Below are 115,343 nucleotides of genomic sequence, written 5' to 3' on the forward strand. Positions count from 1 at the left end.
GGTCATACAGGGACACTGGATCCAATGGCAGAAGGAGTTCTTCCTGTCTGTCTGGGAAAAGCAACCAAACTGTGTGACATGTTGACAGATAAAACAAAGACTTATGAGGCGGTGCTGCTTCTTGGGATGGTAACAGATACCCAGGATACCACAGGAACCGTTTTAAACACCTGTCCGTTAGAGGCAGGGGAGGAAGAGGTAAAAGCTGCAGTCTTGAGCTTTCTTGGACATTACGATCAGGTTCCTCCCATGTATTCCGCATTAAAAGTGGATGGAAAGAAGCTTTATGAGCTGGCAAGAGCAGGAAAAGAGATAGAGCGGAAGGCCAGACCTGTGGAGATCTATGATATCCGCATAGAGCAGATGGAGCTTCCCAGAGTCACTATTACTGTCAGTTGTTCCAAAGGCACCTATATCCGCACACTCTGCCATGATATTGGTGAGAAACTGAGGTGCGGAGGCTGTATGGAATCTCTTTTAAGAACCCGGGTTTCGGATTTTTATGTAAAAGACAGCCTTACACTTTCCCGGATTGAACAATTAAGGGACGAAGGAAACCTGGGAGAATACATTCTTGCAGTGGACAAGATGTTTTCCTCCTATCCACAGCTGGTAATGAAAGAGGAGTTTGACAAACTGGTTCACAACGGCAATCGATTTATGCAAAATCAGGCAGTAGGTGAATATACGATGTCCGATGGTCCTGTACGCGTTTATGACAGCAGTATGGAGTTTATCGGAATCTATGAACCCAACAGTGAACGGAATCTTTTAAAGCCTCAGAAGGTATTTCTGGGAGGTAGCAGATAATGGAATATATTACCGGAACCAGAGAGTTTCAGATCAAAGAGCCTGCTGTGGTGACACTGGGGAAGTTTGACGGACGTCACAGAGGACACAAAAAGCTGCTTGGGCGGATGTTGGAAATCAGGAAGGAAACAGGATGTAAGACAGCAGTCTTTACCTTTGACATGTCTCCCGGTATGCTTGTAAATGGAATTGCCCAGAAGGTGATCACCACCAATCTGGAGAGAAAGAATAATCTGGAGAGAGCGGGAATTGATTATCTGGTGGAATATCCCTTTACAGAGGAAACTGCCAGGATGGAACCTGAGGAATTTGTAAAACAGATTCTGGTCAGACAGATGAATGCAAGAACCATTGTGGTAGGCACAGACTGTTCCTTCGGATACAAAGGTGCTGGAAATGCAGCGCTTTTAGAGCAGTTAAAGGACCGGTATGGTTATGAGCTGATTGTGATCCCGAAGGAACAGGATGAGCACCGGGACATCAGCAGTACTTACATCAGAGAGCAGCTGGATCTTGGCAACATGGAAAAAGCCAATGAACTGCTGGGAGAACCCTATGCCATCCATGGAGAGGTGGTACACGGCAATCATATCGGAGGAGCGGTTCTGGGATTTCCAACCGCCAATATCCTTCCGCCTCCGGAAAAACATCTGCCGGTCTTTGGCGTTTATATATCCCGGGTGTATGTTGAGGGTACCTATTACGGGGGGATTACTAATATCGGAAGAAAGCCGACTGTGGAGGGGGTCTCACCAGTTGGTGCAGAAACTTACATTTTTGGTATAAATCAGGATATTTATGGAAAGACTATAGAGGTACAGCTTTTGCACTTCATCCGTCCGGAGCGGAAATTCGAGGGGCTTGAGCAGTTAAAAGAACAGATACGAAAAGACAGGGAACAGGGATTAGAATATTTAAAGAACCTGCCGGAAAAATTAATCACTCAGTTGCAGTAGGGAAAGGGCGGTTTTACAGCTCGTTTCACAATCAAAAACTTGCGAAGGAAAGTGCATATGACTGACAAAGCATGGAAAGTACTTGGCTTTGCCATCGCGTGCGGTTGTACCGTATGGATGGGAACAGCAGATGTACAGGCAGCAAGAACAGAGACTACCGTTAAGACCGGAACGCCTGTAGCAGGCATGGAGGTCTACATGGATCAGTATCAGGAATCCAAAAAACGGGAGTCAACGGAAAGCTCGGCCGGTCTTACGCAGGAAAAAGTGAGGTATGGAACCTTCAATACCATCTTCCATAATCTGGGGGTAGCAGAAGTTGAGGATTCCTTGAACATCAGGAAAGAACCAAAGAACGATGCGGAAATCGTAGGGAAATTAAGAAGCCATGCAGGATGCAGTGTTTTGTCCGAAGAGAATGGCTGGTATAAAATAAAATCAGGGCAGGTAACCGGTTATGTATACGGAAAATACTTAGTCACTGGACAGGAGGCCAGAGCAATCGCCTATTATGATATGAGGCTGATGCTCCGGGTAGATGTCGAGACCCTTCGTGTCCGCACACAGCCTGATACGGATTCAGAAATAATAGGACGAATTCATGAAGGCGAAACGTATCGTTACATTTCCCGTAACGGAGGCTGGACTAAAATTGAATACAAGGGACAGACTGCGTTTGCCTATGCACCAGAGAATGCCACCATTGCCTATACCATTCCGGAGGCAGAGAAAAATGGTGATTTGCGGACTCGGGTTGTAAGCTATGCGGTGAAATTCGTTGGAAATCCATACCGCTGGGGCGGAACCAATCCTAATACAGGCGCCGACTGTTCCGGCTTCATTCAATACGTAATGGAGCATGCGGCAGGTGTAAAACTGGACCGAACCTCAAGACAGCAGGCTGCGGAAGGACAGGCGATTCCGTCTTCCAACCTGGAACCTGGTGATCTGTTGTTTTATTCCAGCGGCAGGGAAATCGATCATGTTGCCATGTACATCGGGCAGGGAAAGATCGTTCATGCAGCCAACCGCAGAAGCGGGATAAAAATTTCCTCCTGGAATTACAGAAGACCGGTTACCATACGACGGGTGATCAATTAAAAACGCAGACAGATGCAGCCTGAGGCTGATATCTGTCTGCGTTTTTTAATTTTTGGTTTTTCCCAGATAAGCTGCTTTTACCGATTCATCGGCCAGAAGCTCTTTTCCAGGTCCCGACATGGTGATCCGTCCGGTTTCCAGTACATATCCCACATCAGCCGTATGGAGAGCCATGTTGGCATTCTGCTCGATTAACAGGACTGTCACACCCTTTTTATTGATTTCCTTAATAATAGAAAAGATATCCTTTACAATCAGGGGAGCAAGCCCGAGAGACGGCTCATCCATCATGAGGATTCTGGGATGGCTCATAAGCGCTCTGGCAACTGCCAGCATCTGCTGCTCGCCGCCGGAGAGTGTTCCGGATAGCTGCCAGCTTCGTTCCTTAAGCCTGGGAAATAAATCATAGACCCAGTTGATATCCTCGTCCAGATTGTCATTCCTTAAATAAGCACCGATCTTGATGTTTTCTATGACTGTCATATCCGGAAATACCCGGCGGCCTTCCGGAACCAGTGCGATTCCCTTTGAAACAATGTCCGGCGTATCCATTCCGATTAACTCCTGACCGTCCAGAGTAATACTGCTTCCTGCAGAAGGCTTTGTAAGGCCTGCAATGGAGCGGAGGGTAGTACTTTTTCCTGCTCCGTTTGCACCGATTAACGTCACAATGCTTTTATCCGGAACTTCAAAGGAAATTCCTTTTACTGCTTCAATTCCGCCGTAGTTTACTCTTAAGTTATCAATCTTCAGCATCGTCACTCACCCCCAGATATGCTTCAATTACCCGTTCATTATTCTGGATCTCTTCCGGTGTACCCTGTGCAATCAGTTTACCGAAATCCAGAACATAGATGCGGTCGGAGATCTGCATAACCAGATCCATATGGTGTTCAATCATTAAAACGGTCAGATGGTAGGAATCCCGGATCTGTTTAATAAAATCCGTAAGCTCCTGGGTTTCCTGAGGATTCATTCCTGCAGCCGGTTCGTCAAGAAGTAAGAATTTCGGTTCTGTAGCAAGCGCTCTGGCTATTTCTAACCGTCTCTGAAGACCGTAGGGGAGAGAAGCGGCAATTTCATCTTTTAAATGAAGCAGGTTCTGCTCTTGTAGCAGAGCTGTAGTCTCTTCCCGCATTCTGGTCTCTTCCTTATGGTTCAGCCGCAGGGTAGCAGAAAATACATTCTGTTTTGCACGCATGTGCTTTGCGATCAGCACGTTGTCAAAGACGGTCAGCTGTCCGAAGAGCCTGATATTCTGAAACGTACGGGCAATTCCCTTTTTTGTGATGATATCCGGTGTATTGCGCACGATGGAAAGAGGTCTGGGCGTTACTTCTCCCAGATACATTTTCTGCATTTTGCCCTTAGGTGTATTGGCGAGTATGGTTTCATCCTGAAATTTCACTTCTCCGAAGGTGGGCTCATAAATGCCGGTTACACAGTTAAATGCAGTGGTTTTTCCGGCACCGTTGGGACCGATTAAAGCGACGATTTCTCCCTCATTCACATCGAGAGTCAAGCCGTTTACCGCAACAACTCCGCCGAACTGCATGGTTACGTCCTGCATATGAAGTATGTTTGCACGGGTTTTAGCTGTAGCTGACATTATGCGTTTTCTCCCTTCTGTGCTTTATTTTTCTTCTTAAATTTTTGTGGAATTCTTTTTATCAGCCGAAAGAGGCCTTCCCAGGAAAATTCATTACTTCCCATAATTCCTCTGCGGTAGAAAAGCACCACCGCCATAAGAAGGATAGAGAAGATTACCATACGAAATCCGGAACGGAACAGAGGGATCTGAATACCGCCGATGTAAAGGGGATTATCAAAGAATCTCAGCCATTCCCTTCCTGCAGTGACCAGGAATGATCCGATGACGCTTCCGGTGATGCTTCCGATTCCGCCCAGTACAACAATCAGCAGGATATCATAGGTAAGGTTGATGGAAAAAGTCTTGGATTCAATGGAACGCATGAAGATTGCCAGAAGACCTCCGCCTACACCGGTGAAAAAGGAAGAAATAATAAATGCCAGCTCTTTATAGTGGAACAGGTTCAGCCCCATGGCCTGTGCTGCCACTTCATCCTCACGAAGAGCCTTAAATGCCCGGCCATAAGAGGAATTGATCAGCAGAACCATTAAAAGGATACAGAGGGCACAAAGTCCGAATGCAGCATAAAGGTTCGGGAAACCGGGAATGCTTTTTAATCCATAGGAGCCGTTGGTGATCTTGTTTAACTGGGGGGCAGCGATGACGGCCCGGATGATTTCGGAGAATCCCAGAGTGGCAATTGCCAGATAATCACTTTTTAAACGGAGAACCGGAATACCGATTAAAGCGGCAACTGCCGCTGCAATCAGTCCTGCAATGATCAGTGCAAGCCAGTACGGACACTCCAGATTAGCGAGGAAAGGCGCAATTCCGTCTACATAGTAAACGCTGGCTCTGGTTTCAGCCGGAATGGTGAGAATGGCAACTGTATAGGCGCCAATTGCCATAAAGCCAGCCTGACCAAGGGAAAACAGACCGGTAAAACCTGTCAGTAAGTTCATGGAAACTGCCACCACTGCATAAATGGCGCTTCGCTCCAGAATAGAGATCTGATAGCTGTACTGCGCACTGTTTGCCTGTAAAAAGCCCAGAATTCCGATGATGAATAATAAAGCTATCAGGGTATAAAGCCTGTTTTTGGAAAATACGTTCTTTTTCATAGATGACACCTCACACTTTATCGGTTGTCTTCTCACCAAACAGGCCGGTTGGCTTGATCAGGAGAATGACGATTAACAGAACAAAGGTAAATGCGTCGCTGAAGGTGGAATAACCCATAGCGACCAGAGCAGTTTCCCCAAGTCCCAGGATAAATCCGCCGATCACAGCGCCGGGAATGCTTCCGATTCCTCCGAACACGGCAGCTACGAAACATTTCAGGCCTGGTAAGGAGCCGGAGAATGGAAAAACGGTCATACGGTCTGTAAAATACAGGACAGAGCCGACAGCAGCCAGAAGAGAGCCGATGGCAAATGTAAAGGTGATGACACGGTTGATCTTGATTCCCATTAAGGAAGCAGTATCGTAATCTCTGGAAACAGCACGCATAGCCATGCCGATTTTAGTCTTGTTAATCAGAACAATCAGGGCGTATACAATGATTAAAGTCAGCACAGGTGTAAGAAATGTAACAAAGGATGCGGAAAGACCGCCGATTTTAAAGATCTTCTTTAAAAATGGAATCTCCGGATAACCCTTTGGAAGGGCCGTAAATAAGTATGTGGCCAGATTCTGCAGAAGGTAGGAAACACCGATTGCAGAGATCATAACAGACATCCTTGGTGCGGTACGTAAGGGACGGTATGCCACCCGCTCAATGGAAACACCTAAAAAGACGGTGATGAGTAAAACGATGGGAATGGCGATAAACCATGGAAACACAGCCATTGCAAAGATCATAAAATAGCCTGCCATCATAAAGATGTCACCGTGCGCGAAATTGATGAGCCGCAGGATGCCGTAAACCAGTGTGTAACCAATGGCAATCAGTGCGTAAGCACCGCCTAAGGAGATACCGGTCAGGCACTGCTGTAAAAAGGTTGAAAGACTCATGTGGCAAAATGCCTCCTATCTGTTTAGTATGGAATATTCATAATAGCAGCCTGCAAATGGAACGAGTGGGGAAAAAAAACTATCCCCACTCATCCGTACGTGACTGCTTTGCCGCGGTATGTGCGTTTATTTTGATTTTACTGTAGTCGTTGTTAAGAATTTGAATTTGCCGCCTTCAACGGTCTTGATAAATGCCATGTCTTTCTTTGCATCGCCGTTCTCGTCAAAGGAAATGCTTCCTGTAACGCCGTCAATGGAAACGTTCTTTAAGGCATCGCGGATTGCTGTGCCATCTGTAGAGCCAGCAGTTTCAATTGCCTTAAGAGCACTTAAGTATGCGTCATAGCCGAGAGCGGATACGGCAGGAATGATTTCGTCCTGTTTCTGTTCTTTTAAGTATGTCTTAAAGCCGGAGATGAAAGAAGCGGCTTCATCATTGGCAGGCTCTGCTTCATCAAAGAAAGTGGAAAGTACGATGCCCTCTGCAGAGTCACCGGCATTTTCAATGATGGTTGAGTTCTCCCATGTATCACCAGCAGCGATAGTTGCTGTAATTCCAAGCTCACGTGCCTGCTTGATGATAAGCGGAGCAGTTGTGATGGAAGAAGGTGCAAAGATGATGTCAGGGTCTTGTGCTTTTATATTGGTTAAAATTGCTTTAAAGTCTGTCTGGTTGGTCTGGAACTGTTCTTCACTGACCACTGTTCCGCCAAGTTTGGTAAAGGAAGTCTTAAAGAAAGAACCAAGTCCTGAGGAATAATCATCTCCGAGCTGGGTGATAATGGCTGCCTTCTTTGCCCCATTGTCATTGGCATAGTTTGCCATAACAGTGCCCTGGAACGGATCAAGGAAGCACACACGGAAGTAGAAATCGTTGCCCTGGGTTACCTGAGGATTGGTACAGGAAGCTCCGATTGCAGGAATCTTTGCATCTGCGAAGATCTGTCCGGCTGCAATGGATACTCCGGAGCCATAGCTGCCAAGCACAGCGGATACTTTTTCACTGACAAGCTTCTGAGCTGCATTAACGCCTTCTGTCTTATCCGATTTATTATCGACTTCCACTAATTTAACCTGATATTCTTCCCCGCCAATCTTCACGGTTGGGTGAGTCTGGTTGGCATAACGGATTCCTAAAATTTCCTGCATTCCGCCGCCGCCGTTCTCTCCGGTGGTTGGTTCGTATACTCCGATTTTAATAACTTTCTCGCCGTTTCCCTGTGCAGTCTGGGGGCTGGAGCTGCAGCCGGCAATTACACCGGCACTTAAGCATGCTGCCATAGTCAGTGCAAAAACTTTTCTCAATTTCATAAGTTTATCCTCCTTTTTGTGTATCTCATAGAAAAACAACTGTCCTCCGTATAGACACACGCTGCATATTATTATATCAGAAGATAGGAAAAGTGCAAGAAAAAAATAAAAGAAAATAATAATATAAAGTAATTTCTTATTTTCAGAATGCTGATATGCTGGTGCAGATAATGTAAACATATGCATATGTGAAGTGAATAAGGAGTAACATCAATATCTTATAGCATTACTAATAAAAGTTCAAAAGACTTAAAAGTAAATTTATGTAGTTATACTAAGTGGGGAAATGTTAACTATGGTGTAAAAAAAGTTACAATACCTGCAAATGGCAAGACATCATCTAGTTTTTCTGAATTAAGTAGCAGTAAATATTATTTTATTGAATTTGCTGCTCCATCAAATTTTAGTGGATAGACCGATATTCGATCCAATGGATGATGATAGGGGCTTTGCCATTTATTTCATTATACAACGGGGGAAAAGGAAAAAGCATGAAGTATTTTTTTTATATTTTTTATCCTGCCCATATCTTAATATTCTTTATTCTAAGCAGAGTGTATTAAAAATCGGCAATGATCTGATTTTTCATAAAATAAAAAGAGAGCCCGCCTCCTGGTAAAAGAGAGCGGACTCTATTTTTATTAAATTCAGTTTATTTCATTATGCTCAACAGCGGCGCGGATGAATTCTCTAAACAAAGGATGAGGTCTGTTTGGTCTGGATTTCAGCTCAGGGTGTGCCTGAGTCGCAATAAACCATGGGTGTGTCGGGATTTCAATCATTTCAACAATCCGTCCGTCCGGAGATATACCGGATAAGGTCATTCCTGCTTTAGTTAAGGCATCACGGTACTCATTGTTAACCTCATATCTGTGTCTGTGGCGTTCGTGAATCAGTTCCTCTCCATATACTTCATAGGATTTGGAAGACTTGTCCAGAACACATGGATAAGAACCAAGGCGAAGGGTTCCGCCGATATCCTCGATGCCGTCCTGGTCAGGCATTAAATGAATGACCGGATGAGTGGTGCTTTCATCAAGCTCTACAGAATGTGCATCATTAAAACCGACTACATTGCGGGCAAATTCCACGATTGCCATCTGCATGCCGAGACAAAGACCGAGGAACGGAATGTTGTTTTCCCTTGCATAACGGATTGTGGATATCTTGCCTTCGATTCCGCGGCTTCCAAAGCCTCCCGGAACCAGAATTCCGTCTACATCATTAAAGTATTCGGAAACGTTCTCGTCAGTAACAAGCTCTGAATCCACCCACTTGATATGAACTTCGGCGTGACTTACTACTCCGCCGTGTTTTAATGCTTCCACTACGGATATATAAGCGTCGTGAAGCTGGATGTATTTTCCTACAAGGGCAACGGTTACTTCCTTCTCCGGATGTTTCCAGTGATCGATCATTGCAGCCCAATCCTTTAAATCAGGTTCCGGGCATGGTAAATGTAAGCTCTCGCATGCAACCTGAGCTAAATGTTCCTCTTCCATTACAAGAGGGAGTTCGTATAATACTTCCACATCGAGATTTTGTATTACGTGTGTCTTGGGAACATTACAGAATTGTGCGATTTTGCTGCGGATTCCGTCATCAAGGGGCAGTTCGGAACGGCATACGATGATGTCGGGCTGGATACCCATTCCCTGCAGATCTTTTACGCTGGCCTGGGTGGGTTTAGTTTTCAGTTCGCCGGAAACTTTCAGATATGGAACCAGGGTCACGTGAATAAGAATCGCATTTTCGTGGCCTACGTCATGTTGGAATTGTCGGATCGCCTCTAAGAAAGGCTGGCTTTCAATGTCGCCTACCGTTCCGCCTACTTCTATAATAGCTATCTCAGTATCGGAGGAGTTGGGATTGTGGTGGAAACGGCTCTTTATTTCGTCGGTAATGTGAGGGATAACCTGTACGGTGCCTCCCCCGAAATCCCCGCGCCGTTCACGGGTCAGTACGTTCCAATAAACTTTACCAGTGGTAACATTGGAATTTTGTGTTAAGCTTTCGTCGATAAACCGCTCGTAGTGACCAAGATCAAGGTCTGTTTCTGCGCCGTCCTCTGTGACGAAGACTTCTCCATGCTGAACCGGATTCATAGTACCTGGATCAATGTTGATGTATGGATCAAATTTTTGCATTGTTACTTTGTAGCCTCTGGCTTTCAACAATCGTCCAAGCGATGCTGCGGTAATACCTTTGCCAAGTCCGGATACAACGCCTCCGGTGACAAATACGTATTTCACTGACATAACAGTGTAACCTCCTTCTGTGATGGTATGGGGATATTTTCAAAAAAAATATTATACTGCTATTTTAAGAAAAAATCTAGTGCATATTGAAAAAAACTTATAAAAAAATAAAAAAAATATTAACGTGATCAAACACGGAACGTATATAGAATGTATATCTGATAAATATATGTGCTAAATGCATTGAAAACGCTGGCAAATTATGGTATTATAGTTTATATTGCACAATGTAAGCGCTTACATGCTGTGCAGGGGGACTTTTCTTCTTAATTATTTTTTTGATAAAAATATGGGAAAAGACTGATTACTTGTAGAAAGCTGATAATGCAGAAGGAGGTTTTTATGAAGGGTTTTGGAAAAGCGCTGGCACTTTGCTGTCTTTGCGGAGTATCGCTGTCGGCAGGCATAAGTGCGTATGGAGCATCTGCGAATCAAAGTATGATAGCGGACAAAGAACACCCGTGGACATTTACTTATTTTGGAACATCTACCGGAGAAGCTGTAAATACAATAAAGGACGGCAGTTCCGTTGACACTGGGGTGGGATTGACCTCATGCTCTGTAAAGGGTGACGGAAGCATTGAAAAAAAAGGTGGTAAATTTGTTTCAACAGATGGATATGATGGAATTTCATATTACTACACAACACTTGATCCGGAAAATGAGAACTTCTCCCTGAAAGCAGACATAACTGTGGACTATATCAATCCAACACCTGACGGTCAGGAAGGCTTTGCATTACTGGCGCGGGACAGCATTGGTGAGGATAAAGTGAGCAGTAAACCATTTTACACCAATTCCATGGCGGCAATTGGAACGAAATTAAACTATACTGCAGAAGACGGTTCCAACTCCAGTATAAAGGACGGGGTTGGCTTCCGCTTTTTTTCCGGTATTTCATCTGCAGAAAGCGCACCTGCCAAAAATACTTTTACAGCAGATAACGGAGCACTTGATCCGTCTGAGAAAATAAAAGCAGGAAAGACCTACACCATGATCCTGAAACGTACCAATACAGGATATCACGCTTTATTTGTGGATGAAAAGGGAGAGACGAAAGAAGAGGTTTATTATCTGGATGGGAAAGAAGATCCCCTCTGCAAAATAGATAAGGATCATATTTACGTAGGATTTGCAGTGGCAAGAGGCTGTAATGCCACCTTTTCCAATATTGAATTTTCAGTAACAGACAGGAAAACAGATCCGCCGGCAAAGCCTCATCCGATTACATATATAGATCCGGACTTCAGGATTACATCCGCATCTACATCAGGCACTGAAAATTATAAGATGGTATTTAAGGCGAACGCAGACGGCGTGGCGATTCCCAAACTGAATGGAATGACTATGGAATACAAGAATTTGAAGGCAGGAACTGAATTGGTACAGCCATTATATCTGAAAGAAGGCGTGAATCAGGTATCTGTTGTATTTGTGCCGTCCTCAACCTTTGAGCCGGCTCCATATACAAAACTGAAGTCCTATTATACCCAGACAATTACAAAAGAAGTAATCAGAAAGACTTATAATGGCTCCGTTATCTATGTATCTCCAAATGGAACCTCTGATGGAGAAGGAACAGACCAGTCCCCGATTTCTGTTACAGAAGCAGTGAAATATGCAGCACCGGGACAGAGTATTTACCTGGAACCAGGGGTGTATAAACTTTCCGGACTGAAGGCGGAAAGAGGCATTGACGGATTAAAAGATCAGATGATTACGATGGAAACGGATCCCCAGAAGGAAGGGCGCGCTGTATTTGATTTTGAAGGACAGGGCAGCGGAATGCAGCTTTGGGGAAGTTACTGGCATTTAAAAAATGTAGACATTACAAGAACCATGGATTTAAAAGCTGGACTTCAGGTGGCAGGCAATAACAATCTGATCGAACTGGTTCAGGCGTATGATAATGGAAATACCGGAATTCAGATCAGCGGAACATCGGAAGAAACCTTTGAAAAATGGCCTTCTGGAAACCTTATCTTAAACTGTACTTCCTATAATAACTCTGACGCCGCCATGGAAGATGCGGATGGATTCGCAGCAAAGCTGACATGCGGAGAGGGAAATGTATTTGACGGCTGCATGGCATATAACAATGCCGATGATGGCTGGGACTTTTTTGCCAAGGTGGGAAGCGGCCAGATCGGAGCTGTAACAATTAAGAACTGTGTTGCTTATCAGAATGGTTATATCAGGAAAAACGGACAGCTCATTGAAGCAGGAAACGGCAATGGATTTAAGATGGGAGGATCTGGTATCTCCGGACATCATGTGCTGATAAACAGTATTTCCTATGAAAATAAAGCGAAAGGTATTGATTCCAATTCATGCCCGGATATTGAGGTATACCGTTCCATTTCCTATAATAACAAAGGATCCAATGTGGCACTGTATAGCAACAAGGGAGTGAAGACTGCATTTAAAGCAGATGGTATTATTTCCTACAGAGATAAATACCTTGACATAGCGGAGCGGATTGAATTAAACGGACAAGAGGCAGGGGATATTTTTACGGATAACAATTATTTATATCAGAATAATAAATCAGTAAACAGCCTGGGTGAGACAATTACCCCTTCCATGTTTGAAAGTCTGGATACAGGAAGAATGCCGCAGCGTCTTTTGGATGGTTCCATCGATATGAAGGGATTGCTGATGCTGACTGCTCTTGCACCACAATATGCAGGCGCAAGAAAAGGGGGAACACCGGTCCGTCCCGTGCAGTAATGCTGATGTCACATTCAATAATATAAATCTGCCCCTTGAATAAGCTGAAAAAACAGAAATTATATTGACAAGCAGAAAAAGGATGCTATACTGATTAATGTATTTTTATTATAAGGGTATGACAATTACGTCAGGTGAGCCTTAGGCCCTTCCTGACGTTTTTTCATGGTCCCAGCTGATGTTTAAGGAGGAAAAGTCTATGAAATTAAGGAAAATGGTCGGCTTAGCACTTGCAGGTATGATGGCATTGTCCCTGACAGCATGCGGCGGTTCTGCTTCCAAAGCAACCACCGGAGCGGAAAAGACTGAGACACAGGCAGCAGAATCTGCAAAGACAGAGTCTGGTGCAGAAACCACAGAAGCTTCAAAAGGCGGCATTGCCAAAGAAGATTTAAAAGTTGGATTTATCTATGTTGGTGATGAAAATGAGGGCTATACTGCAGCTCATTATAAGGGAGCCATGGAAATGAAAGAGGCTCTTGGTTTATCTGATGACCAGATCATTATTAAATGGAATGTACCGGAAGATGAAACCTGTAAAGATGCAGCCATGGACCTTGCTGATCAGGGTTGCAACATCATTTTCGCTAACAGTTTCGGACATGAATCCTATATGCTGGAAGCTGCAAAGGAGTATCCGGATGTGCAGTTCTGCCACGCAACCGGCTATCAGGCAGCATTAAGCGGGCTGAGCAATATGCACAACTATTTCACCAATGTTTATGAGTCACGTTATGTATCCGGTGTTGTAGCAGGGCTTAAGTTAAACCAGATGGTGGAAGACGGCAAGGTGAATAAGGATGCGGTAAAGATCGGATATGTAGGTGCTTATCCTTACGCAGAGGTAATCAGCGGTTATACTTCTTTCTTCTTAGGTGTCCGTTCTGTATGTCCGGAAGCTACCATGGAAGTGAAATATACAAACAGCTGGGCTAGCTTCGATCTTGAGAAGGAAGCAGCAGATGCACTGATTTCTGACGGATGTGTATTAATCAGCCAGCATGCGGATACAACCGGTGCTCCTACTGCATGTGAGGCAGCAGGTGTTCCAGTCGTTGGCTATAATATTTCCATGATTGCAACCGCTCCGAAGACAGCACTTACTTCTGCATCCATCGACTGGGGCCCATATGTAACTTACGCAGTGCAGAGTGTCCTTGACGGCAAGGCCATTGATACAGACTGGTGCCAGGGATACAAAGATGGGGCTAACTCCATTACAGAGCTGAATAAGGATGCAGCAGCACCTGGAACAGAGGAGAAGGTAAAAGAAGTGGAATCTGCCATTAAAGCAGGAACTCTTCATGTATTTGATACATCTACCTTTACTGTAGACGGCAAAAAGCTGGAGACCTATAAAAAAGACGGAAGCGATGTGGAGTACATTGAAGATGGTTATTTCCATGAATCCGAGCACGGTTCCGCACCGGTATTTGATATTTTAATTGATGGTATCACCACCATTGATAACTAAGCTTCTGCCGGATTTAAATGAAAAGCGGCGCCAGTAAATCTGGCCCCGCTTTTTGCGGTTCAATAAGACAATGGAAAAATGAGGAAAATATGAAAACGGAGGTTAGCCGGGTGAACGATAATTATGCCATTGAACTGAAACATATCACAAAACGGTTTGGCCAGGTAGTTGCCAATGATAAAGTCTGCCTGTCTTTAAAAAAAGGAGAGATTCTCTCCATTCTGGGTGAGAACGGAAGCGGGAAGACCACTCTCATGAATATGATTTCGGGTATTTACTATCCGGACGAGGGACAGATATTCATTCATGGAAAAGAGGTTACCATACGGTCGCCCAAAGACTCTTTTGATCTGGGAATTGGTATGATCCATCAGCATTTCAAACTGGTAGATGTTCTGACTGCAGCAGAGAATATCATTCTGGGACTTCCTGGAAAAGAGATTCTGGACAGGAAGGCAGTGAATGATAAAATCAGGGAACTGACCGGAAAATATGGATTTGACTTAGATCCTGACCAGAAGATCTATCAGATGTCCGTATCCCAGAAGCAGACAGTTGAGATTGTGAAAATGCTTTACCGGGGCGTTGATATTTTAATCCTGGATGAGCCTACCGCCGTTTTAACCCCTCAGGAAGCCGACCGCCTCTTTGCTGTTTTGCGTAATATGAGAAAAGCCGGTCACTCCATTATTATTATTACGCATAAACTCCATGAGGTTCTGTCTCTTTCTGACCGGGTGTCTGTTTTAAGAAAAGGACAGTATATCGGCACCATCGATACTCCTGACGCTACGGAAGAGTCCTTAACGGAGATGATGGTTGGTAAGAAGGTAAGCTTAAACATCGAGCGTCCGGACCCTGTATCACCCAAGGAACGTCTCCATGTGAAAGGACTGACCTGTATCAACCGGGAAGGGGTAAAGGCTTTAAACAATGCCTCTTTTACAGCTAACAGCGGTGAGATTCTTGGAATTGCAGGAGTGGCAGGAAGCGGTCAGAGGGAGCTTTTAGAAGCTATTGCAGGACTCATTCCTTCTGCACAAGGCTCCATATCCTATTATCCGCCGGAAGGGGGAGAAAAGGAACTGACTTCTATGACAGCTGCTGAGATTGCAAAGATCGGAGTCCGTTTATCCTTTGTTCCGGAGGACCGTCTTGGTATGGGACTTGTGGGAGCCATGGATATGACTGACAACATGATGCTCAGAAGCTACAGGAAGGGAAAATCCCTTTTTGCTGACAGGAAAGAGCCAAAGAGCCTTGCAGAGCGTCTCATTGACGAGCTTGAGATCGCCACGCCGGGAACGGCAGTTCCGGTGCGGAAGCTTTCCGGAGGCAACGTTCAGAAGGTTCTGGTCGGAAGAGAGATTTCCCTGGCTCCGGCAGTTATGCTGGTGGCTTATCCGGTGCGTGGGCTGGATATTCACTCCTCCTATACCATCTACCATCTTCTCAATGAACAGAAGAAGCAGGGAACGGCTGTTGTCTGTGTGGGAGAGGACCTTGATGTATTGATGGAGCTTTGCGACAGGATCCTTGTCATGTGCGGCGGAGAGATCAGCGGCATTGTGGACGGAAGGACTGCAACAAAAGAAGAAATTGGAAAACTGATGATGAAGACAGGAGGAACACAAGGATGAGTAAGGGAAAGGAACCGGTTTTTCAGATGACAAAACGGGAAGCCATAGAGCCATGGAAGGCGTGGCTGATCCGTCTGGTTGCCGTTGCTCTGGCTCTGGCTGTCTGCGCAGTTGTAATTGTGGCTCTGACGGGACTGAATCCGGTAGAGGTTTATAAAGGGATCTTTGCAGGTGCAGTGGGAACGAAGCGCCGTACCTGGATGACCATTCGGGATACTCTGGTACTGCTTTGCATTGCAGTTGGCATTACACCTGCATTTAAGATGAGGTTCTGGAATATCGGAGCAGAAGGGCAGGTACTCATCGGTGGTGTGACCTCTGCAGCCATGATGATTTATCTGGGCAATACCCTTCCTCCTGTGATTTTATTCCCCTTAATGTTTGCAGGAAGTGCTCTGGCAGCCATGGCATGGGCTGTGATTCCGGCATTTTTTAAGGCTTATTGGAATACAAACGAGACGCTGTTCACGCTGATGATGAATTATGTTGCCATGCAGGTGGTTACCTTTGGAATCATTTTCTGGGAGAATCCAAAAGGCTCCAATTCCGTTGGAACCATCAATTCTGCAACTAAGGGAGGCTGGCTTTCCAAGCTCTCTGGACTGGAGTACGGCTGGAATCTGGTGATTGTACTGGCTCTGACTGCAGCCATGTTCATTTATCTAAGATACAGCAAGCACGGATATGAAATTTCGGTTGTGGGTGAAAGCGGCAACACGGCCAGATATGCAGGAATCAATGTAAAAAAAGTAATTTTAAGAACCATGGCGATTTCCGGAGCGGTGTGCGGAATTGCGGGATTTATCATTGTAAGCGGGGCCAGTCATACGATTTCCACCAGCACTGCAGGAGGAAGAGGATTTACGGCGATTATCGTATCATGGATGAGTAAGTTTAATACCTTTGCCATGATTTTAGTGTCGTTTTTCCTTGTATTCATGCAAAAAGGTGCAGGACAGATTGCATCCCAGTTCAATTTAAATGAGAATGCTGCAGACGTCATCACCGGAATTATCCTGTTCTTTATCCTGGGCTGTGAATTTTTTATTGATTATAAGTTGAGGATACGAGGGACTAAACAGGCATCAGCAGAAGAATAGGAAGGAGAAACGATCATGGGATTTTTGGTAATTTTTATTCAAAAAGTCATTGGTCAGGGAATTGGAATCCTTTATGGAGCCCTGGGTGAAATACTGACGGAAAAATCGGGCAATTTAAATCTCGGAATTCCGGGAATGATGTATATGGGAGGAATCGCAGGACTGATTGGCGCGTTCCTTTATGAAAGTTCCGCTGCAGAACCCAACGGTCTGGTCGGAGTAATTATTTCATTTTTATGTGCGTTTTTATGTGCGGCACTGGGTGGTCTGATTTACAGTATTTTAACCATCACACTTCGCGCAAACCAGAACGTGACAGGTCTTGCGCTCACCACGTTTGGCGTAGGTTTCGGTAATTTTTTCGGCGGTTCTTTAGCAAAGCTTGCAGGCGGAGTAGGTCAGATTTCCGTTGCAGCGACAGGAGCAGCTTTTAAGACACCAATACCAGGACTATCAAAGCTGGGTGTGATCGGGCAGGCCTTCTTCTCTTATGGCTTTTTAACCTATCTTGCCATTGTTTTAGCAATTTTACTCTCCTTTTTCTTAAACCGTACGAGAAAAGGACTGAATCTGAGAGCCGTTGGTGAAAGCCCGTCTACTGCAGATGCTGCCGGTATCCATGTGACTGCTTACCGGTATCTGGCTTCCTGTATCGGAGGCGGTTTAAGCGGACTGGGCGGTCTTTACTTTGTCATGGAGTATTCCGGCGGAACCTGGACCAACAATGGTTTTGGAGACAGAGGCTGGCTTGCCATCGCCCTGGTTATTTTTGCCCTCTGGAAACCGGTTAATGCCATCTGGGGCTCCCTGCTTTTTGGAGGACTTTATATCCTTTATTTATACATTCCCGGACTCAGCCGTAGCACTCAGGAGATTTTTAAGGCTCTGCCTTATGTGGTGACCATCGTGGTGTTAATTATAACCAGTTTAAGAAAAGAAAGAGAGCACCAGCCGCCGGCAAGTCTGGGGCGGGCTTATTTCAGGGAAGAACGTTAAAAAAATAAAAAGTGTTAATTACATCCAGTCCCCGTGTTTATAAGTATTTTATAATTCTTTTCTTGATTTATGGGGAGACTGACACTATAATGATAGAGGTATAGAATGGGTAGAAACTATTCGGATTGGAGAATTTACACAGATGGATAACAAGAATCAGAATAACAAAATGCCTAAGAATACCCAGGTCATCGTTATCTGGGTAACAGCGTTTCTGATTGCGGTAGCAGGAATCTCATATCTGCATAATGCCATAACAACGAGGACAAATAAAGAATTAAGCTATGATACCTTTATGAATATGGTGGATGAAAAGCAGGTAGAGTCGGTTATTGTAGAGGACAGCAGAATCAGTATTACTCCTAAGAAGACCTGGGAGGAATATAAACCAGGTGTCAGCTATTATACGGTAAGAATGGATAACGACTTAAACCTTGCTGAGCGTCTTCGCGATGCTGGTGTAGAGACCGTAAGGACACGCCGTGATGGAAACTTTTTCATCCAGACCATTGTCAGCTATCTTCTTTTATTCGCAGCAATGGGCTTCTTATTGAACTTCATGATGCGCCGTGTAGGCGGCGGCGGACTGATGGGCGTTGGTAAAAGCAATGCCAAGGTATACGTTCAGAAAGAGACAGGAATTACTTTTAAAGATGTGGCGGGTGAAGATGAAGCCAAGGAATCTCTGACAGAGATCGTGGATTTCCTTCATAACCCTGGAAAATATACAAAGATCGGTGCCAAGCTTCCCAAGGGAGCCCTTTTAGTAGGCCCTCCCGGAACAGGAAAGACATTACTTGCCAAGGCAGTTGCAGGTGAGGCTCATGTTCCTTTCTATTCTCTTTCCGGTTCTGATTTCGTGGAAATGTTTGTAGGTGTCGGAGCATCCCGCGTCCGTGATCTTTTTAAGCAGGCACAGGAATCTGCACCCTGTATCATATTTATTGATGAGGTGGATGCCATCGGTAAGAGCCGTGATTCCAGATTCGGCGGCGGCAACGATGAGAGAGAGCAGACATTAAACCAGCTGCTTTCTGAGATGGACGGTTTTGATTCTTCCAAGGGTCTTCTGGTTCTGGCAGCGACTAACAGGCCTGAGATCCTGGATCCGGCACTGCTTCGTCCCGGCCGTTTTGACCGGCGGATTATCGTTGATAAGCCGGATTTAAAAGGACGTGTGGACATCTTAAAGGTTCATGCAAAAGACGTGCTTTTAGATGATACAGTAGACCTTGATGCAATTGCTCTTGCAACTTCCGGAGCTGTTGGTTCTGATCTGGCCAACATGATTAATGAAGGAGCCATTCTGGCGGTAAAGAACGGACGCCATTCCGTATCCCAGAAGGATTTGTTTGAGGCTGTTGAAGTTGTCCTGGTTGGTAAGGAAAAGAAAGACAGAGTTCTTAATAAGGAAGAGAGAAGAATCGTATCCTATCACGAAGTTGGTCACGCTCTTGTCAGCGCACTCCAAAAGGATGCAGAGCCGGTGCAGAAGATCACTATAGTTCCGAGAACCATGGGAGCGTTGGGATACGTTATGCATGTTCCGGAGGAAGAGAAGTTCTTAAACTCCAAGAAAGAGCTCCATGCCATGCTGGTAGGCTATTTAGCCGGACGGGCAGCAGAAGAGATTGTTTTCGATTCCATTACTACGGGTGCGGCTAATGATATCGAGCAGGCCACCAAGGTTGCACGTGCCATGATCACCCAGTACGGAATGTCGGAGAAGTTTGGACTGATCGGTCTTTCCAGCAAGGAGGATCAGTATTTAAGCGGCAGAATGGTAATGAATTGTGCAGAAGCAACTTCATCCCAGATTGATGAAGAAGTCATGAAGATGTTAAAAGAGGCTTATGAAGAGGCCAAGGGTCTTCTGATGGAAAACCGGGATATTATGGATAAGATTGCTGAGTTCTTAATAGAGAGAGAGACCATTACCGGTAAGGAATTCATGAAGATCTTCCGTGAAGCAAAAGGTATTCCGGAACCGGTTAAATCAGACGAAGTATCGGGCAATGATGATTCCTCTGAGGAGCCAAAAGACGGATTGAACGATTGGGTGAAGGAAGAAATCCGTTCTGAGACCGAGGATGGAATGGATTTATAATCATTGTAACGTTTCACAAACTGATTGTAACCCATGGATATTTTTGGTATAATATAAATAATGGCGAAGAATCAAACGGCTGTCATATAGGATGATAGCCGTTTCTTTCTGTCTGTTTTTATAGGAATAACGAAGCGATGGGAGAGGAATCAAAACAACCATGATACTGATGAATGAGATACCGGACCGGTTCTGGGGACTGTTCCGTTCCATAAACCGGTCTACCTACATAGAAGCGCTTTTAAGAATCAATGAAGAATATGAATACAGCAACTATTTTTTAAGCCGGGAGGTGTGTCTTCAGGTTTTAGAGGAGTATTTTGTCCAGAAACGGCTGGTTATCTGGCAGGATGAGCTGGAAGATGAAGCGGATGAGCTGCTGCCTCCTGCATCCAGAGTATTAAACTGGCTTTTGAGGGCCGGCTGGCTTCGCAAGGTGGATGACTATGCCTCCATGACGGTGAATATCGTAATTCCGGATTATGCTGCTGTTATGATTGAGGCATTTTTTAAATTGTCAAGCGATGAAGAGGATGAGACCCAGATTTATGTTCAGAATATTTACGCCATTCTCTTTTCTTTAAAGAATGATCCCAGGGCGGGAATCAGCCTTTTAAATACCGCTTATATCAATACAAAACGTTTGAATAAATCATTACAGGACATGCTTCACAACATGGATAAGTTCTTTGCAAATCTACTGGAGCAGAAAGCTTACGGAGAACTGTTAAAGGATCATCTGGAAGGATATGTGGAGGAGATTGTAAAAAAGAAATATCACATTTTAAAGACATCAGATAACTTTTATCTCTATAAAAACGACATTAAACGGTGGATTGGAGATCTTCGTGAAGATGTTGCATGGATGGAGGAGATGGGCCGGCGAAGTGCAAACAAGGTAACTGCGGCCGATGTGGCGGAAAAGCTGGACCAGATTGAACGGGGGTTTGATCATATCGAACACCGTATTTCCAATATGGACAAGGAACACTCACGCTATATTCGCGCCACTGTTACAAGGCTTAACTATCTTCTCAATCAGGAGGATAACATGAAGGGGCTGGTTATCCGTTTATTAAACCATCTTTCTCTGGCGAAGGATCCGGAGGAGGCAATTGAAAAAGCAGGAAACTGCATGAATTTATCCCACTTTGCAATTCTTTCTGAAAAATCCATTTACAAAAAGAGAAAGAGCCGGACAGAGTTTAAAGAGACTCTTGTACCGGATGAGGAACCGGTCCAGCTGACTGCGGAAGAGATTTTGAATCTGAACAGGGTAAAGAACCGTTACACCCGGAAGGAAATTGAAAGTTATATCGAGTCCCGCATGGTACAGGGGCGTATGGAAGTCAGGGAGGATACCGTTTGCACACCGGAGGAACTTGAAAAGCTGATTCTGGCGTATGATTACTCCATAAGGAGAAAAAGCCTTTATCAGGTGGAGGACATGGAACCGGAGCTGATTGATAACGGAAGGTACCGCTATCCCAGGCTGGTATTTGTAAGGAGGAATGACGTATGACAAATGAAGAATATCCTGGCGTTATAAGCCAGATCCCATATTATGACGGTCTTTTACAGGGGGAAAAGGCGGAGTTAAGAGATGCAATCCGGATTCTGTTAAAACAGACCTTTATTCTGGAACACAAATACGACAAACGGTCCAACCGTTTTCTCTATAACCAGGAATTTAAAACCTGCAACAGGCATCTGGAATTTATCCGGGCATATCTGACTGTCAGCGGCATAAATGTGATGGAGAACAGCCAGCTTGGTCTGATCTATATTCAGGGAGAGGACACCATGGGAGAAAAACTGCCAAAGCTTGCAACCCTTTACTTACTGGTGCTGAAACTGATTTACGATGAGCAGATGGCAGCTGTTTCCACCAGCGTCAACGTTTATACCACAATCAGCGAGATTCACGACAAGCTTGGCAATTACCGTCTGTTTCGAAAGCAGCCGTCTGTCACGGAGATCCGACGTGCCATTGCCTTGTTAAAAAAGTACCAGATTCTGGAGCCGCTTGATGTTCTGGAAGATTTAGACGGGGACAACCGCATGATCATCTATCCCAGTATCAATGTAATTCTGTTCGGTGATGATGTGAGGGCCCTGCTGGAATCATTTGAGGAAGGAGAAGAAAGCGATGACGAATCAGAATTTTGAGGCTCTGTCCAGAATACTTTTAAATAACTGGCATTACATCAACCGGAAAACCTTATCATTTCATGAAGAGATCAATTTCTTTACCGGCCATTCCGGCAGCGGAAAATCTACGGTCATTGATGCAATGCAGATCCTTCTCTATGCCAATACCGACGGAAGAGGATTTTTTAATAAGGCTGCGGCCGATGATTCAGACAGGAATTTAATCGAGTATCTGAGGGGTATGGTAAACATCGGTGAGAACAACGAATTTGCCTATTTGAGGAATCAGAATTTCTCCACTACCATTGCTTTGGAATTAAAGCGGACGGATAACGGGGAATGCCAGTGTATCGGCATCATCTTTGATGTGGAAACTGCGACCAACGATATATCGAGGAAGTTTTTCTGGCACAAAGGCCCGTTGTGGCAGAATGAATATCGTACAGGGACAAGAACCATGACGATTGAGGAGGCAACTTCTTATCTTCAGCTTCATTTTGAGAAAGATGAGTATTTTACCACTTCTCATAATGAACGGTTCCGCAGACAGCTGTATGATGTCTATCTGGGCGGACTGGATTCGGAGAAGTTTCCCATTCTGTTTAAGCGGGCTATACCGTTTCGTATGAATATCCGGCTGGAGGACTTCGTAAAGGAATATATCTGCATGGAACAGGATATTCATATTGAGGACATGCAGGAAAGCGTTATGCAGTACGGACGCATGAGAAAGAAGATTGAGGATACCTTTGTAGAGATTGGCTATTTAAAGGAGATGAGATCACTTTACGATTCGGTTATGGAAAAAGATGAGGAGATCCGGTCAAACACCTACTTCTTTCGCAGAATGGAGATTCTGGACGATCAGACCCGGATTCAGGCACTGCGGGATAAGATCCGCCTGTCGGGGGAGGAGTATGCCCGTCAGGAAGAACGGAAAGAGGGATTAGATGCCCAGATTAATGATCTGACAAAGCAGGGAGAAGAGCTTCTTCGTCAGATATCATCCACCGGATATGAAGATCTGAAAAATCAGCTGGAATCAGCCAGCGAGCTAAAGAATCATTTAAATAAAAGTGTAATGAAATGGCAGCAGACTGCAGATCGATTACATGCGTGGATTGATGAAGAATCCACCTCCAACCAGACTATATGGGATATTGAGGAATTTGAGAAGAATACCATTAATGAGGAAAAACTGACCAGGTTAAAGAAATCCATAGCCCAGATGCAGGCAGAGACGGAAGATACGAAAAAAGAGGCAGAAAGCCTTTTGAGAGATATTAAAAAAAGGGAGCGTCAGACCAGTGAGGAGCTTGCCCAGCTAAAAGCAGGAAGCAAGGCTTATCCAAAGTATCTGGAGCGGGCCAAAACCTTTCTACAGCAGCGTCTCCTTGAGAAGACAGGCAAAGCAGTGGAGGTTCACTTTCTTGCGGATCTGTTAGATATTCGGGATGAGACATGGAGGAATGCGGCAGAAGGCTATCTGGGCAATCACAAGCTGTCTCTGGTTGTAACACCTGCCTATGCAAAAGCGGCCATGGAGGTCTATGAGGAACTGGACCAGAGTGAGGCTTTCCATGTGGCAGTTCTGGATACAGAGAGGGCAGGAGAGAGCACTCATGAGGTTCTTAAGAATTCTCTTGTGGAAGAAGTGATTGTGAGAGAGTCTTATTTACAGCCTTACATGGATCTGCTCCTTGGAAAGGTGATCAAATGCGAAAGCCTTGAAGAACTTCGCAGCTGCCGCATTGGTGTAACGCCGGAATGTATGCTGTACCACTCCTTCCGTCTGCAGAACATGAATCCTGATCATTACACCAGATTTGCCTATATCGGCAAGGACAGTGTACGCCGCAGAATCCGTCTTCTGGAAAAGAATCTGGAAGCCATGGAGGCGGAGAAGAAGCCGCAGGAACTGATTATAGGGGAGTGCAGCCGGATTCTTTCTCTGGAAGCTTTAACAGAGGGGACTGAGGTTTATGTGGAGTGGCAGCAGGAAATAGCAGCTTTTAAGGATAAAGAGAAAGAAATCAAAAAGCTGGAGCAGAAACTGGAAAAACTGAAGGCCCAGAATGTAGAGGAATGGGAAAAGGAACGGAAAGCCGTTTTAAGCCTTTGTGAGGGAAAACGAGCTGAGTTAAGGGCCTTAGACCGTCTCATGGGAGATCTCCAAAGAAAAGCGGAAGAATTCCAGCGTGAAGCAGTACAGCTGGAAGAGGAACTGGTTTCAAAGGAACGTGTTCTGGAAGATGACGAAAAGCTGGAGGAAGTATTAAAAGCTTCTCTGGAGGACAAGAATGCTCCCCGCTATGACCGTTTAAAGGATAAATACTACGCGCTTTTAAAGAGAGCTGAAGAGGCGCGGGAAGAGGCATACCGTCTTCTTGTCTCATCAAGAGGCGAGTATGTGCGCAGATATCCCAACCGGAATTTTTCCCTGACTGCAGAAGATAACCGGGAATATGACCGTCTTCTGGAGCTCATGGAATGTGCAGATCTGGAAGAATATAAGAATATGGCTGCAGAACAGGCAAAGTCCGCAGTGCTTCATTTCAAAGACGACTTTATGTTTAAGATCCGAAGTGCCATCCGAGATGCGCTCCAGAGAAAGGATGAGCTGAACCGGATTATCAGCAAGCTGGACTTTGGAAAGGACAAGTATCAGTTTGTCATTGGAAAAAATAAGGGACCGGACGGCAGATATTATGACATGTTCATGGATGATTCTCTGGAAATCAATCCTTCCCAGCTGACGGATAACCTGGATAATCAGATGGATCTTTTTACTATGGAACATGAAAACCAGTACGGGGAGTTAATCAATGATCTGATCAATATCTTTATTCCGCCGGATAACGCAACTCCCGAGCAGATGGAGGAAGCAAAGCGGAATATGGATAAATATGCAGATTACCGCACCTATCTGACCTTTGACATGCAGCAGCTGATTCAGAACGAGGATGAGGTCATTAAGATCCGCCTAAGCAAGATGCTTAAGAAGAATTCCGGAGGTGAGGGGCAAAATCCTCTTTACGTGGCTCTTCTTGCCAGCTTTGCCCAGGCATACCGGATCAATGTGCCTCAGAAGATACAGAGGAATCCAACCATACGGCTGGTAGTCCTTGATGAAGCATTTTCCAAAATGGACGCAGAAAAGGTGGCAAGCTGTATCGAGCTGATCCGGGGTCTTGGCTTTCAGGCCATTATCAGCGCTACCAATGATAAGATCCAGAACTACGTGGAGAATGTGGACAAGACCTTTGTCTTTGCTAACCCAAACAAAAAATCCATTTCCATACAGGAATTTGAGAGGGAGAGTTTCACACGGCTGATGAAGGAGCTTGAAGAGGAAACGGATGACATAGTATAAAACTATACGTAAAAAATCACCTTGCCCGGCTTTTTCAAGCCGCAGCAAGGTGATTTTTTATCCCCAGGCAGGAACTGCCAGATAATATGCTGTATCGGGATCAAAATCCCAGTCTGTTTCCTTTACCCAACCGCAGTCTCCGGCCTCGTTCATAACCAGCACAAACGAGTGTCCGTCCTTTAACGCCCAGCCTATGGGACAGACCGTTTCCCCGGCGCTGACTGTGAAAGCGGGCGTGTCTCCTTCCATGGTGGCTGATACAGGAAACGGGTGGGATACCACATAATATTGACTGGGATTGTTATGGAGGAACGCATTGGTGACCAGATAATAATCCTTTTTAAAATAAATCTCCTGCGGGACCTCTTTAAATTTCCCGTCTTTGTAGGAAAAAAACAGATCTGTAAAGTAACATCCAAATTGGAGAGAGGAACCTGAAAATGGAGTGTCTGCAGAGACTGCCAGGATGCCGTCTCCTTCCGCTCTCAGACCGTTCTGACGAAACAGTTTACCATTACCGCCGCATACGGGACCTGCCAGATCCCCGATCAGCTTCAGGCTGCCGTTTTGGTAGCGGTAGAAGCTGAAAGAGAAAATGGAATCTGATTCCTGGTGTATACTCAAATGAAGTTCAATTTCTTTGTCCTTTTTATTAAGATCCAATGCCGTAAGATTGATGTTGCCCCTTATATTTTCCGGAATGGAGTTCTGGTACGTTCCGTTTATATAAAGCCTGAATTTTTTTTCATTCGGATCTTCTCTGCCATCGGTGCTGGTCCAGCGGATGGATTCACAGTTACCATCACCGTCCAGGTCCAGAAGATAATCTTTGTCAGCTTTAAGGTTGACACCATCATTGGAGATTTCCTTGTCTGGCAGCTGATTCTCCGCTGTTTTAATCAGATTCAGATTTTTCTTTTCCACCTCATTTAAGGAATCTTCTTTGAAATCAGAAGGGTCTGTCACAGGTTGATACCACGATTTACTGTTAAAATATTCCTGTAAATCAGCCGCATCGAACTTTCTTCCATGGCGGGCATAGATTTCGTTTCTTGCCAGTCTCAGAGTGGCTGGGTCTGCTTCCAGCAAGTCTCCTCCCGTGAGGCAGCTGGTGCTGCTTTCCGGAAATATATATTCCGGCTCATCCTTTGTCTCCACGGCTTCGTCCGCGGATTTTTGTGCAGCTGTCATGAGCTGTTTCCCATAGTTATTAAGCATTTTTTCAATCTGTCCATAAGGGATCAGAGTTTCCTCTGTTACAGCAGATAATAGAATTCCATCTTTTAATAGTGCAAACTGATTCAGACCGGAAGTCATGATCTGCGTAAGAAGGGAAGCGTTGGAGCCACCGGCAGATTCCTGTCCTGCGGCTGCCTGTGCAAGGGCCAGCTTCAGAGACTCCGGATCATCGGAAAGAGCGGAAAGCGTTATCTTTTTCCCTTTTTCTACATCATAGGAACTTAAATAGGTAAAAGTATCATGCCGGTCATTTCCACGGATATCTGTGCCGTTCTGTCTCAGACTTAAAATTGTTCCATCGTTTTTTAGCACCTGATAATCAAAGGTAAAAAGATAGTTATTCAGGGACGTTTTGCCTGCTGACGCCGGTGGAATATCCATCGTGTCACTGATAAAGCCGGAGCATCTTGTATCCTGATCATTCTCTCTTAAGCTCCTGTTGATGAGATACTGGGAATCGGGTTTATCAGGGATTATGACCTCCGGTACCCGGCTGTTCCACCGATATAACAGGGTACCCTGATCGGTATAAGTCTCATTATTGTCTGCAGACCAGGTTTTAACAGTGACCTGACTGCCATTTTCATTCGTGTCTGATTTTCCAGTTCCGGTACTGTTTTGTTCCTTCTTTGTGGTATCCTGATTCGTCAGGGACTCCGCCGGCGAAGAAGGGGTTTCCTCCAGCAGGGAGTTTCCTGTACATCCGGATATAGTTAAGGAAAGAGCAAGCAGTACAACTGGCAGTAATGGATGTGGTTTCATATTTTCTCAGCCCTCTTTTTTAGTATATAATGATTATACCATGCTTTCTTTTTGATAAATAGTTTTTTGATAAATTTCATGTGAAAGGCGAAAGCAGGATTACTGAAAAAATATCGAACAAATGTTTGCAATGCGGCTGATGTTGTGCTATAATGGGGAAAATGCTGAGTAACTACAGGTGCGGACTTCATATCATAAGTCCGCATTCGATTGTTGTAAGATTAAGAATTTGAGGATATAACAGGAGTACAGTATGGCGAAACAGTATATTAAGATAAGAGGTGCCAATGAGCACAACCTAAAGAACGTGAGTCTGGACATTCCCAGGAATGAGCTGGTTGTATTAACCGGTCTCAGTGGTTCCGGGAAGTCTTCCCTGGCCTTTGATACCATTTATGCGGAAGGTCAGAGGCGGTACATGGAGTCTCTATCCTCCTATGCGCGGCAGTTCCTCGGCCAGATGGAAAAACCGGATGTGGAGAGCATCGAGGGTCTGTCACCGGCTATTTCCATCGATCAGAAGTCAACCAACCGTAACCCGCGTTCTACAGTAGGTACCGTAACGGAAATTTATGATTACATGAGGCTTCTTTATGCCAGAATAGGGATTCCCCACTGTCCGAAGTGCGGAAGAGAAATCCGCAGACAGACCATAGACCAGATGGTGGATCAGATTATGGAGCTTCCGGAGCGGACCAGAATCCAGCTGCTGGCTCCGGTTGTGCGCGGACGAAAAGGGGAACATGCCAAGGTTTTAGAGAGCGCGCGTAAGAGCGGATACGTAAGAGTCCGGATTGACGGCAATCTCTATGAGCTTTCTGAAGAGATCAAGCTGGAGAAGAATATCAAGCACAGCATAGAAGTGGTGGTGGACCGTCTGGCGATCCGTGAGGGAATTGCAAAGCGTCTTACCGATTCCATTGAGACAGTGATGGAGCTGGCAGGCGGTCTGATGACCGTGGATGTCATTGATGGAGCCCCCATTCATTTCAGCCAGAGCTTTTCCTGTCCGGACTGCGGAATCAGCATCGAGGAAGTGGAGCCTAGAAGCTTCTCCTTTAATAACCCCTTTGGTGCCTGCCCGGACTGTTTCGGTTTAGGATACAAGATGGAGTTTGATGAGGACTTAATGATTCCTGATAAGAGCTTAAGCATCGATCAGGGAGCCATTACTGTGCTTGGCTGGCAGTCCTGCACGGATAAGGGCAGTTATGCACGTGCGATTCTGGACGCGCTTGCCAGGGAGTACAATTTCAAGCTTGACACTCCTTTTGAGAAGTATCCAAAGGAGATCCATGACATTCTCATCCACGGAACCAACGGCAAAGAGGTCAAGGTTTATTATAAAGGCCAGCGTGGAGAGGGAATTTATGACGTGGCATTTGAAGGACTGATCCAGAACGTTGCCAGACGATACCGGGAGACCTATTCTGAATCCTCCAAGGCAGAATATGAGACATTTATGAGGATTACACCCTGTCCTTCCTGCGGCGGTATGAGATTGAAGAAGGAATCCCTGGCTGTAACAGTAGGGGATCAGAATATATATGAAGCGACGAATATGTCCATCGTCCGTTTCCGTAATTTTATGGACCAGCTGCAGCTGACGGATATGCAGCATGCCATCGGAGACCAGATCTTAAAGGAGATCCGAGCCAGAATCTCATTCCTCATTGATGTAGGTCTGGATTATCTGACACTGACCCGCGCCACTGGAACCCTTTCCGGCGGAGAGGCTCAGAGAATCCGTCTGGCAACCCAGATCGGTTCCGGACTTGTGGGTGTGGCGTACATCTTAGATGAGCCCAGTATCGGCCTTCATCAGAGAGATAATGACAAACTGTTGAAGACGCTTCTTCACCTGCGTGATCTGGGCAACAGCGTGATCGTGGTAGAGCATGACGAGGACACCATGATGGCAGCTGACTGTATCGTGGATATCGGACCCGGAGCCGGTGAGCACGGGGGCAATGTGGTTGCGGTAGGAAATGCAAAGCAGATCATGAAGAACAAGAACTCCGTTACCGGCGCTTATTTAAGCGGTAAAATCAAAATTCCGGTTCCCCAGGAGAGAAGACAGCCTACCGGCTATCTTACAGTCAAAGGAGCCAGAGAGAACAATTTAAAGAATATCGATGTGACCTTCCCTCTGGGAGTGATGACCTGTGTCACCGGTGTTTCCGGTTCCGGTAAGAGCTCTCTGGTTAACGAGATCCTTTATAAGGCCCTTGCTAAGAAGTTAAACAGGGCAAGAACCATTCCCGGCAAGCATAAGGAGATTACAGGTACAGAACAGCTGGATAAGATTATTGCAATTGACCAGTCACCCATTGGAAGAACTCCACGGTCCAATCCCGCTACTTATACCGGCGTGTTTGATCTCATCCGTGATTTATTTGCTTCTACGGCAGATGCCAAGGCAAAAGGGTACTCCAAGGGCAGATTCAGCTTTAACGTGAAGGGCGGTCGATGTGAAGCCTGCAGCGGTGACGGTATCATCAAGATCGAGATGCATTTCCTCCCGGACGTTTATGTGCCCTGTGAGGTCTGTGGCGGCAAGCGCTATAACCGTGAGACACTGGATGTAAAATATAAAGGAAAGACAATCTACGATGTTTTAAACATGACGGTGGAGGAAGCACTGAAGTTTTTCGAGAATGTTCCTACGATTGCCAGGAAGATTTCCACGCTCAATGACGTGGGATTATCCTATATCCGTCTAGGACAGCCATCGACGGAGCTATCCGGCGGAGAAGCCCAGAGAATAAAGCTGGCTACGGAATTAAGCAAGCGCGGAACCGGCAAGACCATCTACATTCTGGACGAGCCGACGACAGGTCTTCACTTCGCTGATGTCCACAAACTGATCGAGATTCTCCGTAAGCTGTCAGATGGCGGCAATACGGTGGTTGTCATCGAACATAACTTAGACGTTATAAAAACAGCCGATTATCTTATCGATATCGGTCCGGAAGGCGGAGACAAGGGCGGGACGATTATTGCCCAGGGTACACCAGAGGAGATTATAACTTGTCCACAATCTTATACCGGTCAATATATAAAGAAATATTTAGAGAAGTAAAAGTGGCTTTGTAAGCGGAAAATCCCGGATATTTTTAAGCCCTTTGTCTCCGCCGCCTCCTGTGCAGGAACAATTACAGAAGGCGGTGGGGGCAAAGGGATTTCCCGGCATGTTTCGCTTTTTCTGTCTGATTGGTGAGAAAAAGAAGTTTAAAGGAACCTTTGGTTGTCAGATTCGACATCTTTTATCTGAAACATAGAAAATACTTGTCAAGCCATTGGAAGTAGAATATAATATTATCCAAATGCTATTTGTTGAAGCTTAAATTAGGAGGAATACCCGTGAAGAGAGAAATGATTATCGTTCTGGATTTCGGCGGACAGTACAATCAGCTGATTGCCAGAAGAGTCAGAGAATGCAACGTTTACTGTGAGGTCCATCCACACACACTGCCACTGGACAAGATTAGAGAGATGAACCCCAAAGGAATCATATTCACAGGTGGTCCAAACAGTGCATATAAGGAAGAGTCCCCTTGCTGTGAAAAAGAAATCTTTGAAATGGGAATCCCGATCCTGGGAATCTGTTATGGCTCCCAGTTAATGGCTCATATGCTGGGTGGCAAGGTTGCCACAGCTCCTGTCAGCGAATACGGAAAGACAGAAGTTCATGCAGAACCCGGCAGCAAAATATTAGAGAATGTAAGTCCGAAGACCATCTGCTGGATGAGTCATACAGATTATATAGAGAAAGCACCGGAAGGCTTTACTGTTACCGCTCATACTCCGGTATGTCCGGTTGCAGGAATGGAATGCGAGGAAAAGGGGCTTTATGCCGTTCAGTTCCACCCGGAGGTTATGCACACACAGGAAGGAACAAAAATGCTTTCCAACTTTGTTTATAATGTGTGTAAGTGTATCGGTGACTGGAAGATGGATTCCTTCGTGGAAACATCGATTCAGTCAATCAGAGATAAGGTTGGCGATGGAAAGGTTCTTTGCGCGTTGTCTGGCGGTGTGGATTCTTCTGTTGCAGCGGTTATGCTGGCAAAGGCTGTTGGTAAGCAGCTTACCTGCGTATTTGTTGATCATGGTCTGCTTCGTAAAGACGAAGGTGACGAGGTTGAGGCAGTATTTGGACCTGCAGGTCCATATGATTTAAACTTTATCCGTGTAAATGCTCAGGAACGTTTCTATGAGAAACTGAATGGGGTAGAAGATCCGGAGACAAAGCGGAAAATTATCGGTGAAGAATTTATCCGTGTTTTTGAGGATGAAGCGAAGAAGATTGGAACAGTGGACTATTTCGTTCAGGGAACGATTTATCCTGATGTGATTGAATCTGGTCTTGGTAAGTCGGCAGTGATTAAGTCCCATCATAATGTGGGTGGACTTCCTGAGCATGTTGATTTCAAGGAGATCATTGAGCCGCTTCGTCTTTTATTTAAAGACGAGGTTCGTAAAGCCGGTCTGGAGCTTGGAATTCCGGAATATCTGGTTTACCGTCAGCCATTCCCGGGTCCGGGTCTTGGCGTTAGAATTATTGGTGCGATTACACCGGAAAAGGTGCGGATTGTACAGGAGGCAGATGCGATCTATAGGGAAGAGATTGCTAAGGCAGGCGTGGATAAAGGACTGGGACAGTACTTTGCTGCACTTACGAATATGCGTTCCGTTGGATGCATGGGCGATGAGAGAACCTATGATTATGCGATTGCTTTGAGAGCAGTGTTGACTTCGGACTTTATGACTGCGGAATCAGCAGAGCTTCCCTGGGAGGTTCTGGGGGTTGTGACCAGAAGGATTGTAAATGAAGTGAAGGGCGTGAACCGGGTGCTGTATGACTGCACGGGGAAACCGCCGGCTACGATTGAGTTTGAATAAAATATTTAGAGCCAGAAAACCTTGCAAAATCAAGGGAATCTGGCTCTTTTCTTTTTGCAGTGGAACTAAAATGGAACTAGAGACAATCCTGGAGTTTTTCCGCCACCTCATCACGCTTGTGTGGGAACAGGTGGAAATAAGTGTTTAGCGTGGTTTCTACCTTCTTATGGCCCAGGCGGTCAGCTATTGCCTTCAGGGGGTAATGATTGGTCAGGTTTTTGGGGCGGATATATTGGTGCTATAATAGGCGGTGTCTGTACTGTAATTGGGGTATATTGGATAATTGAATATTCACAAGAAAATAACAAGGAAGATGTAAGGAAAAGGGTATTGCCATATATGGCTTTAACTGTTTTACACAAGGAAATATAAACTAATATATTTAATCTTTTAGGAGATTTTACCCTTAAATTACACTATGAGGATATATATACAAATGCATATAACCAGAAATACCGGAAAAGTATTCGAGAAAAAGGCAACAGAATTATTGCGGCCTGCCGCAGGGAAAAGTAATTGCACATTGAAATGGGATATGTTACCATAGTGACATGAGATAACCGTGTACAAGGTGGTGGCCTCCCAGAAGGGAGGTGATGCCAATGTTTGACTTCAAGGACTTAATGCAGTTCGGACTGTTCATCATTGCATTACTTGCCTTTATCTATTCGCTGATAAAGAAGTAAGTACATAAAAAACCGCCCCTTGTACTCTGACGGGAGTAGGGGCGATTCTTCAAACCATTATTCCGAGGTCAACCACTTTGTGGGCGGTTATCTCTTTGTAGTTATAATATATCATATCTGGATTGGTATTTCAATATTATAGAGGGAAATAAAATTCTCTGTGTTCGACTGTAGAGCGAGAAATCGTATATTATATGGGGATAAGTGAGGTATGATAGGAAGAAATAAGATCCTTGCTGTTCGATTGAAATGTCCGGATCGGGAAGCTGATAGCCCCAATAATAAGCATAGCATGATCTGGGGATTCCAGAATATTCATATTATTACACATCTATAGATTCATTAATTATGATACTTGTATCAAAAAAACTGAGATTACCACTTTGGTCGATATATACCGGGGGAATGACAGGGGTTAGCATTCCAAGAGAACTATGTGGTATGAAAATATAGAATTTAAGGAGGAAAGTATGAACAAGAAAAGTATGCATAAAAAAGAAAGAGATATTTTTTTTGAAGATGTGGACGGATATATTGTATTTGTGATAGTTACTTTAGTATTTGCAATAATAGAATTTTTAAAAATACATGTAAGTACTTTGATGAATAATTATGTATGGATTTATGAATTTGCAAAAAAAATATATTGTAATTTGGATATTAACACATTGTTTTCTACGCAGGTGATGGTAGCAGCACTCATGCTTTCTGTGGTGGCTATTATCGCCGGAAATGTTAATGATCGTTGTTTAAATGTTTCTTACAAACGTATCTTTTTTAAGTCATTTATATATAAAAACAATTATATTACGTTAGCATTTAAGATGCTTATTACAATTTTGTTAGGGGTGTTTGAATTTTTATTTGTATTAAGAGGAACTTTATTTTTTACATTGATTTGTACACTATATTTTTTGTTTCAGATGTTGGAAATGACTTATGTGATGATATCTAAGAAATCATTAATTTATATTAGGCTTTATTATTATATAAATTTTAATAGCGATGTATTAAAAATATGTGTTAATAAAGTTAGAGACTGGAAAATATCAGTAGAATCACATAATCAGTATATTATTCAAGAATTAGTACTTCTAAAGCTTATAGGAGATAAATCCAATGAAAGTGATAAAACAATGTGCAACAATCACGCTTTAGAACTAATGAGTAAAGAGAAGAAGTATTTGATAAATAATATAGATAAAAAAATAGACAAAACACACTTATTCGATGATCCAGATGATAAAACTAGTTTTCAAGTATGGCTAGAGGAGTTGTTAAGTCGATAGATAGGGATTGTACATTGATAATTAAATATTGATAGTTAGTGAATTTACTAATATTCTAATCTTTTGAATAAAATATTTTAACTTGATTTAAATCATATAACAATTCATTATACTTATTATAATCACGGTAAAACAAATCCTTTATAATAGGTGTTATGGCAATAATAATGGAAAAAATACAAATAATAATAAATATAATTTGTAAAGACATATTAAATACTTCTTCAATAGTTACAGCATCTGCTATTTTTTGCGCAGCATAAATTACGATAGGTATTATAATCGCACCCAGTGCTTTGAGTGGTTTTTTCAAGGGCAATAAGTAGTCACATTGTATTTGCGCATTAGTTGCTTCAGTTATTAACAAATCGATTGTATCTGTGTCAGCTGATTTGATATCATAGATATTTAATACTGATATTATCATATTCATTCTTTTTTGAGAGTAAAGTTTATAATGATTATCTAGCATATTTCTGAGATTTTTCTTTTTAGAATCAATTATAAAAAATATAATAAATAATAATATGGCAATTCCGTAAGTAATGAAGGCCCATATTATTTTATGTGTTACACTAAAAATGAGTCCGATTACTCCAATAACAAATAAAAGTACAATAGCTATTTTTCTGTATAAAGGAAGTTTGGTAAAAGGAATAAGATTTTTTATTTCCTTTAGTCCAAGTTTATATTCAATAAAAAAATCACAAAATCTCATAACAAATATCCTTCTTTCGTTGTTTAATTATAATCCCACTGAAACTTACACTCTCAGTTGGAAAATTCATTGATGGCTTATCAATGTCATTATCTATCTGAAATTCAAATAGAGATATCTGTAAAGGAAATTCCTCTTAAACCAGAAAAAAGATTTCATCAAATTCAATGGATAATTAAATTCATATGTCTTTTCATATTCTGAAAAGTACGGATAAAACGAATTCTCTTACCTATTGTCATAGGAAACATCCTGTATTTTTTATTAAATCTAGTATAGCAGAGTTTGCTCTGAAACTCAATAAAACTTAATGATGAATACATCATCCCTCACATACACAACTATGCAGGAAATCTGGTATTGTTTTTCTACTTTCCTATTGACAAAATGTTCACTAATAAGTAAACCAAGACACGCCGGAAAGTGCACGGAAAGGGGTTTATCATGTTAAAAATGTTAGAAAAAAATGATTTTCAAGAGATTCAGTCATGGGTACATCGTAATGCAAGACCACTAGAATATACTTTGTGGAAATTTCATTTTGAGAGTGGGAGTATAGAAGATGTATTAGCGGCGTTAGCTGTATATCAGAATGATGATGGTGGTTTTGGGAAAATTTTAGAGCCGGATAACTGGAATCCGGAATCTACACCATATAATACCGAATTCGCAATCAATATTTTAAAACAGGTTGGTTTCTATGATTTGACGCATCCGATTTATCGAGGTATTCTTAAACACCTTGAAGATACAATTTATCAAGGATTTAGTGGGTGGTTCTTTACTGTCCCTGGGAATAATGTATATCCCCATGCAATTTGGTGGACACATAATGAGAAAGAAAATAATGAACACCAGAATATTGGGATAACAGCAAGCTTATCAGGATTTATTCTTCGCCATACAGAGCCTGAAATAAAGTTATATAATAAAGCGCTGGAATATACAGAAATGTTATTTGACAAATTAAGCAGTGATGATAATTATGGTGATATGGGACTCTTGGGATATTGTTCTTTGTATGAAGATTTAAAAGAAACAGAGCTTCATGATAGATTTGATTTGAAGTTTTTAAAGGAGAAAACCTCCTTAATGATAGAGGAACATTTTCATGAATATGTTTGGACAAACCATCAGGATTTAGCAACAGTATTACCAACAACTTCTGTTTTCTACTATAAAGGAAAAGAACAAGTAGTAGCTAATGCCCTTGATGAATTGATTAATATCAGACCTAGTCAGGGTGTGTGGGGAATTCCGTGGGAATGGTATGATAATGGTTTATATGTTAGAGAATTTGCAATTAGTGAAAACTGGTGGAAATCATACAAAACCATTGAGAAAGTATTGTTTATAAGAGAACATGGAAGGTTAAGAATGGAGTAGTCATTAGTAAACTTAAGTTCCACCTCCAAAGACAGCGAGGAGATTAATTGTTTTCTCTCCCCGTTGTTTTACTCTTATAAATTTGCTGAATTCTTAATCGAGGAGGCAGTAATAATCAACACTAAATATTTGGTGCATGCGTCTAACCTTAACTCTCATTCAGACAAGATTTTACATACTATTTTTTTGATTCGGAGGCCTTCTTTGGGTACCTGCGGTAGTGTTTAATTAGATAAGTGATTCAGTCATAGAAGTTCAATTTGAGCTTCTATTTTTTATGCTCTTTAAGCTGTAATAAAACAATAACCTGATTCGGAAAAACTGAGCAGGATCAACTACGATCAGTAACTTCTGCCATAAAAGGGTTGAGATAACCCCTAAATTGTCGTCTTTTGACGCATTGAATTCATGAGATGATAATCTATATCCAGATGTCGTCCATCACTCTTATGATGTCTTCGGCATATACTGAACTTGGGTGAAATTTTAAATACAAGTGCCGTTTGTTGAGTGATAAGATTTGCATTTATTACCTTTGCGCTGTACCGTTTTATGCTCTGATTGCTGACGTATAAAATGTTACAAAAGTAGATGTACTCAATTGTTAACTAAAACATTAGCTTCAAAATTTCATTCAAAACATCTTACTCAACGTTATAATTTCGGCACTTATGTTGGAATTTACCTGAAAGAATCATATGCTCAAGACCATTGTGTCTCAATATAGACTTTGTTGATTCTTTAGTAAAAGAGGAGGTTATAAGATGATGAAAAAAGAGTTATTAAAAGAGCCCACAGACATCTATCAGGAAAGGTTCCTGGAATTATGGGAGAAACTGCACGATTCTGAAAACGGATATTTCAGTTCGAAAGGAATTCCTTATCACTCGATAGAAACTTTGATGGTTGAAGCACCTGACTATGGTCATGTAACTACCAGTGAAACGTTGAGCTATTATATCTGGCTCGAGGCTATGTATGGAAAGTTTACCGGTGATTTTTCCGAATTTAAAAAAGCCTGGGATATTACGGAAACTTATATGATCCCAACGGAAAAGGACCAGCCCAATAGTAGTATGTCCGGATACAATCCCAGTAAACCGGCAACCTATGCACCTGAATGGGAGCTTCCAAGTCTTTATCCGGCAAAATTGGACACTGGTGCAGCGGTTGGGAAGGATCCGATCTACAATGAATTGAAGTCCGCATATGGCACTTCTACTATTTACGGAATGCACTGGCTGTTAGACTCAGATAACTGGTATGGTTTTGGCAGCCGTGGGGATGGTGTGTCTGAACCGTCCTATATCAATACCTTCCAGAGAGGAAGGGAGGAATCCACCTGGGAAACAATTCCTCAGCCGTGCTGGGATGACATGCATTTCGGTGGTAAAAATGGATTCCTTGATTTATTTACCGGTGACAGCAGCTATGCAAAACAGTTCAAGTATACCGATGCACCTGATGCAGATGCACGGGCAATTCAGGCGACATACTGGGCAGACAAGTGGGCCAGTGAATATGGGGTGGATCTTGGAACCTATATTGGCAAGGCCAGTAAAATGGGTGACTATTTAAGATACGCCATGTTTGATAAATATTTCCGTAAAATCGGATCTCCAAATGCAGCTGGCTCCGGTTACGATGCAGCTCATTACCTGCTTTGCTGGTATTATGCATGGGGCGGCGGAGTAAACGCAAACTGGTCCTGGATGATTGGCTGCAGTCACAGCCATTTTGGTTACCAGAACCCTATGGCAGCCTGGATCTTGTCACAGGATGAGGAATTCAAACCTATTTCCCCAAATGGCGCAGGCGATTGGGAGAAGAGTCTGGAGAGACAGCTGGAATTCTATCAGTGGCTGCAGTCCGAGGAAGGCGGTATTGCGGGCGGTGTGTCCAATTCCAATAACGGCCGTTATGAAAGCTGGCCTTCAGAAACCGCGACCTTTTATGGCATGGGTTATCAGGAACATCCTGTTTATGCTGATCCCGGAAGCAACCAATGGTTTGGATTCCAGGCATGGTCAATGCAGCGTGTAGCAGAGTATTTTTATAAAACAAAGGATTCCAAGGCAGAGGCCTTGCTGAGCAGATGGGTTAAATGGATTAAAACAGTAGTGAAACTGGAAGAGGACGGAACGTTTGCGATCCCTGATAATTTAGTCTGGTCAGGTCAGCCTGAAACTTGGACAGGATCCTATACCGGAAATCCGAATCTGCATGTAGAAGTAAGCACCTATGGAACTGACATCGGCGTAGCGGGCTCTCTTGCCAATACCTTACTGTATTACAGTAAAGCTTCTGGTGACGATGAGGCCAGAGTGCTTGCCAAGGAATTATTAGACCGTATGTGGAGCTTGTACAAAGATGACAAAGGACTTACCGTTCCGGAAAAAAGGAATGACTACAGCCGTTTCTTTGATCAGGAGGTTTATGTACCGGAAGGCTGGAAAGGAACCATGCCAAATGGAGATGAGATGAAAAATGGAGTTAAGTTTATAGATATCCGTTCTAAATACAAAGATGATCCTGATTTTAAGAAGGTTCAGGACGCTTATAATAGTGGAACAGCCCCCGTATTAAGCTACCACCGCTTCTGGGCACAGTGTGATATTGCCATTGCCAACGGTGTATATTCCTTACTGTTTGAAGGTGGAGAACCGGTAAATAATTCTTCTATAGATCCGACATCAGCTGTTTTTGATAAAAAGGCAGGTAATCAGCAAGACATTGAAGTCACTCTTTCCTTAAACGGAAATACCTTTACAGGAATTAAAGAGGGAGATAACTATTTAACAGAAGGTGTGGAGTATACCTTAACCGATGATGCAATTGTATTGTTGAAAACTTATCTGGCAGAAAAAGAAATCGGGAAATTAAAGCTCATCTTTGATTTCAGCAAGGGGATTCATCCTGTACTTGTTGTGACTGTGACAGATACTTCAATAGCAGCCGGGGACATCAATGTACAAATGTTTAATGGAGTTACGTCAGCGCAGACAAGTGCGATTGCACCGAAAATTAAAATTTCCAACACAGGAAATACCAGTATTTTACTTTCAGATTTAAAACTAAGATACTATTACACCATAGATGGGGAAAAGGATCAGAATTTTTGGTGTGACTGGTTTTCGGCTGGCAGCAGTAATGTTACTGGTACCTTTGTAAAGATGCCGGAAACAAAGCCAGGAGCAGATTATTACCTGGAAATCGGATTTACGGATGAAGCGGGTGAACTGGCAGCAGGCCAGTCAACTGAAGTCCAGGTAAGATTTTCTAAAAATGATTGGAGTAATTATACGCAGACGGGAGATTATTCATTTTCAGAATCAGGCAGCAGTTATAGCGACTGTAAAAAAATTACAGGATATATTTCAGGCAGCCTGAAATGGGGTATGGAACCGTAATGTAAGCGTGATAGCTTTCATATAATAATTTCTGGCCCAAATATCAGAAAACTGGATTTGGGTCAGAATGATCAATAAGAACCCGGAGGTTTAGATATGAGAATAAAAAAGAATACCATGTCTGCGGCTCAGCCGTCAAAGGCACAATCAAATTATAATTACGGAGAAGCGTTACAAAAAGCAATTATGTTTTATGAATTCCAACGTTCCGGAAAGCTGCCTGCTGATATCAGGAATAACTGGAGAGGAGATTCTGGTCTGTCTGATGGTTCAGACGCAGAGATTGATTTAACCGGCGGCTGGTATGACGCAGGAGATCATGTGAAATTTAATCTCCCTATGGCTTATTCGGCGGCCATGCTGGCCTGGAGCGTATATGAGGCAGAAGATGCTTTAGAAGAAAGCGGTCAGTTAGAGTATTTATTAAAGGAAATCAAATGGGTAACTGATTATCTTATAAAATGCCACCCATCGGCAGATGTTTTTTACTACCAGGTGGGGAATGGCAATACGGATCATTCCTGGTGGGGGCCGGCAGAAGTAATGCAAATGGAAAGACCGTCTTATAGGGTAGATGTTAACAGTCCTGGTTCCACAGTATCCGCAGCTGCAGCTGCAGCTCTGGCAGCAGCTGGTGTTATCTATGCTGATCGTGATCCCGATTATGCAGAAACCTGCATTCAACATGCCAAAGAGCTTTTTTCATTTGCTGACAAAACAAAGAGTGACAGTGGTTATACCGCAGCAAACGGTTTTTACACATCTAGCAGCGGTTTCTATGATGAACTGTCCTGGTCCGGTGTATGGCTGTATTTAGCTACCAAAGATTCCGATTATCTGGACAAAGCAGAATCCTATGTACCAAACTGGAGCACAGAATCTCAATCTTCCACCATTTCCTATAAATGGGCGCAATGCTGGGATGATGTGCATTATGGCGCTGCTTTGCTTCTTGCAAAAATAACCGGAAAAGAGGTGTACAAGAACAGTACACAAATGCATCTGGATTACTGGTCAACGGGATATAACGGCAGCCGTATTTCCTATACGCCAAAAGGTCTTGCCTGGCTGGATTCCTGGGGGGCTTTAAGATATGCAACAACAACCGCTTTTTTAGCCAGCGTTTATGCTGACTGGTCAGGCTGCAGTACAAAAAAGGCGGAGACCTACAGGCAATTTGCGAAAGAGCAGGTAGATTATGCTCTGGGAAGCAGCGGCTGCAGTTTTGTGGTTGGTTATGGAATAAATTCTCCGGAAAGACCTCATCACAGGACAGCGCACAGTTCCTGGGCTGACAGTATGAACGTACCCGCATACCACAGACATACCCTTTATGGGGCTTTGGCAGGAGGACCGGATAAAGACGATAGTTATACAGATGAAATCAATAACTATGTCAATAATGAGGTCGCCTGTGATTATAATGCCGGATTTGTAGGTGTACTTGCAAAACTTTATGGAGAATACGGCGGAGATCCCATTGCAGACTTTACTGCAATGGAAGAAGTGACTAACGACGAATATTTTGTAGAAGCAGGAATTAACGCCTCAGGCAGTAACTTTATAGAAATCAAGGCTTTGCTGAATAATCGTTCGGGATGGCCTGCAAGAATGGGAGATCATTTATCATTTAAGTACTTTGTAGATATAACAGAGGCTGTAAATGCAGGCTATACAGCGGACGATTTTACAATAAAAGCAAATTATAACCAGGGAGCAGCAGTATCAAGACTTTTGCCCTGGGATGAAGCTGACAATATTTATTATGTAAATGTTGATTTTACAGGAACCAAAATTTATCCTGGAGGCCAGTCTGCATACAAAAAAGAAATTCAGTTTAGAATCGCCGGACCGGATATGGTTTCCTGGGATAATTCCAATGATCATTCTTATACAGGATTAGACGGCGCGACTTCAGGAAAAGTTGTTAAGACTAACTATATACCGGTATATGATTCTGGGGTGAAAGTATTCGGCGATGAAACTGGAAGTTCACAGACCAGTTCTTCCATCAGTCCGTTAACTGCATCTTTTGACAAAAACAATCCTGAGGATGTGCAGGTGAAACTCATATATAATGGAAATACACTTGATAATATAAAAAATGGTAATGATTTGCTGGTGAAAGATAACGATTATGTAATATCTGATGATATAGTAACCATTTTAAGCTCCTATCTGGCTGACAAATCTGTTGGTAAATTAGGATTGATCTTTGATTTCAGTGAAGGGAATGATCCTGTTTTTACAATTACCATAACGGATAGTTCGGTTATAACAACAGGAGAATTGAAAGTCCAGGCATTTCATGTGAATACACCCGACACCGTAAGCAGCATTGCAGCAAAGATCCGGCTGTATAATACGGGAATCGGAGACATCAGCCTTTCTGATGTTAAATTAAGATATTATTATACAATTGACGGAGAAAAAGAACAGCAATTCTGGTGTGACTGGTCTTCCGCGGGAACAGACAATGTGACAGGAACCTTTGTGAAAATGGGAGAGGTAAAGAGTGGTGCTGATTACTATCTGGAAATTGGTTTTAAAGAAGGAGCAGGTATCCTTTCTGCGGCGAATTTCCTGGAATTGCAGGTGCGATTTTCCAAGTCAGACTGGACGAATTATATCCAGACAGACGATTATTCCTATCAGGGTACTGGCTCCGCCTATGCTGACAGTGATAAAATAACCGCTTACCTGGCCGGGAATCTGAAATGGGGGATAGAACCTTAATTGCTTGTGTGGGGCTGGATGGGGAGCGCAGTTCATTCGCGCTCCTCTCTTTTTTTCACCTTGTGCCCGGCGTCACACATTCCAACGCAATGGGGAATGCAATTTTTTCGATGAACTATTTTGGAAGAAACTTAGACGAGAGATTCAGCGGTGATTTCTTAAAAGAGGCATTAAGAACTGCACCAAAAGAATTACCTTATAGAGGACCGGAATTCTATCAGTCTGGGGAGTACACATATAAAACAAAGATAATTGGAGATATGGAATGGTTCCAGGGGTACGAAGAAATTTTCTGCCAGAATATTAAGGTTTATGAATGCTTTTATCATGGAGGAATGTTGAAATAGGGAATATTGTGGAATTCCTGATGAAATCTATTGTTGAGCGTGCCATGGATATATGTGCACGCCCGTTTTTTATTCCCCCAGCAACCTGTTTAGAAACTCGTGCCTATGATTGATAAATAATTTAGTAACCTGATAACTTTCAGTTTCTTCATATTCACAAGACCTGATTCCATCATTATCAAACATCATTATTTCTGAATCTGGAATTCCAAGTAATATTGGGGAATGAGTAGCAATTATAAATTGTGCACCCTGTTTAGCCAGGTTTACAATTTGCATTAGTAAAGTCAGCTGCCTTTGAGGGGATAATGCTGCTTCCGGTTCATCCATCAGATATAATCCTTCATTTGAAAAAGATTGAAAATAATGAATAAAGCTTTCACCATGAGATTGTTCATGCAGAGACTTTCCGCCATATTGTCGATAAAATATTTCTTTTGGAGTGTTGTCCCGATAATCTTCTGCTTTTGTTGCCAAATTAAAAAAGCTTTCTGCACGAAAAAAATAATTGTATTTAGAACGTTTGGCACCTTTAGACAGAGTGAGAGCATTGCTTAGCTCTGAAACATCATCATAGGTTGAGAAACGATAATTTAAAGTTCCGCCTTCAGGATTGAAGCCGTAAGCGACTCCAATTGCTTCAAAGATAGAATCTTTATATTAGTATATCATGGACTGTTTAAAAGTGAAATAAATACTACCGCAACCTGACAAAATAAGGAAAAGAGCACGGACCAGCCGTGCTCTTTTCCTTATATACCTTCTTCGATTAAAAAATTACAGCTTACCGATTAAATATATCAGTAAATGCATCTAACGTTCTGTAATAGGAAGCCTTTGGAGTCCAGAGGTTTGAGAAGAGCAGAGGACTGTTTTCACGTCTCCAGGAGACATCATCGGATAATCCCCACCAGGTAAATCCTGTGATGTTGCCGCCATCCCGTTTAACTTCGCAGACTGCTTTCATAACGTCATAGACATAGGCTGCCTGTTCTGATTCAGAGCCGGCTCCGGCGTCAAATTCAGTAATCTGAATCTCTAAGCCTGCATTTTTAAATGCGGTATAAGCCTGCTTGAAATAGGAAGCGCTTGGAAATGTTGATGAAAGATGAGACTGTCCGCCTACACCGTTACATAATTTTCTGTCTGAATTAATAAACTGAATGAGTTTAATGATATTATTAGCTTCCATATATTCATTGTAATCGTTGTAGAATAAGCTAACTTTATCGGTAAGGTTAAAATAGCTTAATGTTTCATGAGCAAAACGGAAGGCTGTTTTTACAAATTGCGGACTTGTTGAAACATTTCCATAAATTCTAACCCAGTCTGAGTTGGCTGGAGAATGAAGATATTCATTTACAACGTCCCATGCATAAACGACACTGCCGTAATTGCTCAGATAGACGTGATTCATCACTGTCTTTATATAAAATTCCATACGTGCATTCATTGTATTCTGGTCCACATGACCAGCACCGGCATTGTAACCTGACCGAAACAGCCACGTAGGAGTCTGACCATGCCAGACCAGTGTGTGTGCCCGTACCCCCAGGCCATTCTCATAACATATTTTTAATACCTTATCCACTGTATCAAAATTGATTCTTGGTACAGTAGGCTCTGTATAGCCGCTGGGAATATAGTATCCCAAAGATTTCGCTTCAGCGACTGATATCAGGTTTGGCGAACTGCCGAGCAGTGCATCCGGCTTCATCTCGTTCTCAAGCGTGATACTATTGTACCGCTGCTTGATGATATTTAAAGTAGAAGAATCCTGCAACTGGCGCAGTGTTACACAAGTTCCTACCCGCTGGAAATTGGTTCCATATGTATTTAACAGATTCTGATCGGGCGTTGCTGCCTGGGTGACCCCTAAAGATGTAACAGTAAGTGCAATTGCAGAAACAACGGTTACTAGTTTTTTTGTAAATGATCTTTTCATGTAACTACCCCCTTGTATATTATTTTTTTATCTAAAAAGATTCTTTGAATCAGTATTTCTTATAATAACAGGTTTCGCTGTATTCTTAAATTTGTGCATTCCTCCTTCCTTAGCTCCCACTTATTAAAGTTACCAGATTTCAAAGATTCTTTTTGGTCTAATTTACAGATAGTAAATAAACTGCATTATTAAGTTGATGAATCTGTTACTAATCTAACATAATATATAGTTAAAACAATGAAAATGTAACTATTACGATACTGTTCGTCATTTTTTCGTAGATATTCTAGATAAGGAAGATATATTTGAAGAAACCGGAATGTTGCAGTTTAAGCAATATTCCGGTTCCTTTATCTGATTATATAGCAGGAATATCAGCCGCCTGCAGTTCTGCACACACCATATCCTGATGCGCTCTTGCTGCATCTAAGAAGTCATTTATTGCGGTCGGTGAAACCTGCTTTTTGTAATAATTCTGTAAATCCGGGAAATCCATCTTTTTCATATATTGACACCATGCTCTACATGCTTCATCACCAGTTTTACTTTTTAAAATATCTTTTAAATTGTCCCATTTTATCGGATTCTTAAGTTCCTGAAACAGAGCATTTTCACCATCTAAGTATGTATCGGCAGGTTCGAAAGAGGCGTGGCTTTTGATGCATTTAAGAGCATCAATCATCTCATAGAATGCCTGGGCAAAAATTTCTGCATTGCATCTTATAACATGGTAACCTTCCATGGACCAGTGGGGATGATATTCATAACTCATACTGCCGTCATCCGGCAAATGCCCAAGTCTGCCGTGCCCAAGACAAAAAGCAGAATAATTACTGACTCCTGCCGGAGTGCTTACGTAGTCGCTTAAGCTCGTATCTTTTTTATGAATCTTAAATCCGCTGTTTCCCACATCATTAATAAAATAGGAAGGTGTACCGGCAAAGAATTCATGTGCAAAGGTATCGGCCAGAACATGCATCCGGATACCGGTTAAATATAAAATTTTATCACTTAATGGATTAGCAGATGCAAATTTGTTAATGGTATCAGATATAATTTTTGATACCATTGTGCTGTTGTGGGTGCAAATGCATTGTAAATCAGGATAATTTCTCTTATTCATTAATACTGGATCTTTTATGTTTAAATGATTATCCAGGTTACCGGGAAGAAAATGAAAAGGCATCCAGATTTTTCTTAATTTCAATAGAGTTTCACTATTAAATGAGGAAAGATCATAAATATTATCTTTGAAAATTTCCGTATTTGTTTCACAGGTTATTATCTGATTCGCTGCAGGAATCTTTGCTGCGTTTAAATAATCTTCGGTACATTCGTCAACTGTTTGTGCTGCCCACGCAATTTTCTCGGCCTGTTCGTGAGAAAATTCTGCAATTCTTGCAGCACAATACGTCCCATAATAATGAAAATCCAAATTCATAATAATACCTCCAAATTTTATTTTTGAAAACAAGCTTGTTTTTCTGTATTCAATATAAAAAGAGCGAAAACAGATTTCAATAAATCCAGATATATGACGCACAATCAGGGATAAAAACCCAATTTAATGAGTTCCGGTATCATAATGGTTTTTTGTCCCGTTTTATCCGTTCTTTATCCAATTCTGATGAAAATGAAAATAAAACAGCGTATCTTAAAGCTATCAAAACCGTCGTACGAGAAAGGAGAAAGCAAAACATGGCTGAGGAAGCAGGCTCAAAGACAAAAACGTCACCGCCTACAGAGGGAAAGGGAAAAAGAGGATACAGGGACAGCGATTTCATACCCCTGAATGATCTTGTATATGCACCGCTCCATGCACTGGCAAAGTCTAGTGAACAGTTGAAGGCTCATGTGGTGGAAGCAATTAAGGGTATGGCGACCATCAGACAGAGCGGTCAGGAGGAAATTATCCATCTGGACTGTATTAATCTCGCTTATGATCAAATCAGGCCGGAAGCAGAAGAAGGATGCAGTGTGGACAATCTTCAGCTTCAGGTACCGCTTATGTCAATTATTCCGATTACAAATTTAAATGTGGAGAAAGCAGAAATAGGGTTTTCCGCAGAAATAAATGTTGTGAATGAAAATGAAGGAAAATGCAATATCAATGCCCGGATCTGCTCACCGGAACAGCGTGACAGTGATTTTCTGCCAAGAGTATCTTTTAAAATGCAGGTGAGTTCCATACCGGCTACGGAAGGGATTATGCGGCTGATTGATTTGCTTAGTGCAAACCAGGTAGCCAAACAGCTGGATAACACACCGGTAACCATTGATGGAAGCTTAGGTTCCGACACTCATAAGCTGATGCGGCAGCAGATTAACGAACTGAAGGCTAAGGTGAAGAAATTAAAGCAGCTGTATCAAAAGATAACAGATATGATTGCGGAACAGGAAAAGCTGCAGCAGGTAAGCAGGGCGGCATTTGATGAAAGTCCCTATGAGTTTGACCGGGATAAATTTCTTATGGCACAGTCCAATATTGCAAACCGTATCATGGAATATCAGGAACAGATTATGAGCAGCGAAATCAATTTTGGACTGGATCATGATTACAAATAAGAAAAAACCACAGGAAGAAGCGAAGAACACCAGTAGAGATCTGGAACAGTATTTCATGAATCTGACGGTAGAATTAAATTTTCGTCTTATATTTGAAAACGATTGTTTTGATTTATCACAGAAAGAGATTTTGTGGGTGGAGTACATTGCAATTGGAGAGATAGCGGGATCTGTTCCAAGGAAACAGACAATTCTACAAAAACTTCTTTCATTACTGGAAAAAATGGTGAGGTGTATGACACATGGTTTTGATAAAGCATAGAAAAGATTCATAAACCAAAAAGAAAGAAGGTATTTTTATGGCGATTGCAGAACAATTTGCAGGTCTGGAGATGGACAAATTAATCGGTGCCCCTCTTGCAGCTGCAGCAGATGCCAGTACATCACTGGCAAATTCTACGGCAGATTTTATCAACCGGGTGGGTTTTGATTCCACCGGAAAAGTACGGAATGTGGCTTTCATGTACCAGAAGCGCAGCGTGAATGAGGATGGTACCAGCAATCTGGATGAGATGAAGGTGGATGTGCCTATGCTTGCCATTGTTCCCATCCCCAATCTGCAGATCGACGAGGTGAATGTCCTGTTTGATATGGAAGTTAAGCAGAGTGAAAAAAAGGATACATCATTTGACATGGGAGCGTCATTGACCGGATCTGCGCGTATCGGTTTTATCAAAATATCCGTTACCGGCAGCGTCAGTGCCCACAGTTCCAATACAAGAAGTTCAGATAATTCTGCCAAATATCATGTAGATGTGCGCGCCACCAATCATGGTACCCCGGAAGGTCTTGCAAGAGTCCTTGATATGATGGCTGCAAATGTGGCTCCATCCCTGGTTGGTAGCTCTTTAAAGGATGGAAACGGACAGGATTTAAGCGAGAGTGCAAAAATCCGTGCAGAACGGTTAAAGGCTCTGCGCCACGATATTTCCCAGATTGAGACACGGCTTTCTGCTGCAAGAGAGACGTTTGATGGCAATGTTGCCAGATTGAAGAAAGCTGCCATTTCTCAGCTAAATACATATCAGGCAGTCTTATCCCAGAAGCTGAGCGGTCTGGATGAAACAAATGAAGCAGACCAGGAAAAATCTGACGCATACAGCCAGGTAATGAGTGAGATAAGTGCACCTTGGAATAATCTCCAGAATCAGGCTGGTGATTTAATTAAAATGCTGGCGGACAGCGGAGAAACTTCAGACGGAACTACAGTATCTGAATTGTTCGGACTGAAAGAATTAAAAGACGACAAAGCAGATAAATACCAGGAAACAGAGCTTTATTACAAGCAGCTGGCTGCTGTACAAAAGGCAGCTATAGAAGCGCAGGGCAATGTGAGCAGACTGGAGACAGAGCTGTTTGACAAAAAAGCCGAATACAGTGACGCCATTGCCGGAAAACAGCTGCCGGCGCAACAGCCTTAATTAATCGTATCTCAACACATATCTATAGGAGCTGAAGGATGAAGCAGGATGAAAAAACTGCTCTCACGGATATTCATTATGTAAAAATGGTTCCTGTCGGAAGTGTCAATCCTAATAATCCCCTTTCGGATCAATCCAGGGCAGCACAGATTGCAGTTCTCAACCGCTGTCTGAATGATTATCCGAAAGGTACGATTATTGGGAAGGATGTTACCATAGGACGTTATCTGGTGGGAGAGCACGAATTAACAATGGAAAAGGTAACCTATCATGTAGGATTCACAAGAAAACCTTCGTGGGAAGAAAATCAGGAAAGCGGGCTTTAAATATGAAAATATATGAGAACAGAGAGAAAGAAAATCTGCTCCTTCAACTGGAAGGCAGACTTGATACTACAACTGCCCCTCAGTTTGAAGCAGTAATTGAGGAAAAGACGTCTGGTATTACCGATTTACAGATTGACATGGAAAAGTTAGAATACATTTCTTCTGCCGGATTGCGGATACTGCTTGGTGCAGTAAAAAAGATGAACAAACAGGGCAGTATGGTTGTCCGCAACGTAAACAGCGAAGTCATGGAAGTGTTTAAGATAACCGGCTTTACGGAAATCTTAAATATTCAGTAGGTGTCATTATGGTAAAAGAAAGAGAAGTTAAATTAAAGAATAAAACCGGGGATACGCTTTTTCTGTTACTCAGAGAATACCGGAAAGGGGATGAGGAGGGAATGATTGCCTGTATCCGGGAAGAATATGGAGAAACTTATTTCAAAACAGACTTATATGATCCGGAGTACATAAAAAATGAGTCTGACAATCATCATATCACATTTCTGGCTGCACAAACGGAAGATAAGGAAATCGCAGGAATGATGATCTTAAAACAGTTTTATCCGGAAGAGTCCATGTGTGAGATTGCTTCCCAGATATTTCGTAAAAAGTACCGCGGTTATGGGCTTGCGCTGCCTTTCTTTCAGTATGGGCTGGAACTGTTAAAATCACGGAATTATTCAGCGGCCTACTGTCTTCCGGTAACATTTCACGACATTACACAGGTGCTCCTGTACCGGACGGGGCTCCGCGCAGCTGGCTTCATACTAAATGTCTTTGATCTGGATAAAATAACCCATTCCTATGACAATGGAAGGAACACCAAGCATTCACAGGCAATTCAGATCATGGCACTGGATAAACAGGATGCAGGAACGCTTTACCTGCCTGTTGAACATCAGAAATTTGCAGGAACGGTCTATGAGAGCCTTGGAGTGAATTACAGCGTTCATGGCGGGAAAATGATTTCTGAATGGGGGGAGTCTGGCATGCCGGATTATAGTGACATGACTTTTTCCAATGATGCGGTCCAAAGTAATCTTGAAATAAGAGTACTTGGAGTTGGCAGAGATTTTGAAAAGCGTCTTTTAAATCTGCACAGGCAGTTTCCTTTGTGCAGGAAACAGACCGCCAGCCTGCTTTTAAACTGTAACGACTGCCATGCTGTGAAAGCATATGAAATATCAAAAAAACTGGGATATTTTTTTACAGGACTTAAGCCTTTATGCAGTGAAAAGGAGTATATGGTTCTCCATAATCCAGGAGCAGTGAAGATCTATTTTGATGATTACATTGTCAGCAGCGAATTTGCGTCTTTGCTTTTGTATGTCAAATACTGCTATGAGCGGTCACAGAATATGTTTTTTGGTCTGGGAAAGGATGGATGAAACAGGAGATCAAATGAAAAAGAAAAAAAAGATTGGCAAAACCATAACCGGATTTTTACTTTTGGCAGTATTTCTTACTATGTTTCTCCACGGTTTAGTCAGTGTCTGGAGCCTGTTTTCCATGAAAAGGATTTCCATGGATACCAACCGGGAATTAGGAAAAAAGGCTGCTGAGGATGCGCAGGATGCCCTGGAGAAAATAGCAGGAGAGCAGCTGCAGAATATTGCAAAAGAAAAAGCGGCTTATATCGGGAAATCCTTTACGGAAGTGACTGCCTATGTACATGGAATTGCTTCCATGGCAGAAGAAATTTACGAAAACCCTCAGAATTATCCGGACAGAATTGTTCTGCCGCCCCAGCCGGGGTGCAGGGAATTATCCGCTCAGCTGCTGAAGTCATGGAAACAGAAGGAGGAGGCCTGGCAGAATCAGGAACTGTTAAAGATTGGCAATATTCAGGATTTATTGATTCAGTATAATGCAAACAATGAGATGGTGTCATCTGTTTACGTCGCAACTGGGTCGGGCTGGCTGATTCAGGCGGATTCCATTGCCTATAGTAAATTCAACAGTCAGGAAAAGGAACCAGTCTTTTATGAGGCGGAAAACAGACAGTGGTATCAGAGGGCACGAAGAGCGAAGCAGGGAGAAATTGTATATTCCGATGTTATTGCAGATGTGCATGGAGGGGGAGATTGTATTGTATGTGCACAACCCGTTTATCATAAGGGAAAAGTGGTGGCTGTAGCCGGAGCAGGCTCCTATCTGGACATTGTGTATCATGGAGTTTTAAAGACAGCGGTGGGAGAAAACGGTTATGCTTTTCTGGTGAATAAAAATGGACAGATTATGGTTTCTCCCCAGAAGGAAGGGGAAACTGCTGCGAAAAGCTATCTGAATTTACTGGAAAGCAAAAACAAACCACTGTCTGATATTTACCGGAAAATGACAGCAGGACAAGCTGGAATCGAAAGGCTGACAATTGATGGGAAAGATGTTTATCTTGCATATGCCCCATTAAAAGAACTGGGCTGGAGCTTTGCAACGGTTATAGATGTAGCAGAAGTGATTGCACCGGCACAGGAGAGCCATCGAATGATTTTAACGCTGACGGATGCAGTGGGCGATAATCAGGATGCGGCAATAGGAAGAATGCTGGTATCCTTTTTATTAATTACGCTTTGCGCTGCAGTGATCATCAGCGTTTTAGGAGCGGTATTTGCAGGCAGGATAACTGATCCGATCCGAAGGCTCACTGATGAGGTAAAGACCATTGGAAAAGGAGATTTAGAACACCAGATACAGATAACAACGGGAGATGAGATCGAGGATCTGGGGGAAGCCTTTAATTCCATGACATCACAGATTAAAAATTATATCTCAAATCTTTCAGAGATTACCGCAGAGAAGGAGAGAATCAGGACAGAGCTTACGGTCGCCGCCAGACTGCAGGCAGATATGCTCCCATTGTCACAGGATGCGTTCCCCGGAAGGGCGGAATTTGAACTATGGGCTCAGATGACACCGGCAAGAGAGGTGGGCGGAGATTTTTACGATTTTTTTCTGACAGATGAAGATCATCTTGTTTTTATGGTGGCTGATGTATCTGGCAAAGGAGTACCGGCGGCATTGTTCATGGTGGTAGCAAAAACATTGATACGAAGCCGCATGAAGGTTGAACCGGATCCTGCTAAGGTATTTACAGATACCAATAAAAGTCTTTATGAGAATAACAGAGACGGTATGTTTGTAACAGCATGGCTGGGAATTCTTACTTTGTCAACCGGAGATCTGGCGTATGTCAATGCAGGGCACAACCCACCGTTAATAAAGACGGGGGGCAGGGGAGAATTTTCCTGGTTAGACCAGCGGACCGGTTTCGTTCTTGCAGGCATGGAAGGATTGACATATGACCAGGCAAAGCTAAAGTTAATGCCTGGGGATCAGGTCTTTTTGTATACAGACGGAGTGACTGAGGCTCATGACACCGGGAATGAATTATATGGAGAAATACGGCTGAAAAGCAGGTTGGAGAAATCGAGTGAATTTCCTCCCGGAGATCAGATTTCGGCAGTATGGGAGGATATACAGGCATTTAAAGGGAAAGCAGAGCAGTTTGATGATATTACAATGCTTGCTCTTTGTTACAAAGGAGACGGTTATCAGAAAAATCACGGATTAGCAGATCTCTCACGTATGGCGGAAATAGAGGATTTTGTAGAGCGTATTCTGAAAGAACAAGCGGTCCGGCAGGTATCTTTTATTAAAATTATGATAGCTGTAGATGAAATTTTTTCTAATATTTGCCGTTATAGTAAAGCAAAGGAGGTAACCATTGCCTGCAAGGCTGCAGATGGAAAGATAAAACTTTTTTTTGAAGACGATGGAATCCCATTTAACCCTTTGGAAAAACCGGATCCTGATGTAACAGATGAATTGGAAGGGAGAAAAGCGGGCGGATACGGAATCTATATTGTGAAAAAAAGTATGGATTCCCTTAAGTACGAGTTTATAGCTGGGAAAAACCGTTTGCTTTTGATGAAGACATAAGGTCATAAAAAGGGGTTTCATTCACTTGGGGAGAAAAGATGATTGAAGTGAAAAAGAATTTAGAAAGGCTGGCAAGGCATGTTGTTCAATCCCTTTATATGGGTGATATAGAACATGTATCAAAGTATTCCAGTGCGAATATGAGATGGATTACGGCGGATTATGAAAGAGTGAGTTTGTCATTGAAACAGGATTTTGATGAGTATATCAGATTTTTAGGGAAACAAAAGGTTTCTATTGTACATGTGGAATATTACACCATTTTAATCACACAGCAGTTTTCTCTGGTAATTGGCAGCTACTATGCAGTGGGGAAAGACAGAATTCTGCATAATATCACTCTTTTATTTGTGATGGAAGACAGCGGTATCAAAATTAAATATCTGCATCTTTCAGAGTGGTTACCTGAAAATTACTGTCACTGGATTAAAGGATTAGATGAAAGGTTATATCATGTAAGAGAGAAGGACTTAATCTATCTGGAATCTCATCACAATCATGTGTACTGGCATTGCAGGGATGGGGTGATTGAGTCGGTAGGGTCATTAAAAAATGCAGAAACTATCCTGTCCCATAGTTTTATCCGCATTCATAAAGGCTTTATTGTACATAAAGATCATGTGATCCGGATAGGAAGGTGTTATGTGGAGATGGATAATGGAGATTCCATGCTGATACCGGAGAAAAAATTTATAGAGATCAGAAATCAGCTGGTAGCACAATAAAAGGAGGTTATTTTATGAATATGAAACAATGTTATCTGGACAGGCATCCCTGCTTTCAGGCAGGCAAAAGAATAAAGGTGAAAGGATTGATGCTGCATAGCGTCGGGTGTCCGCAGCCATCAGCCGGCAGCTTTGTTGCGCAATGGAATAGTCCGTCTGCTGCAAGGGCCTGTGTACATGGATTTATTGACGGTAATACAGGAGATGTATTTCAGACACTGCCCTGGGATTACAGAGCATGGCACTGCGGAGGTGAGGCAAATAATACGCATATCGGTGTTGAAATGTGCGAACCATCCTGCCTTCGATATACCGGCGGAGCTGCTTTTATCTGTTCCGATCCCGACGCTGCCAGGGAAGTAGTGAACAGAACTTATCATGCAGCCGTAGAATTATTCGCCTTTCTTTGTAAGCAGTATAAGCTGAATCCGTTACAGGAGGGGATTATAATCAGTCATAAGGAAGGGCATGACAGGGGCCTGGCCTCCGGTCACGGTGACCCGGAACATATCTGGAATCAGCTTAATACAGGGTATACGATGGATACGTTTCGGGCAGAAGTAGAACATGTAATGAAGGAAGCAACCGAACAGCCGGCAGCCGATACGGGAACTGGCCTTGCAGAAATACGGCCAGGTGATCATGTAAAGATTATGAGTGAAGCAGTATACTATAATGACAAGGCAATGCCGGACTGGGTAAAAACAGATACCTGGATTGTGTCATCAGTAAAAAATGACAGAGTTGTGATAGACAAAAATGACAGCGGAAGTAAATCAATCTGCAGTCCGGTAAATGTGAAATACTTAATAAAGCAGGAATCAGAAAAGGAAGAAAATCACAGGGAAGCGGCGCTTCCGGCACCGTCAGTTAATAAATCCTTCTGTATATCTGCCGCTGGAATTCAGCTGATTGCCAAATATGAGGGCTGCCGTCTGGAGGCATACAAATGTCCGGCTGGAGTCTGGACGATTGGATATGGACATACAGAAGGTGTACAGTCCGGGCAGAGAATCACACAGCAGCTGGCAATCGGGATGCTGCAGGCTGATGCTGAAAAATATGCTGATTATGTCAATTCTTATAAGAAGAATGGGATTATTTCCTTTTCATTGAACCAGAATCAATTTGACGCTTTGGCCTCATTTACCTATAACTGCGGTCCGGGCAATCTTAAGAGTCTCGTCTCCGGAAGGAGTGCCATGGAGGTTGCGGACAAATTTCCTGCTTATAATAAGGGCGGTGGAAAGGTCCTTGAGGGGCTTACCAGACGTAGAAATGAAGAAAGAGAATTGTTTTTAAAGTGAAAGCCTGAACCATAATAGATAAAGTAAACTATTTTGCTCCCCATTCCGTATTGAAACATCAGATCACATAAGGTATAACTATTACTGAGACCAGATAAAAAAACCAGCCGTAATATTTGGAGGTCAGATTATGAACAGCAGGATTTTACTTTTGGAAGACGATATCAGTTTGGTAGATGGGTTAAAATATACATTAAAACGGAATGGATTTGAAGTGGACATTGTACGCACAATCAAAGAGGCAATGGACCGGATTCCCCAAATCAGCCGGTATGATCTAATGATTCTGGATGTGACATTACCTGATGGAACAGGATTTGATGTTTGTGAAAATGTGAGGAAACAAGGCAGTCAGGTACCGATTCTTTTTTTGACCGCCTCAGATGAAGAGGTGAATGTCATCAGAGGATTAGACAGCGGTGGCGATGATTATGTGACAAAGCCCTTCAGACTGGGCGAATTGTGTTCCAGAATCAGTGCACTGCTTCGTAGGAGCGGATTAACCAATCATAATAAGGAAAATGTATTGGAGCGCGGCGATATCTGGATTGATCTTCTGGGAAGCCGTGTGATTTTGAGTGGAAAAACGCTGGATTTAACAGGCGCAGAATACCGTCTGCTTTGCCTGTTGGTAAGGAATGCCGGAAGAGTAATAACACGCAGTATGATTTTTAATGAATTGTGGGACAGTACAGGCGATTTTGTAGACGATAATACGCTATCGGTTTATGTGAGGCGGCTTCGGGAAAAGATTGAGCCAGACCCATCTCACCCGGAGCATCTGATCACAGTCCGCGGGTTTGGTTATCAATGGAATGAGGTATCTGCATGAATATATTTCGTGATAAACAGGTAAAAGGGTTTGGTATCTTTCTTATTTTCTTCGTTTTTCTGTTTTTTTTGTCCGGTATAGGATTGGCTGATATACAGAGCAAAATTGGAATGAATTTATTCTTATCTCATAATAATGCGGTTGTGACTTCCCTATTAGAGCAGGGAGTCTCAGACGATGTGATAGCAAAAGCAATTACGAACACGGCAGTAAGTGCAAAGGGAACGGATTTCCTTTCTAAGATTGGTGTAACAGAACATACTGCTATCAGGTTTCTGCCTTTTGTTTCTGAATTTCAGCGTTTTTCTGGCTTTTCCATGCTCCTGCTATGGGGGCTGATGTCTATCATACTCCTATACGGTGTATACCGATTTCTATGGATAAGGGAACAGCTTTATCTTCAGGCGGCAGACGTGATTGACCACTTTATTGAAGGGGACTTTTCCTGCCATATGCCGCAGATGCATGAGGGAACCATCTATCGTCTGTTCGCCTTGACAGAACAGCTTTCCATGATTTTGCAGTCTAAAAATGAATCAGGACATAAAACAAAAGAGTTTTTGAAAAATACAATCTCTGATATTTCCCATCAGCTGAAGACACCCCTTGCAGCGCTCACCATGTATTATGAAATCATTTCCGATGAACCGGACAACCTGGAAACAGTGAAAGAATATTCCAATAAGGCTGGTATGTCACTGAAACGAATGGAACAGCTGATTCAATCCATGTTAAAAATCACCCGTCTGGATGCGGGCAGTATTATTTTTATAAAGAACCGATGCAGAATATCGGAATTGGTTTCACTGGCTGCCAGTGAATTAACTACACGGGCAGCCAGTGAGGGGAAAGAGATTATTGTTGACAAATCTTCAGAAGAGACGATCATTTGTGACAGGCAATGGACAAGCGAGGCATTGGGAAATATCGTTAAAAATGCATTGGATCATACTGGCATTGGAGGCAGAATCCGCATTTCATGGAAAAGAAATCCTGCAATGATCCGTATTTTCATATCTGATAATGGGGATGGAATTGCCGCGGAGGATTTACCACATATTTTCAAGCGCTTTTACCGGAGTAAAAAATCGTTGGATACCCAGGGGGCAGGCCTTGGGCTTTCACTTGCAAAATCCATTGTCGAAGGGCAGGACGGCATGATTTCCGTTCAGAGCGATCAGCAGGAAGGAACTATTTTTACTGTTTCCTTTCTTACGGATATGTAAGCTGTAATTCACCGGATTGTAAGGTGTATCTGCTATCCTTTTCTGGAAAGGTGGTATTGAAATGGAGATATTAAACGTACAGCATTTATCAAAAATTTATGGGAAAGGTGAAAATCAGGTGAATGCCTTAAAGGATGTTTCTTTTACCCTGGAGCAGGGAGAATTTGCAGCTGTGGTGGGAGAATCCGGATCAGGAAAAAGCACGCTGTTAAATTGCATCGGAGCTCTGGATGCCCCTGCTTCCGGACATATCTGCATAGCGGGTAAAGATCTGTTTTCCATGAAGGAAGAGCAGCGCACGATTTTCAGAAGGCGTAATATAGGCTTTGTTTTTCAATCGTTTCAGTTAATCGCAGAATTGAGTGTTGAAGAAAATATCATGTTTCCAATACTTTTAGATTACCGCAAGCCAGATCAGGCGGCTGTAGATGAAATATTAGAGGTCCTTGGCCTGAAGGACCGCCGTCATCACCTGCCGAATCAATTATCCGGCGGACAGCAGCAGAGGGCAGCAATTGGCAGGGCGCTGATTACAAGACCAAAACTGATCCTTGCTGATGAACCGACCGGAAATTTAGACAGCAAAAACAGTCAGGATGTGGTGGATCTTCTGGTCAGGGCCTCCCGTCACTATCAACAGACGATACTGATGATTACCCATAACAACAATCTGACTGTCTCTGCGGACCGTGTGCTGCGTGTGTCGGATGGTGTACTTACGGACTGGGGAGGAAATGAGAATGAAAAGTTATCTTGATCTTGTTTCAGTCTCCGCCAAAGTCCATAAAAGACAAAACAGAATGTCAGTGTTTTGCATTGTTCTGGCTGTATTTCTGGTTGCGGTTATTTTTGGCATGGCCGATATGGCTATACGCAGTCAGATTATGCAGGTATACATGGAAGAGGGAAGCTGGCATGCAGCATTTAAAGGGTTAAGTGACGAAGAAGCAAAGATGATCTCTGCGCGTCCGGAAGTAACGGCATCCTCCTGGTATGGAGTTCTTAACTATAACGGGGATCAGGGATATACGCTAGAGGGTAAGAATGTTATTCTTTGCGGAAGTGAAGAAAGCTGGATTACAAAAATGCACACGGGAATTATTGCAGAAGGCACGTTTCCGCAGAAAGACAATGAGGTTATGATAACTAAAAATGCTAAAACCATGCTGGGGCTGGCTGTAGGAGATCCGGTTACAGTGGACGGGCCTGCTGGAGCAAGACTGCAATTTACTATTTCCGGTTTTTCGGAAGGGTCCGGCAAAACAATGGAGGAGGATTCCTACGGCATTTTTTTGACGACCAGTGAATTTCGTTCTTTATACTCTCCGGTTATAGATGGGGAACCTGCTGATTATAACAGCCTTTATTATGTTCAGTTTTCCAGACGCTGCGATATAAAAAAAGTGATCAGTGATATAAAAACCCAGTTTGGATTATCGGATCAGCAGTCATCTGAAAATACAAAACTCTTAGGCTTACTGGGGCAAAGCGGTAATTCTTTTATGATTCAGATTTATGGTTCGGCTGCTGTCTTATTTTTACTGGTTTTGCTTGCAGGCATTATGATGATCGCAAGCAGCCTAAACAGTAATGTTGCCCAGCGTACACAGTTTTTCGGCATGATACGCTGCATCGGTGCAACCCCAAAACAGGTGATGAGGATTGTTCAAAGGGAAGCGTTTGGCTGGTGCAGTATTGCCATTCCACTGGGGATTTTCATGGGAATCGTTGTAATCTGGATCTTATGTGCAATGCTTCGTTATCTCAGTCCCAAATACTTTGGAGGAATGGCTGTTTTTGGAATAAGCCTGCCAGCCATTTTATCTGGTATCTGTGTTGGAATAATGACTGTATTTTTTGCTGCCCGCTCCCCAGCAAAAAGAGCTGCTGCAGTCTCGCCGCTTGCGGCTGTCTCAGGAACCAGAAATGATGTGTCTTCAGTTCATAAAGTTATCAGAACCCCGTTTAAAATAGAAACAACCCTTGGTATTCATCACGCAGTATTAAGTAAAAAGAATTTTATATTAATGACTGGGTCGTTTTCGCTGAGTATTATTTTATTTCTTTCATTTTCCGTTACTGTCGATTTTATGCATCACTCGCTCAGACCATTAAAGCCGTGGACACCGGATATATCCATTGTAAGTCCGGATAATAGCTGCTCGATCAACGGTGCCCTGATAGACGAAGTCCGCAGGAATCCGGCGGTTAAGCGGGCATATGGCCGTATGTTCGCTTACGATGTCTCTGCCTTAATAAACGGGGAGGTCAGGAAAGTTGATTTGATTTCTTATGAGGAGAATCAATTTAATTGGGCGAAGAATTTTTTGTTGAAAGGCTCCGTTGATGAGGTTCAACAGGGAGAAAATAGCGGTTTGATCGTATTTGACCGGCAGGATTCTGTGAAGGTGGGAGATACAGTCACACTGCAGACAGGAGATCAGTCCGCAACGATCAACATTACAGGTTTACTATCTTCGGTCCCGTTTAACATTGCACCTGGAGTGGGGACTATTATTTGTTCTGAGAAAACATTCCGGCAGCTGACCGGGCAGACGGATTATACGATTATTGATCTGCAGCTGTCTAAAAATGTTACCGACTCCGATGTTGACAAAATCCACCGCCTGGCTGGAACAGGGGTCACATTCTCTGATAAACGGTCCGGCAACCGAAGCGTTATCGGTTCTTTTTACTCCTTTGGGCTATTTATTTATGGATTTATGACCGTGATTGCGTTGATTACTATTTTTAATATTGTAAATAGTACTGCCATGAGTGTTTCAGCCCGTATGAAACAGTATGGTGTTTTCCGAGCCATTGGACTAACTAACCGGCAGTTAATAAAAATGATTACTGCCGAGGCTTTCACCTATGCAGTCTCCGGGAGTATTTTGGGAGTTGTTATTGGGTTATTGCTAAATCGGTATTTGTATGCAAGCATGGTAACCTTTCATTGGGGTGAACAATGGAAGCTCCCATTTGCAGAAATGACCGTTATAATTGCAATTGTTATTTTATCTGTTATTTTAGCTGTGCAGGGTCCGGCAAAGCGGATTCGCAATATGTCTGTTGTAGACACCATCAGCAATTTATAGGTGGATGCATATAGTTATAAAACCGGAACGTTGCCTATAAAAGCAATATTCCGGTTTTTCATCCCATAAAAAAGCGGTAATTGTTGAACACTGATTTTTATATTTAGATTATAAAAAAATAATTTACTAGTTTCTAAAATGATACTTGAGCTTAGATAAAATATGTTGTATAATATATACAAAAATAGAAAGTGAGATTAAAAATAAGTGTATGAAAAGACCAAATGCATCAGATCTGGAGTTTAATACCCCGTTTATACGTCAGCGTGCCGATCCATATATATTCCGGCATGACAACGGGACTTATTATTTCACAGCTTCAGTACCGGAGTATGACAGAATCATTTTACGCAGTGCAGATACGATTAAGGGTTTACAGACTGCATACGAGCATGTGATATGGCACAAACATGAAAGTGGTGAACAGGGGAGCCATATATGGGCGCCGGAAATTCATTACTTAAATGGCTGCTGGTACATCTATTATGCTGCAGGAGAACAGGAAAACATTTGGGAGATCCGGCCTTATGTTCTGCAGTGTACAGGTCAGAATCCCATAGCAGATCCGTGGAGAGAGCTGGGCAGAATGAAGGGATCAGACGAGGATCTCTTTACATTTCAGGACTTTTCACTGGATGCGACTGTTTTCCAGCATAAGAAGGAATACTATATGGTCTGGGCAGAGAAAACCGGCACTGGAAAAAAGATATCCCATTTGTATCTTTCTAAGATGAAGACACCCTGGAAACTATCAGGAGAACATATTCTTTTGTCCACTCCGGATTATGACTGGGAGCGGAGAAGTTTCTGGGTAAATGAGGGACCGGCCGTTTTAAAGCACGGCAGGCGGATTTATCTGACCTACTCTGCCAGTGATACGGGAAGTAATTACTGCATTGGAATGTTAACCATTGATGAGGCTGAGGACGTAATGGACCCACACGCATGGAAGAAATACCGGAAGCCTGTATTAGCAACGGATGAAACAAAGCACATCTTCGGACCTGGTCATAATTCTTTTGTAAAAGGAGAAGATAAGGCCACTGATTATTGTATTTATCACGGGAGAGAATATGGTGAAATAGACGGAAATGCTCTCTATGATCCAAACCGGCACACAATGATCATGAAAGTGAGGTGGAATGAAGAGGGGGAACCGGTGTTTTCTTTTGGTGTGTAATTTTTTGTCTGAATGTTTAGAAAAAACTAAATTAATTCAATATAATGTAAAGGAGAAACAATATGAAGCGTAAATTATCAATTTTTCTGGCTGGTGCCGTAACAGCGGCAATGGTTTTATCTGGATGCAGTTCCGCATCAGGAACAGATCCAAAAGCTGATGCAAAGGAATCTGCTGCAGATGACAAAAAAGAAGTAGTAAATACAGTGGGTCCGGACTCCGGCACACACATGAATATGTGGTCGTTTGTTGAGCTGCATAATACATTTTATGCGGATATGCTGGAAAGATGGAATAAAGAGAATCCGGACCGCCAGATTCAGATTACCTTCACAACTTATCCATTTGCCGATATGCATAATAAACTGATTATGGCATTACAGACGGGGCAGGGTGCACCGGATCTCTGTGATGTGGAGATCGGTCAGTTTCCTAACTTCCTTCAGGGAGATATACAGCTTTATCCGTTGAACGATGCAATGAAGCCATATGAGGGTGATCTGGTACAGTCCAGATTAGATGTTTATTCAAAAGATGGGAACTATTATGGAGCACCGACCCATGTAGGTGCTACAGTCATGTATTACAATACGGAAATACTGGATCAGTATGGGATTGATTATACAAAAATAAAGACATGGGATGACTACACGGAAGCAGGAAGAAAAATAAACGAGGCCTCAGATGGAAAAGTAAAGATGACCAGTGTGGATACAGCAGGGATTGACTGGCTGTCTATTGCAATGTCTGAGTATGGAGAAGACTGGGCAGCCGGTAAGGATGGTACCCAAAACGTAGAACTGGAATCCGTGAAAAATATGCTTACCATGCAGCAGACCTGGCTGACTGACGGAATTGCCATGATCTCACCGGCCGGGCATATTGATTTAGAAGAAGGATACCAGAATATACTGGACGGAAATATTGCTTCCTTCCCGAAAGCATTATGGTATATGAGCCGCTTTTTAAACTATATGCCAGAAATGAAAGGAAAGATTGCTATGGCGCCATTGCCGGTATTTAAAGAGGGTCAGAACCGCTCCGTGGGTATTGGAGGAACTGGAACCGTAGTAACAAAACAATCTTCGGATCCGGAACTGGCAGCAGATTTTATTACATATGCAAAATGTTCTTCAGAAGGAAGCGGTCAGATCTGGGAGCAGCTTGGTTTTGATGTTTGTAATACCAAACTATGGACGGATGATAAGGTGACGAAGAATTCCTCAAATAAATATATCAGCTTTTTTAAGACAAATCCTTTTGACGTTTTAAATGAGATTAAATCAGAAATTAATACTCTGAGCATTACAAAGATGACTCCATCCATTAATGATTATTTCTGTACCACTACCTTAAACGAGGTTCTGGAGGATGGTAAAGATGTGGATGAGGCTTTAAAAGAAGCCCAGGATTATCTGGAACTGGAAGAGTAGTTTGTTATACAGTGGAGGGGAAATGAATGAAAATTAAACGGATTTTCTATTCGCAGAAAGCAGCTCCTTTTATATTTGTGCTTCCTTTTATATTGAGTTTTACAATATTCTGGATTTATCCTCTGTTCAGTACGGTTAAAATGAGTTTTCAAAATATTCTTCCGGGACAGATTGAATGGATCGGGTTTGCAAATTATGGGAAGCTGCTAAGAGACACTACGTTTCATACAGCTGTTAAAAACAGCCTTACATATATGTTTTTTTCTATTGTATTACTGATTCCTTTTCCAATGATGTATGCTGTTTTAATGGATAGCAATCTGGTCAGAGCAAAAGGATTCTGGAAAGGGGCTTTGTATTTGCCTGCCCTTACATCAGTCGTAATTTCTGGTACATTATTCCGTCTGATGTTTTCGGAACTTCCAACGGGCCAGATGAATGTTTTTCTTAGCTATCTTGGGAAGGCACCGATTCCCTGGCTGAAAGAAAAAAATTCTGCAATGTTTGCATTATTAATCCTTTGCTGCTGGAGGTGGACCGGCGTGAATATGCTGTATTTCTTATCCGGTCTCAAAAGTATTGATACCACCCTGTATGAGTCTGCATCCATAGACGGGGCAACTGCATGGAACAAATTCCGTTATATTACCATTCCTCTGTTAAGACCAACCACAATCTATGTACTGACCATAAGCGTCTATGCAGGACTGTCCATGTTTTTGGAAAGCTTTATGCTTTGGGCAGGAAATGCTTCGCCGAAAAACATTGGTCTTACCATTGTCGGATACCTTTATAAAAGAGGAATTGAAAAGAATCAGATGGGATATGCCTCGGCTGTAGGTCTGACTCTCCTTGCGATGGCTCTTATTATTAATGTGGTCCAGCTGATTCTGAACGGGACTTTTAAAGAGGAGGAAAAATAATTATGAATATTAATAAGAATAAACTCCTTTCCATATTGTCATCGGCAGCCTTTGCATTTCTGAGCTTTCTGGTATTGTTTCCGGTCTTGGCAGGGGCTTTGGCTTCTTTTCGGCCCGGCAGAGAATTAATACGGCGCGGACTCAGCATTAATCTGGATATTTCCACATTGTCATTTAGCAACTATAACTATCTTTTTTCCTGGAACGCGGATTCAAAAAAGTATTTCATGTGGTTTAAAAACAGCATGGTACTGACTCTGCTTACGGTAGTGCTAACGTTAATTATCTGCTATTTTGTGGCATATGGTCTGTCCATGTATGATTACAGGCTGAAAAATGTACTGTTCTTTCTGGTGATTGCAACCATGATGGTTCCGTTTGAAATCCTGATGCTGCCTCTGTATCAGGAGATGATAGATTTGAAGCTGATTGATACGACTGCAGGAGTCATTCTTCCTGGTTTATGCAGTGCCTCTACCATCTTTTTCTTCCGTCAGTACATGATTTCCCTGCCAAAGGAATTGCTGGATGCAGGACGGATCGATGGAGCCACTGAGTTTGGAATCTGTGTGAAGATCATGCTGCCATTAACCAAGCCGGCATTTGCAGCCATGGGGATTTTATGTGCTATGGGGTCATGGAATAACATGCTCTGGCCCATGATGGTATTCCGGGATTCGGGAAGATTTACGCTGCCCATCGGTCTGAATACTCTGCTGACGCCTTATGGTAATAACTATGATTTATTGATTGCTGGGTCCATGTTTGCAATTCTTCCGGTATTGGTAGTATTTTTATGCTTTCAGAATTATTTTATTGAAGGTATGACAGCCGGTGCAGTGAAGGGGTGATTGAATGAGAAGTGAAAAGAAACAGATAAAAACAGTTAAGTTTGGTGCTGCAGTATTGGTTATGATCCTGTTTATATCAGGCATTATTGCTATTGCAGCAGGGGGAGCCAATGTGCCACCGAGACGGGTATCTGTGCACGACCCGTCCATAATCAGGGCCAAAAACGGAGAATATTATATTTTTGGTTCTCATCTGGCAGGCGCTAAATCAAAGGATCTGGTGGATTGGGAATCTCTTGGCACAGATTATGAGAATGTTACGGATAACTGGCTTTTTGGAAATGTAAAAGAGAATCTGGCAGAATCATTTCGCTGGGCAGGTTATGATGACGGAGACTGTGCAGGTGGGAAATATGCCGTATGGGCGCCGGATGTGATCTGGAATCCCTATTATATTAACAGTGACGGAACAAAAGGGGCATATATGATTTATTACAGTGCCTCTTCCACATGGCGCCGCTCCTGCATTGGTTATGCAGTGTCACAAGATATAGAGGGGCCTTATACCTATGTGGGCACAGTAGTCTATTCCGGTTTTACGAAAAATGGAAAGCCGGATGGAAATAGTCAAAGAAATACCCGTTGGGATACTGATGCCATTCATATTAAAAAACTGATTGATACCGGAAGGTTGAAAAATGGTATAAGCCAGAAGTGGTTTACCGGGGAAGAGTGGAATCATAACTATTGTCCCAACGCCATAGATCCCACACTTTTTTTTGATGCAGAAGGTCAAAAGCTCTATATGGTTTATGGTTCCTGGTCCGGAGGAATCTATCTGCTGGAAATGGACCGGGAGACAGGAGATGCAAAGTATCCCGGAGCGGATTCTGTTGATAAAATAAGCAGAAATTACGTGGACCGGTATTTTGGTATTCACCTGGCAGGCGGAAACCATCAGTCAGGAGAAGGACCGTATATTGTCTATGATGATGAAGCCGGATATTATTATTTATATGAGACATATGGAGCATTGACTGCCAATGGAGGCTATAACATGCGCATGTTCCGGTCAAAAGAGGTCACCGGGCCTTATCTGGATGCAGCAGGAAATCATGCAGCGGACAGTTATAGGAATAATGATCAGTATGGCGTTAAGCTGATGGGTAATTATAAGCTTTCCGGCACCAATACAGGGTATAAAGCAGCCGGACATAACTCGGCGTTTATTGATAAAGGCGGGCAGCATTATCTGATTTACCACCAGAGGTTTGATCAGGGTACGGAATATCACGAAGTACGGGTTCACCAGCAATTTCTCAATCAAATGGGATGGCCGGTGACAGCTGTATATGAGAACCGAAATGAAAAGGCTGGCCATTATCCGGACAGCGATATTACAGGTACCTATGAATTTATTAATCATGGTATGGATACTTCCCCCGGAATGATCAGTCCAAAATCAATTACTTTACTGGCGGATGGAAAAATTGGCGGTGACAGGGAAGGAACGTGGAAAAAAATAAAAGGTGACCGGTATGATTATATCACCATCAATATGGGGGACACAGAGTATCATGGCGTATTCTTTAAGCAGCATACCGAAAAAACAGCGGCAGAACAGGTGATGACGTTCACTGCGGTTGGAGATAACAACACGTGCATATGGGGGAGCAGAGAGAAATGAGCTGTACAGTATAATTAAAAAACAGTATTGTATGAAAACACGAATTCATGTATGATGATAGTTAGATGAAATAGAGGTTTTTCATAGTATACTGCGCATCTGCACGAAAGGATTTGTTATGCTGCATATTAAAAATGTTGAGGAAGGGCTGAAGATTTATATCGCTCTGGGATCGGAACTTAGAATTAAGATTATAAAGCTTTTAATTGAGCACACCGAGCTGAATATGAATGAACTGGCGTCCAGTTTAGGTGTGACTAATGGAGCATTGACCAGTCATATTAAGAAACTGGAGGACTGTGGCCTTATTTGTGTGATTTCAGAACACAATGGTCACGGGAACCAGAAAATATGCCGTGTGAATGTGGATAAACTATTGGTGGATATAGCTCCGAAACAAAGCGATGATGGAAAAAACACCTATACCACGGACATTAAAGTTGGTTATTTTTCCGATTATGAGGTTCTTCCCACATGCGGTCTGGCCAGCAGCCGGGCAATTATTGGAGAAGTAGATGATCCCCGTTATTTTGCCCATCCGGACAGGTATCAGGCTGACATTGTCTGGTTTACCAAAGGATACGTTGAATATGTAATTCCAAATTTGCTGCCTCCTCTTCAAAAAATCGACCAGATTACATTTTCTGTGGAAATCGGGAGTGAAGCACCTGGAATTAACAATGACTGGCCTTCCGATATTACCATCAGCATTAACAATGTGGAAATTGGAATGTGGACCAGTCCGGGGGATTTCGGTGATGTACCGGGGATTTTTACTCCGGACTGGTGGTTCCCCAATTGGAATCAGTATGGCCTTCTTAAGATGATTGTGGTCAATCAGTATGGGACCTTTATTGATGGTTTAAAGATTTCTTCCATTACCATTGATGATTTTAAACTGGACAAACGCAGCCCCATTAAATTAAAGTTCCAGGTAAAAGAAGATGCTGTAAATGCAGGCGGATTGACCATATTTGGAAGCACCTTTGGAAATTATAACCAGGATATTAAAGTCCGGGTTCACTATAGCCCAATAAAAGGGAAAAGTGAAGATTAATATAATAAACAGAAAAATACCAGGAAATGATCATTTTAAGTGAATCATTTCCCGGTATTTTTTATTTTGTATTCGCCATTTTATTTAATTCATTTGTTAAGGCTAAAACCTCTTCCACACTGGCTGTGGTTTCCTCGATTCCAGATGACTGCTGTTCGGTGTTTTTCATCGTGGAATTGGAAAACTCAAGTGTCTTCGTAATAGATTGCTGTATGTCTTCGGTCAGCTGCACGACTTTGGTTGCAGTATCTTTTGAATTCTGGGAAAGCTTTTGGATCTCGGTGGCAACCACTGCAAAGCCTTTTCCTGCTTCACCGGCCCGTGCTGCTTCAATGGAAGCGTTAAGACCCAGCAGCTTCGTCTGATCTGCGATACTCTTGATTGAATTAAGGATAGTGTTGATCTCTTCGGATATTTGTTTCACATTTAAGATCTCTTTGTTCAGATCATTCTGATTCTCAACGACTTGAATGGAGGATGCTGCCAGTTCTTCCATTGTTGCCTCGATAACGGAAAATTGATCGACCAGATCTTTACTCATGGATTTTAATTTGTATTTCTGATAACCGATCTGGGAAAGTGAGTTGGCAACAATAAAAAGTACTTCCGCAGCTGCCTGAATATTTTTTTCTGAAGTAATGTTCACTTCATGAAGCGCATTTATGTATTGATCTTCATTGACTCCGATTTCTCTTGCAACCCGTCGGAATTCATCGTCATTGGGCTTTTTGCTTAAAATCTGCCCGCCCAGAATTGTGCCGATCAGCTCGCCTTCCACGATGATGGGGGCTGCAAAATCGATGAGACCGGAATGGCATTTAAAGATATAGGGTCTTCCCAGTCTGACTGCTTCCTGACCGCCCTTTTTATGGGAGGCGGCACAACGGTCATCTCCAGCCTTCGTCGAATGAGTGTATTGTGCGCAAATTCTTGTGTAAGAGCTAGGATTAGTAACCGGATTTCCCTGCCGGTCTACTGCAACGCTTGCAAGATTCATACTGTCTGCAAAATTATCGAGGAATTTTTGCAGCAGACTTATTTCCATAACATCTGAAAGATTGATTTCTGAAAGTGTCTTATAAACATTGTCATTTTTATCCATCTTCATAATATGTCCTCCGTGAATGTTGAAATTTAATTAAAAATGTTGAAAAATGTCGAAAGATTTTACGTAAATTTTACCACAAAATTATTAATTTGTATATATAATTTGATAAAAAAATATTGATTGTGGTTCTCAAATGGTAATTCTTACCAATAATCAGACTTAATCGATAGAATTACTATGTAAGTCGAAACATTCTCTGGTACCGGTAGCTTTAATGATAATGAAAAATATGGTGTAAGGTTGACATTACAATTAAAATATCATATACTTTATGTAAGGTAAACATGACAACGAGAAAGGAACAAATATGAAAAACCGGATCAGGCAATTGCGAGAGGAAAAGGGACTCACTCAGGAACAGCTTGGAGAGCTGGTAGGAACTTCCAGACAGGCCATCAATGCAATTGAGACAGAGAAGTTTGAACCGTCCATCTGGCTTGCTTATGATATTGCCAGTGTGTTTGAACGTCCCATTGAGGATGTATTTTTATTTAATCAAAGTGAAAGAAAATCAAGAGCGGATAAAAGCAGGGGGGATAAGAATGGCTGTCAGGAAGCTGCGTTATAATGAGGATGAGCTTCTTCGGAAACGCTGTAAAGAAGTAACTGTTATCGATGACAGGATCAGACAGAATCTTGATGACATGCTGGAGACCCTTCATCATACGGAAAACGGAGCTGCCATAGCAGCCAATCAGGTAGGAATCTGTAAGAGGCTGGTAGTAATTGATTACTGTGACCGCCTGCTAAAACTGGTAAATCCGAGAATAATCGGGTGCAGTGGGGAACAGGAGTGTATCGAAGGCTGTCTTAGTTTTCCTGACCGTTTTGTAAAGACCATACGCCCGCAGAAAGTCACCATCGAGGCACTGGATGAGAACGGGAATGAAATCATGGTCACAGGAGAAGATGAACTGGCCAAATGCTTCTGTCATGAACTTGAGCATTTAGACGGTATTATATTTTTAGATAAAGCCATAGAAGAAATAGAACTTTAGAATATAAGGAGTGGACACCTGTCGAAAGGTTAAAAACCCAGTTACCCCGGATTGGTGCAGATTGCAAGCCGGTTTCATTGACAGAATTTGGGGAATGTAATAAAATAATAGTTGTGCTTGAATTCATCATACTGAGCCTGATAAACAGGACCTGGATGATTTCATAAAAAAGGGGGATTACGAAAGATGGGCAATTCAGTGACAGGAAATGAAATACTGGATTCTTTTTATTCGGTTATACCGTATTTAATGTATTTATTTGATGATGATGTATCCTTTGCTTTAACCGATAACGAGAGATTTATTCATGTGTGGAATGGCAAAAAGTTAAAGTTCCAGATTAGTCCCGGTGACGCTGTTCCCACAGGAGGCGCAATCAGGGAAGCATTAGATTATGGCAGGGTAGTAATAAAAGATGTGCCGGCTCATGTGTATGGCGTTCCTTTTAAATCCTATGCAGTACCGATAACGGAAAATAACAAGGTAATCGGTATTCTGACTTTGGGAAGAAGTCTGGAAAAGAGGAATCATTTAATAGAACTGATTAACAGTCTGACTGCAGGAGCAGACCAGATTACCGGATCTACCAATGATGTGAGCAAGGGAATGGAACAGCTTAAGCATATGAATGGTGAGATATCGGTTAAAGTGACAGAAGCCAATGAAAGTACAAAGAATACGGACTCCATTCTGGATTTTGTTAAGGACGTGGCAACCCAGTCGAATTTACTGGGACTGAATGCAGCCATTGAGGCTGCCCGTGCAGGAGAAGCAGGAAGAGGTTTTTCCGTAGTTGCAGGAGAGATCCGTAAGATGTCGGCGTCCACCAGCGAATCCATTGGTCAGATCGACGGAGTTTTGAAGAACATCAATGAATCCATTACTGTGATTAACACAAGGATCAATGAATCCAATCAGATTTTTACGAAGGAAACGGAAGAATTTCAGAAGATACTCAATTCCATTGAGGAATTAAACGGAACAGCAAAGCAGCTGGAATCACTTCTGGAGCATCTGTAAAGCCGCTAAAGAGATAGGGATAGAGCCAAAGGAGGCACTATCTCTATTCTTATGTTTTAAAATTCAGATATTATGAGAACCGTGAGAGAGGGAATAACACATGAAGATTAAAAAATCAAAAGTTGCTGTTGTAGGCTGCGGACTGGTAGGGTCCTCTACTGCATTCAGTCTGGTAACCCAGGGAGTATGTGACGAAATTTTAATGATTGATATCAACAAAGAAAGAGCATTAGGGGAGGTACTTGATTTAAGGGATACAATCAAATATCTGGACCGTAATGTAAAAGTACGCACAGCCAGTTATGCAGACTGCTCGGATGTGGATATTATCGTAATTACAGCAGGAGCACCACCCCAGAAAGGACAGACCAGACTGGATACGGTGGAGGTCAGTGGCAAAATTGTAAAAACCATCGTTGAGCCTGTCATGGCAAGTGGTTTTGATGGGATTTTCATTGTAGTTTCCAATCCGGTTGATATCATTGCCCATTATGTCTATAAGCTGTCCGGACTTCCAAAGAATCAGGTTATCGGTACAGGAAGCTCCTTAGATACGTCAAGACTTCAGAATTTTATAGCAGAGTTAGTGAATGTGGACCCCAGAAGTGTCTATGCCTATTCCATGGGTGAACACGGCGATTCCCAGATGGTGCCATGGTCCAGCGTGACTGTAGCCGGCAAATCATTCAATGATATCATTCATGATAATCAGGATCTGGTGGGTGAAGTAGATCTTGATGAAATTGTGAAGAAGACAACCAGGGAAGGCTGGGAGATCTACAATAGAAAAGGAACCACCTATTATGGTATTGCTACGGCATGTGCAGGAATCATCAAGGCGATTCTTTACGATGAGAACCGGATCATCCCGGTATCCACCCTGCTGGAGGGAGAGTATGGGGAGAGGGATGTATTTGCAGGAGTGCCTACGATCTTAAACCGCACCGGTGCTGCAGATATCCTGGAGATTCACATGACAGAAGAAGAACTTGATAAATTTCATCAGTCGGTGGAGATACTTCGCAATAATTTCATATTTAGCTGATTTTTCTGACTATGATCTGGCATATCTGGCAACCATATGATTAGACGATGGAAGTCAGGAGGATTGCGCTAAATGTCAGATGTAAAGACCCGTTTTGCAGTATTAAGAGACAGCACAAGAGAGATCTGTATCAATGTTTGTTGTATAAAAAAACGTAAATTTTTTGCAGGCTGGTACTTTAAAATGCAGAACAAAGATACGGTTCTTGCGCTGATTCCCGGACTTAGTATGGATGGCAGGGGGAGAAGCTATCCTTTTGTCCAGGTCATTTGGAACGAAAGAGCCTGTTGTCTGGATTTTAAGGAAGAGGATTTAATGATTGACCGCAGACAGCAGATGATTATGCTGGATAATAATATTTTTTCCCGCAGAGGGATAAAAGTGAATATAAAGACAGAGGAACTTTCGTTACAGGGAATTGTCCGTTTTGGTCCTGTCACCCCAATCCGGTATTCCATTATGGGCCCCTTTCAGATCATGCCTTTTATGGAATGCAAGCATGAGATAATCAGCATGTCTCACAGGCTGTCTGGAAAGATCAGACTGAACGGCAGAATTGTGGATTTTGGCGGAGGACTGGGGTATATAGAAGGCGATAAGGGAAAGTCATTTCCGGAAAGTTATCTTTGGCTCCAGTGCAATGACTTTTTGGAAAATGCTTCTGTTATGGTTTCTGTGGCTAAAATTCCATGGCTGGGAATCCGGTTTGAAGGCTGCATCTGCGTTATCATGTATCAGGGTAAAGAATACAGGTTTGCGACCTATTTAGGAGCCAGGGTGGTGAGCAAAAGAGAGACTGCTGTGATCATAAAACAGCGGAGATATGTTTTGAAAGTATTTCTTTCCAACCAGAAACGAAAGGACGAAAAACGATTTGCCCATAAACTTCTGGCGCCCAATCAGGGCGCAATGAGCCGGTTAATCAAGGAGGAGCATCTTGTGCGGGGCAGATTTTTGCTGTATAAAGGAGAAGAAATTATCTTTGATCTTTCCAGCAGTTCTGTTAGTTTTGAAGCTGATTTATAATATAGCAAGCCGTTATCTTACAATTTGTTAAGATAACGGCTTGCTTTCTGAATAAATATTAAGTTGGAATTGGGTTTTTTGGTTGCTATAATAGAATCAGAAGTACATACAATAACAAATCGAAAGAGGGGATTTGAGATGAAGAAAGCAAGAAAATTAAGTATTTCTACAAGGTTGAAACGGGTATTTGCAATTCTGGTTTTTATAATTTTTTTATCTTCCGTCTTTTCGCTGGTGAGTTTTCGTACCATTGGCAATAATATGACAACGTTCTACCGCATTCAGTATGAGACCACGAAAAAACAAATGGAGATTCGAAAAGATGTTCAGACAATTAATAAACGGATCCTTTGGGCCGCTATTTGTGAAGATGATTCTGTGACTGCAGAACAGAAAGCTGATATTGAAGGCAGATATGAAAAAATAGTGAAATACATAGGAGTGATAAAGGAAAATCTAAAGGATAAACAGACGGGGGAAGCTCTGGACCAGGCATTTGATGATTTCCAGAAGGATACGGCAGCCCTGATATCCCTGCTGGAGAAGAATGATACAAAAGGAGCATTGGAATATTATCAGACTACGTTTAACGATGCATCAGAGGAATTGGCTGATGCTCTGGATAAAACCGGCACTCAGGCAGATGAGGCTGCTCTTGCCAAATACACAAACAGCCAGAGGGTTGAAAATCTGGCAACCGTCTGTCTGGCATTCTTTTCCCTTATATCCCTTGCTATTGCGCTGCTTATGGGAAAACGGCTGACAAAATCCATTGCTGTTCCTTTAAAAGAGATCCAGAATGCAGCAGAGGAGTTTGCAAAAGGAAATTTACATACGCAGATTGCCTGTGAATCCGATGACGAGATTGGACAGGCGGCGCGGGGGCTAAGAGTTTCCATGGAGAAGATCGGCTGCTATATTATGGAAATTGACACTGTGATGGAGCAGATGGCAGGGGGCAATTTTAATGTTGACTTTTCTAATGAATTTATCGGAGATTTTAGTAATATTGAAACTTCCCTGCATCGCTTTACAGAAAAAATATCCGGAAGTTTTGCTAAGATGAATGATGCAGCTAATCAGGTATCTGATGGTTCCAGCCAGATATCAGAGTCTGCGCGGATTTTGGCGGTGGGAGCTGAAAACCAGGCAGGTATCGCAAACGATTTATCAGAGTCTGTCTCCCGTATCACAGAGCAGATTGGTGGAAATGCGGAATTGTCAAAGGCGATTCAGCTGGAAATGGAGCGGATTGCACGGGATATTTATGCAGAGAACCAGAATATGAAGGAAATGGTTGCTGCCATGAGCAGTATAAAGAAAACCTCTGAGGAAATCAGTAAGATGATTGTAACCATCGATGATATTGCCATGCAGACCAATCTTCTTGCATTAAATGCCTCCATTGAGGCAGCAAGAGCCGGAGAAGCAGGGAGAGGGTTTGCTGTCGTGGCTGGTCAGGTCAGTCTTTTGGCGAGCCAGAGTAAAGAAGCTGCGAAGAATTCCTCTGATTTAATAGAGGCATCTTTAAAAGCAGTGGAAGAGGGAACCGTTATAGCAGACCGGGCTGCCGGCAATTTAGATGGAGTATCAAAGGAAAGCAGTCAGATTATGGATAAGGTCCGCAGCATAGCAAATGCTTCCCAGGATCAGGCCAAATTTGCAAAAATGATTGAGAATGGAATCGGACAGATCTCCATGGAGGTAGATAACAGTGCAGCATCTGCGGAAGAAAATTCAGCTTCCAGCCAGGAGCTTGCCGGACAGGCACAGAATTTAAAAGCACTACTTGGTCAGTTTCGGCTGAAAAGATAAATGAAAAAAGCGATACATGGGTGTGATCAGGCCTGTGTATTGCTTTTTTTATGGAGTGAAAATAATGGCAAACAGTATATAACAGTTGACAACAGTTATATACTGTTATATACTGTTTATTGAGGAGGGGTGATATGAAAATAATTATAAATAATTCATCCATGCAGCCCCTGTACGAACAGATCACGGATCAGATTAAGAGAGCAGTTATGCAGGGGACATTAAAAGAAGGTGATAATCTTCCGTCCGTCCGGACTTTGGCAAAGGAACTGCGTATCAGTGCTTTAACTGTGAAAAAATCCTATGATAACCTGGAACAGGAAGGTTTTATCGTGACGGTTCATGGAAAGGGAAGCTTTATCGCTTACACCAGTAAGGAATTTATACTGGAGGGAAAGAAAAAAGAGATAGAAATCGATATGGAAGCAGCAATCCGCAAGGGCAGAAGCTGCGGAATGAAGGATGAGGAACTGACGGAGTTGTTTTATTTAATTTTGGAGGATTGATGATGTTGTTAAAATTGGAAAATATTCAGAAAACGTATGGAGATTTTACGCTGAACTGTTCTCTGGACCTTCAGCCGGGATATATTACCGGGCTGATTGGACCGAATGGTGCGGGAAAAACCACCGTATTTAAATCGGCACTTGGTCTGATTTCACTGGATGGAGGTACAGTATCCATATTTGAAAAACCTTTTAACCAGTTGTCCCTCACGGAAAGACAGGATATGGGAGTGGTACTGGCAGATTCCGGATTCAGCGGGTATTTAACGGTTCAGGATATTACCAGAATAATGAAAAGGCTGTATCATTCGTTTGATTCAGAGTGGTTTATAAAAAAATGCGAAGAATCCGGTCTGCCGCTTAAAAAACGGGTGAAGGAATTTTCTTCCGGAATGAAGGCCAGAGTGAAGGTACTGGCTGCCATGTCCCATGAAGCCAGGCTTCTTATTCTTGATGAACCGACGGCCGGGCTTGACGTTCTTGCCAGAGAGGAACTGCTGGATATCATCCGGGAGTACATGGAGTCAGGAGACCGTTCCATACTGATCAGTTCCCATATCTCTACGGATTTAGAGCAGCTGTGTGACGATCTTTATCTCATTGATAAGGGAGCGATTGTTCTGCACGAGGAAACGGATGTGCTTCTTGGCAGTTATGGTCTTTTGAAAGCAACCCAGGAACAGTATCAGGACCTGGATAAGAGATATATTCTCCGCCAAAAAAAGGAGACTTACGGCTATCGTCTTCTTACAGATAAGATCCAGTATTACCGGGATAATCAGCCGGATATTATAATGGAAAAGGGAAGTGTTGATGAAGTGATAACGATGATGATAAAGGGGGAACGGTTATGAGAGGGTTGTTAATAAAAGATTTTTTGCTTTTGAAAAATCAGTCGCGCATCTTCCTGCTTTATATCTTTTTGTCAATGGGAATGCTTCTGGCAGATATTAATCCGGTTTTTGTCATTAATTATGCAACTTTACTTTTTTGCATGTTTACGATCAGCTCTATTAGTTACGATGAATTTGACAATGGATATGCTTTTTTGTTTACCCTTCCTATCACCAGGGAGCAGTATACGGCAGAGAAGTATGTATTTGGTATCCTTTCGGGATGTTTAGCCTGGCTGGTTGTGACCATAATTACAGTTATCATGAATGTTTTAAGAGGAAGAGCGGATGCTTTGGAAATTGCAGTTTCGGCGCTTGTGTTTCTCTTTTTAGCTTTCCTGTTCCTGTCTGTAGTAATTCCGGTACAGTTGAAGTTCGGTCAGGAAAAAGGAAGAACTGCTATGATTTTAGTCGTTGGATTAATCTTTGCCGCCACATTTCTTGCAGTGAGAACCGCAAAAATGTTTCAGGTGGACTTATCCGCAGCGGCTGAAAGGTTAGCGTCGCTTCATCTGGGGCCAGTTATTGCAGTCCTGCTTGTGGCCAGCGTAACAGCAATGATTATATCTTACCTGATTTCCGTCAGAATCATAAGGAAAAAGCAATTCTGACAGAATCTGGATTATTCAGTCATAAAAAGGGGAAGATAAGAGGAGAAAGTACCGGAGTGTAGTTCAATGAATATTCTTCTTCTTTTTATGGCATGGATGCCGATCTTAATCGGATCCATAGGGATTGGTTTCATATCTTATTATTTTTATAAATGGGCAAAAGGAATCCGTTTAGTCAGATACCGGCTGGCAGGTGAAATCTGTTTTGTGCTGGTTCTGCTGTATTTCGTGATCTTTTTTCTCAGCACTGTTTTTGTATACCGCAATCACGCAAAAAGGCGGTTCTGTGCTGCCTGGGAGTCGTGTGATATTCCCGCTTATACAGACGGTCAAAGTAGCTGGTGCTTTCAAAACCCGTGCTTTCAGCAATATCTGTGATAGACCGGTCTGTGTGAAGAAGAAGTTTTTTTGCCTGATTCAGCCGGTATTTATTTAAATATTCAATGGGAGAAAGAGGGACAGAACACTGAAAGCAGCGGAGGGCTTCCCTCTTGCTGACGCCCACCGAATGGGCAATGTCTTCCAGGGTCAGTCTCTTTTCATAATTTTCTTCAATAAAATGGGTCATTCGTTTAAAACGGGCCTGGGAAAGGCGGTTAATTCCTGCATTTTCCATAGTGGCAAATTCAACCCTGTGTTTAAACAGTACAGACCAGATCTGGCAGACCTGTGCATGTACCTCAAGCTCCCAGGTCTCCGTCTGGTTACTGCACAGACGGTAAAGGTCAGACAGAGCAGACAGTAAATGGCTCTGCCATGGACTTTTGCCTCTTAATACAATGTGGGATATGCCGGAGAAAAGGAATGGAGCTATGAATTTTTCATAGATAGAACTTCCTTCTCCTGCGATAAATTCCGGAGCAAACAGTACATTTGGAATAATTGCGGTACCAGTTGACTGAAAACGGTGCATAACACCGGAATTAATAAAGACACCGTCACCCGGTTCCAGTATGTAATGGATATTTCCGATGGAACAATGTACGATTCCCTCGGTCACCGATACCAGTTCAAATTCCCTGTGCCAGTGCCAGTCAATGCAGCGGTTGTCAAACTTTCCCACATCTTCATAATAGTATTGAAACGGAAAGTCTGCAAAACCATGGGAGACCAGCTCCATCATGGATTCATCAGTCAGTATTTTTGTATTTTGCATAGAGCGTTCTCCTTTATGTAATCGGCTAAATTGTATCATATGCTGGCGGTAAATTGCAAGATTTGAATTACCAATTGCGATATAATACAATAAATACATAGGGGAGGGTCAATATGTGAAGGTGAGTTATAAAAATACCATTTATGCATGCTTTTTAAGCTATATTGTTCAGGCAATTGTCAATAATTTTGTTCCGCTGCTGTTTCTTCATTTTCAATGGGAATATGGGATATCATTATCCAGAATTACCCTTCTGGTTACGGTGAATTTTGGTGTGCAGCTGTTGGTGGATCTTTTATCGGCTGCATTTATTGACAGGGTGGGATACCGGATCTCCATGGTTGCAGCACACCTTATGGCAGCAGCCGGTCTGATTTTATTAACGGTTTTGCCGGGAATCGCTTCTGTTTCCTGGGTAGGATTACTGTTGGCTGTTGTGATTTATGCCATTGGAGGAGGTCTTTTAGAGGTCCTTGTCAGTCCCATTGTGGAAGCCTGTCCTACAGATAATAAAGAAAAAGCCATGAGTATGCTGCACTCCTTCTATTGCTGGGGGCATGTGGGTGTGGTTCTGATCTCCACTTTGTTTTTTCGGATCTTTGGGATTGGAAACTGGAAGATACTGGCGCTTTTCTGGGCGGTTGTACCGGCTGTGTGCATGGTTTTATTTTTTCGTGTGCCCATTGCTTCTCTTGGAAAAGAGGAGGAGGGAATGTCCTTTGGCACATTGATTGGGAAAAAGCTGTTTTGGATCTTTATGATTCTTATGGTCTGTGCTGGAGCAAGTGAGCAGGCAGTCAGCCAGTGGGCATCGGCCTTTGCAGAAGAGGGACTTGGTGTGACAAAAACCATTGGAGATCTGGCTGGTCCTATGCTGTTTGCCATTATGATGGGGATATCCAGAGCTGTTTATGGGCAGTACGGGGAAAGATGGGAACTGAAAAAGGTTATGGTGGCCAGTGGTGTTCTCTGTATTGGATCTTATTTTTTAATTACCTGCGCGCCCTATCCGGTACTTGGACTGATCGGGTGCGGACTTTGTGGTTTTTCAGTTGGGATTATGTGGCCTGGGACATTCAGTCTGGCTGCCGCTTCAATTCGGGGCGGGGGCACCGCCATGTTTGCATTCCTGGCATTAGCCGGTGATCTTGGATGTTCGGGGGGGCCCACGCTTGTAGGAATAGTTTCCGGGTGGTTTGGCAGCAATTTGAAGATCGGCATATTTTCTGCAATCGTCTTTCCTCTTATTCTCGTAGTCGTACTTATAAGATTTTTAGCAGCAAAAGAAATGTGACTTTGATTGGCTTAAAATAATAGAAAACGGAGGAAGCGGTTCGTTCATGAACCACTTCCTCCGTTTTTCTAATACACCACTTCCTCAAACCCGTCTGTAGAAGGAAACGTGATTGTTACAGCCTGTCCCGGATTGTTATAGTCCAGGTTTACATTCATATCAAGTGCTATGGTCTCTTCATCCTCGGTGATAATCATGGAAATCAGGATGGATTCTTTGGAGAAGTAGCCTTCCGGACTAAATACTGCTTTACCGTTCACTCCAGTGATTTTAAAGTCTGAATCTGTAAGAGAAGGCCATACTTTATCGTAGAAATTGTTTAAATACTGTTCCAGGCCGCCTGCCTCTGTGGAGTAAAACAGTACGTTATTACCTGCCTTATCCTTGGCGATCTGCACGTTGTTCAGAAATTCAGAAAACTGACCCGTAAGTCCGCCAAGGGTGAGATGCTTTGTCATATCTTCGTATCCGATATTCATTTTATACTTACTGCTGTCTCCGGAATCGGAGTAGTAACAGCCGTTGGTATAAAAGGAGCTTTCCGTTTTTTCTACTCCTAAAGACTTTATATTGCTTTTGGATAAAAATTCCATATTGGGAGTATTGATATCATGGTACTTCATCTGCATATTCATAATAATCGGAATCTGCAGCCAGTCGTAATATAAATCCATGGTAATATCTGCGTTGATATCCTGCCCTGGTAGAGAAGTACTTTTCTTGTCAGCCTCATGGTAAAGAAGCACTCCCTCTTTCTTCATCTCAAGAGCAGTTGACGGGTTAGATGCTCTTAATCGTATGATTCCATCATCAGTCCAGGCACCGTTTTCGTTCACAGTGCGGCCATCGGGTGTCATAGCATTCGTAACCAGAATTCCGTTATCATCAAAATAGTAACACTCTGCCATTCCGTCTTTGTCTGAATCGATCCACTTCCACGCAGATGCTGTATACGTATGGTCGTCTTCCTTCCAACGCCAGCCTTCGGAATCCTGCTTCCAGGTTCCGGCCATTGCGGTAGATGCAACGGAGAGTGACAGAAGTGAGGCAGCAGCAAATACTTTCATCAGTTTTTTCATGCCTTTTATTCCTCCTGCTTTGCCATTGATAGGGAAACTATTCATGGCCTGAAAGTATTTTAACATAATTTTCCATTAACAACAAGTTTTTTAACTGTTCCATAAGCTCCAGATCTGAGTCTTTCAGCTTCAGGTTCGTAGTCAGAGTCTTTCCTTCCGGTGATGTAACCTGAATTTCTATCCGGCTGGCTTTTTTTAGTGAAATATGCAAATTTTGGAACCTAACATGTATAATTTTGACCCATTGGTTGAGAAACTGTTGGAAACATGGTATAAGCTTAAAAGGTATAATTATTAATGATTGTAACTTTTAGCCAGTATTTGCTTGTGCTGGATATGACAGATATTATATAATAAAGCCAAAGTAACATTCTCTAATCGTATACTTGCGCTGCTTTGCTTATTTTAAAGGAGAATATATTTATGACTAGTAAAGAAATCATTAAAGAGATTATTGGACCTGTTTTAAGGCCCATTGGATTTGTATCTGGTGAAAACATAGATAGCTGCTGGTTTGTCAGGAAATTCAAAAACAGTAAGGGAGAAACGGCAAGGCAGGTGGTTGAGTTTAACAGCAAAGTATGGGAAAAAAAGCTGTTTATGGTCATTCATTGCTATTCAGGAAGAAACAGCAGCTACCAGACCAGTGATTTTGTGCCGGATAGCAGGGACGAGGGGATTACATATTCCTCAATAAGAGAATACAGACAGGCAGTAAAAACTTACGCGGAAATTCTGAACGTATATGGTCCGGATTTTTTCGAGAAGATTGCACAGCCGCCGGTGGACAATGATTATTTCCGGGAAGAAGATGACTTTAGACTTTTTGAAAAACATGAATTGTTAGCTAAAAAGTTTGCGACAGAGCATCATCTGGATCTGTCTGAGATCACGACGGAAGATGCAGTAAATATAATTAAAAAAATGATATTGGAAAAGCAGGGAGAGTCTTTTGAAAATTGCCGGGATTTGATTTTGGAATTGTCGGCGTTTTATGGATGTGTGCTGAAAAAGAGACATAGATGCATATGGGTGATGCATAACTGCAGAACACACTTTACATGTACGCTGGATTCCAGCTCCAAAACCATACCCTCAAGATACGTACATAATGACATCCATGTGGCATGGAAGAATGGTGTGGACAGGCTGGATTCCTTAATAATCTGATATTTTCATGTATAAACCAATTTTGAAGATGAGACCTGTAAATGCAAAAAAGTTGGTTATTATATGGGCTGCTGTCACCCAATTATAGCATATTCAATCCATTAAGGTCTTTCCAGCTTATATGAGAAATGATATAATGAAAAAAGCAAAGATAAAAACACAGCACATGGCGTTTGTCATGGTGATCCGGTTGGTAGTCCGGACGGAAACGGTTTACCTCCGTTTCTAAGTAACCCTCCTCCTGGTCGTCCGTTCTTTGTCGAAACAATAAAAGGAGGAATTGTTATGGACAAGGTTTCGGTTAGATTTTCAGTATTTTTTGAGGAGCCATTCTGGGTAGGCATTCTGGAGCGGGAAACGGATGGTAAGCTGTCTGTAAGTAAAGTTACATTTGGCGCAGAGCCTAAGGATTATGAGGTAAATGAATTTCTCCGCAAGAATTACTACAGGCTGAGGTTTAGTCCGGCTGTTGAAGCTTCTGTAAAAGCAAGCAGGAGGAATCCAAAACGGATTCTGAGGGAGGTACGCAGGCAGATTCAAAACACAGGAATCAGCACGAAATCCCAGCAGGCTTTGAAATTGCAGCAGGAAGAAGGAAAGCTGGAGCGTAAACTTTTATCCCGGGAAGCAAGGGAGACAAAAGCGCAGCAAAGGTTTGAACAGAAACAGCAAAAGAAAAAGGAGAAGCACAGGGGCAGATAATGCCCCTTTCTCTTTGGATAAAAACAGGAAGAGATTGTTTGTTGCGTGGTGCATGGCCAAAGGGTATAATTGAATCTATATTGACAAAAGCAGGTGAAAGAATGTACATAGCAGATTTACATATCCATTCCCGGTATTCCATGGCAACCAGTAAGGATTGCACACCGGAACAACTGGATCTCTGGGCCAGACGAAAGGGCATCGGGATTCTTGGCACCGGAGATTTTACTCACCCGGCATGGCGGGAGGAATTAAAAGAAAAACTGATTCCTGCGGAGGAAGGACTTTATGTGTTAAAGGCAGAGTACCGCCTGGAGGATGAAAGCACCTCTGATTCTCTGATTCCCCGTTTTGTTGTTACAGGAGAAATCAGTTCTATTTATAAAAAGAATGAAAAGACAAGAAAGGTACACAGCCTCATTCTGCTGCCTGGACTGGAAGCAGCAGAAAAACTCTCCATGGGACACCCCATTTCTCCCTGTTTGGAGCATGTTCTGGCTTTGATACGATAGAAGAGTGTTTCGAGGATCTGACACCCTATATACATACATTAGAAACCGGACTTTCTTCTGATCCTTCCATGATCTGGGGGATATCGGCTCTGGACCGTTTTCAGCTGATCTCCAATTCCGATGCTCATTCTCCGGCAAAGCTTGGCAGGGAAGCCAGTCTGTTAGACATTAATCTGTCCTTTGACAGACTTTCTCAGGCGTTAAATACGGGCAGAGGCTTAATGGGAACCATAGAATTTTTTCCTGAGGAAGGGAAATATTTCCATGACGGTCACAGAAAATGTGGTATTTGTTTCTCGCCTTCTGAGGCAGAGCAGCATTCAGGCAAGTGTCCGGTATGCGGCAGGAAGCTGACTATGGGAGTATCCCACCGGATCAGGCAGCTTGCTGACCGGGAAGAAGGGTTTGAGACGGCGCAGGGGAAGCCGTTTGAAAGTCTGGTACCGCTCCCAGAGGTGATTGCAGCCTGCCTTGGGTATTCGGCGGCAAGCAAAAAGGTTCAGAATCAGTATTTTGAACTTTTGCGCAGACTGGGACCGGAGTTTGACATCTTAAGAGCGGTTCCCCTGGAAGATATCAGACTGATATCGGATCCTTTGATTGCAGAGGGGGTAAGCCGGCTTCGGGAAGGAAACGTGAAACGGATACCGGGGTATGACGGGGAATATGGAATAATAAAGCTGTTTGATTCTGAAGAAATTTCCCCTGGCAAAAGATGAGGAAAGGAATACAACGCAGATGACAGAAGAGAAAGCTGTAGGGATTTAACATAATTACCGACAATGCATAAAAGGAGACGAGACAATGAAATTAATGTTTAAACAACGCTTTTTTTCCTGGTTTGACAGTTATGATATCTATGACGAGACTGGCAGTCCAGTTTTTACAGTCAGCGGTAAACCTGCCTGGGGACACAAACTGGAAATCTATGATAAAAACGGCAGTCATCTGGCTACTTTAAAAGAGCAGATATTTACGTTTCTTCCTCGGTTTTATATTATAATAAACGGTGAAACAGTTGGTACAATAACAAAAGAATTTACTTTTTTCAGGCCCTCTTTTAACATCGACTGTAATGGCTGGGAAGTAAAAGGCGATTTTTTTGAATGGGATTATTCGATACATTCCAGAGAGGGCCGTATTGTGGCGCAGATAGAAAAACAGCTGTTTCGATTTACGGATACATATATCATTGATGTAGAAGAGGAGAGAGATGCTCTGTTATCATTAATGGTGGTTCTTGCCATTGATGCTGTTAAATGCAGTCAGGATAATAAATAAAAATGAAGCACCGCTCCGCCATTCATTCAATCAGGTGGAACGGTGCTTTTTATGTGATATCAAATGTTAATCTGGCATATTTACATATAATTCTTTCCTGCTTCACAGTAACATAAAACAACTTCTTTCGGATAAATTTAAGAAATTGTAATAAATCAATGGATGCCAATCTGGAAATTATATGGTAATATAATATAGGACTACGCTGCCTTAAACGCAGTTTTTTTCATGAAACAATCGGATTTGAGTATGGAGGCCCAAATGAAGCAAAGGAAATTTCACTTACACTTAACATTGTTCGGAACATTGGTATTGGCACTGGTACTTGTTTTGCTGTTTCAGACCTTAAAAGGGAGAGCAGAGCCGATCTTCGATGATAATACCACAACCACGTATTATGCAAAAACTGTCCTTGGTACAGCGCCGGATTTAAAGGCAGAACGGTATTTTAATAAGGAGACCTACGATCTTTCCGGCTTCACATTTGATATCAGCCAGTGTGACTGGAATATAGCGGGTACATACAGGGTTCCGGTCATGTATGATGGAAAGAAAACCAATTGTGTAGTGCAGGTAGAAGTACGGGCCTCAGGGGAAGACATAACAGAGACGGCTTCAGATATTAATGAAAATGCGGTTTTAAGAGAGCAGTAAGGAGGGAACGGACATGGCGCATCAGAACTTAACTACCCTTTGCTACATTGAAGATGAGGGGCGCTATCTCATGCTTCACCGGATTAAAAAGAAGAATGATATGAATCAGGACAAATGGCTGGGAGTCGGCGGTCATCTGGAAGAGGGGGAAAGCCCGGAAGATTGCCTTTTAAGAGAAGTGAAAGAGGAGACCGGTCTGACTCTTTTATCTTATAAACTCAGGGGATTCATAACCTTTGTGTCAGATCAGTATCCTGATGTATATATGTTTTTATATACTGCGGACAGCTATGAAGGCTTACTGACAGACTGCCAGGAGGGAGTGCTTGAATGGGTGCCGGTTGAAAAGATCCACAGTCTTCCCATATGGGAAGGGGATCGTATTTTTTTTGAACTTTTAAAGGATCAGATTCCGTTTTTTTCTCTGAAAATGCAGTATCACAAAGAGGAATTAAAGGCCGCTTTTTTAAACGGAGCACCACTGGAACTTTTGGAAGAAAGGGATATCAATGGGCAGACCACCGGTGCGGTGCGGGCCCGCTTTATGATGCACCGGGATGGAATGCTTCATGGAACCTCCCATGTATGGATTGTGAGACCCAATGATAAAAGCGGATTTGATCTGCTTTTGCAGAAACGAAGTGCAGGCAAGGATGCTTATCCCGGATGTTACGACATTTCTTCTGCAGGGCACATTCCGGCAGGTGATGATTTTCTTGTATCGGCTGTCAGGGAGCTGTCAGAAGAACTGGGGCTTGATGCAGAACCGGAGGAGCTTGCCTATGTAGGACTTCATGAGGAACAGGAAGAAGCTGAATTTTACGGCAGACTGTTCCGTAATCACGAAGTCAGCCATGTTTATGTATATGAAAAACCGGTGGATGAATGTCAGCTAGTGCTTCAGAAAGAAGAAGTGGAATCAGTACTCTGGATGGATTATGAGGAATGCTTAAGTCAGATGAGAGACGGAACTCTGGTTCACTGTTTAAATGAAAAAGAGCTTTACATGCTTGCGCAGTGGTACCAGAAAAAGGGATTGACCGGACAAGATAAATTGTGATATAGTAGAAGAATCATAGAAAACAGGAAGTGTGTTTATGTTAATTGTGTCCTATCATGGAGCGTAAATCAGAATCATAATTTGAACAGGAATATGAAACAGAAGGAAGGCAGTTTTTTGCACTCCTTAGTTTGTGTACCTGTTTAGCCCATGAAGATACAAAACTGACTGACAGGATTATTGGACCTGTAGGACGAGGATTTGTAGTCTTACAGGTCTTTTTTTGTGTATCAAAACAGGCCTGGCTGATTGCTCCATGAATCTATAGTAACTTAATAAAGACAGATCAGGGAGAATAACATGAATCACACATTTAAGATATTAGAGTTTAACCGAATTTTAGATAAATTAGAAGAACTGGCTCTTACAGATGGTGCAAAAGAACAGATCAGGAATTTAACTCCGGAACTGAACGAAGCCAGGGTGAGGAAAAATCTTCGGGACACCACGCAGGCAAGAATGATCCTGGACCGTATGGGGCTGCCGCCGGCAGTGGCCATGAACGGCCTTTTGGCGATTTTTAAATCCGTTATGCAGGAAAGTCTTTTGATGCCGGAGGAATTGGAATTCATCGGAACCATGTTGACAGGGGTAAAGCGATATAAGGATTACTTAAACCGATGCAAATATTTACAATTGAGTCTGGCCTATTATGAAGAGAACTTAAATCCGTTAGAGGACCTTGCAAAGGAATTATATGAAAGTATCAGGAACAAGCGGGTGGATGACTCGGCCAGCAAATATTTAAGAAGCATTCGCCAGGATATCGTCCGTATGGAAGAGAAGCTGAGAACAAAGGCTGAGACCATGCTTCGGGGCAATAAAAAGTATTTTTCTGATTCCTATGTTACCATCAGGAATGGTAAGATATGCCTGCCGGTGAAAAAGGAATACAAACCGGCGGTGCCGGGAAGCGTCATTGACCAGTCCGCTACCGGTTCCACCCTGTTTATAGAACCATCTGCCATTTCTGTGTTAAATGGAGAACTGGAGAATTTAAGAATTGAAGAGGAGAATGAAACCAGGAGAATTCTCTATACTCTTACAGCTCTGGTAGAAGAACAACTGCCAGTACTCACAGAGAACATGCAGGTCCTGGAGAAACTTGATTTCCTTTTTGCAAAAGCAAAACTCAGTGCGGATATGAATGGAGTGGAGCCGGAGATCCGTACAGAACGGATTATACAGATTGTCGAGGGGCGTCATCCGTTTATGAACCCGGATCAGGTGGTCCCTTTAAACTTTGAACTGGGGAAAAATGGCAGAGGAATTGTTATAACAGGACCCAACACAGGAGGTAAAACCGTTTCCATTAAGACGGTAGGGCTTTTTTCCATCATGGCCCAGTGCGGACTTCATATACCATGCAAAGAAGGACAGCTCAGTCTGTTTAACCAGGTGCTCTGTGACATCGGAGATGGTCAGAATATAACGGAAAACTTATCCACCTTTTCATCCCACATCGTAAATGTGCTGGGTATTCTTGAAAAAGCAGACCGGGAAAGCCTTGTGATACTGGATGAACTGGGGTCAGGAACCGATCCTGCAGAAGGAATGGGAATTGCGATTGCCATACTGGAAGAGTTAAGAAGGTGCGGCTGCTTATTCCTTGCAACCACCCACTATCCCGAAGTGAAAACCTATGCAAAAGAAGCGGAAGGAGTCACCAATGCACGTATGGCGTTTGACCGGGAATCCTTAAGACCTTTATACAGACTGGAAATCGGAGAGGCGGGAGAGAGCTGCGCTTTATATATAGCAGGAAGGCTGGGTATGCCGGAACACATGATAAAACGGGCGGAGCGGTATGCCTATGGGATTCAGGAGACGGAACCGGAGCCGGAAAGAAAACGGGAAGCCCATCAAAGATCCGGAGGTCCCAGAATAGAAAATATAAAAAAGTTATCAGATAATCAGATCGCCATGCAGACGAAATTTACCATTGGTGACAGTGTGCTTGTTTTACCGGATAAAAAAATCGGAATTGTCTGCACACCTGCCAATGATAAGGGTGTGGTCCGGGTTCAGATGCCGGATAAGAAGATCTGGATTAACCACAAGCGGATTAAGCTGTTAGTCGCAGCCGAAGAGCTTTACCCGGAAGATTATGATTTTTCGATTCTGTTTGATACGGTGGAAAACAGAAAAGCAAGGCACAAAATGGAAAAAGGGTATCAGGAAGGTCTGGAGATCCGCAATGACGGGGCTGAGACCCTCCCGAAGTAAATTAACAAGGTTTTGGAGGATCGCAGTTTTTTTTGCGGTCCTCTTCACAAATCCTGTAATCGTAAGGCAGCTCAAACGGATCATCGTTTAATTCAGCCAGTATTAGCCGGAAAATCTGTACATGGCACAGTTCGTCTGCTATAATCCGGTTTAAGATGGCTTTGATTCGGCAGTCATGAATCCACTGGCATTGCCACTGGTATTTCTTGATTGCTTCCAGCTCTCCGTTCAAGGCATTGGATACCAAAGCCCCGATATTGGTGGGATAATGATTACAGGAAGGACTCCAGTATCTCATGCGCCCATTTTGCCAGCTCCATAGCCGGGGATCCGTTCCCAGCATAATACAAAGCTCGCCGAAGACATTGAGATGATGCATCTCCTCAATGCTGATTCTGTGAAAACATTCTGCAATATCATAAAAATACCGTTTCGTAATCATACTGTTGTATACATATAGGCTGATTGCGGACATTTCCGAATTACAGTCCCCGATATTGGATAGCATGGCTTTGGCATAAAGTTCATTGACCGTCACAATTTCAACAGCAGGCCAGGGGGATTTGTCAGCAAAAACAAGAGTAGAAAGATCCATTTAATACCTCCCATAGAGTTGTTCTATTAAAATATATCAGCAGACCAAGGGAGTATGACTGAAATAATCATAAGAAAAGAAAGGCGGTGGTTCGATGAATGACGAACGATCATTCCAAAGAGCACTGGAGGAGTTTAATCCCATTAACCAACAGGAAGAAGCAGATAAAAGACTGTTTTTAAAACTTCTGTCAGAAGGAGATTCCATATTCTTCCGGGAAAATGCGGCTGCTCATATCTCAGCTTCTGGCTGGGTGGTGAATCAGACCATGGATCAGGTGCTTATGGCATATCATAATATTTATCATTCCTGGGCATGGACCGGGGGTCATGCAGACGGAGAAAAAGATCTTTTATCCGTTGCCGTACGGGAAGCGAAAGAGGAGACCGGAATCAGGACTGTTACGCCTGTGATGGATAAAATCTTTTCCCTGGAAGTTTTAACAGTAGATGGACACGAAAAGAACGGCGTCTACGTTTCTTCCCACCTTCATCTGAATGTGACCTACTTACTGAAGGGGGATGACAGAGAGCACATCAGAAGCAAGGAGGACGAAAACAGCAAAGTCGGCTGGTTTTCATTCAATAAGTGTCTGGAAGCAGTCAATGAACCGTGGATGAAGGAACGTATCTATAAAAAGTTGATAAAAAAAATGGAAATGCTGTTTCCATTTGTTAGATTTTGATTTATAATAAAGATATCAATGGATGAAGTTTTGCCAGATAAGACAGCGAGGTGTTATATATGAAAATTGTTTATGCAATCGTCAGTTCCGATGATGGAAACCGGGTGACCGACGTTCTGAATGAACACCAGTTCAGTGTCACAAAACTTGCCACAACAGGCGGTTTCTTAAAAAAAGGCAACTCAACATTAATGATCGGTACCGATGACGGACAGGTAGAAGAAGTTATCACGCTGATCAAGGATACTTGTGGTAAACGTCAGAAAATTACATGCAACGTTCCTGCACCTAATATCGCCTCAGTATCAGCTGGATATATGATGATGCCCATGACTGTGGAGCTGGGCGGAGCTACTATATTTGTTACAGATGTAGAACGTTTTGAGAAAATTTAATGATATGACAAAGGGATTGCGCAGCAATCCCTTTTCGTAACAGGAGGAATTTATATGTCAGAAACCAAACGGGTATTTATAATTGTACTGGACAGTTTTGGAATCGGTGAGGCACCGGATGCAGCGGAGTTCCATGACGAGGGGAGCAACACCCTTGGAACCATCGCAAAAGCAGAAGAATTTTATACTCCGAATCTGAAAAAAATGGGTATGTTTAATATTGATGGTGTAACAGCCGGTGAAAAAGAGAAGGAACCGGCAGGGTCCTTCGGAAGAATGACCGAGCGGTCCCAGGGAAAGGATACCACCATCGGCCACTGGGAGATCGCTGGGATTATTTCAGAGGAGCCTCTTCCCACTTATCCCCAGGGGTTTCCGGATGAAGTTCTTGATGAGTTTAAGAAGCAGACTGGAAGAGGTGTTCTCTGCAATAAGCCTTACTCCGGCACAGATGTTATCCGGGATTTTGGCAAGCAGCACGTAGAGACCGGGGATTTAATTGTCTATACTTCTGCAGACAGCGTTTTTCAGATCGCTGCCCATGAGGAAGTGGTGCCGCTTAATGAACTGTATCGTTACTGTAAGATTGCCAGAGAGATCTTAAAAGGAATACATGGTGTGGGCAGAGTCATCGCCAGACCTTTTATCGGCGTATATCCTGATTATAAAAGGACGCCCCACCGTCACGATTTTTCCCTTATTCCGCCTAAGACCACCATGCTTGACTGCCTGGATAAAGCCGGTCTTGATACCATCGGAGTAGGAAAAATCTACGATATTTTTGCAGGAAAGAGCATTCAGAAAACCACATCCATCGTGAACAATAACGATGGGATGGTACAGACATTGAAAGCACAGCAGGATGATTTCCGTGGGCTCTGTTTCGTAAATCTGGTGGATTTTGATATGGTTTACGGCCACCGCAACGATGTAAAGGGATATGCAAAAGCAGCCACTGAGTTTGACGTTCAGCTTGGACAGTTTATGGAAGCTATGAGACCAGATGATGTTTTAATCATTACTGCAGATCACGGCTGCGACCCGGGTACTCCCAGCACGGACCATTCCAGGGAATATACCCCCATGCTAATCTATGGACAGGGCATTAAAGCGGGAGTTTCCATCGGAACAAGAGATACCTTTGCGGATATCGCAGCTACGGTATTGGATTTATTTGGATTAGAGGGAGAAATTGCCGGAACCAGCTTTTTAGGTGAAGTGGCAAAATAACAGGAGGTGTTTCATTGAAGCTTGACGAGACGATAGTCCGGATGCTGACAGAGGAAGCTTACCAGGCACAGAAAAAGGCGTATGTTCCTTACTCTGGTTTCATGGTGGGCGCTGCACTTCTTGCAAAGAACGGGACTGTATACAAGGGCTGCAACATCGAGAATGCATCTTTTTCACCTACCAACTGTGCAGAACGTACGGCGTTTTTCAAGGCTGTGTCTGAAGGTGTGAAGGAGTTTGATGCCATTGCAATTGTAGGAAATAAAAGAGGGGAAAAGGGAGATATCTGCCCTCCGTGCGGTGTCTGCCGTCAGGTGATGGCAGAATTCTGTGACCCGGACGAATTCCAGGTAATCCTGGCAGCAGAAGACAAGAATGCTGTCTACACATTAAGAGAACTGCTTCCCCTGGGATTTACAAAGAAAGATCTGGAATCCGACGGAACATGAGGGAGGTTTAATGAAATATGAGGATGTATGATTTAATTTCTAAGAAACGAAACGGAGAGACCTTAACAGAAGGAGAAATCCGTTCCATGATTGATGGCTATGTAAGGGGAGAAATCCCGGATTATCAGATGTCTGCCATGCTGATGGCAATTTATTTCAGAGGAATGAGCGATACAGAAACTGCAGTCCTTACAGATGCAGTTGCCCATTCCGGAGACATGGTGGATTTAACTCCAATTGAAGGTATTAAAGTGGATAAGCATTCCACCGGAGGCGTAGGAGACAAAACGACGCTTGTTGTTGCTCCCATTGTGGCAGCCTGCGGTGTTAAGGTAGCGAAGATGTCAGGAAGGGGACTTGGCCATACAGGCGGAACAGTGGATAAGCTGGAATCCATTCCGGGCATGAGAACAACGCTGACAGAGGAAGAATTCTTTGATGTTGTCAATACCACCGGACTGTCAGTGATCGGACAGTCCGGCAATCTGGCACCTGGAGATAAAAAACTGTATGCGCTCAGAGATGTTACCGCAACCGTGGAGAGCATTCCCCTGATTGCAGCTTCCATTATGAGCAAGAAACTGGCAGCAGGAAGTGACTGTATTCTTCTTGATGTGAAAACCGGAAGCGGTGCATTTATGAAGACGCTTGAAGACTCTGTTACTCTGGCTGAAAAGATGGTGGCAATCGGAGAGCATGCAGGAAAGAAGACCATGGCTCTCATTACCAATATGGACATTCCCCTTGGTAATCTAATTGGAAACAGCCTGGAGGTCATAGAAGCCGTAGAGACCTTAAAGGGCAGGGGACCGGAAGATTTAACAGAGGTCTGCCTGAATCTGGCGGCCGGAATGCTCTGGCTGGCAGGTAAGGGAACTGAGGAGGAATGTATGGCTATGGCGAGGAAGGTGATTTCAGACGGCAGTGCCTTAAATCGTCTGGCAGCCATGGTGAAAGCCCAGGGAGGAGACCCCTCCGTGATCTCAGACCCAGCCCTTTTTGCGAAAGCACCGTTTCAACGGGAAGTAAAGGCAATCAGAAAAGGATATCTGGCACATATGAACACAGAACAGTGTGGAATTGCGTCTTCCATGCTGGGGGCAGGAAGGATCACCAAAGAAAGCCTCATTGATTATACAGCAGGTATCGCGCTGAAGAAGAAGGTGGGGCAGGAAGTGGAGGAAGGCGAAACTATTGCCATACTCTACACCTCCAGACAGGAGTTGTTTGACGCCGCAGAAGAGGAATTTGTGAAGGCAGTTACCCTTTCCGGAATAAGACCGGAACCGGAACCTCTTATTTATGCAAGAGTGACCAGAGAAGGCGTGAAGAACCTCATAGGATAGAAAGGATAAGACAATGACCGATTTAGAGATGTTAAAATATGTAGACCATACCCAGTTAAAGGCGTTTGCCACATGGGAGGATATAAAAGAACTGTGTAAGGAGGCTGTGGAATATAAAACTGCCACGGTATGCATTCCCCCCTGCTATATCAGCCGGGCACACAAGGAATTTCCAACCCTTGCAATCTGTACCGTCGTAGGCTTCCCGCTTGGTTATTCCGTAACGGAGTCTAAGGTACTGGAGACGAAAAAAGCCATTGAAGACGGAGCACAGGAAGTTGATATGGTAGTCAATATCAGCGACGTAAAAAACAGGGATTACAAAAAGGTAGAAGATGAGATTGCAGAGCTTAAAAAAGCTGTTGGCGATAAGGTTCTAAAGGTGATTATAGAAGCCTGCTATCTAACTGAGGAAGAGAAGATTGCCATGTGCAAGGCTGTTACCGAAGCGGGAGCTGATTATATCAAGACATCCACCGGATTTGGAACTGGTGGTGCGACTCTTGAGGATATCGAACTATTTAAAAAGTATATCGGACCAGATGTGAAGATCAAAGCAGCCGGGGGAGTCCGGACTCTGGAAGATTTAAGGGCTTTCATTGAAGCGGGCTGCGACCGTGTGGGAGCAAGTGCGGCGGTAAAGCTGGCGGCACAGAATAAATAAAGTAATGCATGGAAGAAATACCCCTAAAATATCTGACAGTATGGAACTGAAGCTTGTTTAGGAGTATTATTTTCTGACAAATATATAAAATGTACCAATAATGTTCCGCCGTTCCTTGGGTATTTTTCACGAAAATGTGTAAAATATCAAAAAACACTGACAAAATATCTCGAAAAGTGTTACACTATAAGTATAGACTTATACTATTTTATGTAACAGTGTGTTGGTATTCTGACAGGAGGAATGAATAATGTTTCAGGTAAATGATTTAGTTGTATTCGGCAGCCATGGAATCTGTGAGGTAAAGGAGATAGGGAATCTATGCATGTTTGCGGCAGATGATGAGAGAACCTACTATACCTTAAAGCCTCTCTATGAAGATCATCAAAGTGCCGTTTACACGCCTGTAGATAACCTAAAAACAACCATCAGACCCGCTGCGACCAGGGAGGAAGCAATGAATCTCATTGATCATATACCTAGTATTGAGACAATCTGGGCTATGGATGAAAGAGAGCGGGAAGGTATTTTTAAAGATATCATGCTCAAATGTGAGTGTACCGGGTGGATGCAGATTGTAAAGACCCTGTATTTGAAGAAGAAAAAGAGACTTGCAGAGGGAAAGAAGAACACTGCTAAGGATGATTTCTATTTTAATAAGGCAGAGGATCTGCTGTATGGGGAACTGGCAGCAGCACTGGAAGTGGATAAAGAAGGAATTAAGGATATGGTCATAAGCCGTGTCTATTCGGAAGAAGTAAATTAAAAGATGTCCTCCCGCAGTAACTGGGAGGACATCTTTTCCGTTAATGATAGATTTTTTTTTGTTCATAAATGGGTTCGCAGGTAAGGTGAATCCCCAATTTCTTAAATGTCTTTACATCTACATCAGAAAGCAGGACAGATGTGTGGGCATCTGTTCCTTTTAATTTAGGAAGCTGCTCCAGCGCGATCTGTGCATTGACATCAGTAGCTGCAGAAGCGGACAGCGCAATCAGCACCTCATCGGTGTGAAGCCTTGGATTTCTGCTTCCTAAATACATTACCTTTAGTTTTTGAATCGGTTCAATGGCAGATGGTGAAATTAAATGAACATCGTGTGGAATATTACCCAAAATCTTTATGGCATTTAACAAAAGGGCTGCAGAGGCTCCCAGTAAATGGGTGGTTTTTCCTGTCACAATGGTACCGTCATCCAGTAAAAGCGCAGCGGCAGGCGATCCGTTTTTTTGGGCAAGTTCATTAGCGGCACCTACGGTTTTTCTCTTTTCCGTACTAATTTTGGCCTGCTTCATCAAAAGCTCGATTTTATATACCTCATCCTTAGATCCCATGTCTTTCGCCAGACGGGACAAAGCCTGATAATACCGTCTGATGATTTCCTGTCGGGAGGCTTCCCTGCAGATTTCGTCATCTACGATACAATGGCCTGCCATATTCACACCCATATCAGTAGGGGATTTGTAGTGGCATTCTCCATAGATTCCTTCAAAGATAGCGATTAATACCGGGAAAATTTCCACATCCCGGTTATAATTTACCGTAGTTTCTCCATAAGCTTCCAAATGGAAGGGGTCGATCATATTCACGTCATTTAAATCGGCAGTAGCAGCTTCGTATGCCAGATTCACCGGATGCTTAAGTGGAATATTCCAGATGGGAAAGGTCTCAAATTTGGCATATCCGGCTTTGATTCCCCGCTTGTTTTCATGATAGAGCTGTGACAGGCAGGTTGCCATCTTTCCACTGCCAGGTCCCGGTGCAGTTATGATGACGAGAGGTCTGGAAGTTTCTATATAATCATTTCTTCCAAATCCTTCATCACTGACGATGAAGGGAATGTTAGCGGGATATCCGTCAATGATATAATGGCGGTATACTTTAATCCCCATAGATTCCAACTTTCCTTTGAACAGATCTGCAGCTTTCTGGCCGGAGTACTGAGTGATAACAACACTTCCAACATACAGTCCCTCGTCGGTAAAAGACTGGATTAGGCGGAATACATCCACATCATACGTGATCCCAAGATCATGGCGGATCTTGTTCTTTTCAATGTCAGCTGCGCTGATGGCAATCACGATCTCTGCCTGTTCAGAAAGCTGCATCAGCATGCGAAGCTTGCTGTCCGGTTCAAATCCTGGAAGCACCCTGGAAGCGTGGTAATCGTCAAAGAGTTTTCCGCCGAATTCCAGATAGAGTTTATCCCCGAACTGGCTGATCCGCTCCTTGATATGCTCTGACTGCATGGTTAAATACTTGTTGTTATCAAATCCTGGTTTCATTTGTCCCTCCGTGGCATGTTCATTTTCACAATACTATCGATTGTAACATAGAACCCTGTAAAATGCCATGGCTTTTATCTGTCCATATTTGCTGGAAAGTCTTTACAACACGCTCTAAACGTGTTAAAACGTTGTAGTAAGAAGGAGGAGAATCATGTTTAAAATAGGAAGAAACGATCCGTGCTGGTGCGGCAGCGGAAAGAAATATAAAGCCTGTCATCTGGAGTTTGACAGAAAACTTGAGAACTACGAAATCATGGGGGAGGAGGTGCCGGATCACTCCATGATTAAAACACCGGCCCAGATTGAAGGAATACGCCGCGCAGGCGTAGTTAACAATCAGATTCTTGATCTGGTAGGAGAGAAGATCCGTCCAGGAATCAGTACCGAGGATTTAAATACTCTGGTCCACGAAACGACCCTCCGTATGGGCGGAATTCCAGCGCCCCTTAACTTTGAGGGATATCCCAAAAGCGTCTGTACATCTATTAATGAGGTGGTCTGCCATGGGATCCCTGATCCAAAACGGATTTTAAAAGAAGGGGACATTATTAACGTGGATGTAACCACCATTGTGGACGGCTATTACGCAGACGCCTCCAGAATGTACTGCATGGGAGAAGTATCCCCGGAAGCCGAAAGACTGGTCCGTGTCACAAAAGAAAGCGTGGATCTGGCCTTAAAAGAGGCCAGAGCATGGGGACACTTAGGAGATATCGGTGCGGTCATTTCAGAATATATCTATGCCAATGGCTTTACGGTGGTGAGAGAGATCGGCGGTCATGGGGTAGGAGTAGAATTTCATGAGGAGCCATGGGTCAGCCATATCGGAACAAGAGGTACGGATATGCTTTTGGTTCCGGGAATGATTTTTACCATTGAGCCTATGGTTAACGCTGGAAAGGCCGATGTGGTGCAGGATGATACCGATGGCTGGACCATCTATACAAAGGATGGAAGTTTGTCAGCACAGTGGGAGTATACCATATTAATTACAGAGGAAGGGCCGGAGGTGCTTGCCAGATAATGGAGGAAAAACGCTGCTTTTGGGTGGATGAATCATCCCCCATCTATGTGAAATACCATGATGAGGAATGGGGAGTCCCTGTTTACGACGATCAGAAGCTGTATGAGATGTTTCTATTAGAAACCTTTCAGGCAGGGCTTTCCTGGATTACCGTGTTAAAAAAACGGGAAGCGTTCCGGGAGGCCTTTGACGGATTTAATCCGGAAAAGGTTTCTGCATACAAAGAAGAGAAGTTAAATGAGCTGATGGAGAACCCAGGCATTATCAGAAACAGAAGAAAAGTCGAGGCTGCCGTAAAGAACACCCGTATATTCATAGCAATACAAAAGGAATTCGGATCATTTTCAAACTATTTATGGGGATTTACAGACGGGGAAATCATTGTGAACCAGGATGATAATTTTTCGGTAAAAACAGACCTGTCTGACCAGATATCAAAGGATATGAAAAAAAGAGGCATGTCATTTGTGGGATCTGTAACCATCTATTCCTATCTTCAGGCGGTGGGAATAGTCAATGACCACGAGCTGTCATGCATCTGCAGGCAGAAGCCGGTCTATGAAATAACTGGTTATTAAGAGACGAATCACACTGCTGCATCCGGAATATTAAATTTTTATTTGGAAAATTTTACAAAATGTGGTAAAATATTAAATAATTATTACAAAGAGACACTGAAAACCATAGAGAAAGAGAAAGTGAAATGATGAAACGATGGCTTTTGGCAGTAATTGTATGCTCATTAGTAGCAGCCGGATGCGGTAGATACAAAGAATTACCCGAGACAATAGAAAGCGGTAAGACCAGTGATGAAGTGACGGAGGATTCCAGTGAAAGCACCCAGGCAGAGACTGTGGGGACATCAGTGCTCCCACAGAAAAAGCCGGTTAAAGTAAAAGGAATCTATATCTCTGGATATATGGCGGGATCGGAGGGCTTTCAGGCCATCCTTGATAAGGTTAAGGGTACGGAAATCAACGCTGTCGTGATTGATGTAAAGAACGATGACGGCAGAATTACATTTGCTATGGACGATGCTCCCACAGTGAAGGAAATCGGTGCGGAGAAAAAGTATATCCGGGACATGCCGGCTATGATGGCCCAGTTAAAAGAAAGAGGAATCTATACCATTGCCAGGGTAGTTGCGTTCAGGGATCCTTATCTGGCGGAGCAGAAGCCTGAGTGGAGCCTGAAAAATAAAGATGGAAGTCTGCACAGAGATAATCAGGGACTTGCCTGGGTAAACCCCTATTGTCCTGAAGTCTGGGATTATCTGGTTGAGGTGGGAGAAGCCGCATCAGAGGCCGGCTTTGATGAAGTTCAGTTTGACTATATCCGGTTTTCCACAGACAGCTCGATGAAGCAGGTAGCCTTTGACGAAAATGAGACTAAGGGCCGTTCAAAAACAGATATTATTACAGAATTTATTCAATATGCCTATGAGAAACTCTCTGCCCGCAATATTACGGTTTCTGCCGATGTGTTCGGAACCATCATAGGAAGTAATGTGGATGCCCAGGCGGTAGGACAGGTTTACAGTGACATGGCAGACCATCTTGATTATATCTGTCCCATGATTTATCCATCCCATTATGGTGACGGCAATTTCGGTATTGACCATCCGGACACAAAACCTTACGATACCATTCGTGCAGCTTTAAATCTTTCCAAGAGTGATCTGGAAAAGACCCGTAAGGATGGAGCCAGCCAGGCGATTGTCCGTCCGTGGCTTCAGGATTTCACGGCTTCTTATCTGAAACATCACATATCATACGGGAAAAAGGAAGTAAGAGACCAGATAAAGGCTGTTTACGATGCTGGCTATGACGAGTGGATTCTTTGGAGCGCTTCCAACCGGTACACCTGGGATGCCTTGCTGTCAGAGGAAGAGGCTAAAGAGGAAGCAGAGAAAATAGCCCGGTTGAGAGCGACGGAGGAAGAAGAATCGAAAGCGGCGGCTGAAGCCAAAGCAGAAGCTGAGGCAAAAACTGCGGTTGAGACAAAAGCGGCTGCAGAGACAAAACCGGTACCGTACAAAGTTGAGAGCCAGGCGGAAAAGAGTCTGGAGGGATCGGTTGCGGCAGAAGAGACAGCTGCACAGGAATCCCAGGCTGGGGAAGAGTCACAGAAGAGCAAAAAAAGGAGTAAGCCGCCTGTTGTGATCGTGACCACAGGCGGTTCCAGAAATGAAAAGTGAGGAAAGCGATGGAGAGAACACCAAGACCAGGAGAATTCTACAGACATTTTAAGGATAAGATGTATCAGGTGATAGCGGTTGCCATTCATTCCGAAACAAGAGAGAAGATGGTGGTATATCAGGCTCTGTACGGAACCTTTGATGTTTATGTACGTCCTCTCTCCATGTTCACCAGTGAGGTGGATCATGAAAAATACCCGGATGTTCTTCAGAAATACCGGTTTGAACGGGTTGACTTAGCGGCAGCCAGTGATGAGAGCCAGCCGGAAGAAGAACAGAAAGAAGAGACAACGAAAAAAGAGACAACGAAAGAAGAACATGACGGTCCCAACAAAAATCTGCTTGCATTTCTTGACGCAGAGACGTATTATGAGAAGTTAGAGGTATTAAGGACCTTAAAAGATAAGTTTACGGCGGAAGAGCTTCTTGCGATCTGCGAGATTATGGATATCGGGAGAGCGGATTCGGAGCCGGAAGAGAAGTATTATGCAGTGGAGCGTTATTTAGAACTGCAGATCAAATACGACGGAACAAGATTGAGGTGATTCGAACCAGGTGGACCACATCGAATTTAATATAGAAGAAGAGTTGAAAAAACTGCCGTCCCAGCCTGGCGTGTATATTATGCACGATAAGCGGGACGAAATTATCTATGTGGGAAAAGCGATCAGCTTAAAGAACAGGGTCAGGCAGTATTTTCAAAGCAGCAGAAATAAGACGGCAAAGATCGAACAGATGGTGTCGAGAATCGCCCGTTTTGAATACATTATAACAGACTCAGAGCTGGAAGCGCTTGTGCTGGAATGCAATTTAATCAAGGAGCACCGGCCCCGTTATAATACCATGTTAAAGGATGATAAGACTTATCCTTACATTAAGGTTACCGTGTACGAGGAATTTCCCAGGGTTCTGTTTTCCAGAGATATGAAGAAGGATAAAAGCAGGTATTTTGGCCCCTATACCAGTGCAGGAGCGGTGAAAGATACCATTGAGCTGATTCACAAGCTGTATCAGATCAGGACCTGCAGCCGTAATCTTCCCAGAGATATCGGGAAGGAAAGACCCTGCTTAAACTATCATATCAAGCAGTGTCAGGCGCCCTGCCAGGGATATATCAGTCAGGAAGATTATGGAGTGTCCATAAGTAAGGTGATTGATTTTCTTGGAGGGAAATACGCTCCGGTCATTACCATGCTGGAAGAAAAGATGCAGGCTGCATCGGATGAGATGGATTATGAAAAAGCCATTGAATACAGAGATTTGTTAACCAGTGTAAAACAGATCGCCCAAAAACAGAAGATCACGGACAGCGGTATGGAAGACCGGGATATAATAGCCATGGCAAAAGATGAAAAAGATGCTGTGGTCCAGGTCTTTTTTGTGCGTGAAGGGAAACTGATCGGAAGAGAACATTTTCATGTGAATGTAGCCACGGCAGAAGATAATGGTCAGATTTTAACCAGCTTTGTGAAACAGTTCTATTCAGGAACACCCTTTGTACCAAGAGAGATATGGGTGCAGACCCAGCTTGAGGAAGATGGCGTGATCGGGGAATGGCTGTCTGCCAAACGGGGACAGAAGGTTAAACTTATGGTTCCTAAGAAAGGGCAGAAAGAACGCCTTATGGAGCTGGCAGAAAAGAATGCGGCTCTGGTGCTTTCCCAGGATAAGGAAAAGATCAAACGGGAAGAGCTTCGCACGGTAGGCGCCATGAATGAAGTGGGAAGTCTTTTGGGACTTTCTGATGTAAAACGGATTGAGGCATTTGATATTTCCAATATAAGCGGTTTTGAGTCGGTAGGGTCCATGATCGTGTATGAAAACGGCAGACCCAAACGCAATGATTACAGGAAATTCAAGATTAAGTGGGTAAAGGGAGCCAACGATTACGCTTCCATGAATGAGGTCCTGACCAGAAGATTTTCCCACGGTTTACAGGAAGCAGAAAGCTTAAGGGAAAAGGGTGTTGAAGAAGAATTAGGAAGCTTTACCCGTTTCCCTGACTTGATCATGATGGATGGAGGAAAAGGGCAGGTGAACATCGCCCTGGAGGCGTTGGAGCGGCTGGGGCTTGTCATTCCTGTATGTGGAATGGTAAAAGATGACAATCACCGGACCAGGGGGCTGTACTATAACAATGTGGAAATTCCCATTGACCGGCATTCGGAAGGGTTTAAACTGATCACACGAATTCAGGATGAAGCCCACCGGTTTGCCATAGAATATCACAGAAGTTTAAGAAGCAAAGGGCAGGTAAAATCCATACTCGATGATATTCCCAATATCGGACCTGGCAGAAGAAAGGCTTTAATGCGCCGGTTTAAGGGTCTGGAAGCAGTGAGAGAGGCTACGCTTGAGGAACTGGAAGCAACGGAAGGTATGAATTCCCGCTCTGCTAAAAGCGTGTATGAATTCTTTCATAATTAGTCCCACAGCTTTTCAAAACATAAAATCTGTGTTAGTATGAAAAAAAACAGATGAAAAGGAGCATTTCACCATGCATGGAGTAGCAATCACAGATCTGATTGAAAAAATGAATCTCCGGAATATGACCCCGGAGATCGATGCGGAGAAAATTGTGCTCAGCCACCCGGATGTAAACCGTCCGGCTCTTCAGCTGGCCGGTTTTTTCGATCACTTTGATAATGAACGGGTTCAGATAATCGGATATGTAGAGCAGGAATATATCCACCAGATGAATCATGAAAGAAAGATGGAGATGTACGACAAGCTGCTCTCCTATCAGATTCCGTGCCTGGTATACAGCCGCAGTCAGAGTCCGGATGAGGATTTGCTGGCACTCTGCAACCATTATGGAATCCCATGCCTTGTTTCGGATAAGACCACCTCTGATCTGATGGCAGAAGTTATCCGATGGCTGAAGGTGAAGCTGGCACCCTGTATCAGTATTCACGGCGTTTTAGTTGACGTATTTGGTGAAGGTGTGCTGATTATGGGAGAGAGCGGCATCGGTAAAAGCGAAGCGGCACTGGAGTTAATTAAAAGGGGACATCGTCTTGTAACGGATGACGTGGTAGAGATCCGCAAGGTGAGTGACGATACCTTAATTGGAAGTGCACCGGAAATCACAAGGCATTTTATTGAATTACGCGGAATCGGAATTATTGATGTGAAGACATTGTTCGGTGTGGAAAGCGTAAAGGACACTCAGTCCATAGATATGGTTATTAAGCTGGAAGACTGGGATAAGGATAAAGAGTACGACAGACTGGGAATTGAGGACAATTATACGGAGTTTTTAGGAAATCAGGTGGTATGCCATTCCATTCCTGTACGTCCGGGCCGTAATCTGGCCATTATCGTTGAATCAGCTGCCGTCAATTACAGACAGAAGAAGATGGGGTACAACGCGGCGCAGGAATTATATAACCGCGTACAGGCAAACCTTTCTAGAAAACAGGATGATTGAGGTGTCTGATGACTGGAATTTATGAAAAACTTCTTGGTGCGACCGATAAAAACCATATAAAAGCAGGAGAAGAGATGCGCAGGCATACCTCTTTCCGGGTTGGGGGACCGGCAGACTGCTTTGTTACTCCTGGAGATGAACACGAGCTTGCTGCAGTTATTAAGATCTGCAGACAGGAAAAAGTGCCTTATTTTATATTAGGCAACGGAAGTAATCTTCTGGTGGGGGATCAGGGTTTTGACGGGGTGGTTATCTCTATGGACAGCTTTAATGTCTGTGATGTAAATCAGGAGACAGGGATGATAAAAGCCGGAGCAGGTCTTTCTCTGGCGAGAATTGCACAGGAAGCATATAAGGCATCACTGACAGGCTTTGAGTTCGCTGCCGGAATTCCGGGAACACTGGGGGGAGCCGTAGTCATGAATGCCGGTGCATATGGTTCGGAGATGAAAGAGGTACTGCGCAGCGTAAGAGTGGTTACAGGGGATGGACAGATCAAAGAAATCCCTGCCTGCGAGCTTTCTCTGGGTTACCGGACCAGCTGCATTATACCAAACCAGTATGTGGTGTCAGAAGCATTTCTTCGGTTAAAAGAAGGCGATCCGGTTTCTATCAAAAACCGTATGGATGAACTGGCACGCAGAAGAAAAGAAAAACAGCCTCTGGAATTTCCCAGTGCAGGTAGTACCTTTAAGCGCCCGGAAGGACATTATGCCGGGAAGCTGATTGAAGATGCCGGGCTTCGGGGATTCTCCGTAGGAGGTGCTCAGGTTTCAGAGAAGCACTGCGGATTTGTGATCAATAAGGATCAGGCTACTGCTGCGGATATTATAGCCCTGTGCGAAGAAGTAAAAAGCAGGGTATACAAAAATTCCGGAGTGATGCTTGAGATGGAAGTAAAGACACTGGGGAAGTTTTAACGGAGCAAAGGAGTAAACAGTGAGGCTTGTAATTGTGACAGGCATGTCAGGTGCGGGGAAGACACAGGCGCTCAAGATGTTGGAGGATATGGGATTTTATTGTGTGGATAATCTTCCCATACCGCTTATTGAGACATTTGCAGAGCTGACCTTAAAGAATCCTCAGGGAATCCAGAACGCCGCACTGGGAATTGACATCAGAAGCGGGGAAGACTTATCGGTTTTAAACAGGATCTTTGATGAATGGTCCAGAAACCGTGTGCCGTTTGAGATTCTTTTCCTGGATGCCGGAGATGAAATACTAATTAAGCGGTATAAGGAAACCAGAAGAGCCCATCCCCTTGCAGCAGGCGGAAGAATTGACAGCGGAATAAAAAAAGAACGTGGGAAGCTTGCTTTCTTAAAGGAAGAAGCGGATTATATCATCGATACCAGCAAGCTTCTCACAAAAGAACTGAGGCAGGAACTGGAAAAGATTTTTATGAAGCATGAATCTTACCGGAATCTATACATTACCATTCTTTCCTTCGGTTTTAAATATGGAATTCCATCCGATGCTGATCTGGTGTTTGATGTGAGATTTCTGCCCAATCCCTATTATGTGGATGAGCTGAAAAACAGGACAGGGGAAGAAAAAGCAGTGCGGGACTATGTGATGCAGCATGGAACCGCTGATCTGTTTTTGAACAAGCTTTATGATATGCTGGAATTTCTTCTTCCCAACTATGTTCTGGAGGGAAAGAACCAGCTGGTGATTGCCATCGGCTGTACAGGAGGTAAGCATCGTTCCGTAACCATCGCAAAAGCGGTTTATGAAAAATTTAGATCAAGAGCAGAATTTGGTATTAAAATCGAACATCGGGATATTGATAAGGATAATACAGGAAAAAAGGTGGTCTAGGTATGTCGTTTTCTTCTAAACTAAAAGAAGAGCTTTCCAGGCAGATCAGCCCGGCAAGGCATTGTCAGATCGCAGAAATGGCTGCGATCATCAGCCTTTGCGGTAAGATAATCATATCGGAAGAAGACCGCTATACAATTAAAATTCATACAGAAAATGTGGCAGTTGCAAGAAAGTACTTTACATTATTGAAAAAAACATTTAATATTAGTACTGATGTCTCTATTAGAAGAAATGCCTACTTAAACAGAAACCGTACGTTTACAGTGACAATCCGGGAACACGAGGATGCCATTCGGGTACTTCATGCAACAAAGCTCCTTGACGAGAACGGGGAAGTAGGAGAGAATTTAAATGTAGTGAAGAACGTGGTGATCCAGCAGTCCTGCTGCAGGAGAGCATTTATACGCGGGGCATTCCTTTCATCAGGATCGATCAGTGATCCGGAGAAGTTCTATCATTATGAAATCGTATGTACTACAGAAGAAAAAGCAGAGCAGTTAAAGTCTATTATTGCAACCTTTGAGCTTGACGCAAAGATCGTAAAGAGAAAGCGGTATTTTGTAGTCTATATCAAGGAGGGCAGCCAGATTGTTGATATTTTAAATGTTATGGAGGCTCCGATTACTTTAATGGAGCTGGAGAACATCAGAATATTAAAGGACATGCGCAACAGCGTAAACAGGCAGGTTAACTGTGAAACTGCTAATATTAATAAAACGGTATCAGCTGCCGTAAAGCAGATAGAAGATATAGAATATATCAAAGATACAATCGGACTTAAGGATCTTCCGGACAACTTAAGGGAGATTGCCAGAGAGAGACTGGAAAGACCGGACGCAACATTAAAAGAGCTTGGAGAAGCTCTGGACCCTCCTGTTGGTAAATCAGGAGTGAACCACCGACTTAGAAAGCTTTGTGATTTAGCAGGGCGGCTGCGCGGGACAGGCGTGGGCAGCGGAGCGGAACAGATCCGTTCAGAGGAATGAGGAGGATAATTATGGTAAGAAAAACAGTCACCGTGGAACTTGCATCAGGCTTGGAAGCGAGACCAGTTGCTATGCTGGTTCAGGTTGCCAGCCAGTATGAAAGCAATATTTATGTTGAAATTGAATCAAAAAGAGTGAATGCCAAAAGTATTATGGGAATGATGACTCTCGGTCTTGCAGCTGGAGAGCAGATCACAATTACTGCAGACGGAGCCGATGAAGAAATTGCAGTCGGTGAGATTGAGAAATACTTAAGCAATCAGGAATAATATTTTGGATAATAATGTGTTTTGAGGCGGAGACTGCCATTGTCTGACAATGGAAGCTCCGCCTCTTATATCTTCTTTTTTAATTGCTGAATTGAAAAAGTGAATTCCAGTGATCCTTATTTTGGGGCATATGCAGAGACCTAACGGGTGATATGCCCCAAATAGCATAGAAGGGATCATGAAATTGAAGAAATGGGGCATATGCAGGAAAAAGATTTCACCTATGCCCCGCAGCTAAAGAACGGTGGGGCATAAATAAGGTGAAGATAGCTGATATGTCCCCAATAGTGATAGAGAAGGTCGGAAAGTTGGAGAAACGGGGTAGAGGGAGGAAAAAGTAATAATCTATGCCCCGGATACCATGTGTATATGATAGATTATATAAATGCTGTGCAGAGGTAAATGGTAGTATAAAATATTTTCAGAAGCTGCCTTTTTATGTTATAATAAGAGAAATGAGGATAGAAGGAGATAAGACAGATGGCATTTACACATTTGCATGTCCATACAGAGTACAGTCTGCTTGATGGGTCCTGCAAGATTAAGGAGCTGACAGCCAGAGCGAAGGAACTTGGGATGGATAGTATGGCAATCACAGACCATGGCGTCATGTATGGTGTGATTGATTTTTACAGGGCCGCGAAGGATGCGGGCATCAAACCCATAATCGGCTGTGAGGTGTACGTGACATCCGGTTCCAGATTTGACAGAGAGCTTGCAGGCGGCGAAGACCGGTATTACCATCTGGTTCTTCTGGCTGAGAATAATCAGGGCTATCAGAATTTAATGAAGATTGTTTCCAAAGGTTTTGTCGATGGATTTTATTATAAACCAAGAGTGGATTATGAGGTGTTACGGGAATATCATGAAGGGGTGATTGCTCTGAGTGCCTGTCTGGCAGGAGAGGTGCAGCGTTATATCGGCAGAGGCCAGTATGAAAAGGGGAAGGAAACCGCTCTTAAGTATCAGGAGATATTCGGAGAGGGTAACTTTTTCCTTGAGCTGCAGGATCATGGTATACCCATGCAGAAAACAGTGAATCAGGGCCTGGTCCGGATGAGCTCGGAGACTGGAATTGAGCTGGTGGCGACCAACGATATCCACTATACTTATGCAGAAGATGCCACGCCCCACGACATTCTTTTGTGTATACAGACCGGTAAGAAAGTGGCAGATGAGAACCGTATGCGTTATGAGGGCGGACAGTATTACTGCAAGTCAGAAGAGGAGATGAAGAAGCTTTTCTCCTATGCAGTCCAGGCTGTAGAGAACACCCATAAGATCGCAGAGCGGTGTAATGTGGAGATTGAGTTCGGAGTCACCAAACTGCCGAAGTACGATGTCCCGGAAGGCTTTGATTCGTGGAGCTATCTAAACAAATTGTGTACAGAGGGCTTTGAGAACCACTATCCGGAGGATGACGGGACTTTACGGGAGCGTCTCTCCTATGAGCTTGAAGTCATTCATACTATGGGGTATGTGGATTACTTCCTGATTGTGTGGGATTTCATTCATTATGCCAGATCCAAAGATATTATGGTAGGACCGGGCAGAGGCTCTGCAGCCGGAAGTATTGTTTCCTACTGTCTTGGGATTACGGACATTGATCCCATACGTTATAACCTTCTCTTTGAACGTTTCCTGAATCCGGAACGTGTTTCCATGCCTGATATAGACGTGGACTTCTGCTATGAGCGGCGTCAGGAAGTCATTGACTATGTGGTAGAAAAGTATGGTAAGGATCAGGTGGTTCAGATTGTTACCTTTGGTACCCTGGCTGCGAAGGGTGTGGTAAGAGACGTAGGAAGAGTTCTGGATATGCCTTACGCCCGCTGTGATGCCATTGCAAAGATGATTCCGGGTGATCTTGGCATGACACTGGAAAAGGCGTTAAAACAAAGCCCTGACCTGCGTAATGCTTATAACGAGGATCCGGAGGTAAAATACTTAATTGATATGTCCATGCGTCTGGAGGGGCTGCCAAGGCACACTTCCATGCATGCGGCTGGAGTTGTGATCAGCCGGAATTCCGTTGACGAATACGTTCCCCTGTCAAGAGCGGCAGACGGAACCATCACTACCCAGTTTACCATGACCACATTAGAGGAACTGGGGCTTTTAAAGATGGACTTCCTGGGACTGCGAACCTTAACCGTGATCCAGAATGCGGTTCTGGCAGTGGAGAAGAACCGGGATATAATCCTTGATATGGACCAGATTGATTACAATGATAAGGCAGTGCTGGATTCCATCGGAACCGGAAAGGATGACGGCGTATTCCAGCTGGAGAGTTCCGGAATGAAGAGTTTCATGAAGGAATTAAAGCCGGAGAGCCTGGAGGATATTATTGCGGGTATTTCCCTCTACCGGCCAGGTCCCATGGATTTTATTCCCAAATACTTAAAAGGCAAGAATGACCGGAATTCCATCACCTATGACTGTCCTCAGCTGGAGCACATATTGGGTCCTACTCACGGATGTATCGTATATCAGGAACAGGTTATGCAGATTGTCCGCGATCTGGCCGGGTACACCATGGGACGAAGCGACCTGGTGCGCCGTGCCATGTCTAAGAAGAAAACCTACGTTATGGAGAAGGAACGCCAGAATTTTGTATACGGGAATCCCGAAGAAGGCGTAACCGGCTGTATCTCCAATGGAATTGACGAAAAGGTTGCCAATCAGATCTACGATGAGATGATTGATTTCGCCAAATATGCCTTTAATAAATCCCATGCTGCTGCTTATGCATTGGTATCCTATCAGACAGCATTTTTAAAATACTATTACCCTCAGGAGTATATGGCTGCATTACTTACTTCTGTTATGGACAATGTGTCTAAGGTCTCGGAATATATCTTAAGCTGCAGGCAGATGGGAATTCCCATACTTCCGCCGGATATCAATGAAGGAGAAAGCGGATTCTCCGTTTCAGGACAGTCCATACGGTACGGACTGTCCGCAATTAAAAGCGTGGGAAAATCCGTTGTGGAGATGATTGTGGCAGAGCGGGTACGGAATGGACTCTATCATGATATAGAAGATTTTATTGACCGTATGAGCAACAAAGAGGTGAACAAGCGGACGCTGGAGAATTTCATCAAATCAGGAGCGCTGGATACACTTCCTGGTACGAGAAAGCAGAAACTTTTCATAGCTCCGGAGCTTCTTGACCAGAGGAGTAAGGAACGCAAGAATACCATGGAAGGGCAGATCACCCTGTTTGATCTTGCCGGTGAGGAAGAGAAAAGCAACTATCAGATCACCTTTCCTGATGTTGGAGAGTTTCAGAAGGAGGACATGCTTGCCTTTGAAAAAGAGACGCTTGGAATCTATGTAAGCGGCCATCCGCTGGAGGCATATGAGGCAACATGGAAAAACCACATTACGGCTGTGACTGTGGATTTCATTGTAGATGAGGAAACCCAGAAAACCAATGTCCAGGACGGAGCTCATGTTACAGTAGGTGGTATGATTACCGCCAAAACCGTAAAAACTACCAGAAACAACAAGATGATGGCATTTATCATGCTGGAAGATCTTGTTGGTTCCGTAGAAGTGATTGTATTTCCAAAGGACTATGAAAGTAAACGAGAGCTGTTTACGGAGGACTCCAAAGTGTTTATTCAGGGAAGAGCCTCTATTGGAGATGATCCGGTGGGCAAGCTGATCTGTGAGCGGGTGATTCCGTTTTCTGAAATTCCCAAAGAGCTGTGGCTGAAATTCCCTGATAAAGAGACGTATGCTGCCGGGGAGCGGGACATCCTTGAACAGCTAAGAGAATCCGAAGGCAATGATTCCGTAATCATCTATCTGGAGAGTGAGCGTGCGAAAAAGGTGCTCCCATCCAACTGGAATGTAGATGCCTCAGACGGTCTTGTGGATATTTTAACCAAAAAACTTGGTGAAAAAAATGTCAGGCTTGTAGAAAAAAAACTTGAAAAGATTGGGAAAATGAATTAGAATACAACATGTACGAAATGTAAAACTTACAAAACAGAGATCCGTGAATCAGGAGGAAGTTACTATGGCAAAACAAGTGAAAACCATCGGCGTATTAACCAGCGGCGGCGACGCACCAGGTATGAATGCTGCGATCCGTGCTGTTGTCAGAACTGCGATCCATAAGGGATTGATAGTAAAGGGGATTATGAGGGGATACGCGGGCCTTCTGCAGGAAGAGATTGTCGATATGAACAGTACCAGTGTATCGGAAATCATTCATAGGGGCGGAACCATTCTTTATACAGCAAGATGTCAGGAATTTACTACAGCAGCAGGCCAGAAAAAAGGTGCTGAGATCTGTAAAAAACATAACATTGACGGTATCGTAGTCATCGGCGGAGACGGATCATTCCGCGGTGCCGGTAAGCTTTCTGCACTTGGAATCAACACCATCGGACTTCCTGGAACAATTGATTTGGATATTGCATGTACGGATTATACCATTGGTTTTGATACAGCAGTGAATACTGCCATGGAAGCCATTGATAAGGTCCGTGATACATCTACCTCCCATGAACGCTGCAGCATTATTGAAGTAATGGGAAGAAATGCCGGATATATTGCTTTGTGGTGCGGTTTTGCCAATGGAGCAGAGGATATCCTTTTACCAGAGCGGTATGACGGAGATGAGCAGGCATTAATTAACCGCATCATCGAGAACAGAAAGCGCGGTAAGAAGCATCATATCATCATCAATGCAGAAGGAATCGGTCATTCCTCTTCTATGGCAAAGAGAATTGAGGCAGCTACCGGCATTGAGACGAGAGCTACCATTCTGGGCCACATGCAGAGAGGCGGAGCACCTACGTGTAAGGACCGTGTTTACGCTTCCATTATGGGATCCAGAGCAGTGGAACTGCTTTGTGATGGCAAGAGCAACCGTGTTGTTGGTTATAAGCACGGTGAATTTGTTGATTTCGACATCCAGGAAGCATTGGCGATGACCAAGGATATTCCGGAAGATCAGTTTCAGATCAGCAAGATGCTGGTTCGTTAATATAGACAAAGATGCATAAAAGGGCGGGACAGCCGAAGGAGTCAGACTCCGGCAGTCCCGCCTGTTTTGCCGTTTACAGATATTCCAGCCAGGTTTTAGCTAATGAGATCCAGTTCTGGCACTGGGGCACGATACACCGGCCATCGTCGCCGGAAACTTCACTGTTAGCCAAAGACAGTCCGTGGCAGCCAGCAGGATAGATGTGCATCTCCACACTGACACCGTGATCCGTCAGTGCATCTGCCAGTAAGTAGCTGTTTTTTACCGGTACCGCATCATCGGTTGAGGTGTGCCATAAAAAGACAGGCGGTGTATGGGCTCCCACCTGATGTTCAAGAGAGACCAGGCTGCGCAGGGTTTCATCTTCTGCATCTGCTCCCAATAAATTAAGGAAAGAACCCTCGTGGCAGCAGGGACCGGAGGAAATCACCGGATACGCCAGAATCATGCCGTTCGGTTTGATATCATCTGGAGTTAACTCCAACGGTTTATATAAAAATTCCTGATTCCAGAATGCCCCTAAACTGCAGGCTAGATGACCACCCGCTGAGAAGCCGCAGACAATGATTTTTTCCGGATCAACCAGCCATTCTTTCGCATGGGAACGGACCAGAGAAACAGCAGAAGCCAGTTCCATCTGCGGATATGGAAATACATCCGGAGCAATGCTATAGTGAAGAACGAATGCATGGCAGCCCATGGATAAAAACTGCATCGCCACCGGTTCTCCTTCTCTGTCAGATAAGTGCCCGTAGCCGCCGCCCGGACAGATGATGACTGCCGGACGCCTGCGGTTTGGAGAGACAGAAATTGAATCTAGGAGATAGGCGTTTAAGTACGCTTTGGCTTTTGATTTCTTTTTTCCTGCCTGGTCTTCTGTAATGCTGATTTGTTCTCTAAACTGATTCATAGATTTGCACTCCTTTTTGGTATCAGATTATACTTTGCCATCTTATCACCGATGCCCTTTTTATTCAACACTTTAATTTTGCAGTCGGGCAGGAATGCCCCGCCAGATAATCTGATTCGTGACAAGGAGGAAAAACCATGCTATGATAAAAAATAAGTTTCACAGATGTACATGGAGGGAAGCGGAATCTGGGAAACAGAAGATACATGTATAAAGAGAGGAAAAGAACATGGATGCAATTGAAAGGTATATCAAAGAACTGATGGAAAAAAGCACACCGGACTGCCCGGTATGGAACATTGAGAAGATTCTCCAGGGAGAGAAGTCCGGCTGGAATTATATTGACGGCTGTATGATCAAGGCGATTCTGGAGATGTATTCTATCACGAAGGATTCTAACTATCTGGAGTTTGCAGATACATTTATTGATTACCGTGTAAAGGAAGACGGGTCCATTGACGGATACGATGTAGAAGAACTGAATATTGATAATGTTAATGCAGGAAAAACCTTGTTTGAACTGTATGACCTGACCGGCAAGGAGAAGTACCGAAAGGCGATTGACCTGGTTTACAGCCAGATTGAGAGAATGCCCAGAACAGAAGAAGGGAATTTCTGGCACAAAAATATTTACCCCAATCAGGTCTGGCTTGATGGTCTTTATATGTGCCAGCCGTTTTATATGGAATATGAGGTACGGTTCAATAACAGAAAAAACTGCGAAGATATTTACAGCCAGTTTGCCAATGTAGCAAAGGATATGAAGGATTCTGAAACCGGACTTTACTATCACGCCTACGATTCCTCCAGAGAGATGTTCTGGTGCGATAAAGTGACAGGACTTTCCCAGAATTTCTGGCTGAGGGCACTGGGCTGGTATGCCATGGCGCTTTTAGATACCATGGATAAGGATGATCATAAGGAACAGGATTCCTTACTTCAGATGAAAGAAGCGTTCCGTTCACTGATTGATTCCATGTTAAAATATCAGGATCCAACCGGTATGTGGTATCAGGTGGTCAACTTAGGCGGCATGGATAAAAATTATCTGGAAACCAGCGGAAGCGCAATCTTTTCCTATGCAATCTTAAAAGGGGTTCGTTTGGGTTACCTGCCAAAATCTTATGCAGAATACGGAAAAAAAGCGTTTGAGGGAATCTGCCGGACCTATCTTCATATAGAAGAAGGAAATATGAGCTTAGGCGGAATCTGCCTGGTAGCCGGACTGGGAGGAAAAGACAGGAGAAGCGGAACCTTTGATTATTATATGTCTGAGCCTGTGGTAAAAGACGATGCCAAGGGCGTAGGTCCGTTCCTTCTTGCATATACTGAGATGAAACGGTGCGGCTGGCAGTACCAGCTGTAAGAAAAGGGGAATGAGGCGGAGCTGGCCTCATTCCCTTTTTAACTTAAACTGTTCTGTGCAAATTTCTTGGGGGAAATTCCCGTCTTCTTTGTAAAAGCTTTAAAAAAGTTGCTGTAATCATTAAAGCCGCACATGCTGTAGACTTCGTTTACACTGTATCCACCTGCCAGCAGCGTCTGTGCCAGCTCGATTCTCCTGGTTGTGATGTAGGAATTAATCGTAGTTCCTGTCCCCTTTTTAAAAAGTCTGCAAAGATAAGAGGTGCTTAAATAAAAATGGGCTGCGATCTCTCCAATACTTAAGGAGGAATCAATGTTGTGATGGATATAAGTGATGATATCTGCGACTTTGCTGTTAAAATACTGTCTCTGTTCTTCTGATTGTTCGCCCAGTGCTGCGTCTGTTGCACATTTCGTTAAAAATACCATAAATTCTGCAAAAGCTGATCGTTCTTCCACATCATGGCCAAAGCCGTCCTCTGCTGCCAGTTTATTAAAATAATAGGTGAACCTCCGCTGCTGTCCCTGGCTTAAATGGACCCGGTGGGAAAAGCCACCCGGGCGGTGTGTAAAACAGTAGGTTAAATCCGTATGCTCGGTGGAAATCGATTTTAAGTAATCCGGATCAATAAAAACAGCATACCGTTCATGAGGGATGGAAGATTCCATCTGAAGGATCTGGTGCTTCTCCCGGGGGTTAATCATGAATAAATCGCCAGGTTCTATGCGGTAATTGTTTTCTTCAATCAGGAAAGTCCTACCGCCGCTGATGGAAAAGTAAAATTCGCAGCAGTGATGGCTGTGCATGCTTAAAACCGTGCTTTCCTTATGCAGATGGGCAATAGAAAAATAATGGCTGTCAAAACAGCGGTCAATTCCGTCCGAATATGAAGTAAGTACTTTCATTATTTGCATTCTCCTTGGCTATTAGTACTAAAATAATAGCACAGGATGTCAAAATATGCAATATTTTGAGCTGTATTTGAAATGAATTATACGCTAATAGATGTTATAATATTAAAAAAGTGGAGTGTAAGCGCTTACGCAAAAGTACAACATTTTATATAAAAATGCGGAAACATTTACATGGAGCTTTAAAGAACTCATTTATGAGGGAGAAAAAAAGGAGAGAAAAAGATGAGAAAAATCAAACAGTGGACAGCAATGGGGTTAGCGACTGTTATGGCAATGTCTCTATCTGCCTGTGGGTCAAGCAAGAACACTGCTGAGACAACCACTGCTGCACCTGCAGAAACAACTGCCGCTGCAGCAGGAGAAACAGCAGCAGAAACTGACACGACTTCCGGAGAGCCGGTAGAACTTAAGTTTTCCTGGTGGGGCGGCGATTCCAGACATGCTGCTACAGAAGAAGCAATCAAAGCTTTCATGGCTAAATATCCGAACATTACTGTAACTCCTGAGTACGGCGCATGGACCGGATGGGAGGAGAAACAGTCCTTAAATATTTTAGGCGGCAACGCTGCTGATGTTATGCAGGTTAACTGGAACTGGATTGAGTCTTATAGCCAGGGCGGAAAATCTTTCGCAAACCTGGAGGATTACTCAAGCGTTCTTGATTTAACACAGTTTTCACCAGAAAGCCTGGATCTTTGCAAGGTAGATAACAAATTAATGGCAGTTCCGATTTCTTTAACCGGCCGTCTGTTCTACTGGAACAAGACCGCTTTTGATGAGGTTGGTGCTGCACTTCCTACTGATCTTGATTCCTTATACAAGGCAGGAGAAGCATTTAAGGCAAAAGATCCTGAGATGTATCCGCTGGCACTTGGCGAATATGACCGCATGATCCTTATGGTTTACTACCTGGAATCCAAGTACGGCAAGAACTGGGTAGAGGATGGCGCAATTAACTATTCCGAAGATGAAATTAAAGACGGTATGGACTTTATTACAGGACTGGAAGAGAAACATGTAATTCCGACTCTGGCTACTATCAGCGGTGATATGGCTGATTCTCTTGATAAGAATGCAAAATGGATTGACGGCAAATATGCTGGTATCTTTGAGTGGGATTCCTCAGCTTCCAAGTTCAAAAAAGCTCTTGAAGGCAGCGTTAACAAACCTGGTCAGGAATTCGTAGTTGGAGAATTCATTAAGATGGGCGACAACAACGGCGGATTTACAAAGATCTCCATGGCATTTGCAGTTGCTGCAAGCTCCGAGCATCCGAAGGAAGCAGCTATGCTGATCAACTTCCTGTTAAATGATGAAGAAGGCGTTAAGATCTGTTCCACTCAGAGAGGTATCCCATGCTCTGCTAAGGGCTTAAAGATTCTTCAGGATAACAAGCTTGGTGATCCTCTTACCATTGAAGCAAACACAAAGGTTATGAACTACAGCAAGTTCACTCTGGACAGCAAATTTGAGCACAATGACTTAAAGGCTAATCCAGATGGTGTTTACTACAAAGTATTTGGTAAGTTAAGCTCAAAAGAACTGGATTCTGCAGCAGCAGCAAAAGAACTGGTTAAGGGTGTTACTGATACACTTGAGAACTAATTTTCTTTCAAATTAAGATAAGATATTTTCATAAGAGCCGCCATAGTTCTATGGCGGCTCCCATAAAGAAAAGGGCAGACAAAACGTCATGGATTGCAAAAATGAGACATTAAAACCATATCAGCTTATGGGAGCAGTACAAATGTATGGTGCGACTGGAGAAGATGAGTACAAAGAATATGTAATGGCTCATCTAAGCAGACTGGAGACTGCACAAGGGATGGCAGTAAGTCTGCCGGAACAGGATTATCCCGCTTATTTTTTCGCTTTGGACCAAACTGGTCATGAGAAATACAGACATAAGATAGAAGATGTCATGAAAACCCCGGAGTGGACTTTGGAGCTCATGCCGTTTATAACAGCGTATGATACGAGATACAAGAGTAAAGAGCATTATAATGATATTGTGGTAAAGTTTCGTAATAAAGAGAAGTTTATTGGTAAAGATATGGTATTACTGAT

The 115,343-nt window shown here is 43.2% G+C and carries 96 protein-coding genes and 2 pseudogenes (2 of these 98 running past the window's edge); 80 read left to right on the plus strand and 18 right to left on the minus strand.

Translation table 11 applies throughout. The features are described 5' to 3' along the window. The 3 genes in view from truB to RZO55_RS07335 are tightly spaced (at most 57 nt apart) and all read left to right on the plus strand, a layout consistent with a single transcriptional unit that may run on beyond the window. Window positions 1–810, plus strand: the 3' portion of a protein-coding gene (truB, locus tag RZO55_RS07325) for a tRNA pseudouridine(55) synthase TruB (protein ID WP_318063626.1). The gene continues 96 nt to the left of window position 1, outside the view; only the last 810 of its 906 coding nucleotides appear in the window; the start codon falls outside the window, past its left edge; it ends in the stop codon at window positions 808–810. Then, window positions 810–1,766 carry a bifunctional riboflavin kinase/FAD synthetase gene (locus RZO55_RS07330; protein ID WP_318063628.1) on the plus strand — a complete coding sequence of 319 codons (957 nt, stop codon included), beginning with the start codon at window positions 810–812 and terminating at the stop codon, window positions 1,764–1,766. The genes truB and RZO55_RS07330 overlap by 1 nt, the downstream gene beginning before the upstream one ends. A 57-nt stretch (window positions 1,767–1,823) precedes the next feature. Then, window positions 1,824–2,867, plus strand: a complete 1,044-nt coding sequence (locus RZO55_RS07335; RefSeq protein ID WP_318063629.1) for a C40 family peptidase — start codon at window positions 1,824–1,826, stop codon at window positions 2,865–2,867. 45 nt (window positions 2,868–2,912) lie between these two features. Here the strand turns inward: RZO55_RS07335 and RZO55_RS07340 are convergent, their stop codons facing one another. The 5 genes from RZO55_RS07340 to RZO55_RS07360 all read right to left on the minus strand — a co-directional run bounded on the left by RZO55_RS07340 (window position 2,913) and on the right by RZO55_RS07360 (window position 7,782). Beyond that, window positions 2,913–3,623: an ABC transporter ATP-binding protein gene (locus RZO55_RS07340; protein WP_318063630.1), complete on the minus strand. Its 711-nt coding sequence runs from the start codon at window positions 3,621–3,623 to the stop codon at window positions 2,913–2,915. Continuing rightward, a complete protein-coding gene (locus RZO55_RS07345; protein ID WP_318063631.1) occupies window positions 3,610–4,476 on the minus strand; it encodes an ABC transporter ATP-binding protein in 867 nt (288 codons plus the stop codon). Before RZO55_RS07345 ends, RZO55_RS07340 begins: the two co-directional genes overlap by 14 nt. Then, on the minus strand, window positions 4,476–5,579 hold the full coding sequence (locus RZO55_RS07350; protein ID WP_318063632.1) for a branched-chain amino acid ABC transporter permease: 1,104 nt from the start codon (window positions 5,577–5,579) through the stop codon (window positions 4,476–4,478). Before RZO55_RS07350 ends, RZO55_RS07345 begins: the two co-directional genes overlap by 1 nt. A gap of 10 nt (window positions 5,580–5,589) precedes the next feature. Further along, on the minus strand, window positions 5,590–6,471 hold the full coding sequence (locus RZO55_RS07355; RefSeq protein WP_318063633.1) for a branched-chain amino acid ABC transporter permease: 882 nt from the start codon (window positions 6,469–6,471) through the stop codon (window positions 5,590–5,592). 126 nt (window positions 6,472–6,597) lie between these two features. Next, on the minus strand, window positions 6,598–7,782 hold the full coding sequence (locus RZO55_RS07360) for an ABC transporter substrate-binding protein (RefSeq protein WP_318063634.1): 1,185 nt from the start codon (window positions 7,780–7,782) through the stop codon (window positions 6,598–6,600). 437 nt (window positions 7,783–8,219) lie between these two features. Here RZO55_RS07360 and RZO55_RS07365 point away from each other — a divergent pair, with 437 nt between their 5' ends. Further along, entirely contained in the window at window positions 8,220–8,345 is a 126-nt protein-coding gene (locus RZO55_RS07365) for a TraX family protein (protein WP_336624278.1), read from the plus strand. An 84-nt stretch (window positions 8,346–8,429) separates the two neighbouring features. Here RZO55_RS07365 and pyrG read toward each other — a convergent pair whose 3' ends face one another. After that, window positions 8,430–10,040, minus strand: a complete 1,611-nt coding sequence (gene pyrG / locus RZO55_RS07370) for a CTP synthase (RefSeq protein ID WP_318063635.1) — start codon at window positions 10,038–10,040, stop codon at window positions 8,430–8,432. Window positions 10,041–10,382: 342 nt separating this feature from the next. Between pyrG and RZO55_RS07375 the strand changes: the two genes are divergently transcribed. From RZO55_RS07375 to RZO55_RS07415, 9 genes are all read left to right on the plus strand, one after another. Next, entirely contained in the window at window positions 10,383–12,770 is a 2,388-nt protein-coding gene (locus RZO55_RS07375; RefSeq protein ID WP_318063636.1) for a right-handed parallel beta-helix repeat-containing protein, read from the plus strand. 199 nt (window positions 12,771–12,969) lie between these two features. Next, window positions 12,970–14,244, plus strand: a complete 1,275-nt coding sequence (locus RZO55_RS07380) for a BMP family ABC transporter substrate-binding protein (protein WP_318063637.1) — start codon at window positions 12,970–12,972, stop codon at window positions 14,242–14,244. 89 nt (window positions 14,245–14,333) lie between these two features. After that, on the plus strand, window positions 14,334–15,884 hold the full coding sequence (locus tag RZO55_RS07385; protein WP_336624272.1) for an ABC transporter ATP-binding protein: 1,551 nt from the start codon (window positions 14,334–14,336) through the stop codon (window positions 15,882–15,884). Next, window positions 15,881–16,984, plus strand: coding sequence for an ABC transporter permease (locus RZO55_RS07390; RefSeq protein WP_318063638.1), 1,104 nt, complete (start codon window positions 15,881–15,883; stop codon window positions 16,982–16,984). The genes RZO55_RS07385 and RZO55_RS07390 overlap by 4 nt, the downstream gene beginning before the upstream one ends. Before the next feature lie 15 nt (window positions 16,985–16,999). After that, window positions 17,000–17,980 carry an ABC transporter permease gene (locus RZO55_RS07395; protein WP_318063639.1) on the plus strand — a complete coding sequence of 327 codons (981 nt, stop codon included), beginning with the start codon at window positions 17,000–17,002 and terminating at the stop codon, window positions 17,978–17,980. A gap of 142 nt (window positions 17,981–18,122) precedes the next feature. Further along, window positions 18,123–20,087: an ATP-dependent zinc metalloprotease FtsH gene (gene ftsH, locus RZO55_RS07400; RefSeq protein ID WP_318063640.1), complete on the plus strand. Its 1,965-nt coding sequence runs from the start codon at window positions 18,123–18,125 to the stop codon at window positions 20,085–20,087. Between the two features lie 169 nt (window positions 20,088–20,256). Further along, window positions 20,257–21,609 (plus strand): Wadjet anti-phage system protein JetA family protein, encoded by a 1,353-nt coding sequence (locus RZO55_RS07405; protein WP_336624273.1) that lies wholly within the window; start codon window positions 20,257–20,259, stop codon window positions 21,607–21,609. Beyond that, entirely contained in the window at window positions 21,606–22,256 is a 651-nt protein-coding gene (locus tag RZO55_RS07410; protein ID WP_318063642.1) for a DUF4194 domain-containing protein, read from the plus strand. Before RZO55_RS07405 ends, RZO55_RS07410 begins: the two co-directional genes overlap by 4 nt. Then, entirely contained in the window at window positions 22,237–25,611 is a 3,375-nt protein-coding gene (locus tag RZO55_RS07415) for an ATP-binding protein (protein ID WP_318063643.1), read from the plus strand. The genes RZO55_RS07410 and RZO55_RS07415 overlap by 20 nt, the downstream gene beginning before the upstream one ends. Before the next feature lie 57 nt (window positions 25,612–25,668). Here the strand turns inward: RZO55_RS07415 and RZO55_RS07420 are convergent, their stop codons facing one another. Continuing rightward, window positions 25,669–27,612, minus strand: coding sequence for a YARHG domain-containing protein (locus RZO55_RS07420; protein WP_318063644.1), 1,944 nt, complete (start codon window positions 27,610–27,612; stop codon window positions 25,669–25,671). A 253-nt stretch (window positions 27,613–27,865) separates the two neighbouring features. On the opposite strand from RZO55_RS07420, the gene uvrA reads away from it, so the two are divergent. The 5 genes from uvrA (at window position 27,866) to RZO55_RS07445 (ending at window position 34,492) form a co-directional block, all read left to right on the plus strand. After that, complete coding sequence (gene uvrA / locus RZO55_RS07425) at window positions 27,866–30,694, plus strand: excinuclease ABC subunit UvrA (RefSeq protein WP_318063645.1); 2,829 nt, start codon at window positions 27,866–27,868, stop codon at window positions 30,692–30,694. Between the two features lie 61 nt (window positions 30,695–30,755). Then, window positions 30,756–30,893 (plus strand): hypothetical protein, encoded by a 138-nt coding sequence (locus tag RZO55_RS07430; protein WP_318063646.1) that lies wholly within the window; start codon window positions 30,756–30,758, stop codon window positions 30,891–30,893. 82 nt (window positions 30,894–30,975) lie between these two features. Next, window positions 30,976–32,517 (plus strand): glutamine-hydrolyzing GMP synthase, encoded by a 1,542-nt coding sequence (gene guaA, locus RZO55_RS07435; RefSeq protein ID WP_318063647.1) that lies wholly within the window; start codon window positions 30,976–30,978, stop codon window positions 32,515–32,517. Between the two features lie 120 nt (window positions 32,518–32,637). Further along, entirely contained in the window at window positions 32,638–32,889 is a 252-nt protein-coding gene (locus tag RZO55_RS25865) for a hypothetical protein (protein WP_318063648.1), read from the plus strand. A 784-nt stretch (window positions 32,890–33,673) separates the two neighbouring features. Then, entirely contained in the window at window positions 33,674–34,492 is an 819-nt protein-coding gene (locus tag RZO55_RS07445) for a hypothetical protein (RefSeq protein WP_318063649.1), read from the plus strand. A gap of 55 nt (window positions 34,493–34,547) precedes the next feature. Here RZO55_RS07445 and RZO55_RS07450 read toward each other — a convergent pair whose 3' ends face one another. Then, window positions 34,548–35,210, minus strand: a complete 663-nt coding sequence (locus tag RZO55_RS07450; protein WP_318063650.1) for a hypothetical protein — start codon at window positions 35,208–35,210, stop codon at window positions 34,548–34,550. Between the two features lie 444 nt (window positions 35,211–35,654). On the opposite strand from RZO55_RS07450, the gene RZO55_RS07455 reads away from it, so the two are divergent. The 4 genes from RZO55_RS07455 to RZO55_RS07470 all read left to right on the plus strand — a co-directional run bounded on the left by RZO55_RS07455 (window position 35,655) and on the right by RZO55_RS07470 (window position 43,089). Beyond that, window positions 35,655–36,596 (plus strand): hypothetical protein, encoded by a 942-nt coding sequence (locus RZO55_RS07455; protein ID WP_318063651.1) that lies wholly within the window; start codon window positions 35,655–35,657, stop codon window positions 36,594–36,596. Between the two features lie 764 nt (window positions 36,597–37,360). Further along, on the plus strand, window positions 37,361–40,006 hold the full coding sequence (locus RZO55_RS07460) for a glycoside hydrolase family 48 protein (protein ID WP_318063652.1): 2,646 nt from the start codon (window positions 37,361–37,363) through the stop codon (window positions 40,004–40,006). A 96-nt stretch (window positions 40,007–40,102) separates the two neighbouring features. Next, window positions 40,103–42,742, plus strand: a complete 2,640-nt coding sequence (locus tag RZO55_RS07465) for a glycoside hydrolase family 9 protein (RefSeq protein WP_318063653.1) — start codon at window positions 40,103–40,105, stop codon at window positions 42,740–42,742. An 89-nt stretch (window positions 42,743–42,831) separates the two neighbouring features. Then, window positions 42,832–43,089, plus strand: a complete 258-nt coding sequence (locus tag RZO55_RS07470; RefSeq protein ID WP_318063722.1) for a DUF5680 domain-containing protein — start codon at window positions 42,832–42,834, stop codon at window positions 43,087–43,089. Between the two features lie 69 nt (window positions 43,090–43,158). Here RZO55_RS07470 and RZO55_RS07475 read toward each other — a convergent pair whose 3' ends face one another. The 3 genes from RZO55_RS07475 to RZO55_RS07485 all read right to left on the minus strand — a co-directional run bounded on the left by RZO55_RS07475 (window position 43,159) and on the right by RZO55_RS07485 (window position 46,475). Then, window positions 43,159–43,566, minus strand: a complete 408-nt coding sequence (locus RZO55_RS07475) for an AAA family ATPase (RefSeq protein ID WP_336624274.1) — start codon at window positions 43,564–43,566, stop codon at window positions 43,159–43,161. Window positions 43,567–43,873: 307 nt separating this feature from the next. After that, window positions 43,874–45,034 carry an endo-1,4-beta-xylanase gene (locus tag RZO55_RS07480; protein ID WP_318063654.1) on the minus strand — a complete coding sequence of 387 codons (1,161 nt, stop codon included), beginning with the start codon at window positions 45,032–45,034 and terminating at the stop codon, window positions 43,874–43,876. 358 nt (window positions 45,035–45,392) lie between these two features. Further along, entirely contained in the window at window positions 45,393–46,475 is a 1,083-nt protein-coding gene (locus tag RZO55_RS07485; protein WP_318063655.1) for a DUF6765 family protein, read from the minus strand. Between the two features lie 257 nt (window positions 46,476–46,732). On the opposite strand from RZO55_RS07485, the gene RZO55_RS07490 reads away from it, so the two are divergent. The 19 genes from RZO55_RS07490 (at window position 46,733) to RZO55_RS07580 (ending at window position 67,546) form a co-directional block, all read left to right on the plus strand. Then, window positions 46,733–47,599 (plus strand): DUF2589 domain-containing protein, encoded by an 867-nt coding sequence (locus RZO55_RS07490; protein WP_318063656.1) that lies wholly within the window; start codon window positions 46,733–46,735, stop codon window positions 47,597–47,599. Beyond that, window positions 47,574–47,861: a hypothetical protein gene (locus tag RZO55_RS07495; RefSeq protein ID WP_318063657.1), complete on the plus strand. Its 288-nt coding sequence runs from the start codon at window positions 47,574–47,576 to the stop codon at window positions 47,859–47,861. Before RZO55_RS07490 ends, RZO55_RS07495 begins: the two co-directional genes overlap by 26 nt. 37 nt (window positions 47,862–47,898) lie before the next feature. Continuing rightward, window positions 47,899–49,020 carry a DUF2589 domain-containing protein gene (locus RZO55_RS07500; protein WP_318063658.1) on the plus strand — a complete coding sequence of 374 codons (1,122 nt, stop codon included), beginning with the start codon at window positions 47,899–47,901 and terminating at the stop codon, window positions 49,018–49,020. Between the two features lie 38 nt (window positions 49,021–49,058). Further along, complete coding sequence (locus tag RZO55_RS07505; RefSeq protein ID WP_117419710.1) at window positions 49,059–49,346, plus strand: hypothetical protein; 288 nt, start codon at window positions 49,059–49,061, stop codon at window positions 49,344–49,346. Between the two features lie 2 nt (window positions 49,347–49,348). After that, window positions 49,349–49,645 (plus strand): STAS domain-containing protein, encoded by a 297-nt coding sequence (locus RZO55_RS07510; RefSeq protein WP_318063659.1) that lies wholly within the window; start codon window positions 49,349–49,351, stop codon window positions 49,643–49,645. A gap of 8 nt (window positions 49,646–49,653) precedes the next feature. Continuing rightward, window positions 49,654–50,736, plus strand: coding sequence for a GNAT family N-acetyltransferase (locus RZO55_RS07515; RefSeq protein ID WP_318063660.1), 1,083 nt, complete (start codon window positions 49,654–49,656; stop codon window positions 50,734–50,736). A 13-nt stretch (window positions 50,737–50,749) separates the two neighbouring features. Further along, a complete protein-coding gene (locus RZO55_RS07520) occupies window positions 50,750–53,287 on the plus strand; it encodes a SpoIIE family protein phosphatase (RefSeq protein ID WP_318063661.1) in 2,538 nt (845 codons plus the stop codon). Between the two features lie 38 nt (window positions 53,288–53,325). After that, the gene (locus RZO55_RS07525) at window positions 53,326–54,012 is read left to right on the plus strand and encodes a LytTR family transcriptional regulator DNA-binding domain-containing protein (RefSeq protein ID WP_318063662.1); all 687 of its coding nucleotides are present in this window, start codon (window positions 53,326–53,328) and stop codon (window positions 54,010–54,012) included. A 14-nt stretch (window positions 54,013–54,026) separates the two neighbouring features. Next, window positions 54,027–55,319: a glycoside hydrolase family protein gene (locus tag RZO55_RS07530; protein ID WP_318063663.1), complete on the plus strand. Its 1,293-nt coding sequence runs from the start codon at window positions 54,027–54,029 to the stop codon at window positions 55,317–55,319. A gap of 130 nt (window positions 55,320–55,449) precedes the next feature. Then, window positions 55,450–56,151, plus strand: coding sequence for a response regulator transcription factor (locus RZO55_RS07535; protein ID WP_318063664.1), 702 nt, complete (start codon window positions 55,450–55,452; stop codon window positions 56,149–56,151). Continuing rightward, window positions 56,148–57,377, plus strand: coding sequence for a sensor histidine kinase (locus tag RZO55_RS07540; protein ID WP_318063665.1), 1,230 nt, complete (start codon window positions 56,148–56,150; stop codon window positions 57,375–57,377). Before RZO55_RS07535 ends, RZO55_RS07540 begins: the two co-directional genes overlap by 4 nt. Window positions 57,378–57,438: 61 nt before the next feature. Beyond that, window positions 57,439–58,134, plus strand: coding sequence for an ABC transporter ATP-binding protein (locus tag RZO55_RS07545; RefSeq protein ID WP_318063666.1), 696 nt, complete (start codon window positions 57,439–57,441; stop codon window positions 58,132–58,134). Further along, entirely contained in the window at window positions 58,118–60,475 is a 2,358-nt protein-coding gene (locus tag RZO55_RS07550; RefSeq protein WP_318063667.1) for an ABC transporter permease, read from the plus strand. The genes RZO55_RS07545 and RZO55_RS07550 overlap by 17 nt, the downstream gene beginning before the upstream one ends. A 211-nt stretch (window positions 60,476–60,686) precedes the next feature. After that, window positions 60,687–61,655, plus strand: a complete 969-nt coding sequence (locus RZO55_RS07555; RefSeq protein ID WP_318063668.1) for a glycoside hydrolase family 43 protein — start codon at window positions 60,687–60,689, stop codon at window positions 61,653–61,655. 62 nt (window positions 61,656–61,717) lie between these two features. After that, entirely contained in the window at window positions 61,718–63,088 is a 1,371-nt protein-coding gene (locus tag RZO55_RS07560; RefSeq protein ID WP_318063669.1) for an ABC transporter substrate-binding protein, read from the plus strand. A gap of 26 nt (window positions 63,089–63,114) precedes the next feature. Next, window positions 63,115–64,011 (plus strand): carbohydrate ABC transporter permease, encoded by an 897-nt coding sequence (locus tag RZO55_RS07565; protein ID WP_318063670.1) that lies wholly within the window; start codon window positions 63,115–63,117, stop codon window positions 64,009–64,011. 2 nt (window positions 64,012–64,013) lie between these two features. Continuing rightward, window positions 64,014–64,862, plus strand: coding sequence for a carbohydrate ABC transporter permease (locus tag RZO55_RS07570; RefSeq protein ID WP_318063671.1), 849 nt, complete (start codon window positions 64,014–64,016; stop codon window positions 64,860–64,862). A 4-nt stretch (window positions 64,863–64,866) separates the two neighbouring features. After that, the gene (locus tag RZO55_RS07575) at window positions 64,867–66,489 is read left to right on the plus strand and encodes a glycoside hydrolase family 43 protein (RefSeq protein WP_318063672.1); all 1,623 of its coding nucleotides are present in this window, start codon (window positions 64,867–64,869) and stop codon (window positions 66,487–66,489) included. A gap of 118 nt (window positions 66,490–66,607) precedes the next feature. Next, window positions 66,608–67,546, plus strand: a complete 939-nt coding sequence (locus RZO55_RS07580; RefSeq protein ID WP_318063673.1) for an ArsR/SmtB family transcription factor — start codon at window positions 66,608–66,610, stop codon at window positions 67,544–67,546. Window positions 67,547–67,607: 61 nt separating this feature from the next. On the opposite strand, the gene RZO55_RS07585 is transcribed toward RZO55_RS07580, so the two are convergent. Next, a complete protein-coding gene (locus RZO55_RS07585) occupies window positions 67,608–68,654 on the minus strand; it encodes a PocR ligand-binding domain-containing protein (RefSeq protein ID WP_318063674.1) in 1,047 nt (348 codons plus the stop codon). Window positions 68,655–68,961: 307 nt separating this feature from the next. On the opposite strand from RZO55_RS07585, the gene RZO55_RS07590 reads away from it, so the two are divergent. The 9 genes from RZO55_RS07590 (at window position 68,962) to RZO55_RS07630 (ending at window position 76,568) form a co-directional block, all read left to right on the plus strand. Next, entirely contained in the window at window positions 68,962–69,222 is a 261-nt protein-coding gene (locus RZO55_RS07590) for a helix-turn-helix transcriptional regulator (RefSeq protein ID WP_318063675.1), read from the plus strand. Then, window positions 69,197–69,652: a peptide deformylase gene (def, locus tag RZO55_RS07595; RefSeq protein WP_318063676.1), complete on the plus strand. Its 456-nt coding sequence runs from the start codon at window positions 69,197–69,199 to the stop codon at window positions 69,650–69,652. The genes RZO55_RS07590 and def overlap by 26 nt, the downstream gene beginning before the upstream one ends. Window positions 69,653–69,838: 186 nt before the next feature. Continuing rightward, the gene (locus RZO55_RS07600; protein WP_318063677.1) at window positions 69,839–70,672 is read left to right on the plus strand and encodes a methyl-accepting chemotaxis protein; all 834 of its coding nucleotides are present in this window, start codon (window positions 69,839–69,841) and stop codon (window positions 70,670–70,672) included. 100 nt (window positions 70,673–70,772) lie between these two features. Beyond that, window positions 70,773–71,717, plus strand: coding sequence for an L-lactate dehydrogenase (locus RZO55_RS07605; RefSeq protein WP_318063679.1), 945 nt, complete (start codon window positions 70,773–70,775; stop codon window positions 71,715–71,717). A gap of 72 nt (window positions 71,718–71,789) precedes the next feature. Beyond that, window positions 71,790–72,743 (plus strand): tocopherol cyclase family protein, encoded by a 954-nt coding sequence (locus tag RZO55_RS07610; RefSeq protein ID WP_318063680.1) that lies wholly within the window; start codon window positions 71,790–71,792, stop codon window positions 72,741–72,743. A gap of 138 nt (window positions 72,744–72,881) precedes the next feature. After that, window positions 72,882–74,558 (plus strand): methyl-accepting chemotaxis protein, encoded by a 1,677-nt coding sequence (locus RZO55_RS07615; RefSeq protein WP_318063681.1) that lies wholly within the window; start codon window positions 72,882–72,884, stop codon window positions 74,556–74,558. A 134-nt stretch (window positions 74,559–74,692) separates the two neighbouring features. Beyond that, entirely contained in the window at window positions 74,693–75,064 is a 372-nt protein-coding gene (locus tag RZO55_RS07620; RefSeq protein ID WP_318063682.1) for a GntR family transcriptional regulator, read from the plus strand. Then, complete coding sequence (locus tag RZO55_RS07625; protein ID WP_336624275.1) at window positions 75,064–75,918, plus strand: ABC transporter ATP-binding protein; 855 nt, start codon at window positions 75,064–75,066, stop codon at window positions 75,916–75,918. Before RZO55_RS07620 ends, RZO55_RS07625 begins: the two co-directional genes overlap by 1 nt. Beyond that, window positions 75,915–76,568 carry an ABC-2 transporter permease gene (locus RZO55_RS07630; protein ID WP_318063683.1) on the plus strand — a complete coding sequence of 218 codons (654 nt, stop codon included), beginning with the start codon at window positions 75,915–75,917 and terminating at the stop codon, window positions 76,566–76,568. Before RZO55_RS07625 ends, RZO55_RS07630 begins: the two co-directional genes overlap by 4 nt. A 241-nt stretch (window positions 76,569–76,809) precedes the next feature. Here RZO55_RS07630 and RZO55_RS07635 read toward each other — a convergent pair whose 3' ends face one another. Beyond that, window positions 76,810–77,724 carry an AraC family transcriptional regulator gene (locus tag RZO55_RS07635; RefSeq protein ID WP_318063684.1) on the minus strand — a complete coding sequence of 305 codons (915 nt, stop codon included), beginning with the start codon at window positions 77,722–77,724 and terminating at the stop codon, window positions 76,810–76,812. A 115-nt stretch (window positions 77,725–77,839) separates the two neighbouring features. Here RZO55_RS07635 and RZO55_RS07640 point away from each other — a divergent pair, with 115 nt between their 5' ends. After that, complete coding sequence (locus tag RZO55_RS07640) at window positions 77,840–79,018, plus strand: MFS transporter (RefSeq protein ID WP_318063685.1); 1,179 nt, start codon at window positions 77,840–77,842, stop codon at window positions 79,016–79,018. A 68-nt stretch (window positions 79,019–79,086) separates the two neighbouring features. Here RZO55_RS07640 and RZO55_RS07645 read toward each other — a convergent pair whose 3' ends face one another. Then, window positions 79,087–80,097 (minus strand): hypothetical protein, encoded by a 1,011-nt coding sequence (locus RZO55_RS07645; RefSeq protein ID WP_318063686.1) that lies wholly within the window; start codon window positions 80,095–80,097, stop codon window positions 79,087–79,089. Window positions 80,098–80,520: 423 nt separating this feature from the next. On the opposite strand from RZO55_RS07645, the gene RZO55_RS07650 reads away from it, so the two are divergent. From RZO55_RS07650 to RZO55_RS07680, 7 genes and pseudogenes are all read left to right on the plus strand, one after another. Beyond that, entirely contained in the window at window positions 80,521–81,267 is a 747-nt protein-coding gene (locus tag RZO55_RS07650) for a hypothetical protein (protein WP_318063687.1), read from the plus strand. A gap of 285 nt (window positions 81,268–81,552) precedes the next feature. Then, on the plus strand, window positions 81,553–81,969 hold the full coding sequence (locus RZO55_RS07655; protein WP_318063688.1) for a YjdF family protein: 417 nt from the start codon (window positions 81,553–81,555) through the stop codon (window positions 81,967–81,969). Between the two features lie 101 nt (window positions 81,970–82,070). Beyond that, window positions 82,071–83,182 (plus strand): annotated as a pseudogene (locus tag RZO55_RS07660) (endonuclease Q family protein); the annotation flags it as partial. A gap of 103 nt (window positions 83,183–83,285) precedes the next feature. Next, window positions 83,286–83,762 carry an LURP-one-related/scramblase family protein gene (locus RZO55_RS07665; RefSeq protein ID WP_318063689.1) on the plus strand — a complete coding sequence of 159 codons (477 nt, stop codon included), beginning with the start codon at window positions 83,286–83,288 and terminating at the stop codon, window positions 83,760–83,762. Window positions 83,763–84,023: 261 nt separating this feature from the next. Further along, window positions 84,024–84,416: a ty transcription activator TEC1 gene (locus tag RZO55_RS07670; protein ID WP_318063690.1), complete on the plus strand. Its 393-nt coding sequence runs from the start codon at window positions 84,024–84,026 to the stop codon at window positions 84,414–84,416. Window positions 84,417–84,429: 13 nt separating this feature from the next. Continuing rightward, complete coding sequence (locus tag RZO55_RS07675; RefSeq protein ID WP_318063691.1) at window positions 84,430–85,476, plus strand: NUDIX domain-containing protein; 1,047 nt, start codon at window positions 84,430–84,432, stop codon at window positions 85,474–85,476. Window positions 85,477–85,776: 300 nt separating this feature from the next. Next, the gene (locus RZO55_RS07680; protein ID WP_318063692.1) at window positions 85,777–87,702 is read left to right on the plus strand and encodes an endonuclease MutS2; all 1,926 of its coding nucleotides are present in this window, start codon (window positions 85,777–85,779) and stop codon (window positions 87,700–87,702) included. 1 nt (window position 87,703) lies between these two features. Here the strand turns inward: RZO55_RS07680 and RZO55_RS07685 are convergent, their stop codons facing one another. Beyond that, window positions 87,704–88,297, minus strand: a complete 594-nt coding sequence (locus RZO55_RS07685) for a ferritin-like domain-containing protein (RefSeq protein ID WP_318063693.1) — start codon at window positions 88,295–88,297, stop codon at window positions 87,704–87,706. A gap of 94 nt (window positions 88,298–88,391) precedes the next feature. On the opposite strand from RZO55_RS07685, the gene RZO55_RS07690 reads away from it, so the two are divergent. The 7 genes from RZO55_RS07690 (at window position 88,392) to RZO55_RS07720 (ending at window position 93,832) form a co-directional block, all read left to right on the plus strand. After that, window positions 88,392–88,982 carry an NUDIX hydrolase gene (locus RZO55_RS07690; RefSeq protein WP_318063694.1) on the plus strand — a complete coding sequence of 197 codons (591 nt, stop codon included), beginning with the start codon at window positions 88,392–88,394 and terminating at the stop codon, window positions 88,980–88,982. Window positions 88,983–89,041: 59 nt separating this feature from the next. Continuing rightward, window positions 89,042–89,377, plus strand: coding sequence for a cyclic-di-AMP receptor (locus RZO55_RS07695; protein ID WP_097002766.1), 336 nt, complete (start codon window positions 89,042–89,044; stop codon window positions 89,375–89,377). A 54-nt stretch (window positions 89,378–89,431) separates the two neighbouring features. After that, entirely contained in the window at window positions 89,432–90,607 is a 1,176-nt protein-coding gene (locus RZO55_RS07700) for a phosphopentomutase (protein WP_318063695.1), read from the plus strand. A 41-nt stretch (window positions 90,608–90,648) separates the two neighbouring features. Continuing rightward, entirely contained in the window at window positions 90,649–91,056 is a 408-nt protein-coding gene (locus RZO55_RS07705) for a cytidine deaminase (protein WP_318063724.1), read from the plus strand. A 17-nt stretch (window positions 91,057–91,073) separates the two neighbouring features. Next, window positions 91,074–92,402: a pyrimidine-nucleoside phosphorylase gene (locus RZO55_RS07710; protein ID WP_318063696.1), complete on the plus strand. Its 1,329-nt coding sequence runs from the start codon at window positions 91,074–91,076 to the stop codon at window positions 92,400–92,402. Window positions 92,403–92,415: 13 nt separating this feature from the next. Next, entirely contained in the window at window positions 92,416–93,066 is a 651-nt protein-coding gene (deoC, locus tag RZO55_RS07715) for a deoxyribose-phosphate aldolase (protein WP_318063697.1), read from the plus strand. Between the two features lie 250 nt (window positions 93,067–93,316). Further along, on the plus strand, window positions 93,317–93,832 hold the full coding sequence (locus tag RZO55_RS07720) for a CarD family transcriptional regulator (protein WP_318063698.1): 516 nt from the start codon (window positions 93,317–93,319) through the stop codon (window positions 93,830–93,832). 40 nt (window positions 93,833–93,872) lie between these two features. Here the strand turns inward: RZO55_RS07720 and RZO55_RS07725 are convergent, their stop codons facing one another. Next, the gene (locus RZO55_RS07725) at window positions 93,873–95,351 is read right to left on the minus strand and encodes a DUF1846 domain-containing protein (RefSeq protein WP_318063699.1); all 1,479 of its coding nucleotides are present in this window, start codon (window positions 95,349–95,351) and stop codon (window positions 93,873–93,875) included. A 154-nt stretch (window positions 95,352–95,505) separates the two neighbouring features. Between RZO55_RS07725 and RZO55_RS07730 the strand changes: the two genes are divergently transcribed. The 12 genes from RZO55_RS07730 to pfkA all read left to right on the plus strand — a co-directional run bounded on the left by RZO55_RS07730 (window position 95,506) and on the right by pfkA (window position 110,086). Beyond that, a complete protein-coding gene (locus RZO55_RS07730; RefSeq protein ID WP_318063700.1) occupies window positions 95,506–96,378 on the plus strand; it encodes a methionyl aminopeptidase in 873 nt (290 codons plus the stop codon). Then, window positions 96,378–96,956, plus strand: coding sequence for a DNA-3-methyladenine glycosylase I (locus tag RZO55_RS07735; protein ID WP_318063701.1), 579 nt, complete (start codon window positions 96,378–96,380; stop codon window positions 96,954–96,956). Before RZO55_RS07730 ends, RZO55_RS07735 begins: the two co-directional genes overlap by 1 nt. Before the next feature lie 125 nt (window positions 96,957–97,081). Then, the gene (locus tag RZO55_RS07740) at window positions 97,082–98,575 is read left to right on the plus strand and encodes a putative glycoside hydrolase (protein ID WP_336624276.1); all 1,494 of its coding nucleotides are present in this window, start codon (window positions 97,082–97,084) and stop codon (window positions 98,573–98,575) included. Between the two features lie 8 nt (window positions 98,576–98,583). Beyond that, entirely contained in the window at window positions 98,584–99,120 is a 537-nt protein-coding gene (locus tag RZO55_RS07745; RefSeq protein WP_318063702.1) for a DUF1653 domain-containing protein, read from the plus strand. Between the two features lie 10 nt (window positions 99,121–99,130). Further along, window positions 99,131–101,002 (plus strand): excinuclease ABC subunit UvrC, encoded by a 1,872-nt coding sequence (uvrC, locus tag RZO55_RS07750; protein ID WP_318063703.1) that lies wholly within the window; start codon window positions 99,131–99,133, stop codon window positions 101,000–101,002. Window positions 101,003–101,072: 70 nt separating this feature from the next. After that, entirely contained in the window at window positions 101,073–102,005 is a 933-nt protein-coding gene (gene hprK / locus RZO55_RS07755; protein WP_318063704.1) for an HPr(Ser) kinase/phosphatase, read from the plus strand. Window positions 102,006–102,013: 8 nt separating this feature from the next. Next, complete coding sequence (gene murB / locus RZO55_RS07760; protein ID WP_318063705.1) at window positions 102,014–102,925, plus strand: UDP-N-acetylmuramate dehydrogenase; 912 nt, start codon at window positions 102,014–102,016, stop codon at window positions 102,923–102,925. 19 nt (window positions 102,926–102,944) lie between these two features. After that, window positions 102,945–103,826, plus strand: coding sequence for an RNase adapter RapZ (gene rapZ / locus RZO55_RS07765; RefSeq protein WP_318063706.1), 882 nt, complete (start codon window positions 102,945–102,947; stop codon window positions 103,824–103,826). Between the two features lie 2 nt (window positions 103,827–103,828). Then, window positions 103,829–104,815, plus strand: a complete 987-nt coding sequence (gene whiA, locus RZO55_RS07770) for a DNA-binding protein WhiA (protein WP_318063707.1) — start codon at window positions 103,829–103,831, stop codon at window positions 104,813–104,815. Between the two features lie 11 nt (window positions 104,816–104,826). Then, window positions 104,827–105,084 carry an HPr family phosphocarrier protein gene (locus tag RZO55_RS07775; RefSeq protein ID WP_318063708.1) on the plus strand — a complete coding sequence of 86 codons (258 nt, stop codon included), beginning with the start codon at window positions 104,827–104,829 and terminating at the stop codon, window positions 105,082–105,084. 480 nt (window positions 105,085–105,564) lie between these two features. Next, window positions 105,565–109,047 (plus strand): DNA polymerase III subunit alpha, encoded by a 3,483-nt coding sequence (locus RZO55_RS07780; protein WP_318063709.1) that lies wholly within the window; start codon window positions 105,565–105,567, stop codon window positions 109,045–109,047. A 64-nt stretch (window positions 109,048–109,111) separates the two neighbouring features. After that, complete coding sequence (gene pfkA / locus RZO55_RS07785; protein ID WP_318063710.1) at window positions 109,112–110,086, plus strand: 6-phosphofructokinase; 975 nt, start codon at window positions 109,112–109,114, stop codon at window positions 110,084–110,086. A 73-nt stretch (window positions 110,087–110,159) separates the two neighbouring features. On the opposite strand, the gene RZO55_RS07790 is transcribed toward pfkA, so the two are convergent. Further along, window positions 110,160–110,996, minus strand: coding sequence for an alpha/beta hydrolase (locus tag RZO55_RS07790; RefSeq protein ID WP_318063711.1), 837 nt, complete (start codon window positions 110,994–110,996; stop codon window positions 110,160–110,162). 229 nt (window positions 110,997–111,225) lie between these two features. On the opposite strand from RZO55_RS07790, the gene RZO55_RS07795 reads away from it, so the two are divergent. Continuing rightward, window positions 111,226–112,362: a glycoside hydrolase family 88/105 protein gene (locus RZO55_RS07795; RefSeq protein WP_318063712.1), complete on the plus strand. Its 1,137-nt coding sequence runs from the start codon at window positions 111,226–111,228 to the stop codon at window positions 112,360–112,362. Between the two features lie 38 nt (window positions 112,363–112,400). Here RZO55_RS07795 and RZO55_RS07800 read toward each other — a convergent pair whose 3' ends face one another. Further along, complete coding sequence (locus RZO55_RS07800; RefSeq protein ID WP_318063713.1) at window positions 112,401–113,267, minus strand: helix-turn-helix domain-containing protein; 867 nt, start codon at window positions 113,265–113,267, stop codon at window positions 112,401–112,403. Window positions 113,268–113,498: 231 nt separating this feature from the next. Between RZO55_RS07800 and RZO55_RS07805 the strand changes: the two genes are divergently transcribed. Both RZO55_RS07805 and RZO55_RS07810 read left to right on the plus strand, forming a co-directional pair. After that, a complete protein-coding gene (locus tag RZO55_RS07805; protein WP_318063714.1) occupies window positions 113,499–114,881 on the plus strand; it encodes an ABC transporter substrate-binding protein in 1,383 nt (460 codons plus the stop codon). Between the two features lie 88 nt (window positions 114,882–114,969). Continuing rightward, window positions 114,970–115,343 (plus strand): annotated as a pseudogene (locus RZO55_RS07810) (hypothetical protein) (its annotated part continues 281 nt past the right edge of the window); the annotation flags it as partial.

It is taken from the genome of Clostridium boliviensis (assembly GCF_033342255.1).
Classification (GTDB): Bacteria; Bacillota; Clostridia; order Lachnospirales; family Lachnospiraceae; genus Lacrimispora; species Lacrimispora boliviensis.

Excerpts from the sequence above, each read along its gene's own strand:
- RZO55_RS07630 (WP_318063683.1), top strand. The coding sequence starts at position 75,915 with ATGAGAGGGTTGTTAATAAAAGATTTTTTGCTTTTGAAAAATCAGTCG.
- RZO55_RS07550 (WP_318063667.1), top strand. The coding sequence starts at position 58,118 with ATGAAAAGTTATCTTGATCTTGTTTCAGTCTCCGCCAAAGTCCATAAA.
- RZO55_RS07590 (WP_318063675.1), top strand. The coding sequence starts at position 68,962 with ATGAAAAACCGGATCAGGCAATTGCGAGAGGAAAAGGGACTCACTCAG.
- RZO55_RS07415 (WP_318063643.1), top strand. The coding sequence starts at position 22,237 with ATGACGAATCAGAATTTTGAGGCTCTGTCCAGAATACTTTTAAATAAC.
- RZO55_RS07635 (WP_318063684.1), bottom strand. The coding sequence starts at position 77,724 with ATGCAAAATACAAAAATACTGACTGATGAATCCATGATGGAGCTGGTC.
- RZO55_RS07405 (WP_336624273.1), top strand. The coding sequence starts at position 20,257 with ATGAATGAGATACCGGACCGGTTCTGGGGACTGTTCCGTTCCATAAAC.
- pfkA (WP_318063710.1), top strand. The coding sequence starts at position 109,112 with ATGGCAAAACAAGTGAAAACCATCGGCGTATTAACCAGCGGCGGCGAC.
- RZO55_RS07385 (WP_336624272.1), top strand. The coding sequence starts at position 14,334 with ATGAAAACGGAGGTTAGCCGGGTGAACGATAATTATGCCATTGAACTG.
- RZO55_RS07505 (WP_117419710.1), top strand. The coding sequence starts at position 49,059 with ATGAAGCAGGATGAAAAAACTGCTCTCACGGATATTCATTATGTAAAA.
- RZO55_RS07565 (WP_318063670.1), top strand. The coding sequence starts at position 63,115 with ATGAAAATTAAACGGATTTTCTATTCGCAGAAAGCAGCTCCTTTTATA.
- RZO55_RS07720 (WP_318063698.1), top strand. The coding sequence starts at position 93,317 with ATGTTTCAGGTAAATGATTTAGTTGTATTCGGCAGCCATGGAATCTGT.
- RZO55_RS07455 (WP_318063651.1), top strand. The coding sequence starts at position 35,655 with ATGTTAAAAATGTTAGAAAAAAATGATTTTCAAGAGATTCAGTCATGG.
- RZO55_RS07610 (WP_318063680.1), top strand. The coding sequence starts at position 71,790 with ATGTCAGATGTAAAGACCCGTTTTGCAGTATTAAGAGACAGCACAAGA.
- RZO55_RS07420 (WP_318063644.1), bottom strand. The coding sequence starts at position 27,612 with ATGAAACCACATCCATTACTGCCAGTTGTACTGCTTGCTCTTTCCTTA.
- RZO55_RS07570 (WP_318063671.1), top strand. The coding sequence starts at position 64,014 with ATGAATATTAATAAGAATAAACTCCTTTCCATATTGTCATCGGCAGCC.
- RZO55_RS07555 (WP_318063668.1), top strand. The coding sequence starts at position 60,687 with ATGAAAAGACCAAATGCATCAGATCTGGAGTTTAATACCCCGTTTATA.
- RZO55_RS07380 (WP_318063637.1), top strand. The coding sequence starts at position 12,970 with ATGAAATTAAGGAAAATGGTCGGCTTAGCACTTGCAGGTATGATGGCA.
- RZO55_RS07740 (WP_336624276.1), top strand. The coding sequence starts at position 97,082 with ATGATGAAACGATGGCTTTTGGCAGTAATTGTATGCTCATTAGTAGCA.
- RZO55_RS07340 (WP_318063630.1), bottom strand. The coding sequence starts at position 3,623 with ATGCTGAAGATTGATAACTTAAGAGTAAACTACGGCGGAATTGAAGCA.
- RZO55_RS07795 (WP_318063712.1), top strand. The coding sequence starts at position 111,226 with ATGGATGCAATTGAAAGGTATATCAAAGAACTGATGGAAAAAAGCACA.
- RZO55_RS07670 (WP_318063690.1), top strand. The coding sequence starts at position 84,024 with ATGAAGCAAAGGAAATTTCACTTACACTTAACATTGTTCGGAACATTG.
- RZO55_RS07390 (WP_318063638.1), top strand. The coding sequence starts at position 15,881 with ATGAGTAAGGGAAAGGAACCGGTTTTTCAGATGACAAAACGGGAAGCC.
- RZO55_RS07350 (WP_318063632.1), bottom strand. The coding sequence starts at position 5,579 with ATGAAAAAGAACGTATTTTCCAAAAACAGGCTTTATACCCTGATAGCT.
- RZO55_RS07710 (WP_318063696.1), top strand. The coding sequence starts at position 91,074 with ATGAGGATGTATGATTTAATTTCTAAGAAACGAAACGGAGAGACCTTA.
- RZO55_RS07355 (WP_318063633.1), bottom strand. The coding sequence starts at position 6,471 with ATGAGTCTTTCAACCTTTTTACAGCAGTGCCTGACCGGTATCTCCTTA.
- def (WP_318063676.1), top strand. The coding sequence starts at position 69,197 with ATGGCTGTCAGGAAGCTGCGTTATAATGAGGATGAGCTTCTTCGGAAA.
- RZO55_RS07410 (WP_318063642.1), top strand. The coding sequence starts at position 21,606 with ATGACAAATGAAGAATATCCTGGCGTTATAAGCCAGATCCCATATTAT.
- RZO55_RS07450 (WP_318063650.1), bottom strand. The coding sequence starts at position 35,210 with ATGAGATTTTGTGATTTTTTTATTGAATATAAACTTGGACTAAAGGAA.
- RZO55_RS07615 (WP_318063681.1), top strand. The coding sequence starts at position 72,882 with ATGAAGAAAGCAAGAAAATTAAGTATTTCTACAAGGTTGAAACGGGTA.
- hprK (WP_318063704.1), top strand. The coding sequence starts at position 101,073 with ATGCATGGAGTAGCAATCACAGATCTGATTGAAAAAATGAATCTCCGG.
- RZO55_RS07515 (WP_318063660.1), top strand. The coding sequence starts at position 49,654 with ATGGTAAAAGAAAGAGAAGTTAAATTAAAGAATAAAACCGGGGATACG.
- RZO55_RS07580 (WP_318063673.1), top strand. The coding sequence starts at position 66,608 with ATGCTGCATATTAAAAATGTTGAGGAAGGGCTGAAGATTTATATCGCT.
- RZO55_RS07695 (WP_097002766.1), top strand. The coding sequence starts at position 89,042 with ATGAAAATTGTTTATGCAATCGTCAGTTCCGATGATGGAAACCGGGTG.
- RZO55_RS07465 (WP_318063653.1), top strand. The coding sequence starts at position 40,103 with ATGAGAATAAAAAAGAATACCATGTCTGCGGCTCAGCCGTCAAAGGCA.
- RZO55_RS07690 (WP_318063694.1), top strand. The coding sequence starts at position 88,392 with ATGAATGACGAACGATCATTCCAAAGAGCACTGGAGGAGTTTAATCCC.
- RZO55_RS07575 (WP_318063672.1), top strand. The coding sequence starts at position 64,867 with ATGAGAAGTGAAAAGAAACAGATAAAAACAGTTAAGTTTGGTGCTGCA.
- RZO55_RS07730 (WP_318063700.1), top strand. The coding sequence starts at position 95,506 with ATGTTTAAAATAGGAAGAAACGATCCGTGCTGGTGCGGCAGCGGAAAG.
- RZO55_RS07480 (WP_318063654.1), bottom strand. The coding sequence starts at position 45,034 with ATGAAAAGATCATTTACAAAAAAACTAGTAACCGTTGTTTCTGCAATT.
- RZO55_RS07335 (WP_318063629.1), top strand. The coding sequence starts at position 1,824 with ATGACTGACAAAGCATGGAAAGTACTTGGCTTTGCCATCGCGTGCGGT.
- RZO55_RS07345 (WP_318063631.1), bottom strand. The coding sequence starts at position 4,476 with ATGTCAGCTACAGCTAAAACCCGTGCAAACATACTTCATATGCAGGAC.
- RZO55_RS07725 (WP_318063699.1), bottom strand. The coding sequence starts at position 95,351 with ATGAAACCAGGATTTGATAACAACAAGTATTTAACCATGCAGTCAGAG.
- RZO55_RS07800 (WP_318063713.1), bottom strand. The coding sequence starts at position 113,267 with ATGAAAGTACTTACTTCATATTCGGACGGAATTGACCGCTGTTTTGAC.
- RZO55_RS07745 (WP_318063702.1), top strand. The coding sequence starts at position 98,584 with ATGGAGAGAACACCAAGACCAGGAGAATTCTACAGACATTTTAAGGAT.
- RZO55_RS07330 (WP_318063628.1), top strand. The coding sequence starts at position 810 with ATGGAATATATTACCGGAACCAGAGAGTTTCAGATCAAAGAGCCTGCT.
- RZO55_RS07655 (WP_318063688.1), top strand. The coding sequence starts at position 81,553 with ATGGACAAGGTTTCGGTTAGATTTTCAGTATTTTTTGAGGAGCCATTC.
- RZO55_RS07445 (WP_318063649.1), top strand. The coding sequence starts at position 33,674 with ATGAACAAGAAAAGTATGCATAAAAAAGAAAGAGATATTTTTTTTGAA.
- RZO55_RS07735 (WP_318063701.1), top strand. The coding sequence starts at position 96,378 with ATGGAGGAAAAACGCTGCTTTTGGGTGGATGAATCATCCCCCATCTAT.
- RZO55_RS07470 (WP_318063722.1), top strand. The coding sequence starts at position 42,832 with ATGGGGAATGCAATTTTTTCGATGAACTATTTTGGAAGAAACTTAGAC.
- RZO55_RS07680 (WP_318063692.1), top strand. The coding sequence starts at position 85,777 with ATGAATCACACATTTAAGATATTAGAGTTTAACCGAATTTTAGATAAA.
- deoC (WP_318063697.1), top strand. The coding sequence starts at position 92,416 with ATGACCGATTTAGAGATGTTAAAATATGTAGACCATACCCAGTTAAAG.
- uvrA (WP_318063645.1), top strand. The coding sequence starts at position 27,866 with ATGGCGAAACAGTATATTAAGATAAGAGGTGCCAATGAGCACAACCTA.
- RZO55_RS07700 (WP_318063695.1), top strand. The coding sequence starts at position 89,432 with ATGTCAGAAACCAAACGGGTATTTATAATTGTACTGGACAGTTTTGGA.
- RZO55_RS07365 (WP_336624278.1), top strand. The coding sequence starts at position 8,220 with ATGATAGGGGCTTTGCCATTTATTTCATTATACAACGGGGGAAAAGGA.
- RZO55_RS07530 (WP_318063663.1), top strand. The coding sequence starts at position 54,027 with ATGAATATGAAACAATGTTATCTGGACAGGCATCCCTGCTTTCAGGCA.
- RZO55_RS07375 (WP_318063636.1), top strand. The coding sequence starts at position 10,383 with ATGAAGGGTTTTGGAAAAGCGCTGGCACTTTGCTGTCTTTGCGGAGTA.
- RZO55_RS07665 (WP_318063689.1), top strand. The coding sequence starts at position 83,286 with ATGAAATTAATGTTTAAACAACGCTTTTTTTCCTGGTTTGACAGTTAT.
- whiA (WP_318063707.1), top strand. The coding sequence starts at position 103,829 with ATGTCGTTTTCTTCTAAACTAAAAGAAGAGCTTTCCAGGCAGATCAGC.
- RZO55_RS07650 (WP_318063687.1), top strand. The coding sequence starts at position 80,521 with ATGACTAGTAAAGAAATCATTAAAGAGATTATTGGACCTGTTTTAAGG.
- RZO55_RS07545 (WP_318063666.1), top strand. The coding sequence starts at position 57,439 with ATGGAGATATTAAACGTACAGCATTTATCAAAAATTTATGGGAAAGGT.
- RZO55_RS07775 (WP_318063708.1), top strand. The coding sequence starts at position 104,827 with ATGGTAAGAAAAACAGTCACCGTGGAACTTGCATCAGGCTTGGAAGCG.
- RZO55_RS07395 (WP_318063639.1), top strand. The coding sequence starts at position 17,000 with ATGGGATTTTTGGTAATTTTTATTCAAAAAGTCATTGGTCAGGGAATT.
- RZO55_RS07780 (WP_318063709.1), top strand. The coding sequence starts at position 105,565 with ATGGCATTTACACATTTGCATGTCCATACAGAGTACAGTCTGCTTGAT.
- RZO55_RS07490 (WP_318063656.1), top strand. The coding sequence starts at position 46,733 with ATGGCTGAGGAAGCAGGCTCAAAGACAAAAACGTCACCGCCTACAGAG.
- RZO55_RS07525 (WP_318063662.1), top strand. The coding sequence starts at position 53,326 with ATGATTGAAGTGAAAAAGAATTTAGAAAGGCTGGCAAGGCATGTTGTT.
- RZO55_RS07460 (WP_318063652.1), top strand. The coding sequence starts at position 37,361 with ATGATGAAAAAAGAGTTATTAAAAGAGCCCACAGACATCTATCAGGAA.
- RZO55_RS07625 (WP_336624275.1), top strand. The coding sequence starts at position 75,064 with ATGATGTTGTTAAAATTGGAAAATATTCAGAAAACGTATGGAGATTTT.
- RZO55_RS07645 (WP_318063686.1), bottom strand. The coding sequence starts at position 80,097 with ATGAAAAAACTGATGAAAGTATTTGCTGCTGCCTCACTTCTGTCACTC.
- RZO55_RS07535 (WP_318063664.1), top strand. The coding sequence starts at position 55,450 with ATGAACAGCAGGATTTTACTTTTGGAAGACGATATCAGTTTGGTAGAT.
- RZO55_RS07675 (WP_318063691.1), top strand. The coding sequence starts at position 84,430 with ATGGCGCATCAGAACTTAACTACCCTTTGCTACATTGAAGATGAGGGG.
- RZO55_RS07790 (WP_318063711.1), bottom strand. The coding sequence starts at position 110,996 with ATGAATCAGTTTAGAGAACAAATCAGCATTACAGAAGACCAGGCAGGA.
- RZO55_RS07485 (WP_318063655.1), bottom strand. The coding sequence starts at position 46,475 with ATGAATTTGGATTTTCATTATTATGGGACGTATTGTGCTGCAAGAATT.
- RZO55_RS07585 (WP_318063674.1), bottom strand. The coding sequence starts at position 68,654 with ATGAAGATGGATAAAAATGACAATGTTTATAAGACACTTTCAGAAATC.
- RZO55_RS07360 (WP_318063634.1), bottom strand. The coding sequence starts at position 7,782 with ATGAAATTGAGAAAAGTTTTTGCACTGACTATGGCAGCATGCTTAAGT.
- RZO55_RS07805 (WP_318063714.1), top strand. The coding sequence starts at position 113,499 with ATGAGAAAAATCAAACAGTGGACAGCAATGGGGTTAGCGACTGTTATG.
- RZO55_RS07510 (WP_318063659.1), top strand. The coding sequence starts at position 49,349 with ATGAAAATATATGAGAACAGAGAGAAAGAAAATCTGCTCCTTCAACTG.
- RZO55_RS07600 (WP_318063677.1), top strand. The coding sequence starts at position 69,839 with ATGGGCAATTCAGTGACAGGAAATGAAATACTGGATTCTTTTTATTCG.
- ftsH (WP_318063640.1), top strand. The coding sequence starts at position 18,123 with ATGGATAACAAGAATCAGAATAACAAAATGCCTAAGAATACCCAGGTC.
- RZO55_RS07540 (WP_318063665.1), top strand. The coding sequence starts at position 56,148 with ATGAATATATTTCGTGATAAACAGGTAAAAGGGTTTGGTATCTTTCTT.
- RZO55_RS07605 (WP_318063679.1), top strand. The coding sequence starts at position 70,773 with ATGAAGATTAAAAAATCAAAAGTTGCTGTTGTAGGCTGCGGACTGGTA.
- RZO55_RS07685 (WP_318063693.1), bottom strand. The coding sequence starts at position 88,297 with ATGGATCTTTCTACTCTTGTTTTTGCTGACAAATCCCCCTGGCCTGCT.
- RZO55_RS07705 (WP_318063724.1), top strand. The coding sequence starts at position 90,649 with ATGCTGACAGAGGAAGCTTACCAGGCACAGAAAAAGGCGTATGTTCCT.
- RZO55_RS07620 (WP_318063682.1), top strand. The coding sequence starts at position 74,693 with ATGAAAATAATTATAAATAATTCATCCATGCAGCCCCTGTACGAACAG.
- pyrG (WP_318063635.1), bottom strand. The coding sequence starts at position 10,040 with ATGTCAGTGAAATACGTATTTGTCACCGGAGGCGTTGTATCCGGACTT.
- RZO55_RS07500 (WP_318063658.1), top strand. The coding sequence starts at position 47,899 with ATGGCGATTGCAGAACAATTTGCAGGTCTGGAGATGGACAAATTAATC.
- RZO55_RS07520 (WP_318063661.1), top strand. The coding sequence starts at position 50,750 with ATGAAAAAGAAAAAAAAGATTGGCAAAACCATAACCGGATTTTTACTT.
- RZO55_RS07560 (WP_318063669.1), top strand. The coding sequence starts at position 61,718 with ATGAAGCGTAAATTATCAATTTTTCTGGCTGGTGCCGTAACAGCGGCA.
- murB (WP_318063705.1), top strand. The coding sequence starts at position 102,014 with ATGACTGGAATTTATGAAAAACTTCTTGGTGCGACCGATAAAAACCAT.